Annotated in this window: 97 protein-coding genes and 1 tRNA gene (2 of these 98 only partly in view); 59 read left to right on the forward strand and 39 right to left on the reverse strand. The window is 70.3% G+C overall.

The window, feature by feature from the left end; genetic code table 11:
- From galE to galT, 3 genes are all read right to left on the reverse strand, one after another.
- On the reverse strand, positions 1 to 11 hold the beginning of the coding sequence (galE, locus tag LC438_RS03370; protein ID WP_223585847.1) for a UDP-glucose 4-epimerase GalE. Its footprint begins 967 nt before the window's first position; the window shows 11 of its 978 coding nt (coding positions 1-11); its start codon is at positions 9 to 11; its stop codon lies beyond the left edge, outside the window.
- Positions 12 to 101: 90 nt separating this feature from the next.
- Positions 102 to 1289, reverse strand: a complete 1188-nt coding sequence (gene galK / locus LC438_RS03375) for a galactokinase (protein WP_105675198.1) — start codon at positions 1287 to 1289, stop codon at positions 102 to 104.
- Positions 1286 to 2470, reverse strand: coding sequence for a galactose-1-phosphate uridylyltransferase (gene galT, locus LC438_RS03380; RefSeq protein ID WP_223585848.1), 1185 nt, complete (start codon positions 2468 to 2470; stop codon positions 1286 to 1288). The genes galK and galT overlap by 4 nt, the downstream gene beginning before the upstream one ends.
- A gap of 137 nt (positions 2471 to 2607) precedes the next feature.
- Here galT and LC438_RS03385 point away from each other — a divergent pair, with 137 nt between their 5' ends.
- From LC438_RS03385 to LC438_RS03415, 7 genes are all read left to right on the forward strand, one after another.
- Positions 2608 to 3558 carry a LacI family DNA-binding transcriptional regulator gene (locus LC438_RS03385; protein WP_223587445.1) on the forward strand — a complete coding sequence of 317 codons (951 nt, stop codon included), beginning with the start codon at positions 2608 to 2610 and terminating at the stop codon, positions 3556 to 3558.
- A gap of 190 nt (positions 3559 to 3748) precedes the next feature.
- Positions 3749 to 4909 carry a Gfo/Idh/MocA family protein gene (locus LC438_RS03390; protein ID WP_223585849.1) on the forward strand — a complete coding sequence of 387 codons (1161 nt, stop codon included), beginning with the start codon at positions 3749 to 3751 and terminating at the stop codon, positions 4907 to 4909.
- Positions 4909 to 6177, forward strand: coding sequence for a dihydrodipicolinate synthase family protein (locus LC438_RS03395; RefSeq protein WP_223585850.1), 1269 nt, complete (start codon positions 4909 to 4911; stop codon positions 6175 to 6177). The genes LC438_RS03390 and LC438_RS03395 overlap by 1 nt, the downstream gene beginning before the upstream one ends.
- Positions 6174 to 7133, forward strand: a complete 960-nt coding sequence (locus LC438_RS03400) for a sugar phosphate isomerase/epimerase (protein ID WP_223585851.1) — start codon at positions 6174 to 6176, stop codon at positions 7131 to 7133. Before LC438_RS03395 ends, LC438_RS03400 begins: the two co-directional genes overlap by 4 nt.
- Before the next feature lie 99 nt (positions 7134 to 7232).
- Positions 7233 to 7991, forward strand: a complete 759-nt coding sequence (locus LC438_RS03405; protein WP_223585852.1) for a sugar phosphate isomerase/epimerase — start codon at positions 7233 to 7235, stop codon at positions 7989 to 7991.
- A 261-nt stretch (positions 7992 to 8252) separates the two neighbouring features.
- The gene (locus LC438_RS03410; RefSeq protein WP_223585853.1) at positions 8253 to 9836 is read left to right on the forward strand and encodes a discoidin domain-containing protein; all 1584 of its coding nucleotides are present in this window, start codon (positions 8253 to 8255) and stop codon (positions 9834 to 9836) included.
- Between the two features lie 36 nt (positions 9837 to 9872).
- Positions 9873 to 11810, forward strand: coding sequence for a chondroitinase-B domain-containing protein (locus LC438_RS03415; protein WP_223585854.1), 1938 nt, complete (start codon positions 9873 to 9875; stop codon positions 11808 to 11810).
- Positions 11811 to 11953: 143 nt separating this feature from the next.
- Here the strand turns inward: LC438_RS03415 and uxaC are convergent, their stop codons facing one another.
- Positions 11954 to 13366: a glucuronate isomerase gene (gene uxaC, locus LC438_RS03420; protein WP_223585855.1), complete on the reverse strand. Its 1413-nt coding sequence runs from the start codon at positions 13364 to 13366 to the stop codon at positions 11954 to 11956.
- A gap of 137 nt (positions 13367 to 13503) precedes the next feature.
- On the opposite strand from uxaC, the gene LC438_RS03425 reads away from it, so the two are divergent.
- Both LC438_RS03425 and LC438_RS03430 read left to right on the forward strand, forming a co-directional pair.
- On the forward strand, positions 13504 to 14751 hold the full coding sequence (locus tag LC438_RS03425) for a mannitol dehydrogenase family protein (RefSeq protein WP_223585856.1): 1248 nt from the start codon (positions 13504 to 13506) through the stop codon (positions 14749 to 14751).
- 2 nt (positions 14752 to 14753) lie between these two features.
- Positions 14754 to 15794: a LacI family DNA-binding transcriptional regulator gene (locus tag LC438_RS03430; protein WP_105672934.1), complete on the forward strand. Its 1041-nt coding sequence runs from the start codon at positions 14754 to 14756 to the stop codon at positions 15792 to 15794.
- A 64-nt stretch (positions 15795 to 15858) separates the two neighbouring features.
- Here LC438_RS03430 and LC438_RS03435 read toward each other — a convergent pair whose 3' ends face one another.
- The 6 genes from LC438_RS03435 to LC438_RS03460 form a co-directional block, all read right to left on the reverse strand.
- The gene (locus tag LC438_RS03435) at positions 15859 to 17349 is read right to left on the reverse strand and encodes a polysaccharide lyase 6 family protein (protein WP_223585857.1); all 1491 of its coding nucleotides are present in this window, start codon (positions 17347 to 17349) and stop codon (positions 15859 to 15861) included.
- Positions 17350 to 17445: 96 nt separating this feature from the next.
- On the reverse strand, positions 17446 to 18729 hold the full coding sequence (locus tag LC438_RS03440; RefSeq protein WP_223585858.1) for an alpha-L-fucosidase: 1284 nt from the start codon (positions 18727 to 18729) through the stop codon (positions 17446 to 17448).
- A complete protein-coding gene (locus LC438_RS03445) occupies positions 18726 to 19460 on the reverse strand; it encodes a tyrosine-protein phosphatase (RefSeq protein ID WP_223585859.1) in 735 nt (244 codons plus the stop codon). The genes LC438_RS03440 and LC438_RS03445 overlap by 4 nt, the downstream gene beginning before the upstream one ends.
- Before the next feature lie 3 nt (positions 19461 to 19463).
- The gene (locus tag LC438_RS03450; RefSeq protein ID WP_105672930.1) at positions 19464 to 20330 is read right to left on the reverse strand and encodes a carbohydrate ABC transporter permease; all 867 of its coding nucleotides are present in this window, start codon (positions 20328 to 20330) and stop codon (positions 19464 to 19466) included.
- A complete protein-coding gene (locus LC438_RS03455) occupies positions 20327 to 21298 on the reverse strand; it encodes a carbohydrate ABC transporter permease (RefSeq protein WP_223585860.1) in 972 nt (323 codons plus the stop codon). The genes LC438_RS03450 and LC438_RS03455 overlap by 4 nt, the downstream gene beginning before the upstream one ends.
- Positions 21295 to 22617: a sugar ABC transporter substrate-binding protein gene (locus LC438_RS03460; RefSeq protein ID WP_181155822.1), complete on the reverse strand. Its 1323-nt coding sequence runs from the start codon at positions 22615 to 22617 to the stop codon at positions 21295 to 21297. The genes LC438_RS03455 and LC438_RS03460 overlap by 4 nt, the downstream gene beginning before the upstream one ends.
- Positions 22618 to 22747: 130 nt before the next feature.
- Here LC438_RS03460 and LC438_RS03465 point away from each other — a divergent pair, with 130 nt between their 5' ends.
- The 3 genes from LC438_RS03465 (at position 22748) to LC438_RS03475 (ending at position 25972) form a co-directional block, all read left to right on the forward strand.
- Complete coding sequence (locus LC438_RS03465) at positions 22748 to 23749, forward strand: hydroxyacid dehydrogenase (protein WP_105672928.1); 1002 nt, start codon at positions 22748 to 22750, stop codon at positions 23747 to 23749.
- Between the two features lie 67 nt (positions 23750 to 23816).
- Positions 23817 to 24872 (forward strand): LacI family DNA-binding transcriptional regulator, encoded by a 1056-nt coding sequence (locus tag LC438_RS03470; protein ID WP_223585861.1) that lies wholly within the window; start codon positions 23817 to 23819, stop codon positions 24870 to 24872.
- On the forward strand, positions 24869 to 25972 hold the full coding sequence (locus tag LC438_RS03475) for a glycerate kinase (RefSeq protein WP_105672926.1): 1104 nt from the start codon (positions 24869 to 24871) through the stop codon (positions 25970 to 25972). Before LC438_RS03470 ends, LC438_RS03475 begins: the two co-directional genes overlap by 4 nt.
- A 102-nt stretch (positions 25973 to 26074) precedes the next feature.
- On the opposite strand, the gene pgm is transcribed toward LC438_RS03475, so the two are convergent.
- Entirely contained in the window at positions 26075 to 27718 is a 1644-nt protein-coding gene (gene pgm, locus LC438_RS03480; protein ID WP_223585862.1) for a phosphoglucomutase (alpha-D-glucose-1,6-bisphosphate-dependent), read from the reverse strand.
- Between the two features lie 101 nt (positions 27719 to 27819).
- On the opposite strand from pgm, the gene pheA reads away from it, so the two are divergent.
- Both pheA and LC438_RS03490 read left to right on the forward strand, forming a co-directional pair.
- Positions 27820 to 28770 (forward strand): prephenate dehydratase, encoded by a 951-nt coding sequence (gene pheA / locus LC438_RS03485; protein ID WP_105672925.1) that lies wholly within the window; start codon positions 27820 to 27822, stop codon positions 28768 to 28770.
- A gap of 255 nt (positions 28771 to 29025) precedes the next feature.
- Positions 29026 to 29958: an endonuclease domain-containing protein gene (locus LC438_RS03490; RefSeq protein WP_146114263.1), complete on the forward strand. Its 933-nt coding sequence runs from the start codon at positions 29026 to 29028 to the stop codon at positions 29956 to 29958.
- Positions 29959 to 30051: 93 nt separating this feature from the next.
- On the opposite strand, the gene LC438_RS03495 is transcribed toward LC438_RS03490, so the two are convergent.
- Together LC438_RS03495 and LC438_RS03500 are read right to left on the reverse strand one after the other, a co-directional pair.
- Positions 30052 to 30261 (reverse strand): methyltransferase, encoded by a 210-nt coding sequence (locus tag LC438_RS03495; RefSeq protein ID WP_105672945.1) that lies wholly within the window; start codon positions 30259 to 30261, stop codon positions 30052 to 30054.
- 69 nt (positions 30262 to 30330) lie between these two features.
- Positions 30331 to 31371, reverse strand: coding sequence for an LLM class flavin-dependent oxidoreductase (locus tag LC438_RS03500; RefSeq protein ID WP_105672923.1), 1041 nt, complete (start codon positions 31369 to 31371; stop codon positions 30331 to 30333).
- Between the two features lie 51 nt (positions 31372 to 31422).
- On the opposite strand from LC438_RS03500, the gene LC438_RS03505 reads away from it, so the two are divergent.
- Positions 31423 to 33156, forward strand: a complete 1734-nt coding sequence (locus tag LC438_RS03505; protein ID WP_105672922.1) for a sodium:proton antiporter — start codon at positions 31423 to 31425, stop codon at positions 33154 to 33156.
- A gap of 188 nt (positions 33157 to 33344) precedes the next feature.
- On the opposite strand, the gene LC438_RS03510 is transcribed toward LC438_RS03505, so the two are convergent.
- Complete coding sequence (locus LC438_RS03510) at positions 33345 to 34766, reverse strand: dicarboxylate/amino acid:cation symporter (RefSeq protein ID WP_105672921.1); 1422 nt, start codon at positions 34764 to 34766, stop codon at positions 33345 to 33347.
- A 128-nt stretch (positions 34767 to 34894) separates the two neighbouring features.
- Complete coding sequence (locus LC438_RS03515; protein ID WP_105672920.1) at positions 34895 to 35227, reverse strand: hypothetical protein; 333 nt, start codon at positions 35225 to 35227, stop codon at positions 34895 to 34897.
- Between the two features lie 96 nt (positions 35228 to 35323).
- On the opposite strand from LC438_RS03515, the gene LC438_RS03520 reads away from it, so the two are divergent.
- A complete protein-coding gene (locus LC438_RS03520) occupies positions 35324 to 35686 on the forward strand; it encodes a YbjQ family protein (RefSeq protein WP_105672944.1) in 363 nt (120 codons plus the stop codon).
- Position 35687: 1 nt separating this feature from the next.
- Here LC438_RS03520 and LC438_RS03525 read toward each other — a convergent pair whose 3' ends face one another.
- A complete protein-coding gene (locus LC438_RS03525) occupies positions 35688 to 35918 on the reverse strand; it encodes a helix-turn-helix transcriptional regulator (protein WP_105672919.1) in 231 nt (76 codons plus the stop codon).
- On the reverse strand, positions 35915 to 36640 hold the full coding sequence (locus tag LC438_RS03530; protein WP_223585863.1) for a hypothetical protein: 726 nt from the start codon (positions 36638 to 36640) through the stop codon (positions 35915 to 35917). Before LC438_RS03530 ends, LC438_RS03525 begins: the two co-directional genes overlap by 4 nt.
- A 258-nt stretch (positions 36641 to 36898) precedes the next feature.
- Here LC438_RS03530 and LC438_RS03535 point away from each other — a divergent pair, with 258 nt between their 5' ends.
- The 9 genes from LC438_RS03535 (at position 36899) to LC438_RS03575 (ending at position 49216) form a co-directional block, all read left to right on the forward strand.
- Positions 36899 to 39427 (forward strand): ATP-dependent Clp protease ATP-binding subunit, encoded by a 2529-nt coding sequence (locus tag LC438_RS03535; protein ID WP_105672917.1) that lies wholly within the window; start codon positions 36899 to 36901, stop codon positions 39425 to 39427.
- Between the two features lie 293 nt (positions 39428 to 39720).
- Positions 39721 to 41169: an aldehyde dehydrogenase family protein gene (locus LC438_RS03540; RefSeq protein ID WP_223585864.1), complete on the forward strand. Its 1449-nt coding sequence runs from the start codon at positions 39721 to 39723 to the stop codon at positions 41167 to 41169.
- A gap of 271 nt (positions 41170 to 41440) precedes the next feature.
- Entirely contained in the window at positions 41441 to 43306 is a 1866-nt protein-coding gene (locus LC438_RS03545; protein WP_223585865.1) for an FAD-dependent monooxygenase, read from the forward strand.
- Between the two features lie 136 nt (positions 43307 to 43442).
- Positions 43443 to 44444: an amidohydrolase family protein gene (locus LC438_RS03550; protein WP_105672914.1), complete on the forward strand. Its 1002-nt coding sequence runs from the start codon at positions 43443 to 43445 to the stop codon at positions 44442 to 44444.
- Positions 44445 to 44472: 28 nt separating this feature from the next.
- Entirely contained in the window at positions 44473 to 45489 is a 1017-nt protein-coding gene (locus tag LC438_RS03555) for a hypothetical protein (RefSeq protein WP_105672913.1), read from the forward strand.
- A 1-nt stretch (position 45490) separates the two neighbouring features.
- Positions 45491 to 46156 carry an RraA family protein gene (locus tag LC438_RS03560; protein WP_223585866.1) on the forward strand — a complete coding sequence of 222 codons (666 nt, stop codon included), beginning with the start codon at positions 45491 to 45493 and terminating at the stop codon, positions 46154 to 46156.
- A gap of 5 nt (positions 46157 to 46161) precedes the next feature.
- A complete protein-coding gene (locus tag LC438_RS03565) occupies positions 46162 to 46815 on the forward strand; it encodes an RraA family protein (RefSeq protein WP_223585867.1) in 654 nt (217 codons plus the stop codon).
- On the forward strand, positions 46812 to 47450 hold the full coding sequence (locus LC438_RS03570; protein WP_105672910.1) for a 4-carboxy-4-hydroxy-2-oxoadipate aldolase/oxaloacetate decarboxylase: 639 nt from the start codon (positions 46812 to 46814) through the stop codon (positions 47448 to 47450). The genes LC438_RS03565 and LC438_RS03570 overlap by 4 nt, the downstream gene beginning before the upstream one ends.
- A gap of 35 nt (positions 47451 to 47485) precedes the next feature.
- Positions 47486 to 49216, forward strand: coding sequence for an FAD-dependent oxidoreductase (locus LC438_RS03575; RefSeq protein ID WP_223585868.1), 1731 nt, complete (start codon positions 47486 to 47488; stop codon positions 49214 to 49216).
- A gap of 487 nt (positions 49217 to 49703) precedes the next feature.
- Here the strand turns inward: LC438_RS03575 and LC438_RS03580 are convergent, their stop codons facing one another.
- Positions 49704 to 51080, reverse strand: coding sequence for an aldehyde dehydrogenase family protein (locus LC438_RS03580; RefSeq protein WP_223585869.1), 1377 nt, complete (start codon positions 51078 to 51080; stop codon positions 49704 to 49706).
- Between the two features lie 48 nt (positions 51081 to 51128).
- Positions 51129 to 52295, reverse strand: coding sequence for a CdaR family transcriptional regulator (locus tag LC438_RS03585; protein ID WP_105672907.1), 1167 nt, complete (start codon positions 52293 to 52295; stop codon positions 51129 to 51131).
- Positions 52296 to 52437: 142 nt separating this feature from the next.
- Here LC438_RS03585 and LC438_RS03590 point away from each other — a divergent pair, with 142 nt between their 5' ends.
- From LC438_RS03590 to LC438_RS03645, 12 genes are all read left to right on the forward strand, one after another.
- On the forward strand, positions 52438 to 54051 hold the full coding sequence (locus LC438_RS03590) for a thiamine pyrophosphate-binding protein (RefSeq protein ID WP_223585870.1): 1614 nt from the start codon (positions 52438 to 52440) through the stop codon (positions 54049 to 54051).
- 178 nt (positions 54052 to 54229) lie between these two features.
- The gene (locus LC438_RS18725; RefSeq protein ID WP_105672905.1) at positions 54230 to 54910 is read left to right on the forward strand and encodes a FadR/GntR family transcriptional regulator; all 681 of its coding nucleotides are present in this window, start codon (positions 54230 to 54232) and stop codon (positions 54908 to 54910) included.
- Positions 54911 to 55025: 115 nt separating this feature from the next.
- Entirely contained in the window at positions 55026 to 56075 is a 1050-nt protein-coding gene (locus LC438_RS03600; protein ID WP_223585871.1) for a histidinol-phosphate transaminase, read from the forward strand.
- Positions 56076 to 56260: 185 nt separating this feature from the next.
- Positions 56261 to 58030 carry an iron ABC transporter permease gene (locus tag LC438_RS03605; protein WP_223585872.1) on the forward strand — a complete coding sequence of 590 codons (1770 nt, stop codon included), beginning with the start codon at positions 56261 to 56263 and terminating at the stop codon, positions 58028 to 58030.
- A 20-nt stretch (positions 58031 to 58050) separates the two neighbouring features.
- A complete protein-coding gene (locus tag LC438_RS03610; protein ID WP_223585873.1) occupies positions 58051 to 59169 on the forward strand; it encodes an ABC transporter substrate-binding protein in 1119 nt (372 codons plus the stop codon).
- Positions 59170 to 59209: 40 nt separating this feature from the next.
- Positions 59210 to 60364: an ABC transporter ATP-binding protein gene (locus tag LC438_RS03615; protein WP_105672901.1), complete on the forward strand. Its 1155-nt coding sequence runs from the start codon at positions 59210 to 59212 to the stop codon at positions 60362 to 60364.
- A gap of 29 nt (positions 60365 to 60393) precedes the next feature.
- Positions 60394 to 61659, forward strand: coding sequence for an amidohydrolase family protein (locus tag LC438_RS03620; RefSeq protein ID WP_105672900.1), 1266 nt, complete (start codon positions 60394 to 60396; stop codon positions 61657 to 61659).
- A 1-nt stretch (position 61660) separates the two neighbouring features.
- Complete coding sequence (locus LC438_RS03625; protein WP_105672899.1) at positions 61661 to 61978, forward strand: hypothetical protein; 318 nt, start codon at positions 61661 to 61663, stop codon at positions 61976 to 61978.
- Positions 61975 to 62364 (forward strand): Rieske 2Fe-2S domain-containing protein, encoded by a 390-nt coding sequence (locus tag LC438_RS03630; protein WP_105672898.1) that lies wholly within the window; start codon positions 61975 to 61977, stop codon positions 62362 to 62364. The genes LC438_RS03625 and LC438_RS03630 overlap by 4 nt, the downstream gene beginning before the upstream one ends.
- Before the next feature lie 118 nt (positions 62365 to 62482).
- On the forward strand, positions 62483 to 62986 hold the full coding sequence (locus LC438_RS03635) for an amino-acid N-acetyltransferase (protein ID WP_223585874.1): 504 nt from the start codon (positions 62483 to 62485) through the stop codon (positions 62984 to 62986).
- Positions 62987 to 62995: 9 nt separating this feature from the next.
- Complete coding sequence (locus LC438_RS03640) at positions 62996 to 63640, forward strand: hypothetical protein (protein ID WP_223585875.1); 645 nt, start codon at positions 62996 to 62998, stop codon at positions 63638 to 63640.
- A gap of 505 nt (positions 63641 to 64145) precedes the next feature.
- The gene (locus LC438_RS03645) at positions 64146 to 64556 is read left to right on the forward strand and encodes a dehydrogenase (RefSeq protein ID WP_105672895.1); all 411 of its coding nucleotides are present in this window, start codon (positions 64146 to 64148) and stop codon (positions 64554 to 64556) included.
- A gap of 200 nt (positions 64557 to 64756) precedes the next feature.
- Here LC438_RS03645 and radA read toward each other — a convergent pair whose 3' ends face one another.
- Positions 64757 to 66124 (reverse strand): DNA repair protein RadA, encoded by a 1368-nt coding sequence (gene radA / locus LC438_RS03650; protein ID WP_105672894.1) that lies wholly within the window; start codon positions 66122 to 66124, stop codon positions 64757 to 64759.
- A gap of 396 nt (positions 66125 to 66520) precedes the next feature.
- On the opposite strand from radA, the gene LC438_RS03655 reads away from it, so the two are divergent.
- The 5 genes from LC438_RS03655 to cydC are packed head-to-tail and all read left to right on the forward strand — an operon-like array spanning position 66521 to position 73003.
- A complete protein-coding gene (locus LC438_RS03655) occupies positions 66521 to 67171 on the forward strand; it encodes a metalloregulator ArsR/SmtB family transcription factor (RefSeq protein ID WP_223585876.1) in 651 nt (216 codons plus the stop codon).
- The gene (locus LC438_RS03660) at positions 67158 to 68573 is read left to right on the forward strand and encodes a cytochrome ubiquinol oxidase subunit I (RefSeq protein WP_105672892.1); all 1416 of its coding nucleotides are present in this window, start codon (positions 67158 to 67160) and stop codon (positions 68571 to 68573) included. The genes LC438_RS03655 and LC438_RS03660 overlap by 14 nt, the downstream gene beginning before the upstream one ends.
- A gap of 16 nt (positions 68574 to 68589) precedes the next feature.
- Positions 68590 to 69612 (forward strand): cytochrome d ubiquinol oxidase subunit II, encoded by a 1023-nt coding sequence (cydB, locus tag LC438_RS03665; protein ID WP_223585877.1) that lies wholly within the window; start codon positions 68590 to 68592, stop codon positions 69610 to 69612.
- Positions 69609 to 71351 (forward strand): thiol reductant ABC exporter subunit CydD, encoded by a 1743-nt coding sequence (gene cydD / locus LC438_RS03670; RefSeq protein WP_223585878.1) that lies wholly within the window; start codon positions 69609 to 69611, stop codon positions 71349 to 71351. The genes cydB and cydD overlap by 4 nt, the downstream gene beginning before the upstream one ends.
- Entirely contained in the window at positions 71348 to 73003 is a 1656-nt protein-coding gene (gene cydC, locus LC438_RS03675) for a thiol reductant ABC exporter subunit CydC (RefSeq protein WP_223585879.1), read from the forward strand. Before cydD ends, cydC begins: the two co-directional genes overlap by 4 nt.
- Before the next feature lie 35 nt (positions 73004 to 73038).
- Here cydC and LC438_RS03680 read toward each other — a convergent pair whose 3' ends face one another.
- Positions 73039 to 73815, reverse strand: a complete 777-nt coding sequence (locus LC438_RS03680) for a hypothetical protein (RefSeq protein WP_223585880.1) — start codon at positions 73813 to 73815, stop codon at positions 73039 to 73041.
- A gap of 79 nt (positions 73816 to 73894) precedes the next feature.
- Here LC438_RS03680 and LC438_RS03685 point away from each other — a divergent pair, with 79 nt between their 5' ends.
- The 4 genes from LC438_RS03685 to LC438_RS03700 all read left to right on the forward strand — a co-directional run bounded on the left by LC438_RS03685 (position 73895) and on the right by LC438_RS03700 (position 76758).
- Positions 73895 to 74941, forward strand: coding sequence for a hypothetical protein (locus LC438_RS03685; RefSeq protein WP_223585881.1), 1047 nt, complete (start codon positions 73895 to 73897; stop codon positions 74939 to 74941).
- 166 nt (positions 74942 to 75107) lie between these two features.
- Positions 75108 to 75198: transfer RNA gene (locus tag LC438_RS03690), tRNA-Ser, on the forward strand.
- A 133-nt stretch (positions 75199 to 75331) separates the two neighbouring features.
- Positions 75332 to 76468: an epoxide hydrolase family protein gene (locus LC438_RS03695; protein WP_223585882.1), complete on the forward strand. Its 1137-nt coding sequence runs from the start codon at positions 75332 to 75334 to the stop codon at positions 76466 to 76468.
- A gap of 107 nt (positions 76469 to 76575) precedes the next feature.
- Entirely contained in the window at positions 76576 to 76758 is a 183-nt protein-coding gene (locus tag LC438_RS03700; protein ID WP_223585883.1) for a KOW motif-containing protein, read from the forward strand.
- A gap of 237 nt (positions 76759 to 76995) precedes the next feature.
- On the opposite strand, the gene LC438_RS03705 is transcribed toward LC438_RS03700, so the two are convergent.
- On the reverse strand, positions 76996 to 78204 hold the full coding sequence (locus LC438_RS03705) for an NAD(P)/FAD-dependent oxidoreductase (RefSeq protein WP_223585884.1): 1209 nt from the start codon (positions 78202 to 78204) through the stop codon (positions 76996 to 76998).
- A 102-nt stretch (positions 78205 to 78306) separates the two neighbouring features.
- Here LC438_RS03705 and LC438_RS03710 point away from each other — a divergent pair, with 102 nt between their 5' ends.
- The 6 genes from LC438_RS03710 (at position 78307) to LC438_RS03735 (ending at position 87714) form a co-directional block, all read left to right on the forward strand.
- Positions 78307 to 78732 (forward strand): MarR family winged helix-turn-helix transcriptional regulator, encoded by a 426-nt coding sequence (locus tag LC438_RS03710; RefSeq protein WP_223585885.1) that lies wholly within the window; start codon positions 78307 to 78309, stop codon positions 78730 to 78732.
- A gap of 184 nt (positions 78733 to 78916) precedes the next feature.
- A complete protein-coding gene (locus LC438_RS03715) occupies positions 78917 to 79915 on the forward strand; it encodes a magnesium and cobalt transport protein CorA (RefSeq protein WP_105672881.1) in 999 nt (332 codons plus the stop codon).
- 372 nt (positions 79916 to 80287) lie between these two features.
- Positions 80288 to 81169, forward strand: coding sequence for a hypothetical protein (locus tag LC438_RS03720; protein ID WP_223585886.1), 882 nt, complete (start codon positions 80288 to 80290; stop codon positions 81167 to 81169).
- A gap of 53 nt (positions 81170 to 81222) precedes the next feature.
- Entirely contained in the window at positions 81223 to 85146 is a 3924-nt protein-coding gene (locus LC438_RS03725) for a Pls/PosA family non-ribosomal peptide synthetase (RefSeq protein ID WP_223585887.1), read from the forward strand.
- Positions 85143 to 86501, forward strand: a complete 1359-nt coding sequence (locus tag LC438_RS03730) for a M1 family metallopeptidase (protein ID WP_223585888.1) — start codon at positions 85143 to 85145, stop codon at positions 86499 to 86501. The genes LC438_RS03725 and LC438_RS03730 overlap by 4 nt, the downstream gene beginning before the upstream one ends.
- 196 nt (positions 86502 to 86697) lie before the next feature.
- On the forward strand, positions 86698 to 87714 hold the full coding sequence (locus tag LC438_RS03735; RefSeq protein ID WP_105672877.1) for a PLP-dependent cysteine synthase family protein: 1017 nt from the start codon (positions 86698 to 86700) through the stop codon (positions 87712 to 87714).
- On the opposite strand, the gene LC438_RS03740 is transcribed toward LC438_RS03735, so the two are convergent.
- From LC438_RS03740 to LC438_RS03755, 4 genes are all read right to left on the reverse strand, one after another.
- Positions 87711 to 88511, reverse strand: a complete 801-nt coding sequence (locus LC438_RS03740) for an endo alpha-1,4 polygalactosaminidase (RefSeq protein WP_105672876.1) — start codon at positions 88509 to 88511, stop codon at positions 87711 to 87713. The two genes, LC438_RS03735 and LC438_RS03740, sit on opposite strands and share 4 nt — an antisense overlap.
- The gene (locus LC438_RS03745; RefSeq protein ID WP_374197864.1) at positions 88508 to 89197 is read right to left on the reverse strand and encodes a DUF899 domain-containing protein; all 690 of its coding nucleotides are present in this window, start codon (positions 89195 to 89197) and stop codon (positions 88508 to 88510) included. Before LC438_RS03745 ends, LC438_RS03740 begins: the two co-directional genes overlap by 4 nt.
- 56 nt (positions 89198 to 89253) lie before the next feature.
- Positions 89254 to 90645 (reverse strand): MFS transporter, encoded by a 1392-nt coding sequence (locus LC438_RS03750; protein ID WP_223585889.1) that lies wholly within the window; start codon positions 90643 to 90645, stop codon positions 89254 to 89256.
- Between the two features lie 104 nt (positions 90646 to 90749).
- Positions 90750 to 90956: a CsbD family protein gene (locus LC438_RS03755; RefSeq protein WP_105672874.1), complete on the reverse strand. Its 207-nt coding sequence runs from the start codon at positions 90954 to 90956 to the stop codon at positions 90750 to 90752.
- Between the two features lie 192 nt (positions 90957 to 91148).
- Here LC438_RS03755 and LC438_RS03760 point away from each other — a divergent pair, with 192 nt between their 5' ends.
- The gene (locus LC438_RS03760) at positions 91149 to 91550 is read left to right on the forward strand and encodes a hypothetical protein (RefSeq protein ID WP_105672873.1); all 402 of its coding nucleotides are present in this window, start codon (positions 91149 to 91151) and stop codon (positions 91548 to 91550) included.
- 22 nt (positions 91551 to 91572) lie between these two features.
- Here the strand turns inward: LC438_RS03760 and LC438_RS03765 are convergent, their stop codons facing one another.
- Positions 91573 to 91920 carry a hypothetical protein gene (locus LC438_RS03765; protein ID WP_105672872.1) on the reverse strand — a complete coding sequence of 116 codons (348 nt, stop codon included), beginning with the start codon at positions 91918 to 91920 and terminating at the stop codon, positions 91573 to 91575.
- A gap of 262 nt (positions 91921 to 92182) precedes the next feature.
- On the opposite strand from LC438_RS03765, the gene LC438_RS03770 reads away from it, so the two are divergent.
- The gene (locus tag LC438_RS03770) at positions 92183 to 92674 is read left to right on the forward strand and encodes an FBP domain-containing protein (protein ID WP_105672871.1); all 492 of its coding nucleotides are present in this window, start codon (positions 92183 to 92185) and stop codon (positions 92672 to 92674) included.
- Positions 92675 to 92863: 189 nt separating this feature from the next.
- On the opposite strand, the gene LC438_RS03775 is transcribed toward LC438_RS03770, so the two are convergent.
- The 6 genes from LC438_RS03775 to LC438_RS03800 all read right to left on the reverse strand — a co-directional run bounded on the left by LC438_RS03775 (position 92864) and on the right by LC438_RS03800 (position 99649).
- Positions 92864 to 93688, reverse strand: a complete 825-nt coding sequence (locus LC438_RS03775) for a PaaX family transcriptional regulator C-terminal domain-containing protein (protein WP_223585890.1) — start codon at positions 93686 to 93688, stop codon at positions 92864 to 92866.
- A complete protein-coding gene (locus LC438_RS03780; RefSeq protein WP_223585891.1) occupies positions 93678 to 94901 on the reverse strand; it encodes a kynureninase in 1224 nt (407 codons plus the stop codon). The genes LC438_RS03775 and LC438_RS03780 overlap by 11 nt, the downstream gene beginning before the upstream one ends.
- Position 94902: 1 nt before the next feature.
- On the reverse strand, positions 94903 to 95928 hold the full coding sequence (locus LC438_RS03785) for a hydrolase (protein ID WP_223585892.1): 1026 nt from the start codon (positions 95926 to 95928) through the stop codon (positions 94903 to 94905).
- Entirely contained in the window at positions 95928 to 96779 is an 852-nt protein-coding gene (locus LC438_RS03790) for a tryptophan 2,3-dioxygenase (RefSeq protein ID WP_105672867.1), read from the reverse strand. Before LC438_RS03790 ends, LC438_RS03785 begins: the two co-directional genes overlap by 1 nt.
- Before the next feature lie 86 nt (positions 96780 to 96865).
- A complete protein-coding gene (locus LC438_RS03795; protein WP_223585893.1) occupies positions 96866 to 98575 on the reverse strand; it encodes an amidase in 1710 nt (569 codons plus the stop codon).
- A gap of 51 nt (positions 98576 to 98626) precedes the next feature.
- The gene (locus tag LC438_RS03800) at positions 98627 to 99649 is read right to left on the reverse strand and encodes an agmatine/peptidylarginine deiminase (RefSeq protein ID WP_223585894.1); all 1023 of its coding nucleotides are present in this window, start codon (positions 99647 to 99649) and stop codon (positions 98627 to 98629) included.
- Positions 99650 to 99727: 78 nt separating this feature from the next.
- On the opposite strand from LC438_RS03800, the gene LC438_RS03805 reads away from it, so the two are divergent.
- The 4 genes from LC438_RS03805 (at position 99728) to LC438_RS03820 (ending at position 104088) form a co-directional block, all read left to right on the forward strand.
- The gene (locus LC438_RS03805) at positions 99728 to 100324 is read left to right on the forward strand and encodes a TetR/AcrR family transcriptional regulator (RefSeq protein ID WP_223585895.1); all 597 of its coding nucleotides are present in this window, start codon (positions 99728 to 99730) and stop codon (positions 100322 to 100324) included.
- Between the two features lie 46 nt (positions 100325 to 100370).
- The gene (gene lysA, locus LC438_RS03810; protein ID WP_223585896.1) at positions 100371 to 101624 is read left to right on the forward strand and encodes a diaminopimelate decarboxylase; all 1254 of its coding nucleotides are present in this window, start codon (positions 100371 to 100373) and stop codon (positions 101622 to 101624) included.
- A gap of 86 nt (positions 101625 to 101710) precedes the next feature.
- Entirely contained in the window at positions 101711 to 103168 is a 1458-nt protein-coding gene (locus LC438_RS03815) for an amino acid permease (protein WP_105672862.1), read from the forward strand.
- Positions 103165 to 104088 carry a universal stress protein gene (locus LC438_RS03820; RefSeq protein ID WP_105672861.1) on the forward strand — a complete coding sequence of 308 codons (924 nt, stop codon included), beginning with the start codon at positions 103165 to 103167 and terminating at the stop codon, positions 104086 to 104088. The genes LC438_RS03815 and LC438_RS03820 overlap by 4 nt, the downstream gene beginning before the upstream one ends.
- 225 nt (positions 104089 to 104313) lie before the next feature.
- Here the strand turns inward: LC438_RS03820 and ddaH are convergent, their stop codons facing one another.
- The 6 genes from ddaH to LC438_RS03850 form a co-directional block, all read right to left on the reverse strand.
- Positions 104314 to 105075: a dimethylargininase gene (gene ddaH / locus LC438_RS03825; RefSeq protein WP_223585897.1), complete on the reverse strand. Its 762-nt coding sequence runs from the start codon at positions 105073 to 105075 to the stop codon at positions 104314 to 104316.
- 58 nt (positions 105076 to 105133) lie between these two features.
- The gene (locus LC438_RS03830) at positions 105134 to 106507 is read right to left on the reverse strand and encodes a pyridoxal-dependent decarboxylase (protein ID WP_105672859.1); all 1374 of its coding nucleotides are present in this window, start codon (positions 106505 to 106507) and stop codon (positions 105134 to 105136) included.
- Between the two features lie 108 nt (positions 106508 to 106615).
- Entirely contained in the window at positions 106616 to 107671 is a 1056-nt protein-coding gene (locus LC438_RS03835) for an alpha/beta hydrolase (protein WP_223585898.1), read from the reverse strand.
- Between the two features lie 57 nt (positions 107672 to 107728).
- Complete coding sequence (locus LC438_RS03840; RefSeq protein WP_223585899.1) at positions 107729 to 108295, reverse strand: cysteine hydrolase family protein; 567 nt, start codon at positions 108293 to 108295, stop codon at positions 107729 to 107731.
- Positions 108292 to 109740, reverse strand: a complete 1449-nt coding sequence (locus LC438_RS03845; protein ID WP_223585900.1) for a cytosine permease — start codon at positions 109738 to 109740, stop codon at positions 108292 to 108294. The genes LC438_RS03840 and LC438_RS03845 overlap by 4 nt, the downstream gene beginning before the upstream one ends.
- A gap of 82 nt (positions 109741 to 109822) precedes the next feature.
- The gene (locus tag LC438_RS03850; protein WP_223585901.1) at positions 109823 to 111103 is read right to left on the reverse strand and encodes a M18 family aminopeptidase; all 1281 of its coding nucleotides are present in this window, start codon (positions 111101 to 111103) and stop codon (positions 109823 to 109825) included.
- Between the two features lie 171 nt (positions 111104 to 111274).
- Between LC438_RS03850 and LC438_RS03855 the strand changes: the two genes are divergently transcribed.
- Positions 111275 to 115343: the 5' portion of a DUF11 domain-containing protein gene (locus LC438_RS03855; protein ID WP_223585902.1), read on the forward strand. The gene runs 1469 nt beyond the window's last position; 4069 of the gene's 5538 nt are visible here — the first part of the coding sequence; the start codon lies at positions 111275 to 111277; its stop codon lies off the right edge, out of view.

Genomic DNA, 115343 nt, shown 5'->3' on the forward strand with positions numbered 1-115343 from the left:
ATCCAGGACATGGTTCTCCTTCAGGGTCGGGTGCTCAGTATTCCAGGGCGACCTGCGTGACTCCAGGGCGACCTGCGTGCTCGCCGCACGGGCGCACGTCCTCAGGCGTCGCGACCGGCGCCGGCGGACGGCACGACGGTGAACAGGTGGGGCGCGGAGAACCCGGATGCCGCGAACGCGGAGGCCACGGCATCCGACACGTCCGCGACGGCGTCGGCCTCGATCAGTGCGATCGCGGCGCCGCCGAACCCGCCGCCCGTCATCCGTGCGCCGAGCGCCCCGGCGGCGAGGGCGGCCTCGACCGCCGTGTCGAGCTCGGGAACCGAGATCTCGAAGTCGTCGCGCATCGAGGCGTGCGAGGCGACGAGCAGGTCGCCGATCGCCCTGGCGCCGGATTCGCGCAGCACGCGGACGGTGTCGAGCACACGCTGGTTCTCGGTCACGACGTGGCGCACGCGGCGGAACGTGACGTCGTCCATGAGCGCCTCGGCCCTGGGCAGGTCGGCGACCGTCACGTCGCGCAGCGAAGGGACGCCCATGATCGCGGCTCCGCGTTCGCAGGCGGCGCGGCGCTCTCCATAGCCACCGGTGGAGTGCGCGTGCTTCACGCGGGTGTCCATGACGAGGATCGCGAGACCGGCCTCGGCCACGCCGAGCGGCACGAGCTGCGCCTCCAGCGAGCGGCAGTCGAGGAAGGTCGCGGCATCCGGCTCGCCGAGCATGGAGGCCATCTGGTCCATGATCCCGGTGGGCGCTCCCACGGCCTCGTTCTCGGCCCTGCGGCCCACGCGGGCGAGGGCGACCCGGTCGAGGCCGGCTCCCCACAGATCGTTCAGGGCGGATGCCGTGGCGCCCTCGATCGCAGCGGACGAGGAGAGCCCGGCGCCGACGGGGACGTCGGAGGCGATCGCGATGTCGACGCCCGATCCGGTGACGGACGCGGCCTGAGCCAGAGCCCAGGCGACCCCCAGCGGGTAGGCCGCCCACTCCGGGACGGCGGGCTCGGCGCCGGCCGCCGTCGGGAACAGGCCGTCGAGCTCGTCGAGGGCGACCTCGACCGGCTCTGCGGCGAACGTCGAGGCGACACGCACACGGCCGACGCCGTCATCGCGTCGACCGACGGCCGCGACCGTGCGGTGCGGGATCGCGAAGGGCAGCACGAATCCGTCGTTGTAGTCGGTGTGCTCGCCGATGAGGTTCACCCGGCCGGGAGCCGACCAGAGGCCCTCGGGCTCGCGGCCGGTGAGCTCGAGGAACAGCGCCGTCGCGGCATCCTGGGTGGTGGTCATGCGGACGCCTCCTCTGCGCGGGCGATGGCTTCGCGGATGCGGGCGGCGCCCTGCTCGGGTGCGACCTCGGCGGCCCACGCCCACATGGCGGCCTCCGATCCGGCCAGGAACTTGAGCTTGTCGGCGGCGCGGCGGGGGCTGGTGAGCTGCAGGTGCAGGCGCACGCTGTCGCGGCCGGTGTTGACCGGAGCCTGGTGCCACGCGGCGATGTACGGGGTCGGGGTCTCGTACAGCGCGTCGACGCCGCGGAGCAGACGCAGGTAGAGCGGGGCGAGCTCGTCGCGCTCGGCATCCGTCGTCTCGGCGAAGTCGGGGACGTGACGGTGCGGCATCAGGTGCACCTCCAGCGGCCAGCGGGCGGCGAAGGGCACGAAGGCCGTCCAGTGCTCGCCGCGGAAGACGACCCGCTCCGACGACTGCTCGAACTCGAGGATGCGCTGGAACAGGTCGGGCGCCGTGCGGTCGATGCTCTCCAGCACGCGGGTGGTGCGCGGGGTGACGTAGGGGTAGGCGTAGATCTGGCCGTGCGGGTGGGGCAGGGTCACGCCGATCGCCTCGCCGCGGTTCTCGAAGGGGAAGACCTGCTCGATGCCGGGCAGCTGCGACAGAGCGGCGGTGCGGTCGGCCCAGGCCTCGATCACGGTGCGGGCGCGGGTGACGCTCTGGGTGCCGAAGGATCCGGTGTGCTCCGGGCTGAAGCACACGACCTCGCAGCGGCCGACCGAGGTGCGGGTGCGTCCGAGTCCGAGGGCGGCGAGGTCGTCGAGTCCGCGCGGAGGGTTGGATGCTCCGGGAGCGTCGCCCGTGGCCTCGGCGAGGGCGGGTCCGAACGCGGGGGACTTGTTCTCGAACACCGCGACGTCGTAGCGCGACGGGACCTCCGACGGATTGGTCGGAGTCTGCGGCGCCAGCGGGTCGGCGTCGGCGCTCGGCATCATGACGCGGTTCTGGCGGTTCGCGGCGACCGTGATCCAGTCACCGGTGAGCACGTCGAGCCGCATCGTGGCCGTGTCGGGGCGCGGGTCGAGGGTGCGCGCGTCGATCGAGCGCTCCGCGGGGAGCGCGGTGTCGGGGTCGTCGTAGTAGATGAGGTCGCGGCCGTCGGCGAGCGTCGTCGCGCGCTTGGTGACGCCGGCGGAGAGGGTCGCCGTTCGGAACTCCGGAGATTCGTGCGTGTTCACGTAAACATGGTACGTCCGACGGCGTGGTAACGTCAACATTGAGGAGTTGTGAACGGAGGATGCCGGTGACCCGCAGCGAACTCGGACTCCCCGGCGAGCGGATTCCGCGCCGTCGCCCGGCATCGGGGCGCGTGTCGATGGCCCTCGTCGCCGCCCGCGCCGGAGTCTCCGGCCAGACCGTCTCCCGCGTCGTCAACGACAGCCCGCGGGTCGACCCTGCCACGCGCGAGCGCGTCGAGAAGGCGATGGCCGAGCTCGGCTACCGCCCGCACCGCGCCGCCAGGGCTCTGCGCACCGGCCGCTCGCAGACCATCGGCCTCGTCGTCACGACCCTCGCCACCGTCGGCAACTCGCGGATGCTGCAGGCCACAGCCGAGGCCGCGGCGGAGCGCGGATACGCCCTCACGCTCGTCACCGCGTCCGGTGGCGTCGCCGAGGCGTTCGAGCACCTCGCCGAGCAGGAGGTCGACGGTGCGATCGTGCTGAACGAGGCCTCCGCGCAGGTGTCGACCGCTCAGCGTCCCGCCGGGTTGCGGCTCGTCGTGGTCGATGCGGCCACCGACGACGGCTTCATCTCCGTGCACAGCGACCACGCCGGAGGTGCGGCTCTGGCCACCGCGCGGCTCCTTGAGGCCGGGTGCCCGATCGTCCACCACCTCGCGGGGCCCGCCGACTCCTTCGCGGCGGCCGAGCGCGAGCGCGGGTGGCGGGACTCCCTCGCCGCGGCCGGGATCGACGCCCCCGAGGTGGTCAGGGGCGACTGGAGCGCCGAGTCGGGATACGCCGCGGGGGCCGCCCTCTCCGCGGCATCCGCCGTCTTCTGCGCGAACGACCAGATGGCGCTGGGGCTGCTGCGCGCGCTCGCCGAGTCGGGGCGCCGTGTGCCGGAGGACGTCGCCGTGATCGGCTTCGACGACGTCCCGGATGCCGCGAACTACCGCCCGCCGCTGACGACGATCCGCCAGGACTTCACGGCCCTCGCTCACCGTGCGGTCGCCGCGCTGGTCGCCGACATCGAGGGTGAGGGTCCGGCATCCGGCCCCTCGATCATCCCGACGCTGCTGATCGAGCGCTCCAGCACTCTCTGACCCTGCCGTCGGCCCGCCGCCCACAGCGGGGGCGCCTTCGGATGCGCTTGTGGTCGAGCGCGAAGGATCTGGAATCTGGAATGCGCTTTCCCGAAAGGGTTGCGAGAGCGTGATACGGCATGGGATGCTGTCGGAAAGCGCTTACCCACATTGATGGACGCGCACTCGCTTCCCACAGAACGGACCACTGATGTCACAGGCGACCACCCGCGAGATCGGGATCATCATGAACGGCGTCTCCGGACGCATGGGCTACCGGCAGCACCTGGTGCGCTCGATCCTCGCGATCCGCGAAGAGGGCGGCATCGAGCTGCCGGATGGCAGCCGCATCACCGTGAAGCCGATCCTCGTCGGACGCAACGAGGCGAAGCTCGCCGAGCTCGCCGAGAAGCACGGCATCGAGGACTACACGACCGATCTGGATGCCGCGCTCGCCGACCCGCGGTGGGAGATCTACGCCGACTTCCTCGTGACCAAGGCGAGGGCCACCGCCATCCGCAAGGCCATCGCCGCGGGGAAGGCGATCTACACGGAGAAGCCCACGGCGGAGTCCCTCGACGAGGCGCTCGAACTCGCCCGGCTGGCGAAGGCCGCCGGCGTCAAGACCGGCGTCGTGCACGACAAGCTGTACCTCCCCGGCCTGCAGAAGCTCAAGCGCCTCATCGACTCCGGCTTCTTCGGACGCATCCTGTCGGTGCGCGGCGAGTTCGGCTACTGGGTCTTCGAGGGGGACTGGCAGCCCGCCCAGCGTCCGAGCTGGAACTACCGCACCGAAGACGGCGGCGGCATCATCTCCGACATGTTCCCGCACTGGAACTACGTGCTCGAGAACCTGTTCGGCGAGGTCACGAGCGTGTACGCGCAGGCCGCCGTGCACATCGCCGACCGGTGGGACGAGAAGGGCGAGCACTACACCGCCACCGCCGAGGACGCCGCGTACGGCATCTTCGAGATCGAGGGCGGCATCATCGCCGAGATCAACTCCAGCTGGACCGTGCGCGTGAACCGCGACGAGCTCGTCGAGTTCCAGGTCGACGGCACGCACGGCTCCGCCGTGGTCGGACTGTTCGGCGCGAAGATCCAGCCGCGCAACGCCACGCCGAAGCCGGTGTGGAACCCCGACCTCGAGGACACCCGCGACTACGACGCCGACTGGCAGAAGGTCCCGACCAACGACGTGTTCCTCAACGGCTTCCGCCAGCAGTGGGAGGAGTACCTCGTCTCCTACGTCGAGGGCACCGAGTACCCGTTCGACCTGCTCGCCGGCGCCAAGGGCGTGCGGTTCGCCGAAGCCGGCCTCACCTCCAGTGCCGAGGGCCGCAAGATCGCCATCGAACCGCTGGCGCTCTGATGGCCGCTCTGACGCTCCTCGCACCCGACGGCACGGTGTCGCACGCGGCGCTGAACGACTCCGGAGGCTACGCGCGCCCGGCATCCGCTCTGCGCAGCCGCGTCGCGTACGCCGCGGCGCACGTCGTGCCGAAGGCGCACGCCGACAACACCCCCGGTCGTCCCGCGGACATCGACTGGGACTCCACCCTCGCGTTCCGTCGCAACGTGTACTCGTGGGGTCTCGGCGTCGCCGACGCCATGGACACGGCGCAGCGCAACATGGGACTGGATGCCGCGGCCACCCGCGAGCTCATCGCCCGCAGCGCCGAGGTGGCGCGCGAGGAAGGCGGCTCGGTCGTGGTCGGCGTCAACACCGACCACGTCGACGAGCAGCGCATCTCGCTCGATCGGGTGATCGACGCCTACCGGGAGCAGCTGCACTTCACCGAGGAGCAGGGGGCGGGGCCGGTGCTGATGGCCTCCCGCCACCTCGCGCGCGTGGCCGCGGATGCCGACGACTACCGTCACGTGTACCGCGCGGTGCTGGAGAGCGCGACCGTTCCGGTGGTGCTGCACTGGCTGGGCACGGCCTTCGATCCGGAGCTCGCCGGCTATTTCGGAGCGGACGACTGGCAGACGGCATCCGCCGTGCTCCTCGACATCATCGCGGAGAACCCCGGCAAGGTCGGGGGCGTCAAGATGAGCCTGCTGAACGCCGAGAGCGAGATCGCCGTGCGCTCGCAGCTGCCCGACGGCGTGCGCATGTTCACCGGCGACGACTTCAACTACGTGGGTCTCATCGGCGGCGACCCGGCGCCGGACGCGGGAACGTCGAATTCACGGGACGTCGCCGAGCGCACGGGAAGCTCGCGTGAGGATGCCGTGCACTCGGCGAGAGGACGTGAACTCGGCGGTTCAGACAGCGGGCACTCCGATGCGCTGCTCGGCGCGTTCGCCGCGATCACCCCGGTCGCATCGGCAGCGATCCAGGCGCTGGACGCAGGGGATCCGGCGCGCTACCGGGAGATCCTGGGCCCGACGGAGGAGCTCAGTCGGCAGGTCTTCGCCGCGCCGACGTTCTACTACAAGACCGGTGTCGCCTTCCTGTCCTGGCTGAACGGTCACCAGCCCGCGTTCCAGATGGTCGCGGGGCTCCACTCGGCCCGCAGCCTCCCGCACCTCAGCCGCATCGTCGAGCTCGCGAACGCCTCGCTCGCGCTGGAGCATCCGGAGCTCGCGCGAGAGCGCTGGCACGGGATGCTGCGTCTGAACGGAGTCGACGCATGAGCATCCAGGCCGGAACGTCAGCAGGAAACCCGAATGTCGGTCGACACGGCATCCCTTCGACCGGAATTCGGGATCTGAGCCGACAGAGCGACGGCGCCCCCGATCCTCGCCTGTCGATCAATCAGGCCACGATCAAGCACGCCGACCTCGCGACGGCCCTGCGGGTGACGGCGGATGCCGGCATCCAGGCCATCGGGCTCTGGCGCGAGCCCGTGAACGAGGTCGGACTCGACGTCGCCGCGCGGATGCTCGCCGACTCGGGTCTGCGGTTCACGACGCACTGCCGCGGAGGCTTCTTCACCCTGCCCGACGGACCGGAGCGCACCGCAGCGCTCGACGACAACCGTCGAGCGATCGAGGAGACCGCGACGCTCGCCGCGGCGGGCGCCGACGGGTCGACGGCCGTGCTCGTGCTCGTGGCCGGCGGTCTTCCCGCGGGCTCACGCGATCTCGTGGGTGCGCGGGAACGAGTGCGTGATGCGATCGGCGCGCTCGCCGACGACGCGAGGGCGGCGGGGGTGACGCTCGCGATCGAGCCGCTGCATCCGATGTACGCGTCCGACCGGGCAGTCGTCTCGACCCTCGGGCAGGCGCTCGACATCGCGGCGGACTTCGAGCCTGCGGTCGTCGGCGCGGCGGTCGACACCTTCCACATCTGGTGGGATCCGCAGGTGCTCGACCAGATCGCCCGCGCAGGGCGGGAGGGCCGCATCGCGACGTACCAGGTGTGCGACTGGAAGACCCCGCTCTCCGCCGATGTGCTGCTGTCGCGGCACTACACGGGCGACGGGGTGATCGACTTCGGCTCGCTCACCCGTGCCGTCGTCCAGGCCGGGTACAACCACGACATCGAGGTCGAGATCTTCAACGCCGACATCTGGGCGGATGCTCCGGATGCCGTCGTGCGCCGCACCGCGGAGACCTTCGCCGCCGCGGTGTCTCCGCACCTGGGGTGAGGCCACTCCAAGACCGGTGCGGTTGCGGCGCCGAAACGGATTCCGTCGCCCGCGACGGGGCTGCGGGCGCTGCAGGAGAGAACACGAGAGGATGAGCACATGACCAGGATCCGCGCAGGGCTCTGCTCGGTGACCTTCCGAGCACTCGGGCCCGAGGAGATCGTCGCGCTCGCCGCCGACGCCGGGCTCGAGGCGATCGAGTGGGGCGGCGACGTGCACGTGCCTGCGGGTGACACCGTCCGGGCGCAGTGGGTCGCGCGGGCGACGAGGGATGCCGGCCTCGCGGTGGCGTCGTACGGGTCGTACTTCCGGGCGGGAGCGGGGGAGGACATCGCCCCCGTCCTCGACAGTACGGAGGCTCTCGGCGCCGACCGCGTGCGGATCTGGGCGGGTTCCGTCGACGCCGCAGAAGCGACGGATGCCGAGTGGACTCGGGTCGTCGAGCGGCTGCGGGCCGCGGCATCCGAAGCCGGAGAGCGGGGCATCGAACTGGCGCTGGAGTTCCACTCCGGCACCCTCGCCGCCACCGCGCCGTCGACGCTGCGGCTCCTCGCCGAGGTCGGGAGTCCGCACCTGCGCACCTACTGGCAGCCGACGGTCGCGGCATCCGTCGATGACGCCATCGACGAGTACCGACAGATCGCGGCCCACACGTGCGCCGCCCACGTCTTCTCCTGGTGGCCGGTGAAGGAGCGCCTCCCGCTCCGCGAGCGCGTAGATCTGTGGACGCGCTTCTTCTCCGACGCGCGCGCCGCCGCGCAGCCGCCGCGCGACGCGCTGCTGGAGTTCGTGCCCGGCGATGACCCGTCGCTCCTCGCATCCGAGGCGGCGACGCTGCGCTCCTACCTCGCGGCCTGACGTCGCGCTCACGGCGGGGAAGCGAGTCCCTCGATCCGGCACCTGATGTCGCTGCGCCCGCCGTGTACCGGCGCGAGGCGCCGATTGCGCGTGAGCATTCGTGCTGGCTCGGGAGCGGTTCCGTGTCGTAGAGTGGTGTCGTCCGGCTGGCAAACGTTTGCCAAAAACACTGGCGCACACCGGCTGACTAATGGTAAGAAGTTTTACGAACGGGGCTGACCGGCTCCGACGGATGCTCTTCCGAACGCGCAGGAGACGACGATGTCACACGCACGATCCACTTCCTTCCGCAGGCGCCTCCTCACGGCCTGCGTCGCCGCAGCGGTCGCGCTGCCACTCGGCGTCGCCACAGCGGCTTCCGCCTCCACGGGCACCGCATCGCCGGCGGCCTCGGCACCCGTGACCGCGGGCCCCACTCCGTCCGCAGCCTCCGCAACCGAGGCTCAGCCGGCGGCATCCGTCACCGCGGCGACCCTGATCTCGCAGGGGCGTCCGGCCACGGCGTCGTCCGTGGAGGCATCGGCATTCCCGGCATCCGCCGCGGTGGACGGGTCGGGAACGACGCGCTGGGCGAGCGTGGAGGGCGTCGACCCGCAGTGGATCCAGATCGACCTGGGCGCCGGGGCGTCCGTGTCACGGGTGCTGCTGAACTGGGAGGCCGCGTACGCGTCGAAGTACCGAGTGCAGATCTCCGCCGACGGGTCGTCGTGGACGACGCTGAAGGACGAGACGGCGGGCAACGGCGGCACCGACGACATCACGGGGCTGAACGGCACCGGACGCTATCTGCGCATCCACGGCACCGCCCGCGGCACCTCGTACGGATACTCGCTGTACGAGGTCCAGGTGTACGGCACGGCCGGCACCGGCACGCCGGGCGGCGGCACGATCGTCGACGTCTCCACGGCGGCGCAGCTCACGTCGGCCCTCGCGGCCGCGACCCCCGGCCAGACCATCCGCCTCGCGCCGGGGACCTACCAGGGCAGCTTCGTCGCGACGACGCCGGGCACGGCATCCGCTCCCATCACGCTCACCGGTCCGCGCACGGCCGTCATCACGAACGACGGCCCCAGCGGCACCCTGAACGGATGCCCGCACCCCGGCGACGGCTGGGACTCCGGATACGGTCTCTGGCTGTACGGCGCCTCCTACTGGAACGTCTCGGGCCTCACCGTCGCCGACGCGAAGAAGGGCATCGTGCTCGACACGGCGACCCACGTCACGATCGACGGGGTGCTCGTGCGCGACATCGACGACGAGGGAGTGCACTTCCGGAAGTCCTCCGCCGACGGCGTCATCAGGAACTCGCAGATCATGCGCACCGGACTCGCCCAGCCCGGGTACGGCGAGGGCCTCTACCTCGGCTCCGCGAACTCCAACTTCACCTGCTACGCCGATTCGTCCGGGCGTGACCGCTCCGACCGGGTCCAGGTGCTCGACAACGCCTTCGGCCCCGGGATCGCCGCCGAGCACATCGACGTCAAGGAGGGCACCGAGGGCGGTGTCGTCCGCGGCAACACCTTCGACGGCACCGGGCTCTCCGGGCAGAACTCGGCCGACTCCTGGGTCGACGTCAAGGGCAACGGGTACCTCTTCGAGGACAACACTGGAACCTTCTCCTCTCCCGGCGTCTTCGCGAACGGCTACGAGACCCACAATCCGCTCACCGGCTGGGGATGCGGCAACATCTGGCGCGGCAACGACTCCGACCTCGGCGGCGTCGGCCGCTACGCGGTGTTCGTCTCCTCGACCTCGAAGTGCTCAGCCAACCCCAACAAGGTCTACGCCTCGAACACCGTGACAGGCGCCACCTCCGGGCTCACCAACGTCGCGGTCACCCCCTGACCGCGTCTCCCCATCGACGAAGATCGGAAGCTGCATATGAAGACCACCCATCGGGTCATCGCGGTGCTCGCCGCCGCGACCCTGTCGCTGACCTGCGTGCCGGCTGCGGCCGGCGCCGCGGAGATCGCACCCCCGTCCGCCGCACCGGCGTCGCCGGCGGGCCAGGCGGGCCCGCTGACCTCCACCGAGGTCGGCCCGCTCGCCGAGACGCTCATCTCGCAGGGGCGTCCGGTGACGGCATCCTCCGTGGAGACGTCCGCGTTCCCCGCATCCGCCGCTCTGGACGGATCCTCGACCACCCGCTGGGCGAGCCAGGAGGGCGTCGATCCGCAGTGGATCACGGTCGACCTGGGCGCCGGAGCCTCGGTGTCTCGGGTGCTGCTGAACTGGGAGGATGCCTACGCATCGACGTACACGGTGCAGATCTCGGACGACGGCACGACTTGGACCACGCTCAAGAACGAGACGGCGGGCGACGGCGGCACCGATGACATCACAGGGCTCAACGGCACCGGCCGCTACCTGCGGGTGCACGGCACCGCGCGCGGCACCGCCTACGGCTACTCGCTCTGGGAGCTGCAGGTCTACGGCACGCCGGGCACCCCGGGCGGCGGCAGCAGCAGCGGTTCGACCACCACGGTCACCTCGATCTCGGCGCTGCAGACGGCCATCAACAACTCCGATCCCGGTGACACGATCGTGCTGAAGAACGGCAGCTACAGCGTCTCCTCCGCGGTGAGCCTCGGCTCCGGCGCCTCCGGGACCTCGTCCGAGCCGGTGACCATCAAGGCTGAGACCGTCGGCGGGGTGACGCTGACCGGATCATCGAGCTTCTCCTTCTCCGGCGTGCACGACGTCAGCATCCAGGGCTTCAGGTTCACGCAGTCGACGACGATCGACGTGGGCTCGAGCAGCAAGGCGGTGGACTTCATCCGCAACGAGTTCCTTTTCGCCCAGTCGGCCGAGCACAACCTGATCGTCCGCTCGGACGACTCGGAGATCGCCTACAACTGGTTCCACGGCAAGAGCACGATCGGCGTGTACCTCGGCATCGAGGGACCGGGAACGGACACCGTCGCCAAGAACTCCCACATCCACCACAACTACTTCTCCGACCAGACCTTCGCCGGAGCCAACGGCGGCGAGTCGATCAGGCTCGGCACCAGCCCGAAGGCCCTCTCCAGCGGAGGCGCGATCGTCGAGTACAACCTGTTCGAGAACGCGAACGGCGACCCCGAAGCGATCTCGGTCAAGTCCAGCGGGCACACCATCCGCTACAACACGATCCGCGACAGCAAGGGCGGCATCGTGCTGCGCCACGGCAACAACAACAAGGTGCTGTCGAACTACATCCTGAACGGTGAGAACGGCATCCGCATCTACGGCAACGACCACGTGATCATGAACAACTACGTGAGCGGCATCAGCAACGTCGACGGTGCGATCATCGTCGGCTCCGGCACGGTGCGCGACCACTTCGTGGGGGAGAGCGCCGACTCGCGCAAGAAGTACGACGCTCCTGACCGCATCCGCATCGGACTGAACACCGTCGTGAACAACGTCAACGGCCTGGCCGGCGAGACGCACCGCACGGTGGAGCCGCGGAACGTGACGATCGTCGACAACATCTTCCAGGGCAGCACGAACAAGCTCGCCGACGTCCCGCTCATGCAGGACTTCTACTGGCGCGGCAACATCCTGTGGGGATCGGCCGCCAACGGCAACATCCCCACGGTGGGCTACACGCGGGTCAACCCGCAGCTCGCCCAGGATGCCACGGGCGTGTGGAAGATCGGCTCGTCGAGCCCCGCGGTGAACGCGGCGTTCATGACCGACCACGGCACGTGGGTGACGGATGACATCGAGGGCCGTCAGCGTGCGGGCGTCTACGACGTCGGCGCCCACGAGGCGACCAGCAACGCGGCGACGCGTGCTCCGCTGACCACCTCGAAGGTCGGCCCGAGCGCCCCGTAGCCCGCGCACACGCGAACGGCCGTCCCTCTCGAGGGGCGGCCGTTCCGCGTGCGGGGCGCGGGTCGTTGAGCGAGCGGAGCGAGACGAAACGCGGTGAGGGTCGTGCGACTTCGGTCGGGGTCGTGCGAACGGGGCGCCAGAACTCAGCGCGGGATGCGGAACGTGTCGTAGGGGATGCGCTGCACGAGGTCGAGCGCGATCTCCGCGGCATCCGCCTCGGTCAGCCGGTGCGTGGCGACGAGCGACGCGAGGTACGAGGCATCGGCCCTGCGTGCCATGTCGTGACGCGCGGGGATCGAGCAGAACGCCCTCGTGTCGTCGATGAAGCCCGAGGTCTTCGCGAAGCCCGCGCTGTCGGTGATGGCGCGGCGGTAGCGCTCCATCGCGTCGGGGGTGTCGAGGAACCACCACGGGGCGCCGACGTACACGCTCGGATAGAAGCCGGCGAGAGGGGCGAGTTCGCGCGAGAACGCGGTCTCGTCGACCGTGAACAGCACGAGCCGCAGCGCGGTGCCCGTGCCGAAGTCGTTCAGCGCCTGACGCAGCGGCTCGGTGTACGTGGTGGGCAGCGGCAGGTCATGACCGGTGTCGGCACCGTGGCGCGCGAGCGTCGGCGCGTGGTGGTTGCGGTGCACCCCCGGGTGCAGCTGCATCACCATGCCGTCGTCGGCCGACATCTCGATGAGACGGTAGAGGATGTCGCGGCGGTAGGCGACGCCCTCCGCGGCGGTCGCACGCCCGCGGAAGCCGGCGACGTGGATGCGCGCGGCCTCGGCGGGGTCGAGCGGAACGGCCCATGCGTCGGCCACCCCCGTGTCGGTCGCGGTGCCGCCGACCGAGCGGAAGTAGGCGCGGCGGGAGCGCAGCGCCGCCAGCATCCCCTCGTAGGTGCCGCAGGGGATGCCGGATGCCGCGGCCAGCCGATCGACGGCGGCGAGCCATCCGGGCGCGGACGGGTCCATCACCCGATCCGCGCGGAACGTGGGCAGTACTCTGCCGTGGAAGCTGGGGTCGGCGGCGAGGGCGCGGTGCGCGGCGAGGTCGTCTGCGGGGTCGTCGGTGGTGGCGAGCACGTCGACGCCGAAGCGCTCGAACAGCGCGCGGGGGCGGAACTCGTCTTCGCGCAGGAGCTCGGCGACCTCGTCGTAGATCGCGTCCGCCGTGTCGGCGCTCAACCGTGCGGTGACCCCGAAGACCTCGCTGAGCTGGTACTCGAGCCAGTACTGCACGGGCGTCGCCCGGAAGAGACGCCAGTGCGCGGCGAGCACGCGCCAGGCCTCCCGAGGGTCGACGGCGGGCTCGCCGGAGGGCGCCTGCACGCGGCCGAGGGGGATGCCGGCCCCGTGCAGCACGCGGGTGACGTAGTGGTCGCCCGTGATGAGCAGGTCGGTGGGCGAGGCGAACGGCTCGTTCTCGGCGAGCAGGGCGGCGGGGACGTGGCCGTGCGGGGAGCAGATCGGGGCGTCGGCGACGGAGGCGTAGAGCTCGCGGGCGATGTCTCGGGTGGCGGGATCGCTGGGGAACAGTCGATCCGGATGCATCTTCGTGGTCGGCATGCTGTCCTTCGGCGGTCGTGCGGGGGATGCGGGGATCCCTTCATCGACGGTACCTGTTCTCCCGTGCGGTTGGCAACCGTTTGCCATAGAATGTCGGAAGTCGACGCCGTCGTCGGCATCCGACCGGAGGAGAACGCATGCCGCACGGGCAGTCAGAGACCGAGGCGCCCACCATCGCGCACCTGGGCGTCGGCGCCTTCCACCGTGCCCATCAGGCGTGGTACACCGACCGCGCGGCTGAGGTCGGGGAGCGCTGGCGGATCGTCGCCTTCACCGGGCGCTCGGCGACCCAGGCCCGCCTCCTCGAGGCGAGGGGCGGCCGGTACACGCTCGTCACCAGGGGCGCGGAGGGCGACGGCTTCAGCGAGGTGCGCAGCATCCGCGCCGTCCACGACGGCGCCGAGAGAGCCCCCTGGGAGCAGACGCTCGCCGCCCCAGAGACGCACATCGTGACCCTCACCGTCACCGAGGCGGGCTACCTGCCCGGCGGCACCGCGTCGACGAGGCTCGCCGGCGGTCTCGCGGCCCGGCGCGCCTCGGGCGCGGGACCGCTCACCGTCATCAGCTGCGACAACCTCGGCGGCAACGGAGACGTCGCCCGCGACGCGGTGTTCGACGCGGCGATGAGGATCGACCACACCCTCGCCGACTGGATCGACGAGCACGTCGTGTTCCTCTCCTCGATGGTCGATCGCATCACCCCCCGGACGACGGATGCCGACATCGACGAGGTCGAGCGCGCCACCGGCATCCGCGACGAGGGCACGGTCGTCACCGAGCCCTTCTCGGAATGGGTGATCGAAGACGGCTTCGCCGGGCCGCGTCCTGCGTGGGAACGCGTCGGCGTGCGGTTCACGCGCGACCTCGCACCCTACGAGCAGCGCAAGCTGCGGCTGCTCAACGGCGCGCACTCCCTGCTCGCCTACCACGGGCTGCTGCGAGGCATCGACGACGTGGCCTCCGCCTTCGGCGACCCCGCCCTGCGCGACCTCGTGGAGGAGTACTGGACCGTCGCCGCGGAGAGCTGCGTGCTGCCCCGCGGTGAGGTCGAGGAGGCGATCGCCGCGACGCGCGTCCGGTTCGCCAACCCGCGCATCCGTCACCTGCTCGCGCAGATCGCGACGGACGGCGCCCACAAGCTGCCCGTCCGCATCGTCCCCGTGCTCGACCACGCGCTGCGATCGGGAGCGGATGCCGCGGCCCCGGCATCCGTCATCGCGGCCTGGGCCATCGCCGGCGGCCACTCGCCCGCCGAGATCGACGCTCTCCTGGACGGGGCGGGGAGAACCGCCGCCGCAATGCGCGCGGCGATCGGACGAGAACTCCGTAGGCTGGAAGAAGATCCCGTCGCAGCGGCGACGCGGGTCGAACCAGTGAGGAGCTAGGCATGGCAGACGACATCGCGGTCGGATCGCCCGCCGAGTCGGAGGCCGTGCGTGCGTCCGAGAGCGTGACGATCTACGACGTCGCCAAGCTCGCCGGCGTCAATCCGTCGACCGTGTCGCGTGCGCTCAACCGGCCCGGTCGCGTGAACGCCGTGACCGAGCGCCGCATCCGCGCAGCAGCCGAGACCCTCAACTACCACGTCAACCCGATGGCGCGGGCGCTGCCGACCGGGCGCACCTCGATCGTCGGCCTCGTGGTCTCCGACATCACGAACCCGGTGTTCTTCGACGTCATCCGCGGCGCGGAGGCGGCGGCCACCCGGTCGGGCTACACGCTGGTGCTCACCGAGTCCGAGGAGTCGGACGAACGCGAGTACGAGCGCGCCCAGCGGATGCTGCGCATGGTCGACGGGATGCTGCTGGCCACCCCGCGCATGTCGGACGAGCAGATCACGGCGCTCGCACGGCAGAAGCCGGTCGCGGTCGTGAACCGCCTCGTCGACGATGTGCTGTCGGTGATCCCCGACGTGCAGCACGGCATCGCCGAGGCGGTCCGTCACCTCCGCGGGCTCGGCCACAGCCGCATCGCGTACGTGCCGGGTCCTCCGCTGTCGTGGATGGCCCGGCGCCGCGGCGAGCTGCTCGCCCAGCGCTGCGAGTGGGCGCACATCGAGCTCGCGACGCTCGACTCCGTCGCACCGACCGTCGCAGGGGGCCGCAGCGCCGCGGTGGCCGTGCGCGACAGCGGCGCCACCGCCGTGATCGCCTACAACGACCTCATCGCCATCGGCCTCATGCAGGAGCTCGTCGAGACCGGCATCCGCATCCCCGCCGACATCAGCGTCGTCGGCTTCGACGACATCTTCGGGGCCGACTTCACCTCGCCGCCCCTCACGACGATCAAGTCGCCGCTGCGCGAGGGTGGCGACTACGCCATGGCGGCGCTTCTCGGACGTGTGACGGACACCGAGGTCTCGGCCGACGGCTTCGACCTCGCGACCACGCTCGTCGTGCGCGGGTCGACGGGCCCCGCCGCCCGCTGATCCGTCACCCCCGGGGGAGACGCAGGAGGGGCGGATGCCGACGGCATCCGCCCCTCCTGCGTGCTCAGCAGGCGAGGGGGCCGACGTCCTCGGGGGTGAGGGGCTCGCGCTTCGCGTGGCCCCAGCCGAGCTCGTGCGCGCCCACGTCGGCCGCACCGGTGCGCTTGCGACCGTCGATGTCGTCTCGCACGAACGCCGAGTGGTCCTGGGTCCCCGCGTTCACCGCGGGGCTGCCGCTGCCGATGCGCAGCACGTCGGCGGCGTCGCGGGCGAGCAGCGGATCGACGCGCGTGAAGCCGGACGCAGGCAGGTCGCCGTCGGGCGCCGCACCCCACACGATGTTGCCCGCCCACGTGAAGCCGGTGCCGGTGGGCACGCTCGCGAGGGTTCCGGCATCCCCCTGGATGATGTTGTCGACGATCACGCAGTCGGCCGGGGGGATCGGGCGATGCGTCTCACCGGAGATGCCGCCCGCGTTGCCCACGATCGTGTTGAGCGCCACGCGCACGCGGTCGACCGCGTCGTTCTTGTTGCGGGAGTTCGCCGGCTCCCCCTCGTAGTGGTCGCGCACGGTGCCCGCGCCGAGCACGACGGCGGTGTCGGCGGTCTCGCCGATGTAGTTGTTCACGATGACGTGGTCGTTGCCGTAGATGCGGATGCCGCGCTGGCCGCGGATGATGTGGTTCGACTCCACGCGCGTGCGGTTGCCGTGCCGCAGCACGATGCCGCCGCCGCTGTCGCGGAAGGTGTTGAAGCGCACGGTGTTGTCGCTGGACTTCACCGAGATCGCCTCAGGGTCGCCGTTCGTGCGCTCGAAGAGGTTGTACTCGACGATCGCATAGGCGCTGCTCAGCGCGCGCGGGCTGACGCCGAGGCGGATCGGCTCGCCGCCGTTGTCTCCGGGGAAGGAGTGGTCGGAGAAGTAATTGTGGTGGATGTGCACGTTCTCGGCCATCTCGGTCGAGTTCGCGCCCTCGATGCCGAGGAACAGCCCCAGCGTCGACTTGCTGTGGAAGTGGTTGTACTCGATCACCGTGTTGTCGGCGCGCACCATCATGAAGTGCATGCCCTCGATGTCGGCCAGGCGGAACTCGTTGCGGCTGAACGTGACGGCGTTGCAGGTCGGCAGGACCTCGATCATCGTCGACTGCGTGAACACGAAGCCGCTGATGACGAGGTCGTGCGTGCCGTCGAAGACGAAGCTCTGCGCTCCGGTGAGGGTGACGCCTCCGACGGTCGCCGCCATGATCGTGAGCGGCTTGTTGCCGCGTCCGCCCACTCCGGTGAGGTCGATGGGGGCGCCGTCCGGCACGGCGTAGGTGCCGTCGGCGACGATGATCGTGCCGCCCTTGGTCATCGCGCGCACCGCGGTCTGCAGCTCGGCGATGCTCGACACGTGCGAGTACGGCCCGCGGCCGGGCAGCATCGGCGCGATGCGATCGCGGGCGGATGCCGCGGACGGCCGGCCGAGCACGGCGGCGCCCGCCTGCTGCGGGATGGAGACGGCCGCCGCGGCACCGGCCACGGCGGACAGGATGAAGGTTCGGCGTTTCATTTTTCCTCCTCGTCGAGGGATGGGGGTGGAGGGTCGGGCCCCTCGGCGCGCGATCCCGAGGGGGCGGAAGCGTGAGGGGTGAGGGGCCCGACCGGCTCAGGGGGCGTCGGTGAGGAACAGCTCGATCACCGGCACGGGGGAGTCGGGGCGCTGCACCGGCAGCTGCAGGGTGAGCGTCCCGTCGGGGAGGGCGCCCATGAGCGTGTTCTGCGCGACCCGGTGGGGATCGATGTGCAGCGGCACCAGCTCGGAGGCATCAGCCATCAGCTGCGCGTAGCCCACCTTGCCGGCGAGGCCGGGCAGGTGCAGGTGCTTGAACGGCCAGGAGAACAGGTGCACGTACAGGCGGTCGCCGCGGAGCGTGTACCGGGTGTCGCCGGGCGCCTGCCACGGGGCGGGGCCGGCGCCGTGCACGGAGCGGGCGTGATCGTCCATCCAGGAGGCGATCTCGTCGAAGGTGCGCTGCGCCGTCGCGTCGAGGCGACCTCGGCCGTCGGGCCCGACGTTGAGCAGCAGGTTGCCGTCTTTCGAGACACCGTCGATGAGCAGCTTGATCAGCGACTCCGGGCTCTTCGCGTCGAGGTTGTCGCGGTCGTACCCCCAGCTGCCGTCGAGGGTCTGGCAGGCCTCCCACGCGACGGGGACGCCGTCGCGCTCCATCGGCTTCAGGGGCTGGTACTGCTCGGGGGTGACGATGTCGCCGGGGATGCCGAGGCGGTCGTTCACGATGATGTTCGGCTGCAGCGCCCTGACCATGCTCAGCAGGTTCTCGGCATCCCAGTCCGCCGCCCCCTTGCCGCCCCAGTAGTCGGGGCGGTGGGTGTAGGAGAAGTCGAAGAACAGGTAGTCGATCTGCCCGTACCCGGTGAGGAGCTCGCGGACCTGCCCGTGCAGGTAGCGCTGGTAGTCGCGGATGTCGCGGTCGGCGGCTGCGGCCTTGAACTCCTCGTCGTCGCGCTGCGGGTGCGTGCCGTCGACGGGGAACGAGGGGTGGTGCCAGTCGATGAGGGAGTAGTAGAGGCCGACGCGGAGCCCCTCGGCCCGGCAGGCGTCGACGAACTCGGCGACGGCGTCGCGACCGAACGGCGTGTTCATCGAGGTGTAGTCGGTGAGCGCGGAGTCCCACAGGCAGAAGCCGTCGTGGTGCTTCGCGGTGAGCACGACGTAGCCCGCGCCCGCGGCCTTCGCCGTGCGCGCCCAGGCCCGCGGGTCGTAGCGGTCGGGATCGAAGTGCGCGAAGTACGGCTCGTACTCGGCATCCGTCATGCGCTCGCGGTTCTTGACCCACTCGTGCCTGGCGGCCAGTGAGTACAGGCCCCAGTGCACGAACATCCCGAGGCGCGCCTCGGTGAACCAGGCGAGGTCGACGGATGCCGTCATGACGATGCTCCTTCTGAGGGATCTGCGGGGGAGAGGAGGGCGTCGCGGAGCGCGGCGAGCTCGTCGGACGTGACGCCGTGGGCGCGGAGATAGTCGGCGGCCGATCCCCACTCCGCGTCGAGGGCGGCGAGGGTGTCGCGCATGACCTCGGCGGGGGACTCGGTCGCGAGCATCCACGCGTGGCGGGACTCGGGGTACTTCTCGGCGAGCCGCGCGGAGGTGGCCCTGCGATGCTCGGCGGGGATGAGGTCGGCGGTGAGCGCGTAGTCGGCGACGACGGCCTCGCGGTCGGCGCCGACGGCCGAGAGCGCGAGCGCGATCGTGACGCCGGTGCGGTCCTTGCCCGCGGTGCAGTGCACGAGCGTCGGCTCGCCCTCGGCGATGATGCGCACGGCCTCCACGAGCTGCGCCGATGAGCGGGAGAGCAGGTGCGCGTAGATCTCACCGAGGCTGAAGTCCTCGACGAAGAAGGAGCGGGTCGAGCCGAGGTAGAGCGGGAGTCGGGTGATCGCGACGCCGTCGACGGCGGTGGCGTCCTCGGAGACCTCGTCGTCGGCGCGGAGGTCGACGATGCGGCGGACGCGGGAGCGCACGACACCAGCCCCATCCGCGCCGACCGCGGCGAGGTGACCCGAGCGGAACAGGCGCCCGGCGCGGATCACCCCGCCGGATGCCGGGATGCCGCCGACGTCCCGGAAACCGGGCACGCCGTCGACCACGATCACGCCCACGGGTCAGCCCTTCAGAGCGCCGGACGTGAGTCCGCGGGCGAAGGAGCGCTGGAACAGCAGGAACACGATCACCGACGGCGCGAGTGCGAGCAGCGACGCGGCCATGACCACGCCGGGAGTGACCTCCGGCTCGATGCGCAGCGTGCGCAGCGCGAGGGGGAGCGTGTAGGTGTCGCTCGACGTCGAGACGAGCAGCGGCAGCAGGTACTGGTCCCAGATCATCGTGAAGCCGAACACGCCGATGACGCCGAGCGCGGGCTTGCACAGCGGGACGATGATCTGCGCGAAGACCCGCAGCTCGCTGGCTCCGTCGATGCGTGCGGCCTCCTCCAGCTCGAGCGGCACGTCCTTCATGAACTCCGTCATGACGAGGATCGAGAACGCCCAGGCGCCGATCGGGACGATCATGCCCGCGAGCGTGCCCATCAGGTTGATGTGCACGAGGGGGAGGTCGGCCAGGAGGATCGACAGCGGCAGCGCGAGGATCTCATCGGGCAGCATCATCGTGGCGAGGATCGCGACCATCGCCAGCGCCGAGAAGCGGAACTTCTTGCGGGCGAGGGCGTAGCCGGCGAGCACCGACACGACGACCTGCAGCAGCAGGCCGAAGCCGACAACGAAGAACGAGTTCATGAGGTAGCCGAGCACGCCGAAGTCGAAGGCGACCGCGAAGTTGTCCAGCGTGGGCCGGTTGGGGATGACGCTGAGCTCCGTCGGGTCGGAGACCTCGCTGAAGGCGCCGGAGAGCAGCGCGACCAGGGGGCCTGCGAACAGGACGACCACGACGGCGTACAGCAGCACCTTCACGCCGATTCCGACGACGGTGCGGCTCTCGGTGAGTCCGAGAGCGGTATCGGTTCCGGCGCTCATGCGTCCTTCTTCTTCCGCAGCAGCAGCTGCACGGTGAGCGTCAGCACGAGGGTCGCGAGGAACAGCAGCACTGCGCCCGCCGATCCGACCCCGAGCTTCTGCTGCTCCAGTCCGAGCTTGTAGAGGAGGGTCATGACGACCTCGGTGGCGCCGTTCGGGCCGCCGTTGGTCATCAGGTAGACCTCGGTGAACACCCGGAAGCCGCGGATGGCGGCGAGGATGAACAGGATCGTGAACACCGGACGGAGTCCGGGGAGGGTCACGTGGACGATCCGCTGCCAGCGGTTCGCGCCGTCGACCGTCGCGGCCTCGTACAGCCCGCGGTCGATGCCGGCGAGACCGGCGAGGATGATCATCATGTCGTAGGGCCCGCCGCGCCAGATGCCCATCAGCATGATCGACCACATGGCCGAGTCCGGGCTGTTGATGTACTCGCTGGGGGCGATGCCCATGATGCCGATGATCGAGTTCAGGAACCCGTCGGGAGACGGGTGGTACATGATGCGCCACAGCTCGGCGACCACGGCCATCGGGACGACCACGGGCAGGAACGCCGCGGATCGGATGAAGGAGAGCTTGCGGGTCTGGCCCTCCAGCAGGAGCGCGAGGAGGAAGCCGAGGATGAGGCATCCAGCGGTCTGCCCGAGGGCGAGCACGAGCGTGTTGATCGTCGCGTCGCGGAAGGCCGCGTCGGTGAGGATCGTCTCGTAGTTCTTGAACCCCACGAACTCGTTGCCGAGGTAGGGGCGGACGTTCTCGACCGACATGCCGACGGCCTGGAACATCGGGATGTAGCGGAAGATCAGGAACAGCAGCAGGGCGGGGGCGAGGAAGGCCCACGGGACCCACCACTGGCCCTGCACTCGATGGCGGCGGCGCCGCCGGGCGGGCGGCGGGGACGCGATGGCCCCCGCCGCTGCCTGGGGTGCGTCGGCCGCGGTCGCGGCGTCGGCTGTGTGGATGGTCACTGCTTGAGGATTCCCTGCGTCAGGAGCTCGGCCGTCAGCTTGCCGTCGAGCTTGGTGAGTTCTTCTTCGACGTCGAGCGAGCAGTCGGCGAGCAGCGCGTTGATGGTGTCGGCGCTCATCTGGCGGACCGGGGTCCAGCTCGGGATGGTCGGCGCGTAGTGGCCGCTCTCCTGGTAGGCGGTCGCGAAGGTCTGCCAGCGCGGGTCGTCGCGCACGTCGGCGATGTCGACCTTCTCGTTCACCGGGAGCTGGATCGCGAAGGCATCCGTGCCCTCCATGCCGAACTTCTGGGCGTCGGGGCTGACGTACCAGTCGGCGAAGGCCGTCTGGCCCTTCTCGTTCTCGGAGCCGGCCATCAGGTAGACCGTGCCGCCCTCGGCGAGCACGGAGGAGTCCTTCGGACCCTTGGGGGCGGGGACGACGGTGTACTTGTCGGCGCCCAGCACCTTGTCGAAGCGGGGCATCATGTACGGGCCGGTCAGGTACATGCCCGCGACGCCGGACTCGAACGCCTCGTTGGTCGGCGGCGTGTCCATGCTGGGGGCGCCCGGCTGGACGACCCCGGCCTTGCACTGCAGGTCGCGGAACCAGGTCGCGGCCTCGATCGCCTCGTCGGAGCTCATCGACGGCAGCCATTCGTCGCCGGAGCCCGTGATGAAGTCGCCGCCCGCGGCCCACAGGAAGTTGGAGAAGTACCAGGAGGCGTAGCCGCGCTTGGTCGATCCGGGAACCGCGAGGCCGTAGGTGTCGGCCTGGCCGTTGCCGTCGGGGTCCTTCTCGGTGAAGGCCGTGGCGACCTCGAGCATCTCGTCCCAGTCGGTCGGCGCCTCGAGGCCGAGGTTCTGCAGCCAGTCGCTGCGGATCATGAGCGCGTTCGCCTGTGCCGAGTACGGGATGCCGTAGGTCTTGCCGTCGACGGCCTTGCCGGCCTCGAGCGCCTGCGCCGTCATGTCCTTGGAGTTCTTGATGTCCTTGAGGTCGATCTCGCGGAGGATGCCCTGGGACTGCATGGTGCCGAGCTGGCTGACGTCGTTGAGCACGATGTCGGGCAGGTCCTTCTGCCCTGCACGCTGGGCGAGCTTGATCTCGAAGTCGTCGAAGATCGCGGTGACCTCGGCCTTGTAGCCGGTGGCCTCCGTGAACGCCTCGACCTGCCGGATCGTCGCCGCCTCGCTGGGGCTTCCGGGGGTCGTGCGGGTCCAGATCTCGAGGACGGCATCCTCGTCCTGCGTGACGCCGGAACCGCCTTCGGGGGCGGCCGTGCTGGAGCAGCCGGCAAGGGCGAGCGTCACGACGCCCAGGATTGCGGCTGCTTTCATCTTTGTGTGCATGGGTTCTCCAGGGTTTGGCAAACGCTTGCCACTTTGCAAGACGTCGTTGGCGAATCTAACCTAGGGACGCGAGCACTGTCAATCATTGATCGGATGTTTCGCCTTCGAAGGAGAGCACATGGAGCGCATGCGAGCGCGGCTGGTGATGGAGGAGCGACGTCGAGACGACGTCTATCCGGCAGAGGTTCTGGCAGGTATCGACCGTACCGTGGACCTGGTCCGACCGTTCCTCACCGCAGAGGAGCTGGCGGCGGACCCCGAGGCGCTGCGTGACGTCGACGTGCTGCTCACGGGGTGGGGGGCTCCGGTGATCGACGCGGCCCTGTTGGAGCGCGCTCCTCGGCTGACGGCGGTGCTGCACGCGGCCGGATCGGTCAAGCACATCGTCACGGATGCCGCCTGGGCGCGAGGGATCACGGTGGTCTCGGCGGCCGCGGCGAACGCCGAGCCCGTCGCCGAGATGACGGCGGCGCAGATCGTGCTCGCCGCCCGCGGAGTGCCCGCAGCGCGGCGGGCTTACCGCGAGCTGCGGTCGAAGGATGCCGCGTCGCAGTTCGCCTCCGGAACGCGGAGCAGCGTGGTCGGGCTCGTGGCGCTCGGCGCGATCGGACGCCGTGTCGCGGAGCGGCTGCAGGGCACCGGCGTGCGGCTGCTGGCCGCCGATCCCTACGCCTCTCCCGCGGCGGCTGCGGAGCTGGGGATCGAGCTGGTCTCGATCGAGGAGCTGTTCTCGCGCTCGGAGGTCGTGAGCCTGCATGCCCCGCTGCTGCCGGCGACGACGGGCATGATCGGCGCGGCGCTGCTCGAGCGGATGCCGCAGGGCGCGACGCTCGTCAACACCGCTCGGGGCGGGCTGATCGACGAGGCCGCACTGGTCTCGGTGCTCTCGCGCCGGACCGACCTCACGGCGCTCCTGGACGTGACGGTCGACGAGCCGCCCGCGCCCGATTCGCCGCTCTGGGAGCTCGAGAACGTCGAGCTGACACCGCACGTCGCGGGCTCCATGGGCGCCGACCGCGGGGCGATGGGCGAGCTCGTGGGAGAGGAGCTGGCGCGCCTCGTCGCAGGGGAGCCCCTGCTGCACGCGATCGACGAGAGCGCTCTCGCGAGGATGGCCTGAACCGGCAAGCGGTTGCCAGGCCGCGAAACCTCTCGGAGTCTGTCGGTCATCCCAGTATGCTCGGGTCATGAGCACGCCGGAAAGCCTTTCCCCGGTCCGCCGGCCGCGGCATGCGCGCGGAGCGGCCCCGACCCTGCACGACGTCGCGCGCGAGGCCGGTGTCTCACTCGCCACCGCATCCCGTGTGCTCAACGGCTCGGAGCGCAAGGTCGCCGAGTCGTTCCGCGAGCGCGTCGAGCGGGCGGCATCCGAACTCGGGTACACGGCGAACGTCTCCGCGCAGTCGACCGCCAGGGGAACCTCTCCCGTAATCGCCCTGCTCGTCGCCGACATCGCCGACCCGTACTTCGGACTCATCGCCTCCGGCGTCGCGCGCGGAGCGGACGAGCACGGTCTCGTCGTCACGATCGCGATCACCGAACGGGACCCCGAGCGCGAGGCCCGCATCGTGCGGGCGCTCCGCGGACAGCGCCCCCAGGGGCTCATCCTCGCGGCCTCCCGCACCACGGGGCCGCCCGACACGGGAACGGCGCGCGAACTCGCAGAGTTCTCGCGCCTGGGCGGGCGGATCGTGACCTTCGGCGCCGGCGAGGGCGACGGACGCCACGTCGAGATCGACAACCGCAGCGGTGCGCGGGCGCTGGGCGAGCGCATGGCCCAGCTCGGCTACCGGTCAGCGATCCTGATCGGGGCCGCGGAGGGCGTGCTGACCTCCGACGAGCGCCTCGCGGGCTTCGAGACCGGGTTCGCCGCGGGTGGTGGCTCGGTCGACCGCGTGCTGCGCGGTGACTTCCGCCGCGAGTCGGGCACGGCCCTGATGGCCGCCCAGCTCGCCGCGGGCGTCGAACCCGGCACCCTGGTGTTCGGGATGAGCGACATCGTCGCGATCGGCGCGATGTCGGCGATCCGCGACGCCGGACGCGCCGTGGGCGAGGACATCGCGGTGTGCGGCTTCGACGACGTGCCGTCCAGCAGCGACGTCGCACCAGCCCTCACGACGGTCCGGGTGCCGCTCAGCGAGGTCGGCTACCAGGCGTTCCGGGCGACCGTCGACGCGGACTGGCAGCAGGCGCCGCTCCCGCTCGAGGTGATCGTGCGCGCGAGCACTCCCGGTCTCGCATGACCTCCGTCGTCCTGGCGCCCGACAGCTTCAAGGGCACGATCACGGCCGCGGACGCCGCGGACGCGCTCGCCGCGGGATGGGCCTCCGTCGATCCCGCCGCCTCCTTCGTGCACCGACCCATGGCCGACGGGGGAGAGGGCACGGTCGCCGCGTTCGCCGCGGCGGTGCCGGGCGCAGAGCGGATGCCGGTCACCGTCGACGGACCCGCGGGCGAACCGATCGGCACGGCCTGGCTGCTGCTGCCACCCACAGACGAGGCACCCGGCGGCACCGCGGTCGTCGACCTCGCCTCCACGTCGGGCATCGAGCTCCTCACGACGCTGCGCCCGTGGGATGCCGACACCACCGGACTCGGACAGGCGATCGCCGCGGCGCTCGACCACGGCGTCTCGCGGCTCGTCGTCGGCATCGGGTCCAGTGCGTCGACCGACGGCGGGATGGGGATGCTGACCGCTCTCGGAGCGCGGTTCCTCGACGCCGCGGGAGTACCCGTCGCCCGCGGGGCTCGGGGGCTCGCCGACCTCGCCTCCGTCGACCTCGCGGGTCTGCGGTCTGCGCCATCGACGCTCGTGCTCACCGACGTGACCAACCCGCTGACCGGTCCGCGCGGCGCCGCCGCCGTGTTCGGCCCGCAGAAGGGGCTCACGGCATCCGACATCCCCGTCGTGGACGCAGGGCTCGCGCGTCTCGCCGGGCTGCTGGGACTCGACGCGTCCATGCCCGGCGCGGGCGCGGCCGGAGGAACCGGCGCCGCACTCGTGGTGTGGGGCGCGGCTCTCGCCCCCGGTGCGGCGGAGGTCGCATCGCTCATCGGGCTCGCCGATGCGATCGCCCGCGCCGACGTGGTGATCACGGGCGAGGGGTCGTACGACGGGCAGTCCGGCGACGGCAAGGTGCCCTCGTACATCGCCGCCCTGGCCGCCGACGCGGGGGTTCGCGCGCTGCTCGCGGCCGGCCGCATCACCCCGGATGCCGACACCTCGCCGTTCGCGGCATCCGCCTCGTTGACGGCGCTCGCCGGATCGTCGGAGGCCGCTCTCGCCGACCCCGCTCGCTGGCTCGTCGAGGCCGGCGCCGCGCTCGCCCGCAGCATCCGCTGAGGCGCTCGTCTCGTCGCTGCGCTCCTCGCTCAGCGGTCGGGGGCAGCAGAGCGGGTCGTCGAGCGAGCGGAGCGAGACGAGACGCGGTGGGATCCGCGCGCCCTAGCCCCCGAGCGCGGCGGACACCACGGCGCGGGCCTCCGACTGCACCTCGGCGAGGTGCTCGGGGCCCAGGAGGCTCTCGGCGTACAGCTTGTAGACGTCTTCCGTGCCCGAGGGGCGGGCAGCGAACCAGGCGTGCTCGGTCTGCACCTTGAGGCCGCCGATCGCCGCGCCGTTGCCCGGTGCGTGCGACAGCTTCGCGGTGATGGGCTCGCCGGCGAGAGTCGACGCCGACACGGCCTCCGGGGCGAGCTTCGCCAGCGCGGCCTTCTGCTCGGGCGAGGCCGGCGCATCGACGCGCTGGTACGCGGACGAGCCGAACGCCTCCTCCAGCTCGCGGTACCGCTCCGACGGGGTCTTGCCGGTCACGGCGATGATCTCGGCGGCGAGCAGGCACAGCAGGATGCCGTCTTTGTCGGTCGACCAGACGGTGCCGTCCTTGCGCAGGAACGAGGCTCCGGCCGACTCCTCCCCGCCGAACGCGACGGAGCCGTCGAGCAGGCCGGGCACGAACCACTTGAACCCGACCGGCACCTCCAGCAGACGGCGACCCAGCGACTCGGCGACGCGGTCGATGATCATCGACGACACGAGCGTCTTGCCGATCGCGGCATCCCGCGGCCACTCGGCGCGGTGCGAGAACAGGTAGTCGATCGCGACCGCGAGGTAGTGGTTGGGGTTCATGAGACCGGCATCCGGGGTGACGATGCCGTGGCGGTCGGCATCCGCGTCGTTGCCCGTGAGCACGTCGTAGTCGCCCTTCTTGGCGACCAGGGAGGCCATGGCCGAGGGGGATGACGGATCCATGCGGATCTTCTCGTCCCAGTCCAGCGTCATGAAGCGCCACGTCGGGTCGACCTCGGGGTTCACGACGGTGAGGTCGAGGTCGTGCACCTCCTTGATGAGCGCCCAGTACTCGACGGATGCTCCGCCCAGCGGGTCCGCGCCGATCCGCACGCCCGCGCGGCGGATGGCGTCGACGTCGATGATGGTGGAGAGGTCGCGCACGTACGCGTCGCGGAAGTCGTACTCGCCGATCGTGTCCCCGTCGACGTCGGCGTAGCGGACGCGCTTGACGCCGTCGAGGCCGTTCGCGATGAGCTGGTTGGCGCGGTCGGCGATCCAGCCGGTCGCATCCGTGTCGGCGGGGCCGCCGTGCGGAGGGTTGTACTTGAAGCCGCCGTCGCGCGGCGGGTTGTGGCTCGGGGTGACCACGATGCCGTCGGCGCGGCCGGCGGCATCCGGAGCCAGGTCGCGGTTGTAGGTGAGGATCGCGTGACTGAGCGCCGGCGTCGGCACCCAGGAGTCGCGGGAGTCGACGCGCACGTCCACCCCGTTGGCGATGAGCACCTCGATGGCGCTGCGCTCGGCGGGGAGGGACAGCGCGTGGGTGTCGCGTCCGAGGAAGAGCGGGCCGGTGATGCCCTGGCCGGTGCGATAGTCGACGATCGCCTGGGTGGTCGCGAGGATGTGGTTCTCGTTGAAGCTGTTCGACAGCGAGGAGCCGCGGTGGCCGCTGGTGCCGAACACGACGCGCTGGGCGGCGACGCCGGGGTCCGGTACGCGGTCGTAGTAGGCGGCGATCAGCTCGTCGACGTCGATGAGGTCACTTTCCTCCGCGGGGAGGCCGGCACGGCTCGTCATGCAGACAGTCTGCACCGAGCGGGCCGTTCGTGCACGTCTCATTTCCAGAGGTGTGAAGGTTTTCGTCGACGGGAGTCTCGCGCGCGACGCGGAGGGCTAAGGTGAAACGCGTGACTGAACGCCGCACCTACAGCTACCTCGGCCCCGCAGGAACGTTCACCGAAGCGGCGCTCGACCAGGTCCCCGAGGCGCGCGGTCAGGAATGGCGCCCCGTGCACAACGTCGGGGAGGCGCTCGACGACGTGCTGTCGGGGGTGTCGGATGCCGCGATGATCGCGATCGAGAACTCGATCGAGGGCGGCGTCTCCACCACGCAGGACGCGCTGGCCACGCTGCCAGGACTGCGGATCATCGGCGAGTACCTCGTCAGGGTGAACTTCGTGCTGGTGGCGCCCCGAGGCACCCGGCTCGAGGACGTCTCCGTCATCGCCGCCCACCCCGTCGCCTACGCCCAGTGCCACGGCTGGCTCGGCGAGCACCTGCCGCAGCACTCCCACGTGCCGGCCGCGAGCAACGTCGCCTCCGCGATCGGCGTGCTCGACGGCTCGCTCCCCGCCCAGGCGGCGATCGCACCTCCCGGCATCGTGAAGCACTACGACGTGGACGTGCTCGCCGATGGCATCGGCGACAACGCCCAGGCCGTCACCCGCTTCGTGCTCGTGACCCGCACGACGCGCTCGCCGGAGCCCACCGGGGCCGACAAGACCTCGCTCATCGTCGAGCTGCCCCACGACCACCCCGGTTCGCTGCTCGAGATGCTCGAGCAGTTCTCGACCCGCGGCATCAACCTGTCGCTGATCGAATCCCGCCCCATCGGCGACGAGCTCGGCCGCTACAGGTTCGTCATCGACGCCGACGGTCACATCGAGCACGAGCGCATGGCCGACGCGCTGCTCGGCATCCGCCGGTTCAGCCCCCGAGTGGTGTTCCTCGGCTCCTACCCCCGCGCCGACAGGCAGATCGTGCAGTACCCGGAGCGCTACTCCGACGACGTGTTCGTCGAGGCGCGCGACTGGCTGCGCGGCATCCTCTCCGGAGAGCCCGACGCCTGACCGCCCTCGCGTGCGGGCACGCGACGATGCCTCGCCGTGCGTCCCCTCCCGCCCCCGTGGGCGTCCCACCGATGGTATGGATCAAAAATGTAGGTGCAGGGGGCCTTGGAGCGGCATCTCTGATCCATCCTGAGCAGCTCAGAAGCCAGGCGAGTCGGACTGCACAAACAGGTGAGCGGGCGGGTTGTCCACCTGGCCTGGGACAGGAGCTCGAACACCGCGACGGGAAAGCACCGTCGATGCGAGCATGCCGGAATGCGTCATCGAATCCCTCTCCCCGAACAGCTGGGGCCCGAGTTCAGCGTCCGGAGGGCCGCAGCCCTCGGCATCCGTAGGGGGAGAGCGGATGCCGCCGACCTCGTGCGTCCGTTCCACGGCGTGAGATCGGTTGCGCCTCCGGAATCGTTCCGGGCGAGAGTGGACTGCTACCTTCCGCGGATGCGCCCGGAGCAGCGCTTCGTCGGGAGGACGGCGGTGCGTCTGTGGGCGCTTCCGCTCTCAGAAGCCTGGTGCGTCGAGGAAGAGCTCGAGGTCGCGTCGCCGCAGGAGCACAGCCCTCCGCGAGCGGCGGGGGTCAGGGGGCGCCGGCTCGGCGCCGCACGGGCGCGGACCTGGCATCTCCGAGGGGCGCCCGTGGTCGATCCCGTCGCCGCGGTCTTCAGCTGCGCCGGAGAGCTCAGCGTGCGCGAGCTGGTGGTCCTGCTCGACGCGCTCGTCACAGGCTGCTCCCACTATCCGGGGCTCGACGAGGCCGGCAGACCCCGGCTCTTCCTGCACGAGGTCGAGACCCGGCTCGACGAGTGGGGACGGTTCCGCGGCAGCGGCACGGTGAGAAAGGCCCTCCGGCGCGCGCGAGAGGGGGTTGAATCGCCGAAGGAGACGGAGACGCGGCTGGTCATCGTGGATGTCGGTCTACCGGAACCGGAGGTGCAGTTCGTGGTGAGGGACGGATCCCGCTTCGTCGCCAGAGTGGATCTCGCGTACCCCGAGCTGAGGATCGCGATCGAGTACGAGGGCGACGGGCATCGCACCGACAAGGCGCAGTGGCGGAAGGACATCGCGCGACAGCGGGATCTCGAGGGCTGCGGGTGGCTCGTCATCCGCCTCACCCAGTCGGACCTCGATGATCCCGGCGTCTTTCTCGCGTGCCTCCGTCGGGCTCTCTCTTCTCGCATGATCACCCGATGATGGATCAGAAATGCTGTGGAGAGGCTCCCTGGAGAGTCATTTCTGATCCATAGCGCGATCGATCGTCCATAGTGCGATCGATCCCGGGCGGGGTCAGTGCTCGCGGAACAGCGGCCAGGCGCTGCCCGGCGCCATGCGGGAGTGCAGAGCGCCCTTCGCCGACGCCAGGCTGGGGTAGCTGCCTGTTGCGGCATCCGACCCTGCCATCACGACCGTGTAGCCGTCGTCGTCGTGGCGGATGCTGCCGACGACTCCGTTCGTGCCGTAGGCGACCCAGAGAGCGAGGGTCTTCGTGGTACTCATCATCGAACTCCTTCCGTTGCGGGCGACGCTACGCCTGTCCCGCACAGAAGACCACCCTCGCGCGGCGATTCACATCGCGGCGGCGATGAGCTCCAGCGTCTGCGCGCGGCCGGGGGAGGAGTCGCGGGGCTCCGCATCGTACGACGCGGCGACCGGAGACAGCATGACCTCGTCGACGCCGTACCGCTCCGCGAACCCGCGCACCTCGGCGGCGACCGACTCCCCGGTGCCGACGAACCAGCGCTCGCGGGCGGCCGACACGACCTGCTCGGTGGCGGCATCCGCCTCCGCCGAGGCGGCGACGGCCTGCTCGACGGTCTCCAGCGCGACCAGCGGCTTGTTCAGACGCAGCCGCGCCATCATGCGCAGCTGGGGGAGAGCGCGGGCCTCCGCCTCGTCCTGCGTCGGCGCGGCCACGGCGTTCACGGTGAGGAAGGTGCGCGGCTCTGGGTGCTCCTCGCTCGGGCGGTAGCCGGTGCGGTACAGGTCGAGGGCGCGCTCCAGCCCCTGGCCGGAGAAGTGGTTGGCGAACACGTACGGCAGGCCGTGGGATGCCGCCAGCTGCGCCGAGTAGTCGCTCGAGCCGAGCAGCCACATCTCGGGGGAGCCGGTGGCGGCGGGCGTCGCGTGCACCGTGTACTCGCCGCCGGACGTGAAGCGGACGGTGGCGCCGTCTCCGGAGAGGAGCGCCGCGATGTCCTGCACGTGCCGGGGGAACTGCTCGACGTCGCTCGTGGTGCCGGAGCCGCGGAGCAGCTGGGTGATGACGGGGTCGCTGCCCGGCGCCCGGCCGAGACCGAGGTCGATGCGTCCGGGGGCGATGGCCTCCAGCGCGGCGAACTGCTCCGCGACGATGAGCGGGGCGTGGTTCGGGAGCATCACGCCGCCGGAACCCAGCCGGATGCTCGTGGTGCGGGTCGCGGCGGCGGCGATCAGCACCGGCGGAGTCGTGGATGCCACGGCCGGCATGTTGTGGTGCTCGGCGAACCAGTAGCGGCGGTACCCCAGCCGATCGGCGGTCTGCGCGAGGCTGAGGGAGGCGGCGATGGCCTCCGCGCTGGTCTGCCCGGAGCGGACCGGGACGAGGTCGAGGACGGAGAGAGCGGTCACCCAGGCTCCAACCGCTGCTCGCGCGCGGGCATTCCCAGTACCGTGGTGGGCATGGGCGTCGAATTCTTCTACATCCTCGTCGGCAGCGTCGTCGTGGCGGCGATCGCGCGATGGCGGGGGTGGCCGGCGCCGCTGCTGGTCACGGTGGTCGCGCTCGCGGCATCCTTCCTCCCTTTCGTCCCCGATCTGCAGACCGACGGCCATCTGCTGCTGAACCTCGTTCTGCCGCCGCTGCTGTACTCGGCGGCGCTCGACGTCTCGTTCGTGGGCTTCAAGCGCAGCCTGCCGCAGATCCAGCGCCTCGGGATCTGGCTCGTGCTGCTCACGACGCTCGCGGTCGGCGTGGTGGCGTGGCTGATCCTGCCCTCGCTGACCCTGCCTGGTGCGCTGCTGCTCGGCGCGATCGTGGCCCCGCCCGACGCGGTGTCGGCCGCGGCGATCGGCCGCAAGCTCGGACTGCCCCGGCGCATCATGAACGTGCTCTCCGGCGAGAGCCTCATCAACGACGCCACCTCGCTCACCCTGTACCGGGTGTTCGCCTCGCTCCTCGTCAGCGCCACCGTCACCATCACCGTGTGGGACGGCATCTGGCAGTTCATCGTCGCCGTCGTGGTCGGCGTCGTCATCGGCCTGATCTTCGGCATCGTGCTGCACCAGCTGCGGATGCGGATCGACGACGCGGTCGTGATCGGCACCTTCGGGCTGCTCGCCCCGTTCGGCGCGTACGCGATCGCGGAGCACCTCGGCGGCTCCGGCGTGCTCGCCGTCGTGGCGATGGGCATCTACGTCGGCTTCAACGCCCCGCGCACCGACTACACCACGCGGCAGCAGGAGAAGCCGCTGTGGCTCTCGGCCGACCTGCTGCTGGAGAGCTTCGTGTTCGCCTACATCGGGCTGCAGTTCCCCCGCGTGCTCCGCGACCTCAGCGGAGAGTCTGTCGGACACATCCTGTGGCTGTCGGCGGCGGTGCTGGTGGTCGTGCTGCTGGTGCGTCCGCTCTATGTGTACCCCGCGAACGCGTGGGCGAACCGCCTCGACCGCAAACGCCTCGAGCGGTGGGACCGCGGGGTCGAGTCCGGCGAGTTCGAGAAGCGGCGGGGCCACTCGCGGCGATGGCGCGATCAGGATCCCGATGAGCTGCGGGAGCAGATCGTGAAGGAGCGGATGGCGGGGCTCCAGCTCACCTGGAAGGACAACGCCGTCATCTCCTGGGCGGGCATGCGCGGCGTCGTCACGCTGGCGACCGCCCTCGCGGCGGCCGACCTCGCGACGCTCGCCCCCGAGGCCTCGCACGCGATCGTCGTCGTCGCCTTCATCGTCACCGTCGGCACGCTCCTGCTGCAGGGGCTCACGCTGCCGGTGCTGATCCGGCGCCTCGGCATCGGGAGCGACTCGGAGCACGAGGAGGACGCGCAGGCGCTCGCCGCCGTGCAGGCGAAGACCCGCGAGGCGGGCAAGGAGTTCATCGCCGCCAAGCGCGTGGAGTGGGAGGCGAAGCACGGCTCCCTCGACCTCAGCGTCTTCGACGCGTTCGCCAAGCGGATGACCCGCGTGGAGAAGGACGCCGATGAGGCGCAGCAGGTGGAGGATGCCGCGGCCCGACCCTCGTACGAAGACCTCGTCTCCCTGTTCAGGGGGTGGCTGCACGTGCGTCGGGAGATCGTTCTCGCCGAGCGCGATGCCGGCAACCTCGACGAGGAGGTCATGCGCGAGCTGCTCGCGGCGATGGATGCCGAGGAGCTGGCGCTCGACACCCGCGGCGCGATGCGCCAGCAGGAGCGGTAGCGCGGCGGCATCCGCTCTTCCCGTTCACAACTCCTCAAAGAACGGGTTCGCGCCCGAGGACGCCCCTGTGGTTCCGGGGCGGGCGCTTGCGTGGTCTGCGGTTCGTGAGGAGTTGTGAACCGCTCAGATGCGAGAGCGCCCCACCCCGCGGACGGGATGGGGCGCTCTCGCGTGCGGTGGGCGAGCGGTCAGTTCGCGGCGACCGGCTGCTTGTCCGACGCGGCATCCGCCTCGGGGGAGTCGTCGCCCGAGTCGTCGGCGAAGGGCAGGCCCTCGCGCGGCGCGTTGTAGAGCTCCTCGTCGAGGATGCCCTCGCGCTTGGCGACGATGGTCGGCACGAGCGCCTGACCGGCGACGTTCACCGCGGTGCGGCCCATGTCGAGGATCGGGTCGATCGCGATGAGCAGGCCGACGCCGGCGAGAGGCAGGCCGAGCGTGGAGAGCGTCAGCGTGAGCATCACGATGGCGCCGGTGGTCCCTGCGGTCGCGGCCGAGCCCACCACCGAGACCACGATGATCATGATGTACTGCCACCACTCCAGCTGGATGCCGAAGAACTGCGCCACGAAGATCGCGGCGATGGCCGGGTAGATCGCGGCGCAGCCGTCCATCTTGGTGGTCGCGCCCAGCGGCACGGCGAAGGACGCGTAGGAGCGCGGCACGCCGAGGTTGCGCTCGGTCACGCGCTCGGTGAGCGGGAGGGTGCCGATCGACGAGCGGCTGACGAAGGCCAGCTGCACGGCCGGCCACACGCCCGAGAAGTACTGCCTGATCGACAGGCCGTTGGTCTTGACGATGATCGGGTAGACCACGAAGAGCACGAGGGCGAGGCCGATGTAGATCGCGATGGCGAACCATCCGAGCGAGGCCAGCTTCTCCCAGCCGTACTTGACGACGGCGGCGCCGATGAGGCCGAAGGTGCCGAGCGGGGCGATGCGGATGATCCACCACAGCACGCGCTGGATGACCTTGAGCAGCGACTCGGTGAAGGCGAGGAAGGGCTCTGCCTTCTTGCCCGCCTTGAGCGCGGCGATGCCCACGGCCACGGCGACGACGATGATCTGCAGCACGTTGAAGCCGATGCTGGAGGTCGCACTGCCCGACTCCGCGTCGACCGAGGTGCTCACGGTGAGGCCGAGGAAGTTCTGCGGGATGAGGCCTGTGAGGAAGTTCCACCAGGTGCCGACCGTGTACGGGTCGCCCTCCTGCAGGCCCTCGCCCGCGCGGGAACCGGGCTGGATGATGAGGCCGAGGCCGATGCCGATCACCACGGCGATGAACGCCGTGTAGGCGAACCAGAGGAGCGTCTGCCCTGCCAGGCGCGCGGCGTTCTGCACGCGGCGCAGGTTCGAGATGCTCGCGACGATCGCGGTGAAGATCAGCGGGATGACGGCGGCGCGCAGCAGCGTCACGTACGAGCCGCCGATCGTGTCGAGGGTCGCGGAGAGGCCGTTCGGCGCCTCGGCGGTGGCGCCGAGGTTGCGGGCGACGAGGCCTGCGACGATGCCGAGGACGAGGGCGGCGATGATCTGGAAGCCGAACGAGGTCAGCAGCTTCCGTACGGGACCGCGGGTGTCGGGCGCCTTCGCGGCGCGGGCGGTGGTGCTCATGTGGGGGGACTCCAGGAATGACTGCGTGCCGAGTGCACGCCATAGCCTCAACGCTATGAGCGCCTGTGAATTCCCTGGGTGGATGTGACGAAGCATGACGGATGCCGGCGGCATCCGTCGTGCCCGAGTCAGGTCGTGCACTCCTCGAAGTTGTCCTTGAGGATCTTGACGGTGAGGTCGCGGTCCTCGACGCTGGACGCCTGGTCCTTGCCCTGCGCGATGTAACTGAGGGTCTCGTTGCTGAGCTTCGAATCCAGCAGGTAGCCGGCGAAGCAGGCCGCGGCATCCGCGTTCACCTGATCGCTCATGCTCTGCGAGGTGTAGTAGTCGATCAGCCCGTCGGTCAACTGCTTCTCGGTCGGTCGGCTCGCACCGCAGGCGGCGAGGGAGAGGGCGAGGGCGGCGACGGGCAGCGCCATCAGCACGCGTGCGGGGGTGCGCAACTTCCGGTCCGGATTCATGGCCTCCACCGTACGCGTTCCGGCGCCGGATCAGAGGGCGGCGGGCGGAGAGAACTGCCCATACCCCGGGGACGGCGCCTGTGGCACCATGTGGTCATGTTCATGGTGACGACGAACGACATCCCCGGCTACCGCATCACCAACGTGCTCGGTGAGGTCATGGGCATCACGGTCCGCTCGACCGACTTCGGCCAGGGGTTCACGGCGGGTTTCCGGGCGCTCGGCGGCGGGGAGATCCCCGAGTACACGCAGATGATGTACGAGAGCCGCCAGGTCGTGATGAGCCGCATGTGGGCCGAGGCGCAGCAGCGCGGCGGCAACGCGATCGTCGCCATGCGCTTCGACGCCGGGTCGATTGGCACCTTCAGCGAGATCTGCGCCTACGGGACTGCCGTGGTGGTGGAGCCGGTGGGGGCGCCGCCCGCACCGCCCGTCGTCCCGCAGCAGCCGGCGGTGTGACTCAGGCCATCACGAGCAGCTCGCCGACCTCGCACTGCAGCGCCTCGCAGATCGCCCGCAGCGTCGAGTAGCGGATGGCGCGTGCACGGTCGTTCTTGAGGACCGACAGGTTGACGATGCTGACGCCGACCTGCGCGCTCAGCTCGGTGAGGGTCATGCCGCGATCGGCGAGCAGCTCATCGAGTCGGCAGTGGATGCCGGTGAACTCGCCGTCGCTCTCGGCCGGGGTCACACCAGCCCCTCCGTCTCCTTCTCCAGCTGCTCCTTCTCGCCCTGCAGTCGACTGCCGTGGCGGAAGATCGCGGCGAGGGCGAAGCATCCGACGCCCACGGCGAAGGGCCAGACCGGCACGCTGAGCTCGAAGGGGATGAAGGCGTCGTCCGTCTGCGGTAGAGCCTGTGCGGCGACGGTCATCCCGACTTGGCGGAGGATGCCGCCGATCACCGCCGTCGTCATGACGATGATCGCAGTCGCGACGAAGACCCGGGGGACGGTCGCGTCGAACGGGGCGCCGAGCGCGGCGCGCTGCGCGGCCACGTGGATCGCCCATGCGATCGAGGCGGAGCAGACCAGCAGCAGCACACCGGAGATGAACATCAGTATCTGCGCGCCCACGGGCGGGTTCACCACGGCGCCGTAGCAGTCCAGCTCCGTCCCGCCTTCGGCGCCAGCGAAGTCGCAGTTGTCCGGCGTGGAGGCCTTCGCACGGTCGAGCACCGGCTGGTCGAGGGAGATCGTCTTCATGGTGAACGCCTGGAACACGGCGAGGAGCACGCCGGCCCCGCACAGGAGCACCCAGCCGAGGCTGAGCCGGTCGACCACGTCGAGGACGAGGGTCTTGCGGCGCCGGCGGTGGGAGCTCGCGACGCTCATCGCGACGACCGCTCCGACGATCAGGAAGCCGATGAGCAGGGTCAGCAGACCCGCGCCCAGATTCTCCGCGGTGAACGTCATCAGACCAGCCCTCTCTGCGCCCGGCGGGACACCCTCCCGCCATAACGATTATCGATATTATCGATTTTCGTTAAGGTATCGGATGCTGGTCCTCCCGTCAACGGACGCCCCGCGCGACGGCATCCGCTCCGCCCCGTCACCGACCGCCACGGGCGGTATGCCCACGGCGAACACGGGCATACCGGCTCGATGTGGTGGTTACTCTCGATGTACAAGCGCTTCACGCGTCTTCGCCCCGTGCGAATAAGGAGTCACAGCATGTTCGAGAGATTCACGGACCGAGCCCGTCGAGTGGTCGTCCTCGCCCAAGAAGAGGCGAAGATGCTCAACCACAACTACATCGGCACCGAGCACATCCTGCTCGGCCTCATCCACGAGGGCGAGGGCGTCGCCGCCAAGGCGCTCGAAAGCCTGGGCATCTCCCTTGACGCCGTCCGCGAGCAGGTCCAGGACATCATCGGCCAGGGTCAGCAGCAGCCGACCGGGCACATCCCGTTCACGCCGCGCGCCAAGAAGGTGCTCGAGCTCAGCCTCCGCGAGGCTCTGCAGCTCGGCCACAACTACATCGGCACCGAGCACATCCTGCTCGGCCTCATCCGCGAGGGCGAGGGCGTCGCCGCTCAGGTGCTCGTCAAGCTCGGCGCCGACCTGAACAAGGTGCGCCAGCAGGTCATCCAGCTGCTGTCGGGCGCCCCCGGTCGTGAGCCCGCCGCCGTCGGCGCGCAGACCAACGACTCGCAGGCCAGCGCCCAGGGCGGGTCGGCGGTGCTCGACCAGTTCGGCCGCAACCTCACGCAGGCCGCGCGCGACAACAAGCTCGACCCGGTCATCGGGCGCGAGAAGGAGGCGGAGCGGGTCATGCAGATCCTCTCCCGTCGCTCCAAGAACAACCCCGTCCTCATCGGCGAGCCCGGCGTCGGCAAGACCGCCGTCGTCGAGGGACTGGCGCAGGCCATCGTCAAGGGCGATGTCCCCGAGACGCTGAAGGACAAGCAGCTCTACTCGCTCGACCTCGGCTCGCTCATCGCCGGTTCCCGCTACCGCGGCGACTTCGAGGAGCGCCTGAAGAAGGTCACCAAGGAGATCCGCACGCGCGGCGACATCATCGTCTTCATCGACGAGATCCACACCCTCGTGGGTGCGGGTGCCGCCGAGGGCGCGATCGACGCCGCGTCGATCCTCAAGCCGCTCCTCGCCCGTGGAGAGCTCCAGACCATCGGTGCCACCACGCTCGACGAGTACCGCAAGCACTTCGAGAAGGATGCTGCGCTCGAGCGCCGCTTCCAGCCGGTGCAGGTCAACGAGCCGACGCTGCCGCACACGATCAACATCCTCAAGGGCCTGCGCGACCGCTACGAGGCGCACCACAAGGTGCAGATCACCGACGGCGCACTCGTGGCCGCGGCGAACCTCGCCGACCGCTACGTGTCCGACCGCTTCCTGCCCGACAAGGCGATCGACCTGATCGACGAGGCCGGCGCGCGTCTGCGCCTCAGCATCCTGTCGTCGCCGCCCGAGCTGCGCGAGTTCGACGAGAAGATCGCCGCGGTCCGCGAGCAGAAGGAGCTGGCCTCCGAGGAGCAGGACTTCGAGAAGGCGGCCTCGCTGCGCGACGAGGAGAAGAGCCTCCTCGCGGAGCGCCTGCGCCTCGAGAAGCAGTGGCGTTCGGGTGACGTCGCGACCTCCGCGGTCGTCGACGAGGGCCTGATCGCCGAGGTGCTCGCACAGGCCACCGGCATCCCCGTCTTCAAGCTCACCGAAGAGGAGTCCTCGCGTCTCGTCTTCATGGAGAAGGCCCTGCACCAGCGCGTCATCGGTCAGGAGGAGGCGATCGCCGCCCTCTCCAAGACGATCCGCCGCCAGCGCGCCGGCCTCAAGGACCCGAAGCGTCCCTCCGGCTCGTTCATCTTCGCCGGCCCCACGGGCGTCGGAAAGACCGAGCTCGCCAAGGCGCTCGCCGAGTTCCTGTTCGACGACGAAGCCGCCCTGATCTCGCTCGACATGAGCGAGTTCGGCGAGAAGCACACCGTCTCGCGTCTGTTCGGAGCCCCTCCCGGGTTCGTCGGATTCGAAGAGGGCGGCCAGCTCACCGAGAAGGTGCGTCGCAAGCCGTTCAGCGTGGTCCTGTTCGACGAGATCGAGAAGGCCCACCCGGACATCTTCAACTCGCTCCTGCAGATCCTCGAAGAGGGTCGCCTCACCGACGGTCAGGGTCGGATCGTGGACTTCAAGAACACGGTCATCATCATGACCACCAACCTCGGTGCACGCGACATCGCGGGCGGTCCCGTCGGCTTCCAGATCGAGGGCAGCAACGCCACGACCTACGAGCGCATGAAGGGCAAGGTCAACGAGGAGCTGAAGCGTCACTTCAAGCCCGAGTTCCTGAACCGCGTCGACGACATCATCGTGTTCCCGCAGCTCAACAAGGAGGAGCTGGTGCAGATCGTCGATCTGTTCACCAAGCGCCTCGGCGAGCGGCTGCTCGACCGCGACATGACGATCGAGCTGTCGCAGGCCGCGAAGGAGCGTCTCATCGAGATCGGCTTCGACCCGGCCCTCGGCGCCCGTCCGCTGCGCCGCGCGATGCAGCACGAGATCGAGGACCGTCTGTCGGAGAAGATCCTGCACGGCGAGCTCAACTCCGGCGACCACGTCAAGGTGGATGCCGCGGACGGCGAGTTCCAGTTCGAGCACGGCCCGCGCGGCGAGAAGGTCGCGGTCGGTGTGACCACCGGCGGCGAGATCACGGCCACCCCCGACCTGGCGGTCGCCAGCGGGGAGTGACCTCCCGATGAACGAAGGGGCGGATGCTGCGGCATCCGCCCCTTCGTCGTCCCCGGGACGGCCCGTGGAACTCCGACAGCGGGCGGGAAATCGGAGAGGAACAGGGCACCGTGCGGCGTGCCGCGACGAGACACGCCGGTGTGCGCGCTACCGGTCTGGGTTCTCCAAGAGGGCGGGCCGAGGTGTGCGACACCGTGTCGTGCGGGCGGGGTCCGGATTCGTGCGGAGGGTGGAAGTCGCGGCGTCGGCCAGCGGCTAGCATCGCAGGGACCTCGATCGAGCAGGAGGGTGCGATGGCGCACTGGGAACCGCGCGCAGCGGACGGACGCATCTTCTCCGGCGGCTGGCGCGAGCCCGGCGGCGGCACGGCGGCGGTGATCTCTCCCGGCGACGGCTTGCCCGTCGGCACCGTGGGCATCGCCGACGAGGCGGATGTCGAGCGCGCAGGTCTCCTCGCCGTCGACGCGCAGCGCGAGTGGGCGCGGTCGTCGTACCGCGTCAGAGCGGGCGTGCTCAGCCGGGCCGCCGAGGCGCTGCGCGAGATCCGCGCCGACGTCGAGCGCCTGCTCGTGCGCGAGAGCGGCTCCCTGCCGAGCAAGGCGAGCCACGAGGTGAGCAAGGCGATCGACGAGCTCGTCGAGGCCGCGAGCCTGGTGACGATGTCGCAGGGCGACGTTCTCCCCGTCGACGACCCCACGACCCTCGGCATCGCCCGCCGCATCCCCGTCGGGGTGGTCGGCGTGATCGCGCCGTGGAACGCCCCGCTCATGCTCGCGATCCGTTCCGTGGCGCCGGCGATCGCCCTCGGCAACGCCGTGATCGTGAAGCCCGACGTCAAGACCGCGTTCTCGGGCGGCGCCGTGATGGCCGAGATCTTCGAGAGGGCGGGGCTGCCGGACGGCATCCTGCACATCCTCCCCGGTGGACCCGAGACCGGCGAGGCCGTCGTGCGCTCCCCGCACACGAACGTCATCTCCTTCACCGGGTCGTCCGCCGCCGGTCGCCGGGTCGGCGAGGTCGCCGGTGGCCTGCTCAAGCGGGTCATCCTGGAGCTCGGCGGCAACAACGCGTTCATCGTGATGGCGGATGCCGACCTCGACCTGGCCGTCGCCAGCGGCATCGGCGGCTCCTTCCGCCACCAGGGGCAGATCTGCATGGCGACCGGTCGGCACCTCGTGCACGAGAGCATCGCCGACGAGTACGTCGAGCGGCTGCGGGCCGCGGCATCCGCCCTGCGCCTCGGCGACCCGCTCACCGACGGAACGACCCTCGGTCCGCTCATCACCACCGCCCAGGCGGAGCGCGTGCAGGGCATCGTCGACCAGGCCGTCGCCGACGGCGCGCGGGTCGTGCACGGCGGCACCCACGAGGGTGTCTTCTTCGCCCCGACGGTGCTGGACGGAGTGGATGCCGCGAACGCGGCGTTCCAGAGCGAGATCTTCGGCCCCGTCGCGCCGGTGACCCGGTTCGCCACGGAGGCGGAGGCACTGGCCCTCGCGAACGCGAGCGACTACGGCCTGTCCGCCGCGATCCACACGCGCGACATCGCCCGCGGTCTCGGCTTCGCCTCCCGGCTGCGCGCCGGCATGGTCGCGCTCAACGGGCAGACGATCTACGACGCCGCGCACATCCCCATGGGCGGGATCGGCGCCTCCGGCAACGGCGGGCGGCACGGCGGCCACTGGAACCTGGACGAGTTCACCTACTGGCAGTGGGTGACGGTCCCGACGCTCTCAGACTGAGACCCGGTCTGCGGACGGAGAGGGCGAGTCGCGCCGAGGGGGTCGACTCGCCCTCTTCCGTCGTTCCCGCGAGGGGCGTTTCGTCTCGCTGCGCTCGCTCGACGACCGGGGGCGCGCTCGCTCGACGACCGGGGCTGCTCTCGCTCGACGACCGAGGGGGCGGATGTGCGACATCGTGTCGGAGTCCGGGCCCGACTTTCGCGCCGCGGTCACGTATCGGGCGGGATTCCGCGAAATCTAGCCTGGGATTCCCGCAGTCGAGGAGGAGTCCGTGTCCGCATCCGTCAAGAGCCCCCGTGCCCCGCTGTCGCCGCTCGGCGACGACGCCTGGCCCGACTCCGTCGAGGTCCTGATCATGGGCGGCGGCCCTGTGGGCATGTCGTGCGCGATCCTGCTCGCCCAGCGCGGCATCGACGTGCTGCTCGTCGAGCGCCGCGACTTCGTGTTCCGCTTCCCCCGCGCGCACCTGCTCAACCCGCGCACCATGGAGGCGTTCCACGACATGCACGTGGCCGACGACATCTACGCCGCCACCCCCACGCACGACCGCTGGCGCAAGGCCGTCTGGTACACGACCGCGACCGGCCCCGGACGCTTCGACGGCATGAAGATCGGCGAGGTCCCCGCCTGGGGCGGCGGACCGGATGCCGAGCGCTACCGCTCCTCGAGCCCCCGGGCCTTCGCCAACATGCCGCAGCTGCGACTGGATCCGCTCATCCACCGCCACGCCGTGGTCGCGGCCCCCGGTCGCATCCGCAGCAGGCAGGAGGTCGTCGGCATCGAGCAGGATGCGGATGCCGCCGTCGTCTCGGTCCGCGATCTGGAGTCGGGGGAGCTGCGCACCGTGCGCGCCCGCTACGTGATCGCCGCGGACGGCGGGCGCGACAGCGCGGCCCTGCTCGGCGTCGAGATGGAGGGCCCGCGCGACATGCGCGAGGTCGTCAACTACCACGTCAGCATGGACCTCTCCGCGTGGTCGGAGCCCGATGCGCTGCTCGGCCACTTCATGCACCCCGCCGGGGGAGCGCGCCGCCGGGGCACGATCCAGGCACTCGGCCCTACCCACTACAACCGCGACGCGGAGGAGTGGCTGGTCTCCGTCGCCGCCTGGATGGTCGAGGGCGACCCCGATGACGAGGCGGCGCTGTTCGCGTCGATCCGCCGCATGCTAGGCCTCGCCGACGATCACGAGATCACCATGCACTCGATGACGCGCTGGAGCTACGACGCGCTCGTCGCGAAGCGCTTCCGCGAGGGGCGCGTGTTCCTCGCCGGCGACGCCGCGCACAAGCATCCTCCGACCGGCGGGCTCGGCCTCAACAGCGGCATCCAGGACGCGCAGAACCTGTGCTGGAAGCTGGCAGCGGTGCTCGACGGTCAGGCGACGGATGCTCTGCTCGACAGCTATCAGGCCGAGCGGAGGCCCACGGTCGCCTGGTACACGGCGCACTCGCTCGAGAACGCGAACCGGCATCCTCCGATCGCCGAGGCCCTGGGCTTCACCGACGACGAGGCCGAGGGCTTCCGCAGCCTCGAGGTCCTCGTGAGCGACACCCCCGAGGGGGTGGCGATGCGCGAGCGCGTGGCCGCGGAGGTCGGGCACAACGCCCACGACTACAGCCAGCTCGGCGTCGAGGCCGGGTACCACTACTGGGCGGGGGCGCTCGTGCCCGACGGCACCCCCGTGCCCGGCGACCCGTCGGATCCGGTGACGTTCCACGCGACATCGCGCCCTGGGCACCACCTTCCGCACGTGTGGCTCGCAGGGCAGGAGCGGGTCTCCTCGCACGACCTGATCGCGCCGGTCGGCCTGACGCTGCTCACCTCGGCATCCGCTGCTGAGCGGTGGACGGATGCCGTGGCCGCCGTCGAGACGAGCATGCCGATCACCGTCGCCGTGGTCGACGACGCCGACGAGGGCTGGGCGTCCGCGCGCCAGATCGACGCCGACGGCGCCCTCCTCGTGCGGCCCGACCGCAAGGTCGCGTGGCGTGCGTCGGCTCTTCCCGAGCACGCGGCATCCGCCCTCTCGGTCGCGCTCGCCGTGATCCTCCGCGGTGGCGATGCCCCCGCCGACGACCCCGCCGAGCCCTATCTGCGCCGCATCCGCGCCGCGGCCGACGTTCTCGTGCGCTGAGCCCTCCGCGGCGATCCGACACCGTGTCGGATCGCCGCGGAGGAGTTTCCCGCAGACCGCCGATCCCCGCCGCTCGCCGCTTCCGTAGCGTCGGAAGCGCGACGCGAACCCGCACCACCCTTCTGAAGGAGCTCCCGTGATCATCGACGTCCACGGCCACATGACCGCCCCGGATTCCTACTACGCGTGGAAGGCGTCGCTGCTGGCGGCCCGCGGATCGCACGGCGGCAAGCCCCCTGTCATCAGCGACGACGAGCTCATCGCCTCGTACCACGCGCCGCACCCGAGCTTCGGTCACGTGTCGCACCTCGACCACATCGACGGTGCGGGCATCGACCTGCAGCTGCTGTCGCCGCGCCCGTTCCACGCCATGCACTCGGAGCGTCCGACGAAGATCGTCGAGTGGTTCACGGCCGAGACGAACAACATCATCCACCGCACCACCGAGCTGTTCCCCGGACGCTTCCGCGGCATCGCCGGCATACCGCAGAGCCCGTACCTCACGGTCGAGCAGTGGCTGCCCGAGCTGCGCCGCGCGGTCACCGAGCTCGGCTTCGTCGGCGCCATGGTCAACTCCGACCCGTACGAGGGCACCGAGGTGCCGCCGGCGATGGGCGAGCGCTACTGGTACCCGCTGTACGAGGCGCTGTGCGAGCTCGACGTCCCGATGCTGCTGCACTCGGCCGGGTGCAAGTACCCTGCTCGCGAGCCGTACAGCCTGCACTTCATCCAGGAGGAGACGGTCTCGGTCTGGAGCATGATCCAGGCGAACGTGTTCGCGGACTTCCCCGACCTCAAGGTCATCGTCGCCCACGGCGGCGGGGCGATCCCGTACCAGATGGGCCGCTTCCTCCCCTCTGTGGTGCGCACGGGGGTCTCGTACCTCGACAAGCTCCGCAACTTCTACTTCGACTCCTGCCTTTACACGCAGGACAGCCTGGAGCTGCTCATGAAGGCCGTCGGCACCGACCGTGTGCTGTTCGGCTCGGAGAAGCCGGGCACCGGTTCGCAGATCGATCCCGCGACCGGTCGCTGGTTCGACGACATCCATCTGCTCATCGACGACATCGAGTGGCTCGACGCCGACCGTCGAGCCGACGTGCTCGAGAACAACGCCCGCAGCCTCTTCCGGCTCTGAGCATCCGCACTTCGAGAAGGGATCCCTCATGACCGAGATCGTCGCCGGATTCGGCACCTCGCACGGACCGCAGCTGAAGGCCGCGCCGCCCGCGGCGTGGGAGACGCGCGGCACCGCCGACCGCCGCAGCAAGGGCCTCAAGTTCCGCGGGGGCACCTACTCCTTCGAGGAGCTCGCGGCACTCCGCGAGGACTTCTCCGCCGAGATCACGCACGACGTGATGCAGCGCCGATGGGACAGCTGCCAGGCGTCGATGGACGACCTGTCGCGCTTCATCCACGAGCAGAAGGTCGACGTGCTCGTCATCATCTCCAGCGACCACAAGGAGACCTACGGAGACGAGTGGCTCGCGCCGTTCTCGGTCTTCTGGGGCGATGAGGTCGCGCACGTGCCCTACACGCAGGCGCAGCTCGACGAGATGGCGCCCGGTCTCGCCGAGGCGGCCCTGGGCGATGTCCCCGACCGCACCGTCATGCGTCCGACCCACCGCGGTCTCGGCAAGCACATCATCCAGTCCACGCAGGCAGACGACTTCGACACCGGCGCCACCGAGGTGATCCCCGCGGGCCGCTACGAGAACCACACGATCCCGCACGGCTTCGGCTTCATCTACCAGCGTTTCATGGGCCAGGAGTCCACGATCCCGATGGTGCCGATCTTCATCAACACCTTCTGGGAGCCGAACCCGCCGAGCGCCAAGCGCTGCTACGACTTCGGCCGCGCCGTCGGCCGCGCCATCCAGTCGTTCCCCGGCGACCTCCGCGTGGGCGTCGTCGCCTCGGGCGGCCTCAGCCACTTCGTGATCGACGAGAAGCTCGACGGCGAGTTCATCCAGGCCATGAAGGACCACGACGCCGACTACCTGACGTCGGTCCCCGCCGGCGAGATGATGTCGGGCGCGTCCGAGCTGCGCAACTGGATCGCCGTCGCCGGCATCGCCGACGAGGTCGGGCTGAACGTCACGCGCGTCGACTACGAGCCCTGCTACCGCACCGAGGCTGGCACCGGCAACGCCATGGGGTTCCTGACCTGGGAGCGCGCCTGAGATGACCGCATCCTCGGAGATCGTCGCGGCGCTGCGGATGCTCGACAGCTGCGCCGTCTCGGACGCCCTGGACACCCTGGGGCTGCCGGGGGCGGTGACGCCGCTGCATCCGATGTGGCCGGCGGGCCGCACGGTCGCCGGTCGGGTGCGCACGGTGACCGCCGCGCCCAAGGCCGCGGCGGGGCCGGCGACCCACATCGCCACCCCGCTCGTCGCCATCGCCGAGCCCGATGACGTCGTCGTCATCGACAACCACGCCCGCACGGACGTGTCGTGCTGGGGCGGCCTCCTGACGGAGGCCGCCGTGCAGCGCGGCGTCGCCGGGGTGATCGTCGACGGCGCCTGCCGTGACGTGCAGGAGAGCGAGGCCCTCGGGCTCCCGGTCTTCGCCCGCGCGGCGGTGCCCGTGAGCGCGCGCGGCCGCATCGTGCAGCAGGCGATGGACGAGCGTGTCCAGGTCGCCGGCGTCTCCGTCGCCTCGTTCGACTACGTGATCGCCGACGTCAACGGGGTCGTGTTCGTCACGGCATCCGACGCCGAGCGCGTCATCGCCCTCGCCCAGCGCATCGTCGACCGCGAGGCGCGCATGGCGGATGCCGTGCGCAGCGGCCGCGACGTGAGCGAGGTCATGCACGACTCCCAGTTCCCCACCGTCACCGCGGAGTGAGAAGAATGACCGACACCCTCATCGACCGGTTCGCCGCTCTCGGCACCGCCACCGTCTCCGACGCGCTCGACCGGCACGCGCGCCCCGGCAGCCTGCTCGGCATCGCGCCCCTCGCCGACGGCCAGCGCATGACCGGTCGCGCCTTCACCGTCCGCTACGTCAGCGCGCAGGTGCCCGCCGGCACCGTCGGCGACTTCATCGACCAGGTCGAGCCGGGGCAGGTCGTCGTGCTCGACAACGACGCACGCGTGGACTGCACGGTGTGGGGCGACATACTCACCGCCGTCGCGCACCACCGCGGCATCTCCGGCACCGTGATCGAGGGCGTCTGCCGCGACACGCACCGCGCCCTGTCGATCGGCTATCCGATCTACAGCCGCGGACGCTTCATGCGCACCGGCAAGGACCGCGTCGAGGTCGCCGAGGAGCAGGGGCCCGTCACGATCGGCGGGGTCACCGTGCGGCCGGGCGACATCCTGATCGGCGACTCGGACGGCGTCGTCGCGATCCCGCAGGACATCGAGGATGCCGTGCTGGAGACCGCGGAGATGATCCACGCCCGCGAGCAGTCCATCCTCGCCGCGGCCCTCGGCGGCGCCTCGATCGCCGAGGCGCGGGCGCGGTTCGGCTATCACGACCTCCAGCGGGCCGAGCAGTGATCGATCCGGACGCGGATGCCGCAGAGCTGCTGCGCCTCGGCACCGCCACCCTGTACGAGGCCTCGCGCAGCGACTGCTTCCTCGACGCGGCGTTCCGCCCGGCGTGGGACGGCGCGCAGCTCGTCGGCAGGGCCGTGCCCGTCTCGGCCCAGGCGGGCGACAACCTCGCACTGCACCACGGCATCGCGGCCGCCGGCGACGGCGACGTGCTCGTGGTCGACGGCGGGGGCGCCCCCTTCGGCTACTGGGGAGAGGTCATGGCGGTCGCGGCGCAGGCGCGCGGCATCCGTGGGCTGGTGATCGACGGCGGCGTGCGCGACACCGTGCAGCTCGCCGCGCTCGGGTTCCCCGCGTTCAGCACCGCGATCTCCATCCGCGGCACGATCAAGCAGTGGCCGGGAACGGTCGGGCTGCCGATCACGCTGCGCGGTCGCGTCATCCGCCGCGGCGACGTGATCGTCGCCGACCGCGACGGCGTCATCGCCCTCCCGGTCGACCGCTACGACGAGGTGCTCGCGGCATCCCGAGAGCGCGCGGAGAAGGAGGACGCCTACATGGCTCGCCTCCGCGAGGGCGAGCTGACCCTCGACGTGTACGACTTCCGGCGCCTCGGCGCGCCCATCACCCCGGCCTGAGAGCGCGCCGGTCACCCCGGCCCGAGAGGGAGAACATGACCCAGGAACTGGACGCCGACGTCCTCATCATCGGAGCGGGCCCCGTCGGCCTCGTCGCCGCCCTCGACCTGTCGGCCCGCGGCGTCTCGGTGATCGTCGTCGAGCAGCGCGAGTACCTCGAACCGCCGAACGTGAAGTGCAACCACGTCGCCTCGCGCACCATGGAGGCCTTCCGCCGCCTCGGCCTCGCCGCCGAGATCCGCGCGGCCGGGCTCCCCGCCGACTACCCGCAGGACGTCGCCTTCCGCACCGCCCTCACGGGGCGCGAACTCGCCCGCATCCCGATCCCCGCGAGCGGAGAGCGGTACACATCGACCATCGGGCCCGACACCTCGTGGAACACCCCCGAACCCCCGCACCGCATCAACCAGACCTTCCTGGAGCCGATCCTCGCGCGGCACGCGGCGGAAGCCCCCGGCGTCACGCTGCTCAACCGGACCCTGTTCCACACGCTCTCCCAGGACGAGGAGTCCGTGTCGATCGTCGTCTCCGACCTCGACGGCGCGAACGAGCGCACCCTCCGAGGGCGCCACCTCATCGGCGCCGACGGCGGACGCTCGAACGTGCGCAAGCAGATCGGCGCGACGCTCAGCGGCGACCCGGTGCTGCAGCACGTGCAGTCCACCTGCATCCGCTCCGCCGACCTGTACCGGCGCATGACCGCGGACGAGCCGCGCGCCTGGGGGTACTACACCTTCAACGCGCGCCGCCTCGGCCACGTGTACGCGATCGACGGTCGTGAGACCTTCCTCGTGCACACGTACCTGTCGCCCGACGAGGCCGCAGCGGAGGGATCGGTGGACAGGGATGCCGCGATCCGCGCGATCCTCGGCGTCGACGAGGACTTCGCGTACGAGGCCGTCTCGAAGGAGGACTGGGTGGCGCGGCGCCTGCTCGCCGACCGGTTCCGCGACCGCCGCGTGTTCCTCGCCGGAGACGCCACGCACCTGTGGGTGCCGTTCGCCGGCTTCGGCATGAACGCCGGGATCGCCGACGTGCTCAACCTCACGTGGGCGCTCGGCGCGCACCTGAACGGATGGGCGGATGCCGGCATCCTCGACGCGTACGAGGCCGAGCGCCGCCCGATCACCGAGCAGGTCTCGCACTTCGCGATGAACCACCAGCAGAAGCTCGCGAAGCCCTCGCTGCCCGACGCCCTGGAGGACGACACGGAGGAGGGCGCCGCGGCGCGGGCGTCCTTCGGCGCTGCCGTGCATGCGCTGAACGAGCCGCAGTTCGCCGCCGCGGGGCTCAACTACGGCTACGTCTACGACGCCTCGCCGATCATCGACTACGACGGCGAGGAGGCCCCCGGGTACTCGATGGGCGCGTACACGCCGTCGACCGTGCCCGGATGCCGTGCCCCGCACTTCCGCCTCGCCGACGGGACCTCGTTCTACGACCTGCTCACCAGCGGCTACACGCTCGTCGCCCGGCCGGGGGCCGACGGCTCCGCGCTCGCCGCCCTCGCCGCTGAGGCGGAGCGCCGCGGCATCCCGTTCGCCGTCGTCGACGGGTCCACCGCTCCCACCGAGTACCGTTTCCCGCTCACGCTCGTGCGGCAGGACCAGCACGTGGTGTGGCGCGGCGAGGGAGCGGATGCCGCGGCATCCGCCGAGCTGTGGGATCTCCTCCGCGGCGCGGTCGCCGCGCGCTCGGGACTCGACGCATGCTCGGGAGGAGAAGTCTTGTTCGGGAGGAGTCTTGGCGGGGATTCCTCCTCCTGAGCGTGAGTTCTCCTCCCGAGGGTGAGTTCTCCTCCCGAACGTGTGATGGGGGTCTTGCCGCGGTGCTGGATGTGCTTTCGCGTGCTCGGGAGGAGAAATCCTGTTCGGGAGGAGTGCTGGCGGGGATTCCTCCTCCCGAGGGTGAGTTCTCCTCCCGAGGGTGCGTTCTCCTCCCGAGCGTGTGATGGGGGTCTTGCCGCGGTGCTGGATGTGCTTTCGCGTGCTCGGGAGGAGAAATCCTGTTCGGGAGGAGTGCTGGCGGGGATTCCTCCTCCCGAGGGTGCGTTCTCCTCCCGAACGTGGGACGGGGCTCGCCTCGGGTTTGGAAGTGCTTTCGCGTGTCGGGAGGAGAAGTCTTGTTCGGGAGGAGTCTTGGCGGGGATTCCTCCTCCCGAGGGTGAGTTCTCCTCCCGAGCGTGAGTTCTCCTCCCGAGCGTGAGTTCTCCTCCCGAGCGCGCGTTCTCCTCCCGAACGGGAGGCGGAGCGGTCAGCGGCGGATGACCTTCGTCGCGGCCATCGCCTTCAGCCCCTCGACGCCGAACTCGAGGCCGTAGCCCGAGGCCTTCGTGCCGCCGAAGGGGATGGAGGGGTCGACGCCGCCGTGCTGGTTGATCCACACGGTGCCGGCGTCGAGGCGCTCGGCGACCGCCGTGGCGGCATCCGCATCCGCTCCCCAGACCGAGGCGCCGAGTCCCTGCTCGGTGCCGTTGGCGCGGCGGATCGCGTCGTCCACGTCGGAGTAGCGGATGACGGGGAGCACCGGGCCGAACTGCTCCTCGGCGACGACCGCGGCATCGTCGTCGACGTCGGCGACGATGGTCGGGCGGTAGAAGAGCGGTCCGAGCTCGGGTGCGGGTTCGCCGCCGGTGACGATGCGGGCTCCGCGGTCGCGGGCGTCGTCGACGAGTCGCGCGACGATGTCGAACTGCGCGGGGTTCTGCACAGGGCCGAGCCTGTTCGACTTGTCGTGGCCCGAGCCGATCGGCGCCGCCTCGGCCCTGGCGGCGAGGGCGGCGACGGTCTCCTCGTACACGGAGTCGTGCACGTAGAGGCGCTTGAGGGCGGCGCACACCTGCCCGGTGTTCATGAACGCGCCCCAGAACAGGGTGTCGGCGACGGCCTCGACATCCGTTCCCGGCAGCACGATTCCCGCGTCGTTGCCGCCGAGCTCCAGGGTGAGGCGCGCGAGATTCGCCGCGGAGCTCTCGACGATGCGCCGCCCGGTGGCGGTCGATCCGGTGAACACGATCTTCGCGATGTCGGGGTGCGAGGCGAGGGCGGCTCCCACCTCGCGGTCGCCGGAGACCGCCGTGACGACCCCGGCCGGAAGGTGGCGGTTCAGGATCTCGACGAGGGCGAGGACGCTGAGCGGGGTGTTCTCCGAGGGCTTGATGACCACGGTGTTGCCCATCCGCAGCGCGGGGGCGAGGTGCCACACCGCGATCATGACCGGGAAGTTCCAGGGACCGATCGAGGCGACGACGCCGAGAGGCACGTAGTGCAGCTCGGCCCCCGCGCCCAGCTGCTGCGGTTCGAGCACGGTGTCCGCCGCGCCGCGGAGCCAGTGCGCCGCACCGTGCGCCTCTCCGGCTCCGGCGACCTTGCCCTGCTCGTGCGTGATGATCTCGCCGAGCTCGTCGGCGTGCGCGTCGATGTCGTCGGCGGCGAGGCGCATCAGCCGCGCGCGCTCGGCGTGCCCGAGGGCGGCCCAGGCGGGCTGTGCTGCGGATGCCGCGGCGATCGCCGCATCGAGATCGGCGACGGTCTGCACCGGGGCGTGGCCGATGACCTCGCGGGTGGCGGCGTCGAGGATCGGGCGGCCGAGGGCGGGGTCGGCGCTGACGGTGGTGAGGAGGGCGTTCATGTCTGGTTCCTTCCCCCGGCGGTCGCCGGGTGGGGCGTGCGGATGGGGTCAGCGGAGCCCGGCGAGCGTCGCCACTCGCAGGGCGGTGTGCAGTTCGCGGCGGACGAAGCCGTCGGCGAGATCGACGTCGGCGATGGCGCGGACGCGGTCGAGTCGGTAGTACAGCGTGCTGCGGTGCACGTGCAGCTCCTGGGCGGTGCGCTGCGCGTCGCAGCCGAAGTCGAGGTAGGCCTCCAGGGTCTGGGCGAGATCGGGACCGGACTGCGCGTCGAGGATGCGCCGCACCGGCTCGGGGAGGTCGCCGAGCGCGAGTTTCTCCAGCGGGAGCTGCAGCAGCACCCTGTCGAGTCCGAGGTCGCTCCAGTGCACGACGCGTCCCCTGGTCGGATCGATCGCGGCCCCTCGTGCGGCGATGCGCGCTTCGCGTCGGGAGCGGTGCGCCTCGGCGAGCGGTGCGTGCGCGCCGCCGACCCCTGCGCGAAGGCCGGTGAACGCCGGCTGCGCGAGGAGGGCGGTGAGGCGCTCGTGGTCGATCTCGTAGGGGACGACGAGCACGGCCTCGCCGTCGACCACCGTGCCGACGGCCTTCAGGGTGGGGAAGACGGGGATGCCGGAGAGCGCACGGTCGAGCACGAGCCGCAGGGCTGCGGAGCCCGGATCGACGGTGGGCGGCGCCGAGATCGTGATGACGGTGTAGTGCGGCACGGGGGAGATGAGGCCGCCCGTGAGCAGCTCGTCGGCGGCTCTCGTGCGCTGCTCGGCGTCGCCGTCGAGGAGCGCGGTGAGGAGTCGGAGCGCACGGTCCTCGTCTTCCCTGTTGCCGAGAGCCATGGCGGCGAGGGTCACGCCGATGCGGTCGCGGGAGGAGCGGATGACGTCGTCTTCGGCGAGCTCCTCGTCGGGTGTCTCCTCGGGGATCGTCGAGGAGACGTAGCCGACGAGATGTCCGTCGTGCCGCACGGGGGCGACGTGCCTGGTCAGACCGCCGTCCATCGGGGGGATGCGGACGGGGCCGTCGGCGTGGCCGACGCGGTACTCGCGGATCGACTCGCGCGCACGGGAGGAGCCCTTGTGCGCGAGGATGATCGCCAGCCTGGCGTGGTCGACGTCGCGGTCGTGCACGCTGAAGGCGATGACGTTGAAATCGACGTCGAACACGATGATGGGTCGTCCGAGTCGGTCGGCGTACGCCTGGACCTGTCCTTCGAGATTCATCGTCCACCTCTCCGTGCGCCGCGATGCGCATCTCTTCCGTTCCTCCGCGCCGTGGATCGGATGCCGGAGAACCGGCCGACTTGTCGCGCAGCGGAGATTAGATCTATATTCATTATAGTCAATTACACGAGAGGCGACCAGTATGGCGAAGATGACAGGCGGCGACGCGCTCACCCAGGCTCTGATCAGCGAGGGGACCGACACGGTGTTCGGCATCCCCGGAGTCCAGCTCGACGGCCTCACCGACGGCATGTACCGCCGCCAGGACGAGGTGCACCTGATGGTGCCGCGGCACGAGCAGAGCACCACCTACATGGCAGACGGCTATCACCGTGTCACCGGGCGCCCCGGCGTCGCGATGGTGGTCCCCGGGCCCGGCGTCCTCAACGCGGGTGCGGGCATGGCCACCGCCTACGCGTGCTCCTCGCAGGTCATGCTGCTCGCCGGCACCATCCCGTCGACGCTCGTCGGCTCGGGTCTCGGCGCCCTGCACGAGATCCCGAAGCAGAGCGAGACCATCGAGGGCCTCACCAAGTGGACGGCACGGCCGACGCGCGCCGAGGAGATCCCCGAGCTCGTGCACGAGGGCTTCCGCCAGATGCGCACGGGGCGACCCCGTCCCGTCGCGCTCGAGCTCGGCCCCGACCTCCTGCACGCCGAGATCGACGTCGAGGTGGGGGAGCCGTTCGCCGTCGAGGCGCCGGTCGCACCGGAAGACGGGGTGGCCGAGATCGCCGCGCTGCTGCGTGCGAGCCGCCGACCGGTCATCCACGTGGGCGGCGGCGTCCGCGGGCAGCGCGCCTTCGAGCTGCTGTCGCGCCTCGCCGAGATGCTCGACGCGCCCGTCGTGATGAGCGAGAACGGCCGCGGAGCCATCGACGCGCGTGACCCGCACGCGCTCCCCGCGTTCTCCCTGTGGGAGCTGCGCGAGTCGGCGGATGCCGTCGTCTCCTTCGGCAGCCGCTTCCTCACCCCGTTCGGTCAGCAGCTGAACGTCGGCGAGGCCCGCCTCGCGCTCGTGAACGTCGATCCCGAGGACCTGCGGGCTCCGCGTCGCCCCGACATCTCCGTGAACGCCGACGCCACCGCCGTGCTCGCGGCCCTCGTCGAGCGGCTGCAGCCGCAGGAGGGCTGGGGTGCGGAGATCGCCCGCCTCCGTGCGGAGGGTGAGGCCCGCGTCCGCGAGCAGGTCGCTCCGCAGATGGCGTTCGTCGATGCGATCCGCGCCGCGCTGCCGGCCGACGGCATCTTCGTGAACGAGCTCACCCAGATCGGCTACGTCTCCACCTACGGCTTCCCGGTGCAGGCGCCGCGCTCCTACGTGTGGCCGGGCTATCAGGGCACGCTCGGCTACGCCATGCCCACGGCGCTGGGCGCCGCGGTCGGCGCGGGCAACCGCCCCGTGGTCGTCGTCACCGGCGACGGCGGCATCGGCTGGTCGCTGCAGGAGTTCGCCACAGCAAAGAAGTACGGCATCCCTCTCATCACGGTGCTGTTCGAGGACAGCAGGTTCGGAAACGTGTGGCGCATCCAGCGCGACACCTACGGGGGGCGCTTCATCGGCTCAGACCTCACGAACCCAGACTTCGAGCTGCTCGCGATGGCGTTCGGCATCGACTTCTCGCTCGCACAGGATGCGGATGCCGTGCAGCGGGCGATCGGCGAGGCGATCCTGAACGGGCGGCCCGCGGTCATCAAGGTGCCCGTCGACGTGTTCCCGTCGCCGTGGGGATTCATCCACGAGCGCAAGCGCTGACCCATGACGGCGGGGTCCGGTCGCGCCGGTCCCCGCCGTCTCCGGGGCGTCATAGATGCTCCGGAACAGAGGGTGATCAATATAATCGATCGCCGGGTGCGCGCTCCGTCTGCGTGCGTCTACTGTGTAGACACGCGTGCGCTCGGTGCGTCGTCACGGGAAACGAAGGGGGTGCGCGGTGTCGCAGATCACGAATGCCGCCGTCGCGGTGCAGGTCGCCCGCGCGCTGGAGCAGGAGATCACGACGGAGGCCTGGAAGCCCGGTCACTTCATCGGGCGGCGGCAGGAGCTCTCCGCACGGTTCGGCGTCGCCCCGGCCACCCTCGGCGAGGCCATCCAGCTGCTGCGCTCGCGGGGCATCGTCGACGCCAAGCCCGGCCCCGGCGGCGGCATCTTCGTCGCCGACCGCTCGCCGTTCACCCAACTCAGCGACCAGCTGCTGCGGCTGCGGGAGAGCACGGCGACCGTCACGAACTGCCTGCGGGTCCTCGATGCGCTGGACAGCACGATCCTGCACGACGCCGTGGAGTTCGCCACGGATGCCGACATCGCCGAGGTGCAGCGCTGCGCCGACGCGCTGAAGGCCGCGTGGGGCACGCCGGAGGCGTCGAACGCCAACTGGGCGCTGCACGCGCGCATCGCGCGCATCACTCCGAACGAGCTGCTCCGGAGCCTCTACACGAACCTCGTCGACTACATCATCGTGGAGGAGCTGGAGGGCGCGACGGCGCCGACCACGCCCGAGCGGCTGCAGACCCATCTCGACTTCGCCGCCGCCGTCGCCCGTCGCGATCATGCGCTCGCCTCGTCGGCGGTCGAGCGTCACCGCGGCTCGTCGATGGCGGCCGTCCTGTCCTGATATCCCGGGCTTCCCGAGCCTGAGATCCGCCCCTGGAGGGTTGACAGGGGAGGTCCGTTTCAATAATGTTCATATTCAATATTGATAATTGCCCTCGCCCCGAGGAGGCGCCCCTATGACTCTCGAGTTCCGCAGCGTGATCGACAAGATGCTGGCCGCTCCCAACCGTCCCGCCCGCGTCTCCCTGCCCCCCATCCGGCTCTCCCAGAACGAGATGCCCTGGGAGCCGGCGCCGGTGATCGTCGACGCCATGGAGAAGGCGGCCCGCTCGACGCACCGCTACCCCGACTACCACCGCACCGCCGCCCGTGCGACCGTCGCCGACGCCATGGGGCTCGACGTCGAGCGCATCGCGATCGACAACGGCTCCGGGTCCCTGCTGCACGGGCTGGCCCGCCTCGTGTGCGAGCCCGGAGTGCACGGCGTCTACTGCTGGCCCTCCTTCGAGGCCTACCCCGCGGCCCTCGCGCTCGCCGGTGCGCAGAGCACCCCCGTGGCACTCGCCGAGGACGGCGCGATGGACGTCGCGGCCATGGCCGCCGCGATCACGCCCGAGACGCGCATCGCGTACCTCTGCAACCCGAACAACCCCACCGGCGGGTTCGTCGACGCCGACGGCATCCGCTCCTTCCTCCGCGACGTGCCGTCGACCGTCCTCGTCGTGCTCGACGAGGCGTACCGCGAGTTCGTCACCGTCGAGCCCCTCGAGGCGACGACCGCACTGCTCGACGAGTTCCCCAACCTCGTCATCCTGCGCACGCTGTCGAAGTCGCACGGGCTCGCCGGCATCCGCGCCGGGTACGCGGCCGCCTCCCCTCGTATCGCCGAGGCGCTGCGCCGCACCTCCGTCGGCTTCGCGCTGAACAGCGTCGCCGAGGCTGCGGTCATCGCCGCGTTCAGCCCGGCGGGGGAGGCCGTCGCCGCCGAGCGCATCGCGGTGATCGTCGCGGAGCGGGAGCGGATGCAGGAGGCGCTGCGCGCCGGCGGGGTCTCGTTCCTGCCGAGCCAGTCGAACTTCCTGTTCGTGCACGGCGACGCCGACGAGCTGCTGGAGCGCTTCGAGGCGCAGGGCGTGCTCGCCCGGCCCTTCCCGCACGCGGGGGGCGTTCGCGTCACCGTCGGCCTCCCGGCCGAGAACGACGCCGCACTCGCCGCCCTGCTCTGACCCTCGCGGCTCGATGCCGACCCCCGTCCGACACAGTGTCGGAGGCGGGGGAGAGGACTTCGGAGCCGCCGCCGAAGAACCGTCCACCCGACGGTTCGTACGCTGACAGACATCACGAACGCCGCGGTTCGGACCCGAACCGGACCGCGGCGCAGACCCGCACAGTGTGCGCGAAGGGAACGGCAGTGACTGCGACGATCGATTTCGAGCGCGACCGGCGTGCATCGCAGCGCCGGGCGGTCACCGGCGGCACGCTGTGGGCCGTCTTCATCGCCGCGCTCACCCTGATCTTCGTGTTCCCGGTGTCGATGATCGTGATCGGCGCCTTCCGCGACGGACTCCCGTCCGACAACATCCCGTTCACGATCGGCGGCCTCGTCGAGGCGTTCCAGGACCCGACGACCTGGTCGACGATGGGGAACTCCGTGATCCTCGTGCTCGTCTGCGGCACGATCTCGGTCGCCGGCGGCGGGCTGTTCGCCTGGGTCGCCGCGAACACCAACGTCCCCGGCCGCAAGCTCCTCACCCCGCTCATGGCCGTGAACCTCTTCGTGCCGCCGCTGTTCCACACGCTCGGCTGGATCATGCTCGGCAACGCGCAGAACGGCCTCATCAACCAGTTCGCCCGGATGCTCGGCGCCACCGAGCCGTTCATGAACATCCAGGGCTGGGGCGGCCTGATCCTGCTGATGTCGCTCGGCTACATGCCCTTCGCGTACCTGCTCATGCTCGGCGCGTTCAAGAACCGCGACCAGTCCCTCGACGAGGCGGCCGCGATCAGCGGCGCCGGCGCGGTGCGGACGTTCTTCACGATCACGCTCCCCTCGGTCGGGCCGGCGATCACGGGCGCGGCCATCCTCATCGCCGTCCTCGTGTTCCAGGCGTTCGACAGCCCCCAGCTGATCGGCCGTCAGGCGAACATCTTCGTGTTCTCCACGCAGATCTACCACTACGTGCGCGACCAGGCCCCGGCCGAGTACACCAAGGCGTTCGCGCTCTCCCTCGTGCTCATCGTGCTCGTCCTCGCCCTCTTCGTCGCCCAGCGGTGGCTGCTGCGCGGTCGCAGCTTCACGACCCTCACCGGCAAGACGTCTCGTCGCGAGCCGCAGGAGCTGGGCCCGGTGCGCTGGGTGTTCACCGCCCTGATCGTCGTGTTCATGCTGCTCAACCTCGTGCTGCCGCTGTTCGCGATGATCCTCGGCAGCCTGCAGCCGATCTTCGGGGTCATGAGTACCGGCCTGACCTTCGACAACTACGTCGAGATGCTCACCGACCCCGTGTTCAGCTCGAGCCTCGCGCTCACGGCATGGCTGGCCGTGATCGGCGGGTTCGGCTCCATCGCGATCGCCATGCTCACCGCGTACGTCACGGCACGCCGCACCGGCTTCATCCGCTCGTACACGTCGTTCGCGGTGTGGATCCCGTGGGCGCTCCCCGGCATCGTGCTGGCGCTCGCCTACATGTTCGCGGTGCTCTACGTGCCGGCGTTCCGCGGTCTCTACGGCTCGGCCTTCCTCATGACGCTCGTGCTCATCGTGGCGACCATCCCGGTGTCCAGCCGGATCGCGGAAGGCGCTCTCGCGCAGCTGTCGCCGGAGCTGGAGGAGGCGGGTCGCACCTCGGGCGCCGGATCCTGGCGGGTGCTGCTGTCGATCGTGCTGCGCCTGGTCATCCCCAGCTTCCTGTCGGGCTGGTTCCTCTCGGCGCTGTTCATCTCCGGCAACCTCGCCGTGCCGATGCTGCTCGCCCCGCCCGGACTCCAGCCGGTCTCGCTGACCGCGTTCCAGCAGTTCCTCCAGGGCAACATGTCGCAGGGCGCCGCCCTCTTCATGATCATCCTCGTCGCGGCCATGGCCGTGCTCGCGATCGCCGCGCTCTCCCTGAAGCTCGGCACGCGACTGCGCGGACGCACAGGCGCCGCGCCCGCAATCCCCCTCACCCGCATCACACCCTGACACACCCGAGAGGCAGAATAATGACGTTCTCCCGCAAGACAGCACGACTCACCACGGCTCTCATCGCCGTCGGTGCGCTCACCGCCCTGACCGCCTGCTCGTCGGGCGGAGCCGCCGCCAAGCCCGACAAGCCGATCGAGGTGCCCGGCGCGACCGCCGACGGCAACGCGTACATGAATGAGCTGTACGACAAGGCGGTCGCCGACGGCAAGACCGACATCGTCCTGTACGGCCCCAGCGTCTCGGCGCAGAAGGACCTGTTCAAGGTCTTCACCGATCGCTTCCCCGGCATCAAGATGGTCCAGCAGGACCAGCCCGATGCGCAGAGCATCACCAAGATCGAGGCCGAGGCGCAGAGCGGCAGCAAGATCGCCGACATCTACGACGGCGGAGAGTCGCCGCAGGTCGCCGCCGAAGACGGCATCTGCACCCAGGCCGACGTGCGCACGGCGCCAGACGGCTTCGAGATCCCCGGCGACTTCGACGGCCGGCTGACCTACTACGCGATGCGCTACTTCGTCTTCGTCTACAACACCGACATGGTCAAGGAGGACGAGGCGCCGAAGAACTGGGACGACCTGCTCGACCCGAAGTGGAAGGGCAAGATCACCGTCGGCGACCCGACGGTGCCCGGCGGCATCCGCTACATCCTCACCTCGCTCATGGTCCCCGAGAGCGAAGACACCTGGGGCAAGCCGTACATCGAGAAGCTCGCCGCGCAGGACGTGCAGTTCGCGCAGTCCGAGCCGAACGTGCCCGCGGACGTCGCGAGCGGCCGGTTCCCGATCGGCATCGCCGTGTACCAGGGGTTCTACGAGGACGTGAAGGAGAAGGGCGGCCCGATCGCCGCGGTCTTCCCGCTCGACGACGGCGGCAACTTCATGTCGCGCACCGGCATGTGCATCATCGACAAGAGCCCGCACCCCGACGCCGCGCAGCTCTACATCAACTGGCTCTACTCGCCCGAGGGTCAGCAGGCGCTCGCTGAGAAGAACCGCTCCTACGGCTGGACCCCCGAGGCCCCCGGCCCCGAGGGAACGCCGCCGCTGAACGAGCTCAAGCGCGTCCCGTTCGCGAACTCCGACCCCGAGTTCAACCAGCCCTACTTCGACTTCATCACCGAGCAGTTCACGAAGTAGCACCCCTTTCCCGAATCTCCTGCGAGAAGGCGAGACACCCATGACCGAGGTCCTGGTTTCCGGACTCACCAAGCGGTACGGCGGCAAGTCGGCACTGCACGGACTCGATCTCACGATCGGCTCCGGCGAATTCGTCACCCTGCTCGGCCCCTCGGGCTGCGGCAAGACGACGACGCTGCGCTGCCTGGCCGGGTTGGAGCGTCCGACCACGGGCCGCATCACCATGGGCGATCGCATCGTGGTCGACACCGACCGCAAGACGTTCGTCCCCGCGGACAAGCGTCAGGTCGGAATGGTGTTCCAGAGCTACGCGCTCTGGCCGCACATGAGCGTGGCGGAGAACGTCGCCTACCCGCTCAGGGTGGCCAGGCTCGGAGCGCAGGACCGCCAGAAGCGGATGCGCGAGATGCTCGCCGCCGTCGGCCTCGCGGAGTTCGAGAAGCGTCCGGTCACCGCCCTGTCGGGCGGTCAGCAGCAGCGCGTCGCACTGGCGCGTGCTCTGGCCGCCCGGCCGGGCATCATCTTCTATGACGAGCCCCTGTCGAACCTCGACTCCAAGCTCCGCTACCAGATGGGCCAGCAGGTGCGGGCGCTGCACAACCAGTTCGAGACCACCTCCGTCTACGTCACGCACGATCAGGAGGAGGCGATCACGCTCTCCGACCGCATCATCGTGATGAGCGAGGGCGAGATCGTCCAGGACGGCGCCCCGGCGGAGCTCTACGACCGCCCGCAGTCGGCCTACGTCGCCGACTTCATGGGCTTCCAGAACATCCTCCCCGGATCCGTGGTCGCCGTGAGCGGCGGCGTTGCGGATGTCCGCGTCGACGGCACTTCCCTCGTCGTCGCCGGCACCGCGACCTCCTCCGTCGCGGTCGGCGACCGCGCCGACATCGCCTTCCGTGCCGCCCACGTCAGGACGACGGACGACACGGCATCCGGTGCGGGGCGCTTCACCGGAACCGTGGAGCGCACCACCTACCTCGGCAGCGCGGTGAACCTCCTCGTCCGGGTCGACGGCCTGCCCCTGCGCGTCCGCGTCGAGACCTCGGACCTGAGCCCGGATGCCGTGCCGCAGGCCGGCGACGAGCTGCGGTTCGCGGTCAACCCCGCCCGCGCCGTCGTCATCAGCCGCCAGGCGTCGGAGGACGACTACCTGACCATCGAGACGAACGCGATCGTCTCCCCGCGCTGAGGCGCCCCCGACCTTCAGAGAGGAAGAACATGAGTGATCTGCCCACCCCCCGATCCGACGCGCCGCGCATCCGCGAGCTCGCCGAGATCGGCGGACGCTCCGACAGCCGCGACGTGCTCTCGCACGCCACCAAGCAGGCGAAGGAGGACTACGACGACTACTTCATCGTCGACATCGACGCGCACGTCTCGGAGGACCACTTCTGGGGCGAGGTGCTCGACCTCATCGACAACGACGTATGGCGCGATCTGGGCCTCAGCCAGTTCCACGGCTTCGGCGGCAACAACGCGCTGCTGAACATCCAGCCCGGCATGTCGCACCAGAGCGTCGGCGGCCGCATCGGCCACCAGGGGCGCAAGGAGCCGGTGGACCCCGGCGAGGGACATCCGTTCGTCACGGCGGCCCGCCGCGGCATGGACGCCATGGGCCTCGACTTCCAGGTCGTGTTCCCCAGCGCGATGCTCATGCTCGGCATGCACCCGCAGGACGAGGTCGAGGTGGTGCTCGGCCGCGCGTTCAACCGCTGGCTGACCGAGGTCATCCTGCCGCCGAACCCGCGTCTGAAGGGCATGCTCTATCTGCCGTACAACACGCCGGAGGTGTGCGAGGAGCTCGTCGAGAAGTACGCCGACGACCCGGGCATCATCGGCTACACGGTGTGCTCGACCCGCAACAACCCGGTGCACTCCGATGTCTACACGCGCCTCTACAAGCTCATCGAGGACAGCGGCAAGCCGCTCGCGTTCCACTCCGGCTACCACTGGGGCGACCCGTCGTTCTCGCAGCTGAACCGGTTCCTGTCGATGCACGCGCTGTCGTTCACGCACTACAACCAGATCCACGTCACCAACTGGATCATCAACGCGATGCCCGAGCGCTTCCCGAAGCTCAAGATGGTGTGGGTCGAGAGCGGTCTCGCGTGGATCCCCTTCCTCATGCAGCGCCTGGACCACGAGGTGCTCATGCGGCCGAGCGAGGCGCCGGGACTGAAGCGGCTGCCGAGCGAGTACATGAAGGAGATGTGGTACACGACGCAGCCCATGGAGCGCACCAACATGGAGCTGCTCGAGGCCACAATGAAGTCGTTCAACGCCGAGACGCAGCTGCTGTACTCCTCGGACTGGCCGCACTGGGACTGGGATGCCCCGTCGACCATCACGCGGCTGCCGTTCCTCTCGGAGCAGGCCAAGCGCAACATCCTCGGGTTGAACGCGGCGCGCGTGTTCAACCTCCCCACCGACCGACAGAAGCCATCCGCCGAGCAGGTGCTCGCGGAGCGACCAGGGATCTCGTGACATGACCACTGACACCACCACCGCCGTCTCCTCCGTCGCCGCAGAGCTCGACGGGCTCGTCGCCCGGCTCGGGGAGCTCACCGCTCGGATCGCGCAGGAGGAGCGCGGCGCCGAGGTCTCCGACGAGCACATCGCCGACGTCCTCTACGCCGCCGCCCGCCTGTTCTCCGCCAAGACCGACCGCGTGGGCAAGATCTCCTGGCCCATCCGCGAGGACGCGCTGAACGCCACCGAGACCGTCGTGCTCGTCACGGCCCTGCTCGACGCCGCCGATGTGAACCTCTTCGACATGGCGATCTGGTACCGGAGGGCCGAATGAGCGCCCGAGTGGTCCGCAGAGACGTCAGGGTCGCCAGCCTCGGCGACCTCAAGGAGCGCGAGCGCATCGTCGTCGACGTGGAGGGCACCGAGCTCGGCGTCTACTTCCACGCCGATCAGGTGCGCGCCTGGTACAACGTCTGCCCTCATCAGGGCGGCCCGGTGTGCCAGGGCAAGATCATGCCGCGCACCGTGCAGCTGGTCAGGGGAGAGGACGGCCTCAAGAGCGGCGGCCCCGGGTTCCACCCCACCGACCGCAACATCGTGTGCCCCTGGCACGGCTTCGAGTTCGACATCCTCACCGGCAAGCACCCCGCCGATCAGAGGGTGGGGCTGCGCCCGGTCCCCGTACGGGTAGACGGCGACGACGTGATCGTCACCGTCTAGCAGGATCCCGAGAGGGGCGGATGCCGCGGTATCCGCCCCTCCTTCGTGCCCCCGTGTCGGGGCGGGCACGGATTCGCGGTTCAGCGTCCGTGCGGGCGCGTGGTTCTAGGCTTGTGGTGTGAGCGAGTACATCGTCCGGCCGGCGCGCAGCGCCGATGTGATCGGCATCCGCAATCTGCTGCAGCCGATGGTCGAGCAGCGGATCCTCCTGGGCAAGGACCTGGCGGTGCTCTACGGCGCCGTGCAGGAGTTCGTCGTCGCCGAGTCCGACGGCGTGCTGATCGGATGCGGTGCGCTGCACGTGTTCTGGGAAGACCTCGGCGAGGTCCGCACCCTGATGGTGAACGACGAGTGGCTGCACCACGGCGTCGGCCGCGCGATCGTCGATCGCCTCGAAGACAACGCCAGGACGCTCGGACTCTCGCGACTGTTCTGCCTGACCTTCGAGGTGGAGTTCTTCGGGCGCCGCGGGTTCACTCCGATCGGCGAGCAGGTCGTCGACCCCGATGTGTACTCGCAGCTGCTCCGCAGCGGCGACGCCGGCGTCGAGGAGTTCCTGGATCTCGCCCACGTCAAGCCGAACACGCTCGGCAACACCAGGATGCTCAAGAGCCTCGGTTAGCCTGGAGGAATGCCCCGTCAGTCCGCAGCCGTCTACCGTCGTCGGCGGCTCGTCCTGCTCCTCGGGGCGATCCTGCTCCTCGCCGTGATCGGCGTCGCCGCGTGGCTGCTGATCGCCCGGCCGTGGGCGGGCGCCGCCGAGAAGCCCGCACCGACGGCATCGTCGTCGGCGACCGCGACCGCGACCCCGACGGACGCCGCCGAGACCCCGAGTGGCGAACCCACGGCTTCCGAGACTCCGGGTGTCGTCGCGTGCGAGGCGAAGGACATCGTCGTCGAGGCGGTGACGGATGCCGAGAGCTACCAGCCCGGCGTGCTGCCGCAGCTCTCGATCCGCCTCACCAACAACGGCGCGGCCGATTGCACGATGGACGTCGGCTCGACGACCCAGGTCTTCACGGTCTCCAGCGGCGACGACGTGTGGTGGCGATCGACGGACTGCCAGGAGAATCCGAGCAGCATGATCGCGACGCTCGCCGCGGGCGCGACCGTCGAGAGCAAGACGCCCGTCGCGTGGGATCGCACCCGGTCGAGTGTGGAGACGTGCGGATCGGAGAACCGTCCGCGTGCCCCCGGCGGAGGGGCCTCGTACCACGTCGACGTGCAGATCGGCGGCTTCCCGGCCGCGGGATCGAAGCAGATCCTGCTCTATTGAGCGCGAATACAGCAGTGAACTCAGAATTCGTGCAGACAGCACGGATTCTTTGGGATACCATTGACTTGACTCTCGGGAACATGCGGCATCACATGCCATCCCCAGTGGCGTCGACTTACAGCGTCCCCAGCGCTTCGACACTTGCCGCTCGAGAGTTCGAGGGCCCTCTCGAGTACCCCAGTCCCCAATGTGGGACTCGAGAGGGCCCCAATCGTATCCGCGGGGCCTCGCCCGCCGCGTGACACAGGGCCGTGAAAATTCGCGCGGTGCCCGATGCGGCGCCGCGCTCGCCTCGGAGGCGGAGCGCCGCGGCATCCCGCGCGCCTCCATGCGCCGTGCGTCTCCAGAACTCCGGAGATTCGCCGGGATCGTCGCCCGTAGCAGCGGATCCGGCCGTGCGCTCGCTCGGATCTCCGGAGTTCTGGAGGTCGGCGTGCCGTGCCCAGCCACCGGAGCGCGTTCAGGTCGAGCGCTTCTCGTCGGTGGAGCCGAATAGGCTGGAGTCATGGCAGCGAAGAAGGCGAAGCCCGCCAAGAAGAAGCCGGCGCCGGAGGACTTCCGGTCGGATGCTCTGGCGCAGGCCCTGGAGAAGCAGGACGTCGCGGCCGTCGCGCTGGCCCTTCGGCACGGCACCACGGTCGTGCCCCTCATCACGCCGGGTGCGCGAGACAACCCCCTCGACAGCGGCGAGGTGTGGACCTACCGCGACCCGAAGAGCGGCGACCTCGCGCTGCTGCTGTTCAGCGACGCGAAGAACAAGCCCGCGAACCTGCCCCCGGGCGTGGGGATCTACTCGGCCGACTGGTTGCGGAAGTTCCTCGTCACGCACCCGATCACGACGGTGTTCCTCGACATCGCCGGCCCGCATCCGATGCAGGCCTCGCCGGAGGAACTGCTGAAGGCCCTCGACGCCTGAGCTGCGGCTGAGGGACGTTTCGCCTGGTCACGGTGCTCCTCGCTCAACGACCGAGGGCGCGGTGCGGGAGCGAGACCGAGGGACGTGTCGTCTCGTCGCTGCGCTCCTCGCTCAACGACCGAGGGTGTGGCTCCGAGGTCCGCGGTTCTGATCGTTGGGCGAGCGGAGCGAGACGAAACGCTTCATGCTCCGCTCGCCGCTCAGAACGGCGGGATGTCGCGCTCGTCGCGTCGAGCGGCACTGCGCGCGCGGATGTCACCGAGCGCCGCGCGGAGCGTCTTCGAGCGATCGTCGATCACCTGCTCGTAGCCCAGTCGTGCGGCCTCCGACCGACGCTGCGCGGCCTGCGTCACCGGGCGCACCTCGCCGGCCAGGCTGAGCTCTCCCACCGCGGCCACCGTGCGCGGCACCGAGCTATGTTGGATCGACCCCGCCACCGCGATCGCGATCGCGAGGTCTGCCGCAGGCTCGGTGAACCGCACACCGCCGACCGTCGACACGTACACGTCGAGAGAACTCGTCGGGATGCCGGCGCGCCTCTCGAGGATGGCCAGCACCATCGCGACGCGGGAGGCGTCGAGTCCGTGCACCACCCGGCGCGGGTTGGGTGCCGAGGAGCTGACGGTGAGCGCCTGCACCTCCACCGGCATCGCGCGGCGGCCTTCGAGCGCGATCGCCACGCACGTGCCCGGCTCGGTCGCCCCCTGCGACAGGAACAGACCTGAGGGGTCTGGCACCTCGGAGATCCCGTCTCCGGTCATCTCGAAGCAGCCCACCTCGTCGGTCGGACCGAAACGGTTCTTGAGCGCGCGGAGGAACCGCAGCGAGGTCTGCCGGTCGCCCTCGAAGTGGCAGACGACGTCGACCAGATGCTCGAGCACGCGGGGACCGGCGACCTGTCCGTCTTTCGTGACGTGGCCCACGATGATGATCGGCAGGCTGCGCTCCTTGGCGACTCTGATGAGCGTCGCCGCGACCTCACGCACCTGACTCGGCTGACCGGCCGCGCCGTCGCTCAGCGACGACGACACCGTCTGCACCGAGTCGACGATCACGAGCTGCGGGCGCACATCGTCGATGTGCCCGAGGATCGTCGCGAGGTCGGTCTCGCTCGCCAGGTACAGCTCGTCGTGCAGGGCGCCGGTCCGCTCCGCGCGCAGCCGCACCTGCGCCGGCGACTCCTCGGCGCTCGCGTAGAGCACGCGGCGGTCTGCCCGTGCGGCCTGAGCCGCGACCTCGAGCAGGAGCGTGGACTTGCCGACACCGGGCTCGCCGCTGAGCAGGATCGCCGCACCGGGCACGATGCCGCCGCCCAGCACACGGTCGAACTCGCCGACTCCGCTCGTGCGGCGAGGCGCATCCGTCGTCGTGATCTGGGTGATCGGGCGGGCCGCGCGATCGGCAGAAGGGGCCAGGGCCGTCACCCGATTGAGGATGCCGGTCTGGGCGCCCTGCTCCTGCACGGTGCCCCACTGCTGGCACTCGCCGCAGCGCCCGACCCACTTGGCGGTGGTCCACCCGCACTCCGTGCAGACGTACGCGGGAGGAGCGGGTTTTCGGGCGGCCATGGGTCAAGGCTATCCGCGGCATCCGACACCGGGGCCACGGCGGATGCCGCGGGCGTCCGTGCGACCGCCCCGGCATGACGAGGTCGGGCGGGATGCGCGCCGGAGCGACCGCCTCTGCGCGACGAGGAGGGGCTGCGCCTGTGCCGGAGCGACTGGCTCAACGAGTGGCGAGGCGGGCCCGACACGTGCCGGACGACCGGGTCCGCGCGATCGGCTCCGTGCGACGAGTCGGGGCCGGACGCGTGCCGGAGTATCCGCTTCCTACGCCTCCTCGACCGGTCGCGCCGATGCTCATACGGCCCCGCTATCGGCGGCATCCGACATCCCTATCGCGATCGGGCATTATTCACGGCCCTATTCTCACGGCGGCCCCGAGCGGCGGAACATAATGGAGACATGGCCAGCGCCGGGCCCGTCTGCGGGCCGATCTCCAGCTTCTCCCGGGTGCAGATCCTGCATCTGGTGCAGAGTCGAGCCGACCGCTCGATCGGCGAGCTGTGCGAGGCCACCGGGCTCCACGCCAACACCGTGCGCGAGCACCTGCAGCGTCTGATCGACGGCGGCTACGTGATCGCCGAGGTCGAGCGCCGCTCCACCCGCGGCCGTCCTCGCACCCTCTACAGCGCCGCGACGGGAGCCCCCGGGGCCTCCAGCGCCGTCGCTCGCGACAAGGCGAAGGCCGCGGCGGCGCGAGGAGACCTCATGCGCAGGATGCTGCCGGCCGCGGCATCCGAACTCGGACGCGAGGCCGACTACCAGCTCGACGCGCTGATCGAGCACCTGGAGGAGAGCGGATTCGAGCCCGTCGTCGACGACGAGCGCCTGACCGTCGATCTCTCGCCCTGCCCTCACGCGGCGGCGCGACCGGAGGATCGTCCCGTGCTGTGCCAGGTCCATCTGAGCCTGATGCAGGGAGTGCTCGCCGAGGTCGGCGGGCCGCTCACCGCGGAGTGCGTGCGCGGCGAGCAGTCGGAGTGCACGGTGCAGCTGGGCGACGCGCGAGTGCCGTCGATCGAAGTGCGAGGAGCGACACATGGAATGGCTTGATCCGCTGGCGCTGAGCCGATGGCAGTTCGGCCTCACCACCGTCTACCACTACCTGTTCGTGCCGCTGACGATCGGCATGGCGCTGGTCGCGGCGATCTTCCAGACCGCGTGGGTGCGCACCGGCAAGGTCCAGTACCTGCACCTGACCCGCTTCTTCGGCAAGATCTTCCTGATCAACTTCGCCATGGGCGTGGTCACCGGCATCGTGCAGGAGTTCCAGTTCGGCATGAACTGGTCGGACTACTCCCGCTTCGTCGGCGACGTGTTCGGCGCCCCGCTGGCCTTCGAAGGGCTGCTCGCCTTCTTCTTCGAGGCGACCTTCATCGGGCTGTGGATCTTCGGCTGGGACAAGCTCCCGCAGAAGCTGCACCTTGCCACCATCTGGTGCGTCTCGATCGGCAGCATCCTGTCGGCGTACTTCATCATCGCCGCCAACGCGTTCATGCAGAACCCGGTCGGCTACACCTTCAACCCCGAGACGAACCGGGCGGAGCTCACCGACTTCTGGGCGCTGCTGACCAACCCGGTCGCGCTCGCCGCTTTCCCGCACACGATCTTCGGCGCCCTGATGTTCGCCGCCGGAGTCGTGATCTCGGTCTCGGCCTGGCACCTCGCACGCGGCCAGCACTTCGACACCATGCGCATCTCGCTCAAGTTCGGTCTGTGGGCGATGATCGTCTCGACCGCCGGTGTCGTGCTCACCGGCGACCAGCTGGGCCTCGCGATGTACGCCGCGCAGCCGATGAAGATGGCGGCGGCCGAGGCCACGTTCAACACGGTCTGCGGCCCTGACGCCTCGTTCAGCCTGTTCACGCTGGGCACCCCGGACGGCAGCTCCGAGCTGTTCTCCATCCGCGTGCCGTACCTGCTGTCGCTGCTGTCGACGCACACGTTCGACGCCTGCGTGCACGGCATTAACGACCTCAACGCCGAGTACGCGACGACCTTCGCCGACACCGGGCTGACCGAGTTCGCCCCGATCCTGTGGGTCACGTACTGGGCGTTCCGCTGGATGATCGGCCTCGGCATGGCCGCAGCGCTCGTCGCCGTCGTCGGCCTCTGGCTGACCCGCAAGGGCGCCAAGAAGCCCCCGGCCCCCTGGATGTGGAAGCTTGCGATCTGGTCGTTCCCCCTCGCGCTCGTCGCCAACATCATGGGCTGGGTCTTCACCGAGATGGGCAGGCAGCCCTGGATCGTGTTCGGGCTCATGACCACGCAGGACGGCGTCTCGCCGGGCGTCTCGGGCGTCGAGGTGCTCATCTCCCTGATCGCGTTCACGGCGATCTACGCGGCGCTCGCCGTCGTCGAGATCCGACTCATCGTGAAGGCCGCGCAGAAGGGCCCCGACACCACAGAGCAGCCCCACGAGGAGACGGCCCAGCTGTCGTCTGTCGTCTACTGAGAGAAAGGAGAAGACCGTGGAATACCTCTGGTTCTGGATCGTCGCCTTCTTCTTCGTCGGCTACTTCGTGCTCGACGGATTCGACTTCGGCGTTGGCATGTCGCTGCCGTTCCTCGGCAAGGACGACGTCTCCCGCCGTCAGGTGATCAACACCATCGGCCCCGTGTGGGATCTCAACGAGACCTGGGTCATCGTCGCCGGCGCCTGCCTGTTCGCGTCGTTCCCCGAGTGGTACGCGACGCTGTTCAGCGGCTTCTACCTCCCGCTCCTGCTGATCCTGCTCGCGCTCATCCTCCGCGGGGTCTCGTTCGAGTACCGGCACCAGCGCGACTCGCTGAAGTGGAAGCGCGGCTTCGACCGGATGATCGTGATCGGCTCCGTCGTCCCCGCGCTCCTGTGGGGTGTGGCCTTCGGCAACATCGTGCAGGGCGTCGCCCTCGATGAGAACCACATCTTCGTCGGCGGCCTGCTGTCGCTGCTGAACCCGTACGCGCTGCTCGTCGGCGTGACCACGCTGCTGCTGTTCTTCCTGCACGGTGTGCTGTTCGTCGCCCTGAAGACCGACGCGCAGGTGCATGAGGACGCGCGTCGTCTGGTCCGCCTCGCGGCGGTGCCCACGATCCTCGCCGCGGCCGGCACGGTCGTCTGGACGATCGTCATGGCGGCGGAGCGGGAGGCGCCGCTGCTGTGGATGGTGATCGGATGCGGCGCTCTCGCCGCGGTCGCTCTCATCGGAGCGGTCGCCTTCTCGCTCCGCGGACGCGACGGCTGGGCGTTCGCCGCCGCCGCGGTGACCGTGGCCGGTGCGGTCGTGATGCTGTTCGGCGCGCTGTTCCCGTACGTGATGCCGTCGACCATCGACCCGGCGTACAGCCTCACGATCGAGAACGCGTCGAGCACCCCGTACACGCTGCAGATCATGAGCTGGACGGCTCTGGTCGCGATGCCGCTCGTGCTGCTCTACCAGGGCTGGACGTACTGGGTGTTCCGCAAGCGCGTGCGGCGCAGTCACATCGAGGCGGCTCCGGCGCACGCGTGAAGCCCCTCGACCCCCGTCTGCTGCGGTACGCGAGTGCCGCACGGGTGTTCGTCGCGGCCACCGCGCTGATCGGCGTGGCGCAGACGGCGGTCACGGTCGCGTTCGCGTGGATGCTGACGGATGCCGTCACCGGCGCCGTCGCGGGGCGCGACGTGACGGCGTCGATCCTGTGGTTGCTCGGGCTCGCCGGCATCCGCGGACTGCTGATCGCCGCGTCGGACGCCGCGGGCACACGCGCGGCGGCGGCGACGGGCGCGCAGCTGCGGGCCGCGCTGATCTCCGCGGTCGGGCGGCTCGGACCAGGGTGGCTCGCACAGCGCAACCGCGCCTCTCTCGCGGTCACCGCGGGGCACGGGCTCGAGGCTCTGGACGCGTACTTCGCGCGGTACATCCCGCAGCTCGTGCTGACGGTGATCGCGACCCCGGTGCTCGTCGCCGTCATGTGGTGGCAGGACTGGCTCAGCGGCCTCACCGCGATCATCACGCTCCCGCTGATCCCGCTGTTCCTCGTGCTCATCGGCATGGCGACGCGCACCGTGCAGCGCCGCCAGTGGCAGACGCTCCAGACCCTCGCCGTGCGGTTCGCCGACACCGTGCAGGGGCTGTCGACGCTGCGGCTGTTCGGACGCGACCGGCGTGCGGCCGACCGCATCGAGGCGACGGCCGACGACTACCGCCGCGAGACCATGAAGGTGCTGCGGTTCTCCTTCCTCTCGGGTTTCGCGATGGAGCTGCTCGCGTCGCTGGCCGTGGCCCTGATCGCGGTGTCGATCGGGTTCCGGCTGCTCGCGGGCGACCTGTCGCTCGAGGTCGGACTGTTCGTGCTGCTCCTCGCGCCCGAGGCGTTCCTGCCGATCCGTCAGGTCGGCGTGCAGTTCCACGCCGCGGCCGAGGGCGTCGCCGCCACGGAGGACGTATTCGAGGTGCTCGACGCGGCCGGTGCTGCGGGAGCCGGTGCTGCGGGGGCCGGGGCTGCGACAGTCGGTGCGTCGGTCGCCGGCGCGTCGGTCATCGGTGTTGCGGTGGGGGAGCGCCAGAACTCCGGAGAAATGCTCACGACGCGGCGTGACCCGGGCTTCTCCGCCGCAGATCGCGACGGATCTCCGGAGTTTCGGACGCCTTCGCCCGCGCACCTCGTCGTCGAGAACCTGCGCGTGCGCGATCTCGCGCCCGTCTCCTTCGCCGCAGAGCCAGGAACCATCACGCTCATCGAGGGGCCGAGCGGAGCGGGCAAGTCGAGCCTGCTCGCGGCGCTCCGCGGAGCGGTCCCGTTCGACGGCTCTGCGGCGTTCGGGGGCGCGGACGTCCGTCACCTGAGCCCCGCCGACTGGCTCGCCTGGTCGGGGCAGCGGCCGCAGCTGAGCCGCGGGACCATCGCCGCGAACGTGGCCCTCGGCGATCGGGAGCCGGATGCCGACGGCATCCGCTCCGCCCTCGCCGCGGCCTGCGCCGGAGCGCTCGACCCCGACCGGGAGCTCGGCGTGCAGGGCAGCGGGCTCTCCGGAGGGCAGGCGCAGCGGGTGGCCGTGGCCAGGGCGCTGTATCGGCACGCACGCGGCGCCCACCGGGTCCTCGCGCTCGACGAGCCCTCCAGCGCCCTCGACCCCGACACGGAGGCTCGGCTGTGGACGAGCCTGCGCGAGCGCGCGGATGCCGGGGCGACGATCCTGCTCGTCTCGCACCGTCGATCGGCCCGCGACATCGCCGACCACGTCGTCGACCTGGGGGTGGACGCATGACCGGCGCCTCCGTGTCCGCGATCCTGCGGCGGGCCCAGCCGCCGTTCCTCCGATTCCTCCCCGGCCTCTTCTGGGGCGTGCTGTCGGCGGCAGCCGCGGTGAGCCTGCTCGCGGTGAGCGGCTGGCTGATCGTCAGCGCCTCGATCGTGGACTCGCTGGTGCCGCTGTCGATCGCGGTGGTCGGCGTGCGCTTCTTCGCGGTCTCCCGCGCGGTGACGCGCTACCTCGAACGTCTGACCGGGCACGATGCGGCCCTGCGCCAGCTCGCCCGCACCCGTTCGGATCTGGTGCGGCGATTGATCCCGTTGTCGCCCGCTGGCCTCGGCGGCACCGATCACGGCCGGGTGCTCTCCGCGCTGGTCGACGACGTCGAGAACCTGCAGAATCTCCCGCTGCGCGTGGTCCAGCCGTTGGCGGTCGCCGGGGTGGTCGCGGTCGGCGCCGTCGGGGTCGTGGCGATCATCTCGCCGCCCGCCGCGCTCGCGCTCGCCGCGTGCCTGCTGATCGCGGCGGGCGCCGCCGTGGGGCTCGGATGGCTGTTCGGCTCGCGTGCGGAGGCGTCGCTGTCGTCGCGTCGAGCGGATCTGTCGGCCGCTCTGGTCGACTACTTCGGCGGCCTCGACGTGCTGATCGCCTACAGCGCGGAGGAGCAGGCGCGCGGGCGCATCGCGGATGCCGATCGGGCCCTGCGCCGTGCGGTCGGTCGTGCGTCCCTCGCTCAGGCGATCGCGGCCGGCGTGGTGTCGGTCGCGGCGGGAGCGGCATCCGCGTGGGCGCTGGCGGTCGCGGCTCCCGGCATCCTCTCCGGAGCGATCGACGGGCCGTGGCTGGCCGTCGTCGTCCTGGTGCCGATGGTGGTGTTCGAGATCTTCGGGGCGGTGCCGATCGCCGCGTCGTCGTGGCGGAGCGTCAGGGCGAGCGCCCAGCGCATCGCCGACGTCCTCCCGGACGAGGCGCCGCGAGAGCTCCGCGCAGACGACGGAGCGGATGCCGACTTCGGCGGGGTGCCGACGCTGAGGCTCCGCGGAGCTCGCGCGCACTGGCCGGGCGGGGCCGTCGCGCTCGCGGGGGTCGACCTCGATCTCGCCCCGGGGGAGCGGGTGCTCGTCTCGGGCCCGAGCGGTGCGGGCAAGAGCTCTCTGGCCGCCGTGCTCGTCGGCTTCCTCCGCATCGAGGGCGAGTATGCCCTCGACGGCATGGACGCCTCGTCGCTCTCGGGTCCGGCGCTGCGCCGGACCATCGGCCTGTGCGAGCAGAGCCCGCAGCTGTTCGACGAAGACCTCAGGCAGAACCTGCTGTTCGCGAGGGACACGGCGACGGATGCCGAGCTGCTCGACGTCCTCGACAGGGTCGGTCTCGGAGCGTGGGTGGCCGAGCGCGGAGGGCTCGACGCTCGGGTCGGGGACCGCGGTGCGCTGGTGTCCGGCGGTCAGGCCCAGCGGATCGCGCTCGCGCGAGCGCTGCTCCGCGGCTTCCCGGTGCTCGTGCTGGATGAGCCGACCGCTGGCGTGGACCCCGCGGCATCCGATGCGCTGCTGCGAGACCTGCTGCACGCCGCGGGGGAGCAGTCGGTGCTGCTCATCTCGCACGTCGCCCCGCCAGCGGGCACGGTGGACCGCGTCGTCCGGCTCGAGGGCGGCCGCACGGTCTGAGGTCGCACGAAGCGTGACCGAAGACGCGGGACGGGTCAGGGGGCGAGGTCGGCGCGGGGCTCCATGACGACGCCCATCGCCTCGAAGGCGCGGCGGCGCTCCTCGATGCGGCGGTGCAGCTCGACCTGCGCCTCCTCCACGACCGAAGCATCCAGGTCGACGGTCGGCGGATGCGGGTCGCCGTGGTTCGCCGCGATGTAGGCGTCGAGCTCTGGGCCCGAGGTCCACGACGTGATCAGGGCGAAGCGCGGGGCGACGCCGCGATGCCACACCGCATGCCAGAAGCGCTGGGTGTCGACGATGATCCGGGAGCCCTCGCGGAGCGGCAGGCGGATCTCGGTGGCGGGGTCGAAGCGGTCGGAGCGCAGGATGAGCAGGGAGTCGGCGTCGTCAGAGAGGTTGAAGAAACCGCGGACCACCCAGCCGGTGCCCTCGTCGTTGAGGCGGTTGTTGTCGTCCTGATGGAGGTTGTAGATCGCGTCGGCGTACTCGTTGGGCTGCAGCTCGATCACGCGGCACCGTCCGACGCCGGCGCCGGGCTCGATGGCGCGGCGGTGCAGCACGGGAGCGAGGGCGACCTGCGAGGCGACCCACACCCCGTCCTTGTCGGGACGTGGAGGGGTGTGGTTCCAGAAACCGTTGCACTCGACGTCGCCGGCGAAGCTCGCGAGCGGGGCGAAGCGCGTGATCCCCGACGAGCGCCACGGCACGTACTCGAGATCGAGCCACTCGGCGGGGTCGGACGACTGGTCGTGGTCGTCGAGCACGACGTAGCCGGTCTCGGCCAGTGCCTCAGACGTGATGTACCCCATGCCGCGTCCTCCTCGGTTCTCGCTTAGGCAATCCTAACTCGGGGCATCCGTCGCTCGCAGGCGCCGATAGCCTGGAAAAATGACTCAGCCGCAGGGCGCCCACCTCGTGGGCAGCGTGAACTACGACGATGCCGAGACCACGATGCGCACAGCATCCGCGATCCTCGGACGGCGGCTGCGCCGTCTGCCCGACGGGGAGGTCGGCACGAGGTTCCACTGGATCATGTTCCAGCCCGACGTGCTCGGCCAGGCTGAGGGCATCGAGCGGGTAGGCGACGAGCCGATCCCGTTCCGTGCAGGGATCGACGCCAGGCCGCTGCGGATCGCCCAGGGAACGGATGCCGCCGGCATCCGCCTGCCCGCCCTCGGCTACGCGTCTGCGGCGATCGACTCCTACGTGGTGTTCTCTCGTCTCCGCGCGGCGGGGGAGCTCGCCGAGGGGACCCGGTTCCAGGTGTCGCTGCCGACTCCGCTCGCGGTGATCTCCTCGTTCTTCTCCGGCGACGACCGGGCGGCGATCGAGCCCGTGTACACGGCGGCGATCCTGGGCGAGGTCGACGAGATCCTCGCGGCGATCCCGCACGACGACCTGGCGATCCAGTGGGACGTCGCGAGCGAGATGGGCATCATCGAGCGCGCGGCCGGCTACGGCAAGGTCATGGAGGCGTGGTGGCCGGGCGACGCCTTCGACGGTCTCGTGTCGCGACTGGCTGCGCTGGTGGATGCCGTGCCCGCCGACGTCGAGGTCGGCGTGCACCTCTGCTACGGCGACGCGGGGGAGAAGCACTTCGTGGAGCCGACGGATGCCGCGAACCTCGTGCGCTACGCGAACGCCGTGACCGCGGCATCCGCGCGGGATCTGACCTGGCTGCACCTGCCCGTGCCGATCGAGCGTGACGACGAGGCGTACTTCGCACCGCTCGCCGGCCTGTCGTACGACGGCGAGCTGTACCTCGGGCTCGTGCACCGCGAGGACGGCGTCGACGGAGCCTCCCGGCGCATCGCCGCCGCGCAGCGCTTCGCCCCCGGGTTCGGCGTGGCGACGGAGTGCGGCATCGGCCGCGCCCCCGCAGGAACGACCGAGGACATCCTGCGCACCCACGCGGAGCTCGCCGCCACCTGGTGAGCCGGGTCGCGTCGCGTCGCGTCGTGCCGTGTCGACTTCACGTGAAGTCGCCGAGTGCACGGCTCGTTGCCGCGAACGTCCCGTGCACTCGACGAGAGCACGGGAAGTCGACGGGCGCGGATCGCTCGATTCGCGCCCAGGCGGCGTCTCGCGTAAGCTAGTCCGCGGTGACGTGTCCGAGCGGCCGAAGGTGCAACTCTCGAAAAGTTGTGTAGGGTAACCCCCTACCGTGGGTTCAAATCCCACCGTCACCGCCAACGAAGAAAGACCTCCACGAAGTGGGGGTCTTTCTTCGTTTCCCGAGCGCCGAGGGTGCCCCCGGTGTCGGTGCATCGAGGTAGCGTCGGGACTGCACCGCCGCCGTCTCGGAAGAGGTCTCCCATGCCCGGAATGTCACCCCTAGAGGTCAGTGAGAATGATCTCGATGACCTGCGCCGGCGACTTCGCGGGACGCGCTGGCCGGAGTCGTGGCCCGTGCAGGGTTGGGATGCGGGCACTGATCAGGATGAGCTCCGCCGGCTCGTCGACGTATGGCTGAACGACTTCGACTGGCGTGCTCAGCAACAGCGCATCGACGCGCTGCCCTGGCGACGTGCAGACATCGACGGCGCGTCCGTCGCGTATCTTCGCTTCGATCCCGAGCCCGGAGGTTCCGGCGTCCCCGTGCTGCTCACGAACGGCTGGCCGAGCACGGCGCTCGAGCTCGTCGACGTCGCGCGACGCCTGGCGACGCCGTCTCTCTTCGGGGGAGACTCTGCAGACGCCGCCCCCGTGATCGTGCCGGCGCTTCCCGGTCTCCCGTTCTCGCCGCAGCGTCCCAGGCTCGGCGAGCAGACGCACGAACTCTGGCACGCGCTGATGACGCAGCATCTCGGCTTTCCCCGCTACCTCGCCCACGGCGGCGATCTCGGGGCGGGGATCACCTCTCGACTCGCGCAGGCGTACCCCGACGAGGTGGTCGGCATCCACCTGCTGGCGGTGGCTCCTCCGGCGCACATCGATGAGGAGACGATCGCGCCCGAAGAGGAGGCCCATCTCGAACGGGTGCAGGAGTGGCTCACCTCCGAGGGTGCATATCAGCATCAGCAGCAGACCCGCCCGCTGACCCTGGCGCCCGCGGTGTCGGACTCTCCGGTCGGACTGCTGTCGTGGATCCTGGAGAAGCATCGTGCGTGGAGCGACTGCGATGGGGATGTCTCCTCCCGGTTCAGCGACGACTACCTGCTGACGCTCGCGTCGGTGTACTGGTTCACCAACTCGATCGGCACGTCGTTCCGGGCCTACTACGAGCATGCGTCGGGGTTGACGTCGCGCGTCGAGCGGGTGCGGGTGCCGACCGCCGTCGCTCTCTTCCCGCACGACATCGCCTCGCCGCCTCGACGGTGGATCGAGCGCACCTACGACCTCGTGCGATACACGCGGATGCCGCGGGGCGGCCACTTCGCACCGCATGAGGAGCCGGCCGTGCTCGCCGATGACATCGCCGCGTTCGCCCGGTCGCTGCCGCACCCTCCGATCACGGAGTGACGCTGACACAGGCTCTCGGTGATGTGCTCCCCGCCCGAACTCTGCTCGTCAGTTGAGCGCGCTATGCCGGTACCGCGCCGGTGGAAATCGCCTGGCACACTTGAGCCATGACAGACGAGGGACAGGTCGGGAGCGGCGACCGCTGCGAGGTCGTGTCCGGCACGCATCGAGGCAAGGCCGGTGTCGTGGAGGACGTCAACAGCAGCAGGACAGGTGCGGTCACCATCACGGTGGTGCAGCCCGACGGCCTGCGATTCAAGACTCTCGCGAAGAACGTCCGAATCCTCTGACGTCAGCACCGGCGTTCGGTCCGAGGCCTCTCACGTGAAGTCCTCGGCGATCCTCCGGCGATCTCGCACACGGAAGGCGGGGATCGTCTGCCGCCTCGCCTTGTTCGTCGCCGGAGCTCCAGCGATCCCCGCTGCCCTCGACCAGTCGGCGGGCGGGATGAACCGGGGGCACACGACCAGCTCGGTTGCGTCCCACTTACCGTGAATTACTGCAGGATACGCTCGCAATTCACGCATTCACACGGCCGGCACCACCCGCTCGTCGAAGTCGATGTGGTGGCCCTGCAGCCACATCATCGCCTCGCCGCCGTCCTTCGTTGCGGCGCGGAACTTCCCGGGGAGGATCAGGTCGCGGAGCACGCGCATGATCGGCCCCGCGGCCTTGTCGGACGATGAGCGGTGCCCGATCTCGACGATCTTCTCGACGCGGGTCTGACGCAGCGACTGGAACGTCGCGAATGCCGATGCGGTGGTCGGGCAGTCGCGCAGGCACTGGGCGAGGATCACGGCATCCTCCAGCGACATGGACGCGCCCTGACCGGCTGCGGGAGAGGTGGCGTGAGCGGCGTCGCCGATGATGGCCATGCGGGATCCGTCGTGCCACCTCTTCACCACGGGCATGTCGTAGGTCGCCCAGCCCTGGATCGGCCCCGGTGCCGCGTCGATGATCGAGGAGGACGGGCCGGCATCCCCGTCCATCAGCTCGTGCAGCCAGGTCCGCCACTGCCCGTCGCTCATCCCGGACAGCTGTCCGCGGGCGGGCTCGTCCTTCATCGGCGGGTTCGCGAACCAGAGCGTTCCTCCGTCGGGGGTGTTCATCCAGGCGAAGAAGCACCTCGTGCCGAACTGCATCCGGAAGTCCTGCGGTGGCGCATCCACCGTGAAGTCCGGGATGTACCCGCCGGTGTTGAGCACCGGCACGTAGCGAGGCGCAGGAGCCGTGGGATCGATGAGGCGCCGCACGGTGGAGTGGATGCCGTCGGCTCCGATGAGGATGTCGCCGGTGGCTTCGGTGCCGTCCGCGAAGCGCGCGATGACGCCGTCGCCCGTGTCGCGCGCGTCGATCAGACGCTTGTCGTGGTGGACGGGGACGCCGTGGTGACGCGCAGCCTCGGCCAGCGCGACGAACAGCCGCGCCCGGGGCATCATGAGCGAGGTGAGTCCGTCGGGGCGGCGGAAGGCCATCGGCATCTGCCCGAGCGAGCGCCCCCGTCCGTTCACGAAGCTGATCGTGTCGACGGGGTAGCCGATCTCGGCGACCCAGCTCTCGAGTCCGACAGCGCGCAGCGCATCGAGGCCGTTCGCCTGGAAGTTGATCCACGACCCGCGCTGGTCGGCGTCCGGCGGCAGCTGCTCGAACACCTCCGCCTCCATGCCGATCCTCCGCAGTGCGACGGCGAGCGTGGGGCCGGCGATGCCGCCTCCGATGATGAGCGCCTTGGTCATGACTCTTCCTCCTTGGTATCTTGATCGTCAAGCAATCATGAGCGAAGGAAGCCTTGAATGTCAAGTAGTTTGAGTGTGAAGGAACAACAAGTTGGCGCCGCCATGCAGAAGTATCAGGCCGCCGTCGACGACTTCGACCGCCAGATGGCACGGCTGCTCGGCGTCAACGGCACGGACCTGCGCTGCCTCGAAGTGCTCATCGGCGCGCGGGAGGAGATCACCCCGCGGATCATCGCCGACCGATTGGGGCTCACGACGGGGAGCGTCACGACGATGCTCGACCGCCTGGAGCGAGCCGGATACGTTCAGCGCACCCCGCACCCGGAGGACCGGCGCAAGGTCGTCGTCGAGGCCACGGATGCCGCGCGCCGGCGCACCTGGGAGATGATCGGTCCGCTGGTCGAGGAGAGCACGGATGCCGTCACCCGCGACTTCACCGATGCCGAGCTCGATGCCGTGGAGAGGTTCCTCACCCGCGCGACGGCGCTGCAGGAGCGCCACACGTCGCGGCTTCGCGGACGCGACTGAGGTCGAACACCGACTGTTCCCGCGCGATTCATGCGACTGCGCTCGCGCAGACCCCCGCAGAAGCGCACAATGTCAGCAACGACCGAGACGAACGCGCTGCCGCGACCTCCGCGACCGCTGAAAGGGAGCGGCTCATGACGGACACGTGCGAGCGCGTGACGGATCCTGTCTTCGCGGGTGCCCGATGATCGTCGACTGCGCCCGCTACCTGCACGGGCGGCGCCAGGGCGAGGGTCCGCTGGGCGTGCGGGAGGCGGCCGCGCTGGGAGATCAGGACGGATTCGTGTGGTTGGGCCTGTTCGAGCCGGAACCCGACGAGCTCGCCGAGGTGAGGGAGGCGTTCGGCCTGCACGAGCTGGCGATCGAAGACACGCAGACCTTCCACATGCGTCCGAAGATCGAGACGTACACGGAGAACGACACGCGGCTGGTGATCGTCCGCACGGCGCGCTACGACGATGCGGCCGAGGAGGTCGAGTTCGGCGAGATCAGCGTGTTCGTCGCGCCGACCTTCGTCATCACCGTCCGGCAGGGCGTGGCGAGCGAGCTGCACGGTGCGCGTCAGCGTCTCGAACTCCAGCCCGACCTGCTCGCCGCGGGCACGGATGCCGTGCTCTGGGCGATCTTCGACCAGGTCGTCGACGGATACGCCCCCGTCGTGGCGGGGCTCGAGCACGACATCGACCAGATCGAGGCGACCGTCTTCTCCGGCAGTGCGGCGCCGACGGAGCGGATCTACTCGCTGCGCCGCGAGGCGACCGACTTCTACCGTGCGGTGCATCCACTGCTCGGAGTGGTGGCCTCCGTCGAGCGCTCGTCCCGTCAGGCCGCGCTTCAGCCCTATCTGCGCGACGTCCACGATCATCTGACCCTCATCAACGAGGAGGTCGCGGCGCAGCGGGATCTGCTCGGTACCGTCCTCGAAGCCAACCTCTCCGTGATCACGGTCCAGCAGACCGCCGTCGGGGTGCGGCAGAACGCGACAATGGAGCGCCTCACCGTGCTCGCCACCGTGTTCCTGCCGTTGACGTTCATCACCGGCTTCTTCGGGCAGAACTTCAGCTGGCTCGGCGACCACACCGCCGGGTTCGTGCCGTTCCTCGTCTACGGGATCGGCGGGCTGCTCATTCCGCTGGGAGTGCTCTACTTCTGGCTGCGTCATCCCGGCGGGCGCAAAGACTGATCTCTCATCCCACGGCGGATTCCGAAGGTCGGGCAACCGCTTTCTGAACGACTTCGAATCGATCTACTCGGGGAACAAGCGAATTCGAAGGCTTCTCCTCTTTCCCTGAGGCGCACGGAGGAGTATCGTCACCCAGGTCACGAGTTCGCGAGGCCCCCCGCACGCGGCTCGTCAGGCTTCTCGACACTGGGGACGCTCGAGAAACGAAGCGGGGTGGCGGCTTTCTGGGGAGGAGCCGCCTCCCGCCTCATCCTTCCGCGCGATCGCTGTCATGCGGCGCCGCAGTTCTCCGGCTGTTCACCGGCCACGAGTACCATGTGTCGCGCTGCGGCCCGGGCTCCCCGCGCCGCCCGATCGGATGGTGAGGACCCCATGGCCAAGAAGACCAAGGCGCAGAAGTCGGCAGAAGCGGCGCTCGATGCGGCCGCCGCCGCGGCGAAGGACGCGAAGAAGCTGAGCAAGGTCCTCCCGAAGAAGGACGGCAGGAAGCTGCGCGCGCTGGTCGATGAGGCGAAGGATGCCGCGCAGCCGTCCAAGAAGAAGCTCGTGAAGAAGCCCCGCAAGGTCGAGAAGGCCGCGGTCGAGGCCACCGCGCGCCTGGAGAAGGCGACCGCGAAGATCGAGAAGATCGCGAAGAAGACGTCGTCGGCGACGGCAGCGATCGAGAAGAAGAAGTCGGTCGAGAAGAAGTCCGCCGAGAAGAAGTCCGCGTCCTCGAAGAGGGACACGGCCGAGACGAAGCCGATCTCGGCGAAGAAGTCCGCCGAGAAGAAGTCCGCGTCCTCGAAGAAGGGCACGACCGACACGAAGCCGATCTCGGCAAAGAAGGCTGCGGCCGAGGCGGTATCGGCAGAGCCAGTGGCGAAGCCTGCGACCAAGGTGCCGGAGCGGAAGGTTCCGGAGCGGAAGGTTCCGGAGCGGAAGGTTCCGGAGCGGAAGGTTCCGGAGCGGAAGGTGCCGGAGCGGAAGGTGCCGGAGAGAAGACTGGTCGAGAGGGCGTCCGCTGAATCGGCTCCGGAATCGTCATCCTCGAGCATCTCCACCACGTCGTCGTCGGCGAAGGCCCCGGCCGAGGCCCCCGCGAACGCTCCGGCCACGCCCGCGCCCGCTCGGCGGGCGACCCCGAAGGGCGCGGCATCCGTCGACCTCGATGCGCTCACTGTCACTGCTCTGCGCGCCCGCGCCCGCGCGGCCGGTCGCACGGGCTACTCGCGCCTGACCAAGGCGCAGCTGATCGCGCTGCTCTCCTCCTGACGGAGCGAGAGCGAGACCACCCGACAGCGCCAGCAGACAGCGACAGACCGACAGTGCCAGACGTGCAGCAGGGCTACGACCGCACCGCCCAGGCGCCGGATCCCCGGACGCTCATCGACATCCTCCGCGACACCGCCGCCCGGCATCCCGATGCCTCCGCCATCGAAGACGCGGCCGGCGCCATCAGCTACGCCGAGCTCATCGCACGCATCAACGTGACGGCCGCGCGTCTGCACGACCAGGGTGTGCGCCGCGGCGACCGCGTGGGCGTGCGGATGCCGTCGGGCGAGCGTGCGCTGTACATCTCGATCCTGTCGATTCTCGCGGCGGGCGCGGCCTATGTGCCCGTGGACGCGGATGATCCGCAGGAGCGCGCCGACCTCGTCTTCGGCGAGGCGCGGGTGCGCGGTGTGATCGGAGCCGGGGGCGTGTTCACGCCGGCGGATGCGGCGGGGGAAAGCGGCCTGTTCGAGGGAGCCGACCCGCACCCCAGCACCTCGGCCGTGCCGATCGTCGCCCCGCCGACCCCTGAAGACGACGCGTGGATCATCTTCACCTCGGGCTCGACCGGCACTCCGAAGGGCGTGGCCGTCTCGCACCGCTCGGCCGCGGCCTTCGTCGATGCCGAAGCCCGGCTGTTCCTGCAGGACGCGCCCCTCGGCCCCGGCGATCGCGTGCTCGCGGGTCTCTCGGTCGCCTTCGACGCCTCGTGCGAGGAGATGTGGCTGGCGTGGCGGCACGGCGCCTGCCTGGTGCCCGCGCCGCGAGCCCTGGTGCGCTCCGGTGAGGACCTCGGTCCCTGGCTGATCGGTCACGGCATCACCGTGGTCTCCACGGTCCCGACGCTGGCGGCGCTGTGGCCGCAGGACACGGTCGAGAACGTGAGGCTGCTCATCTTCGGCGGCGAATCGTGCCCGCCCGAGCTCGTCGCCCGACTGGTCGGTGACGGCCGCGAGCTGTGGAACACCTACGGCCCCACGGAGGCGACCGTCGTCGCCTGTGCGACGATCATGCACGGCGACGGCCCCGTGCGCATCGGCCTGCCGCTCGACGGCTGGGCGCTCGCGGTCGTCGACGCCGACGGTCGGCTCGTCGCCGACGGCGAGGCCGGAGAGCTCATCATCGGGGGAGTGGGCCTCGCCCGCTATCTCGACCCGGCCAAGGATGCCGAGAAGTACGCTCCGATGCCCACCCTCGGATGGGACCGCGCCTACCGCTCCGGCGACATGGTGCGCGCCGACCCGGAGGGTCTGATCTTCCAGGGGCGCGTCGACGATCAGGTCAAGATCGGCGGACGCCGCATCGAGCTCGGCGAGGTCGAGGCGGCGCTCCAAGCCATCGACGATGTCACCGCGGCAGCGGTCGCCGTGCGCAGGACGGATGCCGGCATCGCCCTGCTCGTGGGCTACGTCGTCCCCGCCGACGGCTTCGATCGGCAGCGCGCCCGCGCTCAGCTCGCCGAAGCCCTCCCCGCCCCGCTCATCCCGCTCCTCGCGGTGGTCGACGACCTGCCCGTCCGCACCTCGGGCAAGGTGGACAAGGCCGCTCTGCCCTGGCCTCTCGTCGATCAGGATGCCGCGGACTCGACCCTGTCCGGCACGGCCGCGTGGCTCGCCGAGCAGTGGTTCTCGGTGCTCGGCATGCGTCCGACCGAGGAGAACGCCGACTTCTTCCAGCTCGGCGGCGGATCACTCGCCGCGGCGCAGCTGGTCTCGCGCATCCGCACGCGCGCCCCCGAGTTCACGATGGCCGACGTGTACGACCTGCCGCGGCTGCGGCAGATGGCGGATGCCGTCGACGAGGTCGCCACCGACCAGGAGATCCGCACGGCGACCGCTGCGGCCCCCACGCCGCGGCGCATGCAGTGGGTGCAGACGCTGCTCGGCATCCCGCTGTTCATGCTCTCCGGGGCTCGCTGGATCACCTGGCTGCTGACGGCGAGCTGGCTGCTGCAGCTCGTGCCGGGGTTCGACTTCCTCCCCACCGCACCGGGCTGGGCGATCCTCCTCGGCCTCCTCGTGTTCGTGACCCCGTTCGGACGGATGGCCCTGTCGGCCCTCGTCGCCCGGCTCCTGCTGGCCGGGGTGCGCGGCGGCGACTACCCCCGCGGCGGCGGCGTGCATCTGCGGCTGTGGCTCGCCGAGCAGGTGTCGCATCAGGTCGATGCGGTCGGGCTCGCGGGCGCCCCCTGGGTGATCTTCTACGCCCGTGCTCTCGGCGCCCGCATCGGCAAGGGCGTCGACCTCCATTCGCTCCCCCCGGTGACGGGGATGCTGCACATCGGCGAAGGCGCGGCCATCGAGCCGGAGGTCGACCTCGCCGGCTACTGGATCGACGGCGACACCGTGCGCATCGGCGAGATCCGGATCGGCGCCGACGCCACCGTGGGCGCACGCAGCACGCTCGCACCCGGCACGAAGATCGGGCGCGGGGCCGAGATCGCCCCTGGCTCCGCGGTGTTCGGACGGGTGCGCGCCAGGCAGCGCTGGGCCGGCTCCCCCGCAGCACGGGTAGGCGGCAAGAGCATGCCGTTCGCTCCGGAGGCTCCCCCGAAGCGCCGCCGGTGGCTGTGGGCATACGGCGGCTCCTCCGCGCTGCTGGGACTGCTGCCGTTCCTCGCCTTCGCGGTCGGCGGTCTCGTGCTGGCGGCCGGCATCCGCGGCTCGGAATCGCTGGCCGCGGCGATCGGGCCGCTCGCGCTGTGGCTCGTGCCGGCCGTGCTCGTGACCGGTCTGGTCTTCGCGGCGGCGGTGCTGCTCATCGTGCGGGTGCTCTCGATCGGGCTGACCGAGGGCGTGCACCCCGTGCGCGGACGAGTGGCCTGGCAGGCCTGGACCACCGAGCGCCTGCTCGACTCCGCCCGCACCCTCCTCTTCCCTATCTACTCCAGCCTGTTCACCCCGATCTGGCTGCGGATGCTCGGCGCGAAGGTCGGCCGGGAGGTCGAGGCGTCGACGGTGCTGCTGATCCCCCGCATGACCGTGATCGACGACGGCGCCTTCCTCGCCGACGACACCATGGTCGGCACCTACGAGCTCAACGGCGGATGGATGCGCATCGCGAAGGCGCGCATCGGCAAGCGCGCCTTCCTCGGCAACTCCGGACTGGCAGCCGCAGGCCACCGCGTGCCGAAGGACGGCCTGATCGCCGTGCTCTCCGTCGCTCCGGAGCGGGCGAAGGCGGGCTCGTCCTGGCTCGGATCGCCGGCCGTGCGGTTGCGTCGCGTCGTGAACGACTCCGACCTCGAGCGCACCTACCGCCCGCGGCAGTCGCTGCGGTGGGCGCGCGGCCTGTGGGAGCTCGGCCGCATCCTCCCGGTGTTCGTCACGTGCGGCCTCGGGCTCGCCGTGCTGCTCGGCCTCGCCTGGATCACCGAGACCTGGGGACTGCCGATCGCGATCCTGCTGTCCGGCGCCGTCCTGCTCGCGGCCGGAGCGTTCGCGGCCGCCATCACGACCGCGGCGAAATGGATCTTCGTCGGACCGATCAGAGCGGGCGAGCATCCGCTCTGGTCCAGCTTCGTGTGGCGCACCGAGGTCGCCGACACCTTCACCGAGATGGTCGCGGCGCCCTGGTTCGCCACCGCGGCAGCGGGAACCCCAGCCCTCGTCGTCTGGCTGCGCAGCCTCGGCGCGAAGATCGGCCACGGCGTCTGGACCGACAGCTACTGGCTCCCCGAGCCCGACCTCGTGAGCCTCGGCGACGGGGCGACGGTGAACCGCGGTTGTGTGGTTCAGACCCATCTGTTCCATGATCGTGTGATGAGCATCGACACGGTCACCCTCGAATCGGGTGCCACCCTCGGCCCGCACTCGGTCGTGCTGCCCGCGGCGACCATCGCCGCCGACGCGACAGTGGGGCCGGCATCCCTCGTCATGCGGGGCGAGACGGTACCCGCCGGGAGTCGCTGGAGCGGCAACCCGATCGGCCCGTGGCGGGCCGTGACGGTGCGCGCCTACCAGGCGGCGGACGGATGAACGTCGACCCGTACACCCCGCACTCCGGCGACCCGCGCATCCGCGTCGAGCACTACGACCTCGATCTCGACTACAAGCTGTCGACGAATCGACTCACCGCCACCGCGGTGATCGACGTGCGCATCGAGCAGGACACCGCGGCCTTCGCGCTCGACCTCGTCGGTCTGCGCGTCAGGAAGGTCCGCATCGACGGGCAGTCGCGGACGAACTTCACCCAGACCGATCGCAAGGTCAAGGTCGCGCTGGGCGGCACGGTGCCCGCCGGCGATGTCGTGCGGGCGACGATCGAGTACGCCGGTGCGCCGAAGCCGCGGCACACGCGATGGGGCGCCCTCGGGTGGGAGGAGCTCGAAGACGGGCTGCTGATCGCCTCGCAGCCGACCGGCGCCGCCACCTGGTTCCCCTGCAACGACGTGCCGTACGACAAGGCGACCTATGCGGTTCGGGTGACGACGGACCCCGGGTACACCGTGGTGGGCTCCGTGCCGCCGTCGCGCTCGGTGTCGCGGGGTCGGGGCGTGTGGGTGTTCGACATCCCCGTGCCCACCGCGACCTACCTGATGACCCTGCAGATCGGCCAGTACACCGAGGAGCGGATGCCGCTCGGCGACGTGCCGGGGCGGTTGTTCTATCCCCGGGCGCTGGCTGCCCGCGTGCACGCGGACTTCGACGGCCTCGCGGCGATGATGTCGACCTTCGAGCGGTCGTTCGGACCGTATCCCTTCGGCGAGTACACGGTGGTGGTCACCCCCGACGAGCTGGAGATCCCCCTCGAAGCCCAGGCTATGGCGATCTTCGGCGCGAACCACATCGACGGCGAGCACGGACTGGAGCGCCTCGTCGCGCACGAGCTCGCGCACCAGTGGTTCGGCAACAGCGTCGGACTGCGCCGCTGGCGCGACATCTGGCTCAACGAGGGCTTCGCCTGCTACGCCGAATGGATCTGGTCGGAGGCATCGGGCGGTCCGAGCGCGCAGTCCAAGGCGCTCGCCCATCACGCCCGCCTCGCCGAGCTGGAGCAGGACGTCGTGCTCGCCGACCCCGGGGCCGACGCGATGTTCGACGACCGCGTGTACAAGCGGGGCGCCCTTGCCCTGCAGGCGCTGCGGCTGACGATCGGCGATGAGGCGTTCTTCGGCGTGCTGCGCGCGTGGACCTCGGCGCGCGCCTACGCCACCGCCGTCACGGCCGACTTCGTCGCGCTCGCCGAGTCGGCGAGCGGGATGCCGCTGGCCGGCCTGTTCGAGTCGTGGCTGAGCGACACGGCGCTGCCGGCTCTGCCTCCGGGGCCGGCGGGAGAGACCGCGGCTCCGCTCACCGGTCCGATCCTCGGCCTGGATCGTTCGCGTCGCTGATCCCGTCGTCTCCGTACGGCGCGTGCGGGTGCGCGGGGCGGCGCGGATGCGCGGGTTTGCGGCGGGCCCCGACTCGGGTTACAGTTCCGGTGTGTCCCTGACGTGTCGTTGTTGTCGCTGAGCGCTCCGCTCGCCTCCACCGACCCCACACAACAGCGCGCGTCAGCCGCGCGCCCCTGAACGTCAGGAAACTCCCGTGCGCTACGCCCAGCACATCGCCGAACTCGTCGGCCACACGCCCCTCGTCCGCCTGAACGCCGTCGCGGCCGGCATCCGTCCGACCGTGCTCGCGAAGGTCGAGTACTTCAACCCCGGCAGCTCCGCCAAGGACCGCATCGCCGCGTCGATCATCGACGCCGCCGAGCGCGAGGGCATGCTGAAGCCCGGAGGCACGATCGTCGAGGCCACGAGCGGCAACACCGGCGTCGGCCTCGCGCTCGTCGCCCTGCAGCGCGGATACCGGATGGTGTTCGTCGTCCCCGACAAGTTCGCCGGTGCCAAGGTCGCCACCCTGCGCGGCTACGGAGCCGAGGTCGTGGTGACGCCGACCAGCGTCGAACCCACCGATCCGCGCTCGTACTACAGCGTGGCCGCCCGGCTGGCCGCGGAGATCCCCGGGGCCTTCAACCCCAACCAGTTCGCGAACCAGAACGGTCCGCGCGGGCACTTCGAGACCACCGGTCCGGAGATCTGGAGCGACACCGACGGCCGTGTCACCCACTTCGTCGCCGGCATCGGCACCGGCGGCACCATCACCGGCACCGGCCGCTACCTCAAGCAGGCGAGCGACGGGCGGGTCAGGGTCATCGGCGCCGACCCTGAGGGCTCGATCTACTCGGGCGGGCCGATCCACGGCTACCACGTGGAGGGCGTGGGGGAGGACTTCATGCCCTCGACGTTCGACCCCTCCGTCGTCGACGGGTACGAGCGGATCTCGGACGCCGAGTCCTTCGCGATGACCCGTCGCCTCGCCGCCGAGGAGGGGCTGTTCGTCGGCGGCTCCAGCGGCATGGCGGTCGTCGCCGCGCTCCGCACGGCATCCGCCCTCACCGAAGACGACGTGGTCGTCGTGCTGCTCCCCGATCACGGGCGCGGCTACCTCGACAAGCTCTACGACGACGAGTGGCTCGCCGAGCGCGGCTACGCGGTGCCGGAGGCCACGGTCGACCCCGTCGTCGCCGAGGTGCGGGCCTTCCTCGACAGCGCCGGCTAACAGGTCTCGAACGCGTAATCCTCGTCATCCGGCGTGACGAGGTCGCGGTCGCGCAGCACCATCGACGCCGGGGACTCCTCGTCGGCGCACATCTCGGCGAACGGTCGCGGCAGCTCGTCGGCGTACTCGATGTCGATGACGTGCTCGCCGTACACCTCCGTGTAGCGCGGGCACTCCCGGTACACGGCGCACTCCTCGGTCACCGCGAAGTCGAACCCCGCCTTCTCGTGCAGGACCGCGGCATCCTCTGCCGCGTTCTTCTGCCCGGCGGCGAGGCCGGCGGCGTGCGCGCGGTCGACGAGCAGCGCCGCGAGTGCGAGGTTGTCGTCGAGGGAGAGTGCGCCGTCGGAGCGCGTGTACGAGTCGAGGTTGTCGAACTCGACGGCGTCGAAGCCGGCATCCGCGCATCCGTCGATCCACGGTCCGACCGTCGCCGCGATGCGCTCGCGCCGGTCGGCCGTCGAGGTGTCGAGCAGCGCCTCGTCGGGCCAGTCCGGGTCGTACACGACGTCGCCGTCGCGCTGCAGCAGCAGATCCTGCGCCCAGGACTCGAGCTCTCCCGGTTGGGTCTGGAAGCCGTTCACGTAGCAGATGGAGTACACCCCGTCTGCGGGGTCGGCGGAGCGGTCGCGGCCCACGATGCCCACTCCGTCGGCGGGCGGATACGCGCCGCCGAGCTGGTAGTCGGGCACAGCACCGGATGGCGGGAGGGCGATGTCGCCGGATGCGTCCGTCGAGCATGCGGTCAGGGCGAGGAGAAGAGCGAGGGCGGCCGTCGCCGCCAGGCGGCGGGTCAGCTCCCCGCCCCGTACAGCGCGCCGATCTCCTTCGAGCCCATGCCATGGCTATAGGTCGGATGCTGCGGCCAGCCCTCGGGGGAGTCCTCCCACTCCTCCTGGCGGCCATACGGAAGAAGGTCGACCAGGCCCTGCAGATGACTGAGGCGCTCGGTGCCTCGACCCTCCGTGTGCCACGTCCGGTAGACCGTGTCTCCGTCGCGCAGGAAGACGTTCACGCCGAAGCCGGCGTTCGGCGGGGCGTCCATGTCGACGCCGAACGAGCTGTCGGCGCTCGAGAACCACTGCATCCGGTTGCCCACACGCTCGCGGTAGGCGAGGAGCTCCTCGATCGGGCCGTTGCTGACGATCACGAAGCGCGCGTCGTAGTACCGGTCCAGCACGTCGAGCCGCGTGAACTGCGAGGTGAATCCGGTGCAGCCCGGGCACTGCCACTCGTTGCCGTCCGACCACATGTGGTTGTAGACGATCAGCTGAGAGGCCCCGTCGAACACATCGGCGAGGCGCACGGGGCCGTCGGCGCCGACGAGCGTGTACTCGGGCAGCTCGACCATCGGCAGGCGACGACGCTGCGCCGCGATCGCATCGAGCTCGCGGGTCGCGGCCTTCTCCCGCACGCGCAGCGCATCGAGTTCACGACGCCAGGTGGCGGCGTCGACGACAGGGGGCAGAGGGGCGGTGCTCACGATGATCCTCCGGTTTCGTGGCGGTGCCCCCAGTCTGCGCCGGGCCACCGACACGGTCAACGGGGTGCGTCGGCGGCGTCCGCCGCCTGCGCCTCCTCGGCGGGGTTGCGGCGGATCCCGATCCACGACACGACGCCGCCGAGCACGAGCAGGCTCGCCGTCACCCAGGCCGCGCTGTGGAATCCGGCGAGGTCCAGCGTGCCGCCCACGATCGTCGAGAGCATCGCGACGACGAGCAGGCCGGCGACCCTGGCGACGGCGTTGTTGACGGCCGACGCGATGCCGGAGTGCGCCTCGTCGATCGCGCCGAGGATCGCCGCGGTCAGCGGAGCCACCGTCAGCGAGAGACCGAGGCCCATCACGATCATGGCCGGAAGCACCTGCCACCAGTAGTCGAAGTGCTCCGAGACGAGCAGCAGCATCACTGCGCCGACGGCCATCACCAGCGGGCCGACCGTCATGAAGATGCGGGGGCCGAGGCGTCCGGCCCAGGCGCCGGCGCGCGAGCTGACCAGGATCATCAGGATCGTCATCGGCAGGCTCGCGAGCCCGGCGGCGGTGGCCGTGAGACCTGCGCCCTGCTGCAGGTACACGCCGACGACGAAGCCGTTGAGCGACAGGGCGGCGTAGACGAACAGCGTCGCCAGGTTGCCCCAGGCGAAGTCCCGCACGCGGAACAGCGACATCGGCAGCAGCGGCGACGCCGAGTGATCCTGCCGCCAGAGGAACAGCGCGAACAGCAGGATGCCGGCGATGCCCGGGCCCCAGATCACCGGAGAGGCCCAGCCCCTGGTCGGCTGCTCGATGAGCGCGAACACCACGGAACCCAGTCCCAGCGCGCACAGCGCCCCGCTCCACCAGTCCACTCGGACGCCGCTCCGGCGCTCGTCGAGCTTCAGCCGCGAGAGGAGGAAGAGCGTCACCGCGATCGGGAGCACGTTGATGAGGAAGACGAGGCGCCAGGACAGGAAGTCGACGAAGAGGCCGCCGAGCAGCGGGCCGACCAGCTGCGCCGCCGTGGTGAAGGCCGTCCACACGCCGATCGCGCGCGACTGCACGTCGGCGCGCATCGTCGCGGTGATGAGCGCCAGGGAGCTCGGCACGAGCAGTGCTCCTGCGGCGCCCTGCCCCGCGCGGGCGATGATCAGCACCAGCGGGTCGGGGGCGAAGGCGACGGCGACGGATGCCACGCCGAAGGCGATGAGGCCGATCCGCATCACGAGCACGCGGCCGTAGGCGTCGGACAGCGACCCGGCCAGCAGGATCAGTGCGCTGAGTGTGATGAGGTACGCGTCGACGACCCATTGCTGGGTGGTGATGCCTCCGCCCAGCTCCCGGCTGATCGCGGGGAGCGCGACGTTGACGACGGTGCCGTCGAGGAAGGTCACGAAGGACGCGAGGATCGCGATCGTGATGACGAGCCGCTGCAGAGGGGCGAAGGATGACACAGCCCGACACTACTGCCGAAGAGGGAGGGGTGGATCGGAAACGCCTCCCCGCGTGCGTGCGGGAAGGCGTTTCCGATACGTGGTGGGCCCGTGGGGCCGCGCGACTACTCCTTGAAGCCGCCCCGCAGGTTCTCGCCGGCCTTCTTGGCGGCGTCCTTGACGTCGTCTGCAGCCTGCTTCGCCGACGCCTTGACCTGGTCGGCGCGGCCCTCGGCCTCGAGCTTCTCGTTGTCGGTGACCTTGCCCACGCCCTCCTTGACCTTTCCGGCCAGCTTCTCGGCGGCGTTCTTGATGTCGTCTGCTGCGCTCATGCGCTCTTCCTCTCGTCGACGGATCGCTCGAAGAGGCCACGTTCGCATCCGAGCGCGAGCAGGGCCACGGGGTTGACATCCGGCTTCTCGCATGACAGCGGAAACCGCCCATCGACGTGCGATGCGGCGGGGACTACTCTGGCGTCAGGCGGGCTGTCCTGCCCGCTGACCCCCAGAGGAGAGCGGTGTGCGATGGACTCGATGATGATGGGCGCCATGTCGAAGAACATGATGTCGATGCCCGACATGGCGATGATGGACATGTCCGTCATGCAGGCGTGCATGGACGCGTGTTCGGCCTGTGAGCAGGCCTGCACCGTGTGCTCCACGCAGATGATGGACTGCGCGCCGTCGTGCATGAACTGCGCCGACATGTGCAACACGATGATGCGGTCGATGATGCGGATGCAGGGCATGACCCCCGCGTCGATGATGTCGATGCTCGACGCCTGCATGGCGATGTGCCAGACCTGCATGGACATGTGCATGATGCACGCCGACGACAGCGAGGTCTGCAAGATGTGCGCTCAGGCGTGCAAGGCCTGCATGGACGCCTGCATGGCCATGAAGGACATGATGATGGCGGCCGCCTGATCCGGAGCGGATCCGCGCCGCCTCAGACCGAGGCGACGTTGAACTGCGTCCGCCCGACGGCCAGCACGCCGTAGCGCGCGTGCAGGGCGACCGGCGTTCCCGCTGCGGCTTCGAGCGCGGCGCCGGTGGCGTTCCACAGCGAGTGCGCGTCGCCGTCGAGCGTGCGCACCACGAGCTCGCCGGAGTCGGCATCCGACTGCTCGACGATCGCGTCGACCCACTCGGCCGGCGTCGCCGAGGCGAGTCGGGCCTGGATCAGGTGCAGACCGTGCCCCGACGCGAACGAGGAGCAGACGTCTCCGTGCTGGCACATGCACGCCGCACGCTCACGCACCGGGAGGGGCGAAAGGCGGTTCAGCGGCGTGGACACGGGGTTCTCCTGTCGATCGGATGGCGTTCCCGCAAGAGTAGGCGCGGGATCACGGCGAGGGAACCGGCGCCGACACGAGACGAAACAAACGGGTGTAAGCTCGCCGGGTGCTGTTGTCGATGAGCGCCGGTCAGGCGCGGAACGGAGCCGCAGGCGCATTCAGCGCCGCGGGCAGAGGCTGACGATCAGCCGGAGGCGGAACCCCCGTCCCCGGTGCTGAGACGTACCCACCTCACCCCTTCCACGAAAGCACTGTTCTGTCATGCGTCCCATCGACGAGCGCGCCATCCGCGCATCCTTCATCAACGCCTCCCGCAAGGAGGTCTCCGACCTCACGCTGCCTCCGGGCTTCGCCGACATCGACTTCGATCGGCTCGACTACCTCGGCTGGGTCGATCCGAAGCAGCCCCGCCGCGCCTATGTGATCGCCTGGCGCGACGAGCAGGCGGTCGGCGTGTTCCTGCAGCGCGCCGAGCAGCGGGTCGCCTCACGCGCCCAGTGCTCCTGGTGCGACGACGTCACCCTCCGCAACGACGTGCAGCTGTTCGTCGCGCGCAAGGCAGGACCTGCCGGGCGCAAGGGCGACTCGATCGGCACGCTCATCTGCGCCGAGTTCGGGTGCTCGCGCAACGTGCGTGTGCTCCCGCCCCTCGCGTACCAGGGCTACGATCGCGAGCTCGCCAGAGACCTGCGGATCCTGCGGCTGGAGGAGCACGTGCTCGCATTCCTCCGGGGGGTCGAGGACTCCGCCTGAGGTCCTGCGCGGGCGGGGCCCATGCCCTGCCCGCCAGAACTCCGGAGATCCGGGATCGGCGACGGCGAGTCATCGCTCTGCGCGCTGATCCCGCCCGGATCTCCGGAGTTCTGGCGCGCTGCGTAGCGCGACAGTCTCCGGAGTTCTGGCGCGCTGCGCGGTGCGACGGCTCCGGGGATCTCGGTGGTGTCAGTCGATGCCGCCGGTGACGCCGCGGACGTGCGCCCACGCAGGTTCGGCGAGGGCGGACGAGAGGCGGGCGTACTCGTCGAAGCTGCGCGCCCCCGGCCAGCCGTCCGGGAGCATCGAGGGCGGCAGCCCCGGATCGACGTACGGCAGCACGCGCCAGGTGTCGACGAGCTGCACGTAGGCGGCGAAGGGCGCGGCGGGGAGGGCGGAGAGCGACTCCTGGAACGCGAGGTGCTCGCGGCGCAGCGCGTCGAGATCCCACCACTTCGCCGCGGCCTCCACGACGGGCACGGCCGTGGTGGGCGCACCCGCGGGGAACAGGGTCACCCACTGCCGGGCGCCCAGGTCGTCGAGGATGCGCTCGACCTCGTCCTGCAGGTGGCCGGGGCAGATCCACAGCGCAGGGGAGACCACGCCGGCCCCGATCCACTGCAGCCGCTTGCGCAGCTGGTGGCGCACGCTGCGCTCGCTCTCCGGGATCGAGAACGACACGAGACACCAGGTGTCGGCATCCGTCATCGTGCGCATCCGGAAGATGCGTCGATCACCCGCCTCCAGCATCGGCAGTGCCGCGGGGCTCAGTCGATACCCCGCCGTGCCGTCGCGCTCCGCGAGCAGCAGGCCCTTCTGCTTGAGCCGGGTGATGCCGGTGCGCGCCAGGGCGGACGGGATGCCGAGGTCCCCGGCGAGCGAGACGAGATCGGCCGCGGAGATCCAGCCGTCCAGGCGGCGCAGGTACAGGCCGACGATCGTCCGCAGCAGCGAGGCCGTGCTGCCGGGGCGGGCGTCGATGTCATCGAGCACCGGGAGCTGATCAGCGGACATGCGACTCCAGAGCGTCGCGCACCGCGAGGACCCCCGTGATCGTCTCGACGTGCGAGGTGCTCAGCGGCGAGAGCCCGAGGCGGATGCCGTCGGGGAAACGGAAGTCGGGGATGATGCCGTCGGCCCACAGCCGCTGCGTGACCTCACGGAAGTCCGGGTGGCCGATCGTCACGTGCCCGCCGCGGAGATCCGCGTCGCGCGGGCTCAGCAGGCGCACCCCGAGCGGGGCCAGCACCTCGTCGTAGGCCGTCACCGCGAGATCGGTCAACGACTGCGACTTGGCGCGGACGCCCTCGATCGTCGCCTGCTCGATGAGGTCGAGCATGCCCTGCATGGCCAGCATCGACGTCACCGGAGGGGTGCCGCTCAGCAGCTGGCGGATGTCGCCAGCCGGCACGTACTCCGGCCCCATCGCGAAGATGTCGGCAGCGCTCCACCACCCCTGGATCGGCTGCCGCAGCACCCCCTGCAGCGACCGGCGCAGATAGGCGAAGGCCGGCGAACCGGGACCGCCGTTGAGGTACTTGTAGGTGCAGCCGACCGCGAGGTCGACGCCCCACTCGTCGAGCTGCATCGGGATCACGCCGACCGAGTGGCAGAGGTCCCACATCATCAGGGCGCCCGCCTCGTGCACGGCCGCGGTGATCGACGGCATGTCGGCCAGAGCTCCGGAGCGGTAGTCCACGTGGCTCAGCGACACGAGCGCCGTGCGCGCGGAGACAACGCCCTCGACGTCGGCGACGGTCACCCCGTGCACGGGGTCTGGTTCGAGCCAGACGACGGTCATGCCGGTCTCCGCGGCCACGCCCTCCGCCATGAAGCGGTCGGTGGGGAAGTTGCCGGCCTCGATCACGAGCTCCGTGCGCGTCGGGTCCGCCCCTGCGGCTGCGCGCATGAGCTTGTAGATGAGCACGCTGGTGGAGTCGGCGACCACGGTCTGCCCGGCCGCCGCGCCGAGGGCGAGAGCGCCGATGCGGTCCCCGAGCTGCATCGGCAGGGCCATCCACTGCTCGTCCCACGAGCGGATGAGCCGGGTGCCCCAGTCCTCGCGCACGAAGGCGGCGAGCTTCTCCGGGATGTCGCGCAGCGGGCGGCCGAGGGAGTTGCCGTCGAGATACGCGCCGACGCCGGGCATGTCGGCGAACGCCGCGAGGTGCGAGCGCAGCGGATCTGCGGCGTCGAGAGAGCGGGCGGTGGCGAGCAGGTCGGTCATGTCACACCTTCAGGGGTCGGGCGTCGATCGGGTCGGAGGTCGGGTGGGGGAGCAGGAGCAGCACGGATGCCGGATCGAGCGGATCGACCGGGGCGAGCGCCCGCAGCAGCGCGGGGCCGTCGACGCCCGCCTCGCGGAGCGCGTCGATTTCGCGCGGGTTCAGGTCGACCGGCGTGGGGCCGTTGCCCATGTCGGTGCCGTACTCCACGGCGCCGCCCGCGGCGTGGAACCGGCGGACGTTGTCGACGGCGATCGCCCGGCCGGCGTCGTCGTGGACGGCGAGGGTGGAGATCCAGGAGACGGATGCCGCCTGCGCGGAGATGTCCGCGTCGGAGAGCCGCTCGGTGAACGGGGCGTGCGCGAGGGATCGGGCTCCGAGCCGTGCCACGCGCTGCGCCTGGCCTGGTCCTTCCGCATGGGCGACGACGGGGAGTCCGCGCTGCGAGGACAGCTCGACGATCGTGCGGAAGAGGTCATCGTCGAGGACCGGCCCCGCGCTGCTGTTGCAGGCGACCTTGATGCGCGTGGCTCCGGCATCCGCCATCTCGGCGACGGCCGCGACGGCATCCTCGGCGGTCGCGATCTCGCGGAAGGATCCCGTCGGCGCCCAGCTCCGGTCGGAGGGATACCCTCCGACCGCGGTGAGGAAGGCCCCGGCGTACTCGACGTCGGTCGCGCGTCCGGCGGTCGGTGTTCGCAACTCCTCAAGATCTGCGGACTTCGAGGGGAATCGGCCCGATTCCCCGGGGCCGACGGCGATTCTTGAGGAGTTGTGAGCGGCGAGCCGGGCGACCACGTCCGGGTTCGCGCCGAGGTCGACCACGCGGCCCAGTCGCGAGCCGTCGAGTCGGGTGTGCTCGACGAGCTGAAGATGCACGTGGTGGTCGGTGAAGCCGCCGACGATCACGCCGTCGAGGCGTGGCAGGTCGGATGCCGGGGAGCCGGAGGCGAGCAGCATCCGGTCGCCGTGGACGGACAGCGTGCCCTCGCGCCATCCTTCTCCGTCGAAGAACGTCGCGGCCCTCATCAGCCGCCGATCTCGGTGCGCACGGTGTACAGCTCGGGGAAGAACGTGAGGTCGAGGGCCCGTTGCAGGAAGCCGACGCCGCTGGAACCGCCGGTGCCGATCTTCATGCCGATCGTGCGGGCCACGGTCTTCAGGTGACGGAAGCGCCAGAACTGGAAGTTGTCTTCCAGGTCCACCAGGTCTTCGCAGGCCTCGTAGAGATCCCAGTTCTCCTGGTGGTTCTGGTAGATCTCGCGGATCGCCGGGACGAGCGCGGGGGTCTCGCGGTAGGGCAGGCGCACGTCGCGCTCGAGGATCTCGGCCGGGACCGGCAGACCGCGGCGTGAGGCGTAGCGCAAAAACTCGTCGTACAGGGTGGGCTTCTCCCACTCGGCCGTCAGGAGGGCGAGGTTCGCGGGGTGATCGCGGAAGACGCTGAGCATCTTCTCGTTCTTGTTGCCCAGGGCGAACTCGACCGCGCGGTACTGCACCGACTGGAAGCCGGAGGAGCTGCCGAGCGCACCGCGGAACTGCGCGTACTCGGTCGGCGTGAGCGTCGCCAGGACGGACCACTGCTGCGTCATCACGTCTTGGATCTTCTTCACCCGCGCGACCCGCTTCAGCGCTTCGCGGAGGTCGTCGCTCGCGAGCAGCTCGCGAGCGGAGGAGAGCTCATGCAGCAGCTGCTTGAGCCAGAGCTCGGTGGTCTGGTGCTGGATGATGAACAGCATCTCGTCATGGTGCTCGGGCACGCTGACCGGATGCTGCGCCGTGAGCAGCTGGTCGAGCGACAGGTACGAGCCGTAGGTCATCCGCCCGGTCAGGTCGGTGACGATGCCCTCTTCGAGTGCGCGCTCATTCTCGGTGCCCATGCCGTTGAAGATATCACTTCTGTGTCGGGCGTCACAATGATGAAATGTTGGCAGATGATGAGGAGCCCGCCGCCGTGCGGCCGCGACTAGAGGCGCGGGGTGCGGGGCGGGGGAGTGCGGCGAGAGCCGGGAGCCCCCGTCGCCTCGAACGCGGTGGCCAGCGCCAGCAGGCGGTTGTCGTCGTGGGAGCGCCCGGCGAAGGTGAGCCCGATCGGCATTCCGATGTCGTCCATCAGTCCCATCGGCACCGTCACGGTCGGCACGCCGAGGTGGCGCACCATGAGGTTGCCGTTCGCGATCCAGGTGCCGTTGCGCCAGCCCAGGTCGGCGGATGCCGCGTTCACGTCCATGTCGGCAGGGCCCACGTCGGCGACCGCGGGGAACACGACGGCGTCGAGGCCGAGCCCGTCCATCCACTCCTCGAGGTCGAGTCGCCTGGTCTCCTCCAGCCCGCGCAGGCCGTCGGGGAGCTCGGGCATGTCGAGGAATCCGACGCCGGGATTGTCGCGCACCCAGCCGGGGTACTCGGCGATGTCGTCGTCGAACCCCGTGTAGCGGTCGGGCAGGGCGCCATCGGGGTGCGGGAAGATCGCGGCTCCGTCGACGTCGGCGAGGGTCGACAGCGCCGGGTCGCCGTTGGCCTGCAGGAAGTCCTCCCAGCCCCACGCCGACAGGTCGACGATCTCGCGCTCGAGGTACTCCGGGGTCACCAGGCCACGGGTCGCGATGGTCGGAGCACCGGGCCGGTCGCCCTCGTAGTTCGACACCACAGGGAAGTCGACCTCGACCACGGTCGCGCCGGCGGCTTCGAGGTCGCGCCTGGCCGCCTCCCAGCGGGCGATCACGGAGGCTCTGGTCTCGATGCGCTGTCCGGTCGGGCCGCCGATGCCGGGGTTCTCGGCCGTCCCGGCATCCGGGTCGGCGTTGATGTACATGCGCGGGATGCCGATCCGCACGCCGTCGAGAGCGACCGAGCCCGCGAGTGCCGGGTACGACTCCGGCCGGACGGCGGATGCCGCAGGCAGCGGCACCCACGGCTGCGAACGCCAGAAGTCGCCCCGGGTCTCCGCGTCGTCGGCGACGATCACATCGAGCACCTCCAGCAGGTCGGCCATGGTGCGCGCATGCGGCACGACGACGTCCATCGTGGGCACAAGGGGCCAGTTGCCGCGCGTCGAGATCACTCCGCGCGAGGGCGTGTAGGCGCACAGGGCGTTGTTGGTCGCGGGTCCGCGCCCGCTCGACCATGTCTCCTCCCCGAGCCCGAACGCGCCGAAGCTTGCAGCGGTGGCCGTGCCGGAGCCGTTCGAGGAGCCCGAGGCGAACGGGGCCGTGAGGAAGTCGCCGTTGTACGGGCTCTCCGCGCGCCCGTAGACGCCCCGTTGCATGCCGCCGTTCGCCATCGGGGGCATGTTCGTGAGCCCGAGGCAGATCGCCCCGCCCGCTCGCAGCCGCTCGATCGTGAACGCGTCGCGCTGCGCCACGAGATCCGCGAACGCCGGGCTGCCCGAGGCCGCGGTGAGCCCCTTCACGAGGTAGCTGTCCTTCGCCGTGTACGGGATGCCGTCGAGCGGCCCGAGCAGGGCCCCCGCCGCCCGCCGAGCGTCGGATGCGGCGGCCTCGGCTGATGCGTCCGGGTTCACGACGACGACGGCGTTCAGCGCGGTCGCCGTGCCAGGGGCGTCATAGGCGGCGATGCGCGCCTGGTACGCCTCGACGAGCTCCACAGAGGTGGCGGCTCCGGTCTCGAGCGCGCGGCGCAGGTCGGCGATCGAGGCTTCGACGACATCGAACATGAGTGCTCCTTGGGGGGTGAGGCGTTTCGTCTCGTTCGCTGCTGGGCGCCGTCAGAGGGTGGGCTGCTGCTGTGTGATGCAGTGGATGCCGCCGCCGCGGGCGAACAACGGCCGGGCGTCGACCGTCACCACGGAACGGCCGGGGTACGCGTCGGCGAGGATCGCGCGGGCGGCGGCGTCAGCCTGCTCGTCGCCGAAGCCGCACGCGATCACGCCGTCGTTCGTGACGAGGTGGTTGACGTAGCTCCAGTCGACGACGCCCTCGTCGTCGCTCAGGGTGGAGGGGGCGGGCAGGCCGATGATCTCGAAGCTGCGGCCAGCGGCATCCGTCTGCTGCTCCAGGTGTGCGCGGAGCTCCTGCGAGACGAGGAAGTCGGGATGCTCGGGGTTCTGCTGCTCGTGCAGGAGCAGACGGCCGGGGGAGGCGAGCGTGGCGACGATGTCGACGTGGCCGTTGGTTCCGAAGTCGTCGTAGTCGCGGGTGAGGCCACGGGGCAGCCACACCGCCTTCGTGGCGCCGATCGTGCGGAGCATCTCGGCTTCGACCCGCTCGCGGTCGGCGAAGGGGTTGCGACGGGGGTCGAGCTGCACCGTCTCGGTGAGGAGCACGGTGCCCTCGCCGTCGACGTGGATGCCGCCGCCCTCGTTCACGAGGACGGAGCTGACCAGCTCGGCGCCGACGGCGCCCGCGATGATGCGGGCGTGCTGCGACGCCTTCTGCCACTGCGCCCACTCGGGGGCGCCCCAGCCGTTGAAGATCCAGTCGACGGCGCCGAGGCGGCCGTCGTCCGACACCACGAACGTCGGTCCGGAGTCGCGCATCCAGAACTCGTCGACCGGCGCCTCGACGATCTCGATCGCGCCGCTCAGCATGCGCCGGGCGCGGTCGAGCTCGCTCGGGTCGACGAGCATCGACACGGGGGTGAACTCCGACGTGGCGTGCGCGACGGCCGTCCACGTGGCGTACCCCTCCTCGCGCTCCGCGGTGCTCTCGCCGAGCGTGGGACCCTCGGCGGGGAAGGCCATCCAGATGCGGTCGTGGCGGGCTGTCTCGGCGGGCATTCGCCAGTTCATGGGGTTCTCCTCGCTGGTGGCGGGTGAGCGCGTCATCGCTATTGAACACCCGATCAACGAGTGCTACGGTATCTCCCGATGAGCACCACGTCAAGAGCCGCGGCACCGCGGAGGATGCCGCCGGAGGAGCGCGAGCGGTCGATCCTGCACGGCGCGACCGCGCTCGCGTACGAGAGCGGCCTGGAGGCCCTCACGGTGCGCGCGGTGGCGAGCCGCGTCGGCGTGACGCCCGCGCTCATCGCGCACTACCGCCCGGTCATGGACGAGTTCGTCGCCGAGGTCTTCGGAGACATCGTCTCCGCCGAGCGCGAAGAGGTGCTCGGCGGCTTCGCCCCCAGCGGCGACCTGAGGGAGAACCTGCAGGCGCTGGTCGAGACGCTGCTCGACCGCACCAGAGACGACGTCGCACTGGTGTGGGTGCAGTCGTGGTCGCTCGGCGCCAGCAACGAGGCCCTCGGCCAGCGGGTGCGCGAGGAGATGGACCTGTGGCAGAGCGGGCTGGAGGACGTGATCCGCGCCTCGGGCCCCGGCGGAGTCGACCCCGCGTCGGCCGCCTGGCTGCTGCTCGCGATGGTCGACGGCATGAGCGCGCACTCGCTCGTCAAATGGGCCCCGCACGACAGGGCGGAGCTCGCCCGCCGCACCCTGTCGGCCGTGCTCGACCACGCAGACTGATCCGCCGGCGCGACGACGCGACGGCCCAGATGACCAGGAGACACCCATGAACGATCCGCTCACCCTCCTCCCCGCGGGGTCCGACATCGCCGACGGCGTGCTGCGGATCTCCGGATGCCGGGTCGACGACCTCGCGCGCGAGTTCGGCACACCGGCGATCGTCGTGGCCGAGCCCGCCCTGCGCGCACGGGCGAGGGAGTACCGCGAGGAGCTCGTGCGCCGCTGGCCGCGGGCGCGTGTCGTGTTCGCGTCGAAGTCCTTCCCCGCGACGGCCGTGCAGCGCGTCATGGTCGAGGAGGGCCTGGGGCTCGACGTCGCGGGCGGAGGAGAGCTGCGCAGCGCGATGAAGGCCGGGGTGGACCCCGCGCTCGTCGTGCTGCACGGCAACGCGAAGACGACCGAGGAGATCGAGTACGCCGTGACGCACGGCGTCGGCCTCATCGTGGTCGACAACGAAGACGACGTCGAGCGCATCGAGGCGGCCGTTCCGGCGGGCTCTCGCCAGGGGGTCCTCGTGCGCATCGTTCCCGGCGTCGAGTCGTCGACGCATCCGCACGTCGCGACGGGACAGGTCGGCTCCAAGTTCGGCCTCACCCCCGAGGCCGCGCAGCCCCTGATCGAGCGACTGCGGCGTAGCGACCGCATCGACCTGCGGGGCGTGCACGCGCACGTCGGCTCGCAGATCCTCGACCCCGCCGAGCTCGCGGCCGCCGTCGAGCCGCTGGCCGCGATGGGCGAGTTCGAGGTGTACGACCTCGGCGGAGGGCTCGGCGCCCGCTACACGTACTCCGAGCATCCGGCATCCGTCTCCGACTACCTCGACGCGCTGATCGGCGCCGCCCGCGCGCACCTCCCAGCCTCCGCCGAGCTCATCATCGAACCGGGCCGGAGCATGGTCAACGCCGCCGCGACGACGCTGTACACGGTCACGACCGTCAAGCGCGATGCGCGCAATTTCGTCGCGATCGACGGCGGCATGGGAGACAACCTCGAGGTCGCGCTGTTCGGGCAGCGCTACGAGGCGGTCCTCGCCGAGCGGATGGGCGAGGAAGCCACCGAAGACGCCGTCGTCGTCGGCCGTCACTGCGAGAGCGGCGACGTGCTGATCGACGGCATCGCCCTGCCGTCGGCCCGAGTGGGAGACCTGCTCGCCGTGCCGGCGACCGGCGCCTATACGCACACCATGGCGAACAACTACAACGGGTACCGACGCCCGCCTGTGGTGTTCGCCGACCACGGCAGCGCACGCGCCGTGGTGCGCCGCGAGACCTGGGACGACCTCTTTGTGAGGGATCTCTGATCGCGGTACTGGTGGAATTCCTCTGACAGGAGGATTCTGTGGAGACGGTCGATGACGATCGTCCCGAGACAGTGGGGAGAACATCCATGTCGTCGTTGAGTCAGCAGCTGCTGCGCCGTAAGCCCACCACGCAGGAGATCGCGAGCGAGGAGGGCCTGAAACGCAGTATCGGGCTCTTCGCGCTGACGATGATCGGGGTCGGGGGCACGATCGGCACCGGCATCTTCTACGTGCTCTCCAGCGCCGTCCCGATCGCGGGGCCGGCGGTCATCTGGTCGTTCGTCATCGGCGGCGCCGTCGCCGGTGTCACCGCGCTCTGCTACGCGGAGCTGGCGGGGTCGGTGCCCGTCTCCGGATCGACATACTCCTACGCCTACGCGACGCTCGGCGAGGCTCCGGCGATGGGAGTGGCGGCCTGTCTGCTGCTGGAGTACGGCGTTTCGACGGCCGGCGTCGCCGTCGGCTGGTCGCAGTACGTCAACCAGCTGCTCGACAACCTGTTCGGCTTCCAGATCCCGCCGGAGCTCTCCAACGCCCCCGAGCAGGGCGGCATCATGAACCTGCCGGCGGTGATCGTCATCGCCCTGTGCGCCCTGCTGCTGCTGCGCGGCACCGGGGAGTCCGCCACCATCAACGCGATCATGGTCATGGTCAAGATCGGCGTGCTGGTGTTCTTCGTCGCCGTGGCGCTGACCGGCTGGAACGCCGACCACTTCGCGAACTTCGCTCCGGCCGGGCTGCAGGGCATCATCGCCGGGTCAGGGCTCATCTTCTTCTCGTTCATCGGGTTGGATGCCGTGTCCACAGCCGGCGGCGAGGCCAAGAACCCCAAGCGCAACCTGCCGCTCGCGATCATCATGGCGCTGATCATCGTCGTCGTCGCGTACGTCGTCGTGGCCGTCGCCGCGATCGGCGCACAGGCGCCCGACAAGTTCGAGGGGCAGACGGCCGGGCTCTCCGTGATCCTGGAGTCGATCATCGGCTCGTCGTGGCCGGGCACCGTTGTCGCGGCGGGAGCCGTGGTCTCGATCTTCAGCGTCACGTTCGTCGTGCTCTACGGTCAGACCCGCATCCTCTTCGCCATGTCGCGGGACGGCATGGTGCCGCCGGTGTTCTCGAAGCTGAACCCGCGCACGCTGGCCCCCGCGCGCAACACCATGATCGTCGCCGCGGTGGTGGGCGTCCTCGCGGCGTTCGTCCCCATCAACTTCCTGCTCGAGATGACCAGCATCGGCACCCTCGTCGCGTTCCTCGTGGTCTCGGTCGCCGTCATCATCCTGCGCCGCCGCGAGCCGAACATCGAGCGGGGCTTCACCCTGCCGCTGCATCCGCTGATCCCCGTGCTGTCGATCCTCGGCTGCATCTGGATCATCACGCAGCTGCGTCCGATCACGATCATCGTGTTCCTGATCTGGACGGCCGCGTTCCTCGTCTACTACTGGTTCTACGGACGCACGCATTCGACGCTCGGGCGACAGGCCGCGGCCGGCGCCGACATCCCCTTCACCTCGACCGTGCGTCAGGTGGAGGAGGACGAGCGATGAGCATCCTGGTGGCGGTGAGCCCGGGGCACCGCTCGGTCGCGGTGCCGCAGCTGGCGGCGATGCTGGCGCGCTCGGCCGACACCGAGCTGATCGTCGCGGCGGTCCTCCCGCTCACGTGGCCGCCGCTCGCGAGGAACGCCGACGTGGAGTGGCGCGACTATCTGCGCGGCTCCGCGGAGGTCGTGCTCGATCACGCGGCCTCCGAGCTCGGCGGCGTGAAGGCCACGTTCCTCCAGCACTCGGCGCGCTCCGCCCACCGCGGCATCCTGGAGCTGATCGAGGAGCACGACCCGAGCCTCGTCGTGGTCGGGTCGTCGTCGGGCGGGGCCTTCGGGCACATCACACTCGGCTCGGTGAACGACGCGCTGCTGCACGCGTCGCCGGTGCCTGTGGCGATCGCGCCGCGCGGGTTCAGGGCGAAGCCCACGGCCACCGTGCGCCGGGTCACGGCGGCATACGGGGGCACGGAGGCCGCGAAAGATCTGGTGCTCGGGGCCGCCGGCGTCGCGCAGAGCATCGGGGCCTCTTTGCGGATCGCCTCGTTCGCCGTCGTCCCCGAGGGGAGCGTGACGGCGGGCGTCGGCCTCTCCGCCGAACAGGGCATCGCCGATGAGTGGGTGCGGATGATCGATGAGCACACCGCGGAGATCCTGCGCGACGTCTCCGCACTGCCGCGCACGCCCGCTCTCGACGGCGCGGTCGTCGGAGTCGGCGATTCCTGGGCGCGCGCGATGGAGGACGTCGAGTGGGCGGCCGACGACGTGCTCGTCGTGGGGTCCAGCTCGCTCGGACCGATCGCGAGGGTGTTCCTCGGCTCGCACGCGACGAAGGTGGTCAGGCACTCGCCGGTCCCGGTGATCGTCGTGCCCCGCGGCGCGGCGGGGGAGCTTCTGGAAGCGGCGGAGGACCCGGGCGCCTGAGCGCCTGCGTCAGGCGGCGCTGCCGGCCTGTGCCTGGCGGCGCTGAGCGCCTGCGTCACGCGGTGCTGCTGGCCTGTGCCAGAACTCCGGAGATCCGGCCTGTATCGGCGCGGATTACGCCGCCTCCACCCGGATCGCGACGATTCTCCGGAGTTCTGGCGGCGGACGGACGCCGGGACGGATGCGACGGACGGATGCCGGGACCGCGGTCCCGGCATCCGTTGTTCAGTCGCGCACGCGCACCGAGAGGCAGGTGACGCAGCCCTCGAGCTTCTCGAACTCGCTGATCGGCGTCTCGATCACGGTCAGTCCGCGGTCGCGGAACAGCTGGGCGCTCTGCGGCGCCTCGGACGACATGAGCACGGTCGTGTCGTCGAGGACGACGACCGCGGTGCCCTGTTCCTCCAGCACCGGGAGGAACTCGGGGTACACGGAGGCGTCGTCGACGAGCGGCGGGTAGCCGATGATGGTGCCGTCGGGCAGTGCGGTGACACCGCTCTTGAGGTGGAGCACCTTGGTGACGGGCACGGCGACGACCGTCCAGCCGCGAGGGGTGAGAAGGTCGCGCAGCTGTGCGAAGCCGTCGGCGTTCGAGCGCAGGGTCTGTCCGACGTAGACGGTCGTGCCGACCTTGAGCACGTCTCCGCCGTCGAGCGTGCCCGGGGCCTCGATCGCGACGAAGGGGATGCCGGCGCGCTCCAGAGCCTCGCGCGTGGAGTCGATCTCGCCGCGGCGGGAGTCGGCGCCGGGGCGGCTGAGCACGGCGAGGTCGCCGAACATGATCACGGTGTCCTCGACGAAGACGCCGTCGGCGTGCTCGTCGGCGGCGTCGATCTCGATGACGTCCCAGCCGAGTCCGCGGTAGACGTCGACGTACTGCTCCCACTGTCGCTGAGCCAGTTCGGCGTCGACGGGGACGCGCTCGAAGTGGGTGAGCTCGCCTTCGGCGAGACGCGGAGAGGGACGGCGGACGAGAAGGCGTGACATGGCTCAAGAATACCGGCGGCCCGCGTGGGCGAGCCACCGGCGGTCCCGGTGGATCAGGTCACTCCATGGTGTCGAGGATGGCGACGAGGTCCTCGAAGGTGGTCAGCGGATTCACGATCGCGAAGCGCGTGTTGGGTCGTCCCGCGTGCGAGCTCGGGACGACGAACGCGTACTGGGAGTCGAGCAGCCCGTCGGACCAGCGGGCGTAGTCGTCGCGGTCCCAGCCGTCGCGCTCGAACACGACGACCGTGAGCTGCGGGTCGCGGACGAGCGTGAACCCGGGGCGACGACGGATCTCCTCGGCGATCCGCTGCGTGAGCGCGAGCGTGCTCGACACCGCGTCACGGTACGCCTGCACCCCGTAGGTGGTCAGCGAGTACCAGAGCGGAAGCCCCCGGGGGCGCCGGGTGAGCTGGATCGCGTAGTCCGAGGGGCTGAAGTCGTCGCTGTCGGTGAGGGTGTCGAGGTACTCGGCGTGCTGCGTGTGCGCCCGACGGCCGGTCTCGGGATCGCGGTAGAGCAGCGCGCAGCAGTCGTACGGGGCGAAGAGCCACTTGTGCGGATCGACGATGGCCGAGTCGGCCCGCTCGACGCCGCGGAAGTGGTGCCGCGCCTCAGGGGCCAGGATGCCGGTGAGGCCGTAGGCGCCGTCGATGTGCAGCCAGAACTCGAACTCGTCCTTCAGCGCGGCGATGCCCTCGATGTCGTCGATGATGCCGAAGTTGGTGGAGCCGGAGGTCGCGACGACCGCGAAAACGGCGTCGCCGTGCTCGACGAGGGCCTCGCGCACGGACTCCGCGTGCAGCTTGCCGTCGGCGCCCGCGGGCACGGCGATGGTGTCGACGTCCATGACCTTCGCCGCCGACTTGTTCGAGGAGTGCGCCTCGGCGCTGCAGACGAGCTTCCACCGCGGCGGGAGCGGAGTGCCGGCCTCCTCGAGGCGGCGCTTGGCGGCGTCACGCGCGGCGACGAGGGCCGAGAGGTTGCCGATCGTGCCGCCCTGCACGAACACGCCTCCGGCGCCCTCGGGGAAGCCGATCTCGGCCGCGAGGAAGGACAGCACCTCGTTCTCGGCGTACACGGCGCCTGCGCCCTCGAGCCAGCTGCCGCCGTACAGGCCGGATGCCGACACGACGAGGTCGAAAGCGATCGCCGCCGTCGTCGGGGCGGTCGGGATGAAGGAGAGGTAGCGCGGGTGGCTCGCGGTGAGGCACGCCGGCGCGAGGATGTGCTCGAAGAGCGCGAGCGCGCGGGTGCCGCCGATACCCTCGTCGGTGATGGTGCGGCCGGCGAGGCGGCGCAGCTCCCCAGGGGGGAAGGGCTTGTCGAGCGGCACGTCCCGTGCCAGCATCCGCCGGCGGGAGTAGTCGAGCACCGCGTCGACGATCGACGCCTGCTCATCGGTCGCCGCGTGCATCCGCGTCGGGTTCATCGGACACTCCTCTTTCGCCCCGCGGCACACCCGCCGAGGCAGGGAAACGCTAACAGAACGGCGGCTCCGTGGCATCCTCCCGCCCTCCTCTCGGGCGCGGGCGAGGGGTCAGCGGGTGGTGTGCGCGTCCAGGAACGCGATCGTCTTCTCCAGCGCGGTCCGCGCGTCGGGCTGATCGAGGTGGAACTGGTACTCGTGCGGCAGCTGCGGCTCGTGGGGAGCGGGCCAGAACAGCGTGGTCACCTCGACGCCCAGCTCGTCGAGTCGCTTCGCCATCGGGATCGACTGCAGCCAGGTGAGACCGTCGCCGTTGCCGCCGGAGATGTAGGTTGCCGGGAAGTCGGCGGTCACCCAGTCGATGGTCGACATGGTGGCGCCGGTCGAGCCCTCAGCCCAGTCCTTGGCGCCCGAGTACGCCCACATCGACGACTTGAACCCCCAGCCGACGAGGCCGTTGAGCTCGGCGAGGGCGGAGAGGTCGTAGACCCCGCAGTTCAGGACGGTCGCGACCAGCTGATCCGGCCGCAGGGCGGGCGCGAGGCCCATGATCTCGGCGTAGTCGGAGTTCGTGATGAGAGTCGCGAGCTGGCTCGCGAGCTGACCTCCCGCCGAATCCCCGGCGAGCACGATCTGCGTCGGATCGACGCCGAGCTCCTCGGCGTGCGCGTCGATGTACGCCAGCGCCTCGTTCAGCTGCGTGACGGCGAGCGGGTAGACGCCCTCCGGGCCGAGCGTGTAGTTCACCGCGATCGTCGTGTACCCCTCGCCGGCGAGGATCCGGAGATAGGGGTCGACGTTCTCCTTCGCGCCCGACACCCAGGCGCCGCCGTGGATCCACACCACGGTCGGCAGCGGACCCGAGGCGGATGCCGGTGAGAACACATCCATCGTGGTGTCCGTGCCGCCGTCTGCGTACGCCACGTCGAGGGTCTCGGTGAGCTTCGTGTCGGGGACGTGCCGGTCCATCTCCGCGGCGGTGTCGTCTCCGCCCTTCGTGAACACCGCCCGGATCACCATCGCGGAGGGCCACGGTGTGATCGATCCGATGATCGCGACGACCGCGGCGACGGCGAGGAGGATGCCGAGAGTGATCTTCGTGCGGCGCCACCGTCGGCGGCGTCGCTCCGGTCGTGCGGACTCCTCGACGGGCGCTGCTGTGCTCATGGGACCCCTCCTCCGCACCAGTGTGCCAGTATTCTGAGTGGGTTCCTACGGATGCGCTCAGTCCCCGGCGAGCACCGATGCCGCATCGCTGATCGTGATCTGCGGCGGGTACAGCCCCATCACGTGGAGTGCGGCGGCGTGGTTCTCGGCCGTGGAACCCGCGCACGCGTCGGCGGCGACCGTCACGCGCGCCCCGGCATCCGCAGCCGCCAGCGCGGTCGACAGCACGCAGCAGTCGGTCGAGACCCCGGCGAGGACGACGTGCGCTCCTCGGCCGACGATCGCCTCGATCTCCGGACCCCACTTCCCGAAGGTCGGCAGGTCGAGGGTCGGATGCGGGGACAGGTCCGCGGCATCCGGCACCAGGTCGAACAGCGGATCGGTCGGCGGCTGATCGGCGAACGGCCAGGCCGCGAAGTACTCGCCCCACGACGTGGAGCGATCGGCCGTCGGCATCCACCTCGTGACGAGCACGCGCTCGCCGAAGGACTCCGCCAGGGCGCGGATGCGCGGCATGGCGTCGGCGAAGAACGGCGAGCCCCACGCCGAGTCGGGCGCCGCGAAGATCGCCTGCGGGTCGATCACGACCAGCCAGGCGCGTGTCGGCTCGCTGCGCTCGCTCAACGACCGGAATCTTCCTGCTGGCGGATCTTCGCGGCCCGCCCGAACCAGGTCACGAGGAACGACAGCACCAGCGCGAACAGCACGCCGAGGTTCGCGTAGCCCCAGTCATCGCGCCAGCCGAACAGGTCGAGGAAGTAGCCCTGCCAGTCGTTCCATCCGGTGTCGGGGATCTGGTTCATGACGAACCCCCAGCCGATCACGGTCGCGACGAGCATCGTGCCGATGGAGAGCCAGTCGAAGGCTCCGTAGCGTCCGCGGCTGTCGAAGAGCGCAGCGTCGTCGTAGTCCTTGCGGCGGCGCAGGATGTCGGCGATCAGGATTCCGGCCCACGACGCCATCGGCACGCCGAGAGTGATGAGGAAGGACTGGAACGGGCCGATGAAGCTCTTGGCGAAGAACACGACGTAGATCGTGCTGGCGGTGAGGATCACGCCGTCGACCGCCGCCGCAGCGGGGCGGGGGATGCGGATGCCGAGGCTCAGCAGCGTGAGGCCGGACGAGTAGATGCCGAGCACGGCGCCGGACACGAGCGTGAGGATCGCGACGATCAGGAAGGGGAACAGCAGCCACGTCGGCAGGAGGGTCGCGAGGGCGCCGATCGGGTCGGAGCCGACGGCGGCCGCGAGGTCGTCGTCGGCTCCGGCGAGCAGGAGCCCGAAGAACACCAGGATGATCGGGGCCACCGAGCCGCCGATCGTGTTCCAGGCGACGATTTGCCCATCGGATGCCGTGCGCTTCTGGTAGCGCGACCAGTCGGCGGCGATGTTGATCCAGCCGAGTCCGAACCCGGTCATGACCATCACGAGCGCGCCGATCGTCTGTGCGAACGTGCCGTCGGGGCGGGAGAACGCGGTATCCCACTGGATGTGCCCGAAGGTGAAGATCAGGAACAGCACCGTCATGGCGCCGGTCAGCCAGGTCAGCACCGACTGCAGCCGCATGATGGTGTGGTAACCGAGCACGGAGGCCCCGACGATCAGGGCGGCCACGGCGACCGTCGCGATGATGCTCACCGCGGTGTCGTCCTCGCCGCTCACCCAGCCGAGCGTGCGCAGGATCGTTCCGGTCGCGAGCACTGCGGTGATGGCGAGCGACGTCTCCCAGCCGATCGACGTCAGCCACGACACGATGCCGGGGAGCTTCTGCCCCTGCACACCGAAGGCGGCGCGCGAGAGCACCATGGTCGGCGCCGAGCCGCGCTTGCCGGCGATCGCGATGAGTCCGCACAGCAGGAACGACACCACGATCCCGACGATCGACACGACCGTCGCCTGCCACAGCGAGACGCCGAAGCCCAGGATGAAGGATCCGTACGACATCCCGAACACCGACACGTTCGCGGCGAACCAGGGCCAGAAGAGGTCCCGCGGCTTCGCGGTGCGATCCGACTCCGGGATGATCTCGATGCCCGCACGCTCGATCAGCGCGCCCGTGTTCTGCGTCATGACGACATCCTGGCACCGTCGCACCCCGCGTGGGGCGGATGCGCGCGCCGACCTTCCGCCGCGTGCCGTCTCCGGCGCAGCGTCAGCCGCGGAAGAAGGCTCCGGCCACCAGGCTCAGGTCGTGCAGATCGGAGACCCCGGCGAGTTCGCGGGCCGAGTGCATCGACAGGATCGGGATGCCGACGTCGACGGTGCGGATGCCGAGGCGGGTCGCCGTGATCGGGCCGATCGTCGAGCCGCACGGCACGTTGTTGTTCGACACGAACTCCTGCGGGCGCACCCCGGCGCTCTCGCACCACGAGCGCCAGGCGGCGGAGCCCACGGCATCCGTCGCGTAGCGCTGGTTCGCGTTGAGCTTGAGGATGGGGCCGGACCCCAGCACCGGGTGCACGACGGGGTCGTGCTTGGCGGCGTAGTTGGGGTGCACCGAGTGCCCCACGTCGCTCGACAGGCACCACGACGAGGCGTAGGCGCGGCGACGTTCGGAGGCGTCGGCGCCGAGACCGGCATACACCCGCTCGAGCACGTCCTCCAGGAAGGGGCCGGCGGCGCCGGAGCGCGACCCGGAGCCGAGCTCCTCGTGGTCGAACGCGGCGAGGACGGCGATGGGGCCCGACTCCGCGTCATGCGTCGCGAGCGCCACGACCCCCGCGTGCACGGAGGCGAGGTCGTCGAGGCGGCCGGATGCGAAGAACGCGCTGTCCTTGCCGAACACGGCGCCGCGCGCGGTGTCGGCGATCACGACGTCGTACCCGCGGATGTCGGATGCCGCGACACCGGCGGACGCCGCGAGCTCGGCGAGGATGTCGGCCTGCGTCGGGTCGCCGAGGCCCCACACGGGCTGGGTCTGGAACTGCTTGTCGAGCGCGAGGCCGCTGTTGGCCTCACGGTCGAGGTGCACCGCCAGCTGCGGCAGACGCAGCAGCGCTCCGGTGTCGGCGAGCACGACGCTGCCGTCGGCGAGGGCGAGACGGCCGGCGAGGCGCAGCTCCCTGTCGAGCCAGGAGTTCAGCAGCGGGCCGCCGTACACCTCGACGGCGGCCTGCAACCACCCCGCGGATCCGGTCGTGGGCTGCGGCTTGAGCTTGAAGCCGGGGGAGTCGGTGTGGGCGCCGAGGACATGCGAGGGCGTGGTGGCGACGGCATCCGACGGGACGGTCCAGGCGATGGCCGCACCGTCGCGGACCACGACGAACCGGCCGCCCTGCTGAGCGGGCCAGGGGTCCTCCTCGCGCAGCCGGGAGAACCCGGCCGATTCGAGCCGGCGTGCCACCTCCTCGGCTGCGTGGTAGCTCGACGGTGAGGCGGAGACGAAGTCCGCGAGGTCGTCGGCGTGGGCGAGGGCGGATGAAGCGACGGGCATGAGTGGCCTTCCTGCGTGCGTGCACCTCCGATCGTAATCGGGTCTCGATCAGGCAACGGAGCACGGGGGAGGGCTTAAGCCGAGACGACCTCTCGGCTAGTCTCGACACCGGAGAGGTGCATCGTTCGAGCGATGCGCGGGGAGCCTCCGGGGAGAAACAGGGGGACTTCAGTGTCTTCAATCGCTCATTCGCGTGTCCGCCGCGCCGTCGCCGCCGTCACGTCGGCCCTGCTGCTGGCCGCCGGACTCACGGTGGTCACCGAGACGGTCGCGCCGACGACGGCATCCGCAGCGCAGAATCCGACGCAGTGCGCCGGATCGCTGTCGCTCACCAACGGCAGCTTCGAGCAGCCGGTGATGACGTCGGGCGTCACGATCACCAACGAGAACAACATTCCCGGGTGGCTGACGACAGCCACGGACAACCAGATCGAGATCTGGCGCTACCCCGGCAACCCGAACGGCTGGCAGGCCGCTCAGGGTACGCAGTTCGCCGAGCTCAACGCGAACCAGGCCAGCATGCTTTACCAGGATGTGGCGACCACCCCCGGGCAGACCCTGTACTGGTCGCTCAAGCACCGCGGGCGCGTCGGCGTCGACACGATGCGCGTGATGATCGGCGTCCCCGGCGGCACACTCACCAACGTCAGCGGCTCGCTCTCCGATGGCACCGCGGCGTGGGCCACGCACACCGGCTCGTACACGGTTCCCGCGGGTCAGACCCTCACCCGCTTCGGCTTCCAGGCCGTCAGCACGTCGACCGGCAACAACTCGGTCGGCAACCTCCTCGACGACATCTCCTTCGGCACCGGCCCCTGTCTCGTCTCCACCAAGTCGGTGCAGAACCTCACGGGCGGCGGCACGACCGCCAACATCGGGGACACGCTCCGCTACACCGTGACCACCACCAACGGCGGCGGCAACCCGGCGCTCCAGTCGGTCTCCACCGACATCGTCCCCGCGGGCGTCGACTACGTCCCCGGTTCCCTGAAGCTCGTGAGCGGGCCAGGAACCGGAGCGCTGACCGACGCGACAGGCGACGACCGCGGCGAGTACGTCCCCGGTTCGCGCACCGTCAGGGTGCGCCTCGGTGAGAACGGGACGGCATCGGCCGGCGGGTCCATCGGCGTCGGCGCGGTGACGTCGTACACCTTCGACGCGAAGGTGCGAGCGGATGCCGCGACCACCACCATCGTCAACGAGGCCAGCGTCGCCTTCCGCGAGCCGGTCACCAACATCGACCGCACGTCGATCACCAACGAGACCCAGACCCCGGTGAACCCGGCGGCCGATCTCGCCATCACGAAGACACTCGACACGGCCGCGCTGGTGGCTGGGCGCCCCGCGACCTTCACGATCACCGTGACGAACAACGGACCGCAGACCGGAACCGGGGTGACGGTCACGGACGCGATCCCCGCAGGGCTCACGAACGTCCAGGCCACTCCGAGCGGCGGATCCTGCACGGTCGGCGGAACGGTCACCTGCTCCCTCCCCGACCTCGCCGTCGGCGCCAGCGCGACGATCACGCTGACCGGAACCGTGTCCCCGACGCTGAACCCGGGTGCGGCGCTGACCAACACGGCATCCGTCGCCGGCTCGCGGTTCGACCCGAACCAGTCGAACAACACCGCCACCGCGTCGGGCACGCTGAACGCCGAGGCCGACCTCTCGATCGTCAAGACCTTCCTGCCGACCGCTCCGGTCGCCGGCGACGACGTCACGTACACGCTCACGGTTCACAACGCCGGCCCCTCCGAGGCGCGCGACGTCAGGATCACCGATCCGCTCGACCCCGCGACCGCCTTCGTCAGCGCGACTCCGCAGCAGGGCACCTGCTCGCTGAGCGGCGACGTGATCGGGTGCCTCCTCGGCACCCTTGCACCGAACGCCACCGTGACGGTGACCGTGGTCGCGCACCTCGACCCCGATGCCGTCGCCGCCGTGCAGAACTCGGCGAGCGTCACGAGCAGCACACCCGACCCCGACCCGTCGAACAACGTCGACTCGACGAGCTTCGACCCGACGATCATCGCCGATCTCGCCGTCACCAAGACGGCATCCGCGGCGCAGGTCTCCGCAGGCGGCACGGTCACGTACACGCTCGTCGTCACGAACAACGGCGCCTCGGATGCCGTGAACGCGGTGCTCGATGACACGCTGCCCGCTGGTCTCACCGTCTCCAGCGTCGCCACGACCTCCGGCAGCTGCGCGACGCCGTCGCCGTCGCGCATCCAGTGCACCTGGGCGGATCTGCCCAACGGCGCCTCCAGCACGGTCACCCTGCAGGCGCTCGTCGCGGCCGACGCCCCCACGGGAACCCTGACGAACACGGCATCCGTGGCCTCGCCCGCCGAAGACTCGAACCCGTCGAACAACTCCGACTCGGCCGATGTCGAGGTCGTGCAGAGCGCCGACATCAGCGTCGTCAAGACCGCCGACGCTCAGGCCGTGCCCGGAGGCGCCTTCGGCTACACCCTGACCGTGACCAACGGCGGTCCGTCCGTCGCCCGCGGCGTGGTGCTCACCGACACGCTCCCGGCCGGCTTCACCCTCGGAGCGACCCCTGCCGGGTGCACGCTCACCGGCAGCACCCTCACGTGCCCGCTCGGCGACCTCACCGTCGGTCAGATCGTGACCGTCCGCCTCGACGGGACGATCGCCGAGAGCGCGACCGGAACGCTGACCAACACGGCGACGGTGACCTCGCCGACGCCCGACCCCGATCCGTCGGACAACACGTCCACGGTCGACAAGCCGCTCACCCCGAGCGCCGACGTGGTCGTCGAGAAGACGACGAGCACGCCGAGCGTCCCGCTCCAGGGCGAGGCGAGCTTCGTCATCACCGTGCGCAACGACGGACCGTCCACCGCTGCGGGCGTCGTCGTCGACGACGCGGTTCCGGTGGGTCTCGCGACCACCGGCGCCACCCCGTCGGTCGGCACCTGGTCGGCGGCCGACTCCCGCTGGACCGTCGGCACACTTCTGCCCGGCGAGTCGGCGACCCTCACCGTCACGGCGCAGGTCGTCGCGACCGGCTCGATGACCAACACCGCCACCGGCACCTCGCAGACGCCCGACCCCGACCCGTCGAACAACACCGACACGGCGACGGTCGTCGGCACGCCTTCCGCCGATCTCTCGGTCGTGAAGACGGCGTCCGCCAACCCCGCGAATCTCAACGCGCCGATCACCTACACGATCGTCGTGACGAACAACGGTCCGAGCCCGGCATCCGCCGTCGCGATCTCCGACCCGCTGCCCGCGGCACTGCTGACGCCGACCACCCCTACCGCCGGATGCTCGATCACCGCGGGCCAGCTGAGCTGCGCCGTCGGCACGCTCGCGGTCGGCGCCACGTTCACGGCCACCGTGACGGGAACGGTCGACCCGGCAACGGCCGACACGCAGCTGTCGAACACGGCCACCGTCACCTCGACCACGCCCGACCCCGACCCGTCGGACAACACCTCGACGAGCATCGTGCCGATCGCCGGCACTCCGCGGATCGAGCTCGTGAAGCAGGCGGCCGCCCCCGTCGACGCGAACGGCAACGGCCGGATCGACGCCGGTGACACGGTGGCCTACAGCTTCACGGTGCGCAACACGGGCAACGTGACGTTCACGAGCACGCAGATCACCGACCCGCTGCTGGGTGGGGCCGTGACCTGTGCCGCGCTCGCGACCCCGCTCGCTCCGGGAGCGGAGGCCGTCTGCGCGCCGGTGACCTACACGCTCACGCAGGCCGACCTCGACAACGGCACCGTGCACAACGAGGCCACCGTCACCGGCCAGTCCGCACAGGGAACCGCGACCGACGACGCCGAGGCGAACGTGATCGTCCCGAGCGTGAACAGCGTCAGCCTCACCAAGACGCCCAGCACGGTCGTCGACATCAACAGCGACAACCAGGTCAATGCCGGGGACACGATCCAGTACACGTTCACGCTCACGAACACCGGGACGACCACACTGCACAACGGGCAGATCGACGACCCGATGCTCGGTGGCCCCGTCGCCTGTGTCGCGCTGGACGGGGTGCTCCTGGAACCGGGCGACTCGGTCACCTGCGCTCCTGTCGACTACACCCTCACGCAGGAGGACATCGACAACGGCGTGGTGAGGAACACCGCATCCACCATCGCCCAGGCGCCCGACAACGCCTTCGTCGAGGACACGGCGTCCGCATCCGCCAACATCGATCAGACCGCCGGCATCGACCTCACGAAGACGGCGGGTC

Source organism: Microbacterium sp. OVT16B, from assembly GCF_019969705.1.
Classification (GTDB): domain Bacteria; phylum Actinomycetota; class Actinomycetes; order Actinomycetales; family Microbacteriaceae; genus Microbacterium; species Microbacterium natoriense.

Coding starts and splice junctions, on each gene's coding strand:
- LC438_RS03615 (WP_105672901.1), top strand. CDS start 59,210: ATGACCGAGGTCCTGGTTTCCGGACTCACCAAGCGGTACGGCGGCAAG.
- LC438_RS03450 (WP_105672930.1), bottom strand. CDS start 20,330: ATGAGCGCCGGAACCGATACCGCTCTCGGACTCACCGAGAGCCGCACC.
- lysA (WP_223585896.1), top strand. CDS start 100,371: ATGAACGATCCGCTCACCCTCCTCCCCGCGGGGTCCGACATCGCCGAC.
- LC438_RS03835 (WP_223585898.1), bottom strand. CDS start 107,671: ATGAGCACAGCAGCGCCCGTCGAGGAGTCCGCACGACCGGAGCGACGC.
- radA (WP_105672894.1), bottom strand. CDS start 66,124: ATGGCCGCCCGAAAACCCGCTCCTCCCGCGTACGTCTGCACGGAGTGC.
- LC438_RS03720 (WP_223585886.1), top strand. CDS start 80,288: ATGGCCAAGAAGACCAAGGCGCAGAAGTCGGCAGAAGCGGCGCTCGAT.
- LC438_RS03645 (WP_105672895.1), top strand. CDS start 64,146: ATGGCAGCGAAGAAGGCGAAGCCCGCCAAGAAGAAGCCGGCGCCGGAG.
- LC438_RS03440 (WP_223585858.1), bottom strand. CDS start 18,729: ATGACGGCATCCGTCGACCTCGCCTGGTTCACCGAGGCGCGCCTCGGG.
- LC438_RS03705 (WP_223585884.1), bottom strand. CDS start 78,204: ATGACCAAGGCGCTCATCATCGGAGGCGGCATCGCCGGCCCCACGCTC.
- LC438_RS03540 (WP_223585864.1), top strand. CDS start 39,721: ATGGCGCACTGGGAACCGCGCGCAGCGGACGGACGCATCTTCTCCGGC.
- LC438_RS03600 (WP_223585871.1), top strand. CDS start 55,026: ATGACTCTCGAGTTCCGCAGCGTGATCGACAAGATGCTGGCCGCTCCC.
- LC438_RS03795 (WP_223585893.1), bottom strand. CDS start 98,575: ATGTTCGATGTCGTCGAAGCCTCGATCGCCGACCTGCGCCGCGCGCTC.
- LC438_RS03475 (WP_105672926.1), top strand. CDS start 24,869: ATGACCTCCGTCGTCCTGGCGCCCGACAGCTTCAAGGGCACGATCACG.
- LC438_RS03830 (WP_105672859.1), bottom strand. CDS start 106,507: ATGAACCCGACGCGGATGCACGCGGCGACCGATGAGCAGGCGTCGATC.
- LC438_RS03400 (WP_223585851.1), top strand. CDS start 6,174: ATGAGCATCCAGGCCGGAACGTCAGCAGGAAACCCGAATGTCGGTCGA.
- LC438_RS03815 (WP_105672862.1), top strand. CDS start 101,711: ATGTCGTCGTTGAGTCAGCAGCTGCTGCGCCGTAAGCCCACCACGCAG.
- LC438_RS03495 (WP_105672945.1), bottom strand. CDS start 30,261: ATGAGTACCACGAAGACCCTCGCTCTCTGGGTCGCCTACGGCACGAAC.
- LC438_RS03390 (WP_223585849.1), top strand. CDS start 3,749: ATGTCACAGGCGACCACCCGCGAGATCGGGATCATCATGAACGGCGTC.
- LC438_RS03660 (WP_105672892.1), top strand. CDS start 67,158: ATGGAATGGCTTGATCCGCTGGCGCTGAGCCGATGGCAGTTCGGCCTC.
- LC438_RS03710 (WP_223585885.1), top strand. CDS start 78,307: ATGCAGAAGTATCAGGCCGCCGTCGACGACTTCGACCGCCAGATGGCA.
- LC438_RS03515 (WP_105672920.1), bottom strand. CDS start 35,227: ATGAATCCGGACCGGAAGTTGCGCACCCCCGCACGCGTGCTGATGGCG.
- LC438_RS03775 (WP_223585890.1), bottom strand. CDS start 93,688: ATGTCCGCTGATCAGCTCCCGGTGCTCGATGACATCGACGCCCGCCCC.
- LC438_RS03655 (WP_223585876.1), top strand. CDS start 66,521: ATGGCCAGCGCCGGGCCCGTCTGCGGGCCGATCTCCAGCTTCTCCCGG.
- uxaC (WP_223585855.1), bottom strand. CDS start 13,366: ATGCCGACCACGAAGATGCATCCGGATCGACTGTTCCCCAGCGATCCC.
- LC438_RS03715 (WP_105672881.1), top strand. CDS start 78,917: ATGATCGTCGACTGCGCCCGCTACCTGCACGGGCGGCGCCAGGGCGAG.
- LC438_RS03800 (WP_223585894.1), bottom strand. CDS start 99,649: ATGAACTGGCGAATGCCCGCCGAGACAGCCCGCCACGACCGCATCTGG.
- LC438_RS03505 (WP_105672922.1), top strand. CDS start 31,423: ATGGGCGTCGAATTCTTCTACATCCTCGTCGGCAGCGTCGTCGTGGCG.
- LC438_RS03520 (WP_105672944.1), top strand. CDS start 35,324: ATGTTCATGGTGACGACGAACGACATCCCCGGCTACCGCATCACCAAC.
- LC438_RS03730 (WP_223585888.1), top strand. CDS start 85,143: ATGAACGTCGACCCGTACACCCCGCACTCCGGCGACCCGCGCATCCGC.
- LC438_RS03565 (WP_223585867.1), top strand. CDS start 46,162: ATGACCGACACCCTCATCGACCGGTTCGCCGCTCTCGGCACCGCCACC.
- LC438_RS03385 (WP_223587445.1), top strand. CDS start 2,608: ATGGCCCTCGTCGCCGCCCGCGCCGGAGTCTCCGGCCAGACCGTCTCC.
- LC438_RS03755 (WP_105672874.1), bottom strand. CDS start 90,956: ATGAGCGCAGCAGACGACATCAAGAACGCCGCCGAGAAGCTGGCCGGA.
- LC438_RS03760 (WP_105672873.1), top strand. CDS start 91,149: ATGGACTCGATGATGATGGGCGCCATGTCGAAGAACATGATGTCGATG.
- LC438_RS03805 (WP_223585895.1), top strand. CDS start 99,728: ATGAGCACCACGTCAAGAGCCGCGGCACCGCGGAGGATGCCGCCGGAG.
- LC438_RS03625 (WP_105672899.1), top strand. CDS start 61,661: ATGACCACTGACACCACCACCGCCGTCTCCTCCGTCGCCGCAGAGCTC.
- LC438_RS03845 (WP_223585900.1), bottom strand. CDS start 109,740: ATGACGCAGAACACGGGCGCGCTGATCGAGCGTGCGGGCATCGAGATC.
- LC438_RS03780 (WP_223585891.1), bottom strand. CDS start 94,901: ATGACCGACCTGCTCGCCACCGCCCGCTCTCTCGACGCCGCAGATCCG.
- LC438_RS03435 (WP_223585857.1), bottom strand. CDS start 17,349: ATGAAACGCCGAACCTTCATCCTGTCCGCCGTGGCCGGTGCCGCGGCG.
- LC438_RS03555 (WP_105672913.1), top strand. CDS start 44,473: ATGACCGAGATCGTCGCCGGATTCGGCACCTCGCACGGACCGCAGCTG.
- LC438_RS03590 (WP_223585870.1), top strand. CDS start 52,438: ATGGCGAAGATGACAGGCGGCGACGCGCTCACCCAGGCTCTGATCAGC.
- LC438_RS03530 (WP_223585863.1), bottom strand. CDS start 36,640: ATGACGTTCACCGCGGAGAATCTGGGCGCGGGTCTGCTGACCCTGCTC.
- LC438_RS03410 (WP_223585853.1), top strand. CDS start 8,253: ATGTCACACGCACGATCCACTTCCTTCCGCAGGCGCCTCCTCACGGCC.
- LC438_RS03685 (WP_223585881.1), top strand. CDS start 73,895: ATGACTCAGCCGCAGGGCGCCCACCTCGTGGGCAGCGTGAACTACGAC.
- LC438_RS03620 (WP_105672900.1), top strand. CDS start 60,394: ATGAGTGATCTGCCCACCCCCCGATCCGACGCGCCGCGCATCCGCGAG.
- LC438_RS03535 (WP_105672917.1), top strand. CDS start 36,899: ATGTTCGAGAGATTCACGGACCGAGCCCGTCGAGTGGTCGTCCTCGCC.
- LC438_RS03425 (WP_223585856.1), top strand. CDS start 13,504: ATGCCGCACGGGCAGTCAGAGACCGAGGCGCCCACCATCGCGCACCTG.
- LC438_RS03585 (WP_105672907.1), bottom strand. CDS start 52,295: ATGAATCTCGAAGGACAGGTCCAGGCGTACGCCGACCGACTCGGACGA.
- LC438_RS03610 (WP_223585873.1), top strand. CDS start 58,051: ATGACGTTCTCCCGCAAGACAGCACGACTCACCACGGCTCTCATCGCC.
- LC438_RS03430 (WP_105672934.1), top strand. CDS start 14,754: ATGGCAGACGACATCGCGGTCGGATCGCCCGCCGAGTCGGAGGCCGTG.
- LC438_RS03680 (WP_223585880.1), bottom strand. CDS start 73,815: ATGGGGTACATCACGTCTGAGGCACTGGCCGAGACCGGCTACGTCGTG.
- LC438_RS03700 (WP_223585883.1), top strand. CDS start 76,576: ATGACAGACGAGGGACAGGTCGGGAGCGGCGACCGCTGCGAGGTCGTG.
- LC438_RS03510 (WP_105672921.1), bottom strand. CDS start 34,766: ATGAGCACCACCGCCCGCGCCGCGAAGGCGCCCGACACCCGCGGTCCC.
- galK (WP_105675198.1), bottom strand. CDS start 1,289: ATGACCACCACCCAGGATGCCGCGACGGCGCTGTTCCTCGAGCTCACC.
- LC438_RS03405 (WP_223585852.1), top strand. CDS start 7,233: ATGACCAGGATCCGCGCAGGGCTCTGCTCGGTGACCTTCCGAGCACTC.
- LC438_RS03850 (WP_223585901.1), bottom strand. CDS start 111,103: ATGCCCGTCGCTTCATCCGCCCTCGCCCACGCCGACGACCTCGCGGAC.
- LC438_RS03785 (WP_223585892.1), bottom strand. CDS start 95,928: ATGAGGGCCGCGACGTTCTTCGACGGAGAAGGATGGCGCGAGGGCACG.
- LC438_RS03820 (WP_105672861.1), top strand. CDS start 103,165: ATGAGCATCCTGGTGGCGGTGAGCCCGGGGCACCGCTCGGTCGCGGTG.
- LC438_RS03465 (WP_105672928.1), top strand. CDS start 22,748: ATGGAGCGCATGCGAGCGCGGCTGGTGATGGAGGAGCGACGTCGAGAC.
- LC438_RS03695 (WP_223585882.1), top strand. CDS start 75,332: ATGTCACCCCTAGAGGTCAGTGAGAATGATCTCGATGACCTGCGCCGG.
- LC438_RS03640 (WP_223585875.1), top strand. CDS start 62,996: ATGCCCCGTCAGTCCGCAGCCGTCTACCGTCGTCGGCGGCTCGTCCTG.
- LC438_RS03460 (WP_181155822.1), bottom strand. CDS start 22,617: ATGAAAGCAGCCGCAATCCTGGGCGTCGTGACGCTCGCCCTTGCCGGC.
- LC438_RS03575 (WP_223585868.1), top strand. CDS start 47,486: ATGACCCAGGAACTGGACGCCGACGTCCTCATCATCGGAGCGGGCCCC.
- LC438_RS03770 (WP_105672871.1), top strand. CDS start 92,183: ATGCGTCCCATCGACGAGCGCGCCATCCGCGCATCCTTCATCAACGCC.
- LC438_RS03490 (WP_146114263.1), top strand. CDS start 29,026: ATGCGTCATCGAATCCCTCTCCCCGAACAGCTGGGGCCCGAGTTCAGC.
- LC438_RS03395 (WP_223585850.1), top strand. CDS start 4,909: ATGGCCGCTCTGACGCTCCTCGCACCCGACGGCACGGTGTCGCACGCG.
- ddaH (WP_223585897.1), bottom strand. CDS start 105,075: ATGTCACGCCTTCTCGTCCGCCGTCCCTCTCCGCGTCTCGCCGAAGGC.
- LC438_RS03470 (WP_223585861.1), top strand. CDS start 23,817: ATGAGCACGCCGGAAAGCCTTTCCCCGGTCCGCCGGCCGCGGCATGCG.
- LC438_RS03790 (WP_105672867.1), bottom strand. CDS start 96,779: ATGGGCACCGAGAATGAGCGCGCACTCGAAGAGGGCATCGTCACCGAC.
- LC438_RS03560 (WP_223585866.1), top strand. CDS start 45,491: ATGACCGCATCCTCGGAGATCGTCGCGGCGCTGCGGATGCTCGACAGC.
- LC438_RS03580 (WP_223585869.1), bottom strand. CDS start 51,080: ATGAACGCCCTCCTCACCACCGTCAGCGCCGACCCCGCCCTCGGCCGC.
- pgm (WP_223585862.1), bottom strand. CDS start 27,718: ATGACGAGCCGTGCCGGCCTCCCCGCGGAGGAAAGTGACCTCATCGAC.
- LC438_RS03415 (WP_223585854.1), top strand. CDS start 9,873: ATGAAGACCACCCATCGGGTCATCGCGGTGCTCGCCGCCGCGACCCTG.
- cydC (WP_223585879.1), top strand. CDS start 71,348: ATGACCGGCGCCTCCGTGTCCGCGATCCTGCGGCGGGCCCAGCCGCCG.
- LC438_RS03630 (WP_105672898.1), top strand. CDS start 61,975: ATGAGCGCCCGAGTGGTCCGCAGAGACGTCAGGGTCGCCAGCCTCGGC.